We start from the raw sequence: 102,427 nt of genomic DNA, 5'->3' as shown, positions 1-102,427 counted from the left end.
CCATCACATCGGCCTACAAGTGGCACAAGAATTTCCAGGCCTGATAAGCGTAGCGCATCAGGCAGTCTGGCGTTGGTCATAACCCCATCACCCTCTGTAGCGGACATAACAACATGAAAGAACTTGTGGTCGTTGCCATTGGTGGCAACAGCATTATCAAAGATAACGCCAGCCAGTCGATTGAGCATCAGGCGGAGGCGGTGAAAGCCGTCGCCGATACGGTGCTGGAAATGCTGGCTTCCGATTACGACATTGTGCTGACCCACGGTAACGGGCCGCAGGTCGGGCTGGATTTACGCCGTGCGGAGATTGCCCACGAGCGCGAAGGGCTGCCCTTAACGCCGCTGGCGAACTGTGTGGCGGATACGCAAGGCGGCATTGGCTATCTGATCCAACAGGCGCTGAACAACCGGCTGGCGCGCCACGGCGAGAAAAAAGCCGTCACCGTGGTGACTCAGGTGGAAGTGGATAAAAACGATCCGGGATTTACTCATCCCACCAAGCCCATTGGCGCATTCTTCAATGAAAGCCAGCGTGACGAATTACAAAAGGCAAACCCTGACTGGCGTTTTGTTGAAGATGCCGGACGGGGCTATCGCCGGGTGGTCGCCTCGCCTGAACCGAAACGTATTGTCGAAGCACCGGCCATTAAGGCGCTGATCCAACAAGGCTTTGTGGTGATTGGCGCGGGCGGCGGCGGCATTCCGGTGGTGCGCAGTGAAGCCGGTGATTACCAAAGCGTGGACGCGGTTATCGACAAAGATCTCTCTACCGCGCTACTGGCGCGTGAAATTCACGCCGACATTCTGGTGATCACCACTGGCGTGGAAAAAGTGTGTATTCACTTTGGCAAACCCCAGCAGCAGGCGCTCGATCGGGTGGATATTGCCACCATGACCCGCTATATGCAGGAAGGGCATTTCCCGCCTGGCAGCATGTTGCCAAAAATCATCGCCAGCTTGACGTTCCTGGAGCAGGGCGGCAAAGAAGTGATTATCACCACGCCGGAATGCCTGCCAGCGGCGCTGCGCGGTGAAACGGGCACCCATATTATTAAAACGTAAGGATGTAAGATGAAAGAAAACAATAGCCGTCGTGAGTTTCTGAGCCAGAGCGGTAAGATGGTCACCGCCGCCGCGCTGTTTGGTACGTCTGTGCCGCTCGCCCATGCGGCGGTCTCTGGCACCACAAACTGCGAAGCGAATAACACCATGAAAATCACTGACCCGCACTATTATCTCGACAACGTGCTGCTGGAAACCGGTTTTGATTACGAAAACGGTGTGGCGGTGCAGACCCGCACGGCGCGCCAGACCGTGGAAATTCAGGACGGCAAAATTGTTGCCCTGCGCGAGAACAAGCAGCATCCGGACGCCACGCTGCCGCACTATGACGCTGGCGGTAAGTTGATGCTGCCCACCACCCGCGATATGCATATTCATCTCGACAAAACCTTTTACGGCGGGCCGTGGCGCTCGCTCAATCGCCCGGCAGGCACCACTATCCAGGACATGATTAAGCTCGAGCAAAAAATGCTGCCGGAGCTGCAACCCTACACGCAGGAGCGGGCGGAAAAACTGATTGATTTATTGCAGTCGAAAGGCACCACTATTGCCCGCAGCCACTGCAATATCGAACCGGTATCCGGTCTGAAAAATCTGCAAAATTTGCAGGCGGTGCTGGCGCGACGTCAGGCGGGCTTCGAGTGTGAAATTGTCGCCTTCCCGCAGCACGGTTTGCTGCTGTCGAAATCGGAGCCTTTGATGCGCGAAGCGATGCAGGCGGGGGCGCATTACGTCGGCGGGCTGGACCCGACCAGTGTTGATGGCGCGATGGAAAAATCCCTCGACACCATGTTCCAGATTGCGCTGGACTACGACAAAGGCGTCGATATTCACCTGCACGAAACCACGCCGGCGGGCGTGGCGGCCATCAATTATATGGTTGAAACCGTAGAGAAAACGCCGCAGCTGAAAGGTAAGCTGACCATCAGCCACGCCTTTGCGCTGGCAACGCTCAACGAGCAACAGGTAGATGAACTGGCGCACCGCATGGCGGCGCAGCAAATTTCAATCGCCTCGACGGTACCGATTGGTACGTTGCATATGCCGCTCAAACAGTTGCACGACAAAGGCGTAAAAGTCATGACCGGCACCGACAGCGTTATCGACCACTGGTCACCTTACGGCTTGGGCGACATGCTGGAAAAAGCCAATCTGTATGCGCAGCTTTATATCCGCCCCAATGAGCAGAACCTCTCCCGCTCGCTGTTTTTAGCCACTGGCGATGTATTGCCGCTCAACGAAAAAGGCGAGCGCGTCTGGCCAAAAGCGCAGGATGACGCCAGCTTTGTGCTGGTGGATGCCTCCTGTTCCGCCGAGGCGGTGGCGCGTATCTCGCCGAGAACGGCAACGTTCCATAAAGGGCAACTGGTGTGGGGGCGTGTGGCAGGGTGATATGCATTTGAAATGTCTGCAACGGTGAGTCGTAAGAGATTTATAGCCCCAGGGAGTGGGGCAGCCTGAATACGGGGTTGTTAGCCTTGATTCTCCTGAGCCGGAGAAATTATGAATGACACCGCTAACCACACCGCAAATATTGCGAGCCGCCTTAAGCATCCGGCAACGCATAACACTTCACTGGTTTACCGTCTTTCATTTCCACCAACATGCGGCTGGTCTGCAACGGCTTGTCCAGCATATTTTGTTGGAATTGATCGAACGCCTGGCTAGCTTCCTTAATTGCGACTTTTTGCGGCATTAAGCGGTTGTTGCACCATTTTCGCAAAATGACTTTATTGGCGCTGGTGGTATTCGCCTGTTCCGCTACGGCGCTGATGCTATCAATTCGTGACTGTAATTGTTTTTCTACCTTGCTGATAACCGTATCGAACTGCGCGTAATGATGTTCTATAGCCTGCTGGCGGCGCTCTACCAGCATCGTCTGACCCTCACTATGGCTGACCAGATGCAATGCTTGCCCGCGTACCTTCATCGCTAAATCCCACTCCATCGTCCGTTCTTCGATAATTTTTTGTTGCGCCTGAATTTTACTGGTGATTGTTGCGCTACTGAAAAAACTGCCGTCATTTATAGAGGCTACCTTCTCGCCAGCAAAGGCAATATCCGTCAGTAGATGATCCTGGAGTGTTGAAAAATCCTTTTCGATAGCTTCAAGCATTTGCCGTATTTCTGGCGAAGATTGCCCCTCAATGACGACAGGCGTGATTTGCTGTAAATACTGAATAGCGCCGACAATTTCAGATTTGCGGGCATTGTTCTGGAATGCAGAAATCTCCCGAATAGTTTCAATTATCTGCGTTAGTTTGTTGCTGATATCTGCCAGATGTTTTTGCGCCAGTATCGCCGAGGCGACATTCAGTAATATGCCGGCATTGACTAATTGATTCAGTTTGTCAGGGTTCAGCAAAACTGCGTGCGCTTTAATCCCTTTTTCCCCGAGGCTGAAGCCACGATATCCCGAGCCATCTTTCACTTTCGCCAGTGCGCCATCAATAATAACTTCCATATAGTGATGACTGGCAATATGGGCGGCGGTGGCGAGCGAAGGAAGCGTCTGTAAGAGTGGGCCTAACCGTGAAATTTCAGTAATGTCATGCCGTACCAGAGTGTCGGGATGGGTAATTTTATTTAAAGCGATAGACGATACAGTTAAAACGCGCTGCGACTTTTCATTTTCAAACACCCAGCGATTGTCATAGTTTGCGGTTGAAATTGTCGTTGATGATACCGATTCGCTCAGACGGTGATGGCGGGAATTTTTTAAGCGAATCCAGGCAATTTGCACCACACAGGGCAAGGTGATTCGGAACGCCGGGTTGGAAATATCATAAGCGGTATATAAGCCGGTGAGGGCTAACCCGACAGGACCGGTGAGAACGCCCAACACGCGACCTATCCCCAGACCCGCAATTAACGGTAGTGCCTTCCCCGTGGCGATCTGCGCCAGACCGCTTGCTACCATTGCCGCACGTTGCAAAAGAGGCAGCTCCATACGTGACAGCTTATCCAGGCTGATACTGGTGTTAATTCCCATATCGCGGAGAAGCTGACGGCGATCGTCATCTGACATTTTGTTCCAGGATGAAGCGAAAACGGCATCAATAATCAGTGATTCTTTTTCTTTTACCGGGGCATTTTTCGCGACTTTAATTTTCAGATGGCTGGCAACATCGTCAACAATTTCGCTATAGCTAACGCCATTGCCTCGGAACAGATTTATTACGGTGTTACCGCCAAAATGTTGCAGTTCGCGAATCAGCAAACGCAATGTTTCCTCATCAATAGCTTCGCTATTTTTACCATCGCGCAAGGCCTTTTTAACGCGGTCAGACTGGGAAAAATTAAATTTTCCGTCTGGGGTAATGTAATCAATCAGTAGATCGATATCGTTTTTGTCGGCGTTCAGTAGCAGAGCAACCAGCGTTTCATCGCCCTTAATGTCAATCTCGCTCATTTAATTGTCTCGTTGAATAGTGACTGGACGTTATTAGAAGCAGCGCGCCCCATGAAAAAGTTTCATACGTAAGTCTGGCGGCGAAAAAATAAAATCCCCAATCTTTGTGTCATAAAGCATAAATTCTGTGAATTATTTTTACCAAGCGATTTAAATTTCTTACGTATGCGTGTGATCAATGTTTTTGTGAGATATATAACGTTTTATTGATGTAAAAATCGAGACTTTTCCTATAATGAGCGGGCGATTTTTTTTCCTTGCTGGTGATGTTCTGCCCTGCAAATTTCTTTTCCTTCACTCAAGGTATTTAGATGTTTTCGCTGACTTCGTTCCTCGACACGTTAACCTCTGTTAATCCAGAAAATGTGCCGATTTATGTCGCTATTGTGGTTGGGGTTTTGTTGTTGGGTTTCATTGTCCGTTACGCTATTCCTTCATTTAGGGTTTCAGCGCGCTTTAAACAAAAAGCGAAAGCAATTCGGGGACTTGGCAATGAAAAACCGGCACAACAACTCGAAAAATTAGACGCGTTATTCTCTGATAAATTTTTTGCGCACCCCTGGAGCGAATTTAAAGAGTCTCTACATCGCCAGTTTGAGTTTGATGAAAATAGCGGGCAAAAAAAAATTAGCGCCATTCGCTCAACGGCTCCAGCGTCAGCATGGTTTACGGAACCGTTATTAGTCGAAATTCCTCTCTATACGGAAGCGTTTAAACATCTTCCAGGCATCCTGACCGGAATTGGGATCATCGGCACCTTTTCGGGGTTGATGATTGGTTTGCACCATTTTGACCCCAGCACGCCAGAGCAGGTCAGCGCCAGCGTCGCTAACCTTTTACGCGACGTTCTGTATGCGTTTTTAGGTTCGGCGTTTGCTATTACGTTTTCCATTCTGGTCACCATGTTTGAAAAATGGCGACTGGCGCAATGCTATAAAAACCTTGAACTCCTTACCGCCAGCATTGACCAGCTTTTTGAAGGCGGCGTCGGTGAAGATTACCTTTCGCAACTTCTTTCCAGTACTAAAGAAAACACCACCCATGCGCGGCAACTTAAGGATGGTCTGGTCACTGACCTGCGTGAAATGCTGCAAAACCTGGTGGATAGCCAGATGCGGGAAAATCAAAAGCTGGCAGAGACATTATCAACAACATACCGCGAGTCAGGCCAACAGTTTGCTGAACAGGTTAGTGGCGCTATCGAAACCAGCCTGAAAAATCCGCTGGATAAAATTGCTGGCGTGGTGCAAACCGCCTCCGGCGATCAGAGTCATCGTGTGCAGTCGATGCTGGAGAACGTCCTGACCGCCTTTATGAGCAAAATGGATAACACCTTTGGTCAGCAGTTCACCACCATGCAGGAGATGATGGGGCGTTCAGTGGAAGCCATTCAGTCTATGCAAAGCGGCTTCTCAACGTTGTTGCAGGATATGCGTCAGGCCGGGGATGACTCACGTCAGGGCAGCGCGCAACTGATCTCTCAACTGTTAAGCGAAATGAAAAGCGGTCAGCAGGAGATGCAGGCAGGGATGAATGAGATGCTGCGCAGCTTGCAGGAGTCCGTAGCCCGTATTGGCGCAGAAGGCGAAGGCGCGGGCGAACGGATGGCGCAACAACTGGAAAAAATCTTTGCCGACAGCGAAGCGCGTGAAAAAGCGATGGCGGAACAGATGCGCGCGTTTATTGAGGCTATCCAGTCCAGTGTTCAGCAAGGGCAAAATGAAACCATGGAGAAAATGGCGGCTTCCGTGGATACGCTTGGCAGCCATATGGCGACGCTCTTTGCACAGCTGGAAAATGGTCAGCAGCAACTTAATCAGCAGCAAAATCAGGCGCAAAATCTGCTGATGGGCAATATGAGCAAAGGTGTCGAAACGCTGACGCAAAACCTGGCGGGCGTATTCAGCCAACTGGAGTCCGGGCAAAAACAGATGAGCCAGACTCAGGAACAGGGGCAACGCGTGCTGCATGAAGAGACTCAGCAGCTTCTGGCACGTAGCGAAGCACGTGAGCAGGCGGCGGCTGAGCAACAACAACAGTTTATGACGTCGTTACAGCAAACCATGCATTCAAGTCAGGATGCCCTGCGAGAGAAAATGACCAGCGGTATCGATCACCTGGGTAGTCAACTTGGCAACCTGTTTGGGCAACTGGAAGAAGGCCAGAAGTCGCTCAGCCAGCAACAGCAATCAGCGCAGAGTGCGTTACAACAGGAAGCGCAGCGAATCATTGGTCAGCTTGAAAGTCAGGTTGAGTCGCTGATGCAGATGCTGCGTGAACAGCAATCGGCTTCAGGCGAGCTGCTGCAACGGATGGCGAAAAATACCACGCGCCATCTGGAAGAGATACAAACAGGAGCCGATAAAATGCGCGTGGCTGCCGACCGCTTTGAAGCTGCGGGCGATCGTGTCGCCGAGGCTAATCAGTTGACCGCCGAGGTGCTCAATGGCACGCAACAGGCGGGACGCACGCTTTCCAGTGCCAGCGCGGAGTTGGGGGCATTGATTGCTGATTATCGTAATACCCGCGAAGTCGTGGCGAATGCCATAACGGCACTCGAAACGCTGATTAACCGTAGCCATGATGAACAATCATCGCGCAGCCGTTTTGTTGACGATCTGAAGGCGTACTCTGAACGCCTGCAACAATATAACCGTGAGGCTCAGGAGTTCCTGCATAACATTGCCGAGGTAATGGGAACCAGTTTTGAATCCTTTACGACCGGAGTGGAAAACGGCCTGAATCGTTCACTGCAAGAGATGGATACGCAACTGACGAAAGCGGCGGGAGCCTTAAGTTCTTCGGTTGAGATTATCGGTGAAAGCGTGGATACGCTGGAAACAGTACTCCGTCATCGTCGCGCGTAAGGAACAGGCTGATGTTTAACCGGGTATTTAATGGCAGGCAACGGCGCAGCGATGAAGCGGAAAAACCCTTCTGGATCTCCTATGCAGACCTGATGACCGCCATGATGGTGCTGTTTCTGGTGGTGATGGTGGCGTCACTTAGCTCTGTTACGCAGCGGATCCAGCAGGCGGAAGCGGGGGAGAAATCGCGCGGGCATGATATCGCTCGCCTGTGTGAAAAACTTGAGCTTCAGGCGAAAAATCTCAACAAGACGATTCAGGTTGATTGCCATGACAACCGTATCAGCTTTGGTGAAGCCGGGCGTTTTGAGCACAATCGCTTTGCGCTTAACGCCGAAGGATTACAGGCGCTACAGGATGTGGTGCCGTTAGTGCTGGAGGCGGCAAATAGCGATGAAGGCAAAAAATGGTTTAAGCAAATTGTTATAGAAGGTTTTACGGATACCGACGGTTCTTATCTCTATAACTTGCACCTTTCGTTGCAACGCTCGGAATGGGTGATGTGCAGTTTGCTGGATAGCAGAAGCGCGCTACAGCAAAAAATAACCCCGGAACAGCAAGTCCAGATCCGCAAATTATTTCTGGCGGGCGGGGTTTCGTTCAACAATGCGAAAGAGAGTAAAGAAGCCAGCCGTCGCGTAGAACTGCGGATGCAATTCTTTGGCCTGAAAGACAAAAAGCACGACGAAAGCATGGATGTTGTTCCTGGCATTAGTCAGGAAACCTGTCAGTTGGGAGCCATGTAATGACTTCCGCTATTGAAAAACTGAAAACCCGTTTGCTGCCCTACCGGGAGCAGAACGTGCAGCCGACGGTAAGTCACGCTTTTCACTATCTTCAGCGCGTTATCGCGCAACTTGAGAGGAAGGTAGATGCTCGCGCAGTGCAGATGGTTCCCCCTCTGGAGAAACGCCGTCAGGCCATTGCCCGACTGCGTGCGGGGGAGATGCCAGGGCCCTTCGAGTGGAAGATGATTTTTTTTGGCCTTAATGACGTGGCAGAAGGCGATCTGTTTGAAATTGCATTGATTGATGATGCAACAAACTTCGCGAGGATTATCGCTGAAATTGAACAAAAAATTGCGCAGCAGCGGTTAACACGCCGCGAATGGCTGGCGTTATGTACCAGCTACTTTGGTCATTCCAGCGATACGCCGGAAAAGAATCCACAGTGGCTTCAGCTACGCACGCAAATTGCTCGCGGTTTTCAGCAGCTAAAAGAGAGTGCGCCGCGTCAGATGTCCTGGATGTCGGTCATTGACACCTATAGCGATATTTTTACCGATAATGCAGGTTTTCTTCTCGGACAACAGCTTGGGCGTGGAGAAATCACGGATATTTCGGTGCTGGAGAAAGTCGCGCAAATTCCGCAAACCAGCTGGTTATGGCGCAAAATTGTTAACCACCTGGTCAATGAGATTTTTTGCCTGACTGACGATGATTTTCAGCAGAAAATTAATTCTCTTATCGCCTTAAGCCGCCAGCTTACGCGGTTTAAAGATAATATTCTGGCAGCCATGCTGACCCGTTATTATCAGTCAGCTTTTAAACATCAAACGCATTTCGAACTCAAACAATTAGCCCTGGAATATTGGGGAAATCCACAGTTAACCAGCCGTAATAAAAGCTGGCAGGTTCACGTTGAAAATCCCGTATTACTGATGGTGCAAGGATGGTTCGCCAAAGACGACCTGAAACTGTTCTTTGAATTGCTGAAAGGCAATCGGGATGTTGACCATGCGCGCCTGTTCTACTGGCTACGTTTTGCCAATCAAATGAGCTATACGCGCATTGTGCTGGGCGAAGATGCGTTGCGATCCAAAGATGCCGATTATGTTGAATTCAGGGCGAAAAACGCAGGGCGATTAAGCCGCCTGCAAGGTTCTGGTTCACGCGATAACAATGCCATGATTATGCGCATTGGCGATTATCTGTTTGTCGAATTTTCGAAAGTGGGGGCGATGTATGCCTACCATATGGGGAATGCGCCTTTTAATCCGGAAACCGGCATTCTTGATATTGATTATGATCTGAAAGATAAGCGGAATAACCGCCGTAAAGTCCGGTTGCGTTTACCGCATTTATCGCCGGTATTTCTCTACTCACTCAACCGAATTGAGGGGTGGATGAGCCGATATGATGAAGAACTTCGTAAGCTGGGTATTGATTACGTTGCGGAAGATTTAAATCAGTCCTCTGTCACTTTGGATATCTCTCGCTTCAATGCGTCAAAGACCGTGAGTCGGCCTGAACCTGCATCGTTACCTGAACATGAAGTCAGTGATGCAAAGTCAGACCGGGAAGAGCAAATCAAAATCATCGCCTCCTCGTTAAAAGCCAAAAAAGAGCTCCCTGGCCGGGAACAGCAAATCCGGGAGATTATTCGTTCGGTCGATTGCAAAGTGATGGATAAACGAGGGCTGGGGGGCGCAATCCACATTCAGTTCAATGAACCTGACCATGAAGCGGCACAAAAATTACTCAACCTTGGGTTTAAACCGGTGCTGGGTAAATTTACTTACTGGAGCAAATAGTGTTCAAAAAATTGTTGGGTAAATTTATTAAAGAGAATACCTCACTACCCGCTTCATTTGTGCCGCTGTATGTAATGAAAGAAGAGGGCTTTGCTTTCCCCTTTAGTCTTGCCGATAGCGAAGATAACTGGCCTGTCGCCTCATGCCTGGAACAGCTTCATGAGGAAGATTATGTTTCACTCTGGTCTGATTGCTGGTTTCTTAGTTGGGATGATTTTTACCGCATCCGGAAAAATGACGACTATGCCAGCAGCCTGGCGATTTTCGCTTTTCCCCCACAGCGCAATCTGACGGCTCATCTTGCTGCAACAGGAAGCATTAGCGATGACACTTTTCGCGTTTTCATTGATAAATGGACCCTGCCTGACGACTATCGCCCTGTTGAGATAACTTGCACAGGCGCCAGTTTTTCCTCTGCGGAAGGCACCTTTGTGTTAAGTGAAGAGAACTGGCAACTTCTGGACGCACTACAGCAACTCAGGTTGCAGCAGCGACAGACGCCGGGCGAAACGGTCAACCAAACCAGTTGGGCCAAAATACGGCGGCAGGCCAAAAAAGCAGGGGCAAAACTGGATGACTATCTCGCGAAAACGATCGTCATCAGGCCGGAATCGTTGCAGTTAAAACTGCGAAAATCGCTGGTGGTGGATACTCCGGTACTGGAAATTGAACCTGTTTTTGATGAGCAGCCTGCCAACTGGTTACAGAGTTTTGACCGCACGCAACAGGTGCAGGATCGTTACCGTGTTTTAGGGGACGATGGTGTCTTAAACCATGTCATTCTTTCTCCTGAAGTCAAAGACGTCCTGACCTCCGTGCACGCTATTACGGGACGTCGCGTGGCGGGGGATGATGCGCTCTCATTTGTTCGCAACCCCTACACCTGGATTGGTGAAGAGGCGAGCCAGGTGCTCGATCCTGACGTTTATGAGCAGAATTTACAGGACGCCGGGATCTACTTTTATGATTTCCGCCTGGAGCCGCAGATTGATGAAAACAGGCAAATTGCGTCGGTAACGCTTCTTCTCAGTCCCAGAACTGAGCAATCTGTGGCGGATGAAACCTATATCTTTAAACGACCAGGTGAACTGGCGGCGTTGCTCTCTGAACTGGAACAAAAGTTAGCGGCACAACTGCCCGCCGGAGTCTGGCAGGGTTACGATCTGGAGCTTTCCAGATTCAGCCAGGAAGAACTGCAAGGTTATCAGGCATTGCTTGAAAACTGGCAGCACCAGGCGGCGGGAATGAATTTTACCCACGTCCTCGATCTGAACAAATACAGCGACCGGGTTATCGGGATCGGTGAATTTGAAAAAATAAGTTCGCCTTATCTGGTCAAAAGTGAAAGTGAAAAATGGCTTCCGGAGAACCTTGCGCAAGAGATGTGCGAGGCCATGTTCTCTGGCTGGGATCTCGATAATCATCAACATTTTCAGGAACTGGAAGAGCGGCTGGAAGAGGCAAAAGCCACGGATGCGCCGGAAGTCGCCATGCCCTGGAACGACAACCTTTTGCCCCGTGAAGAAGCAGAAATTTTCCACGATAAATGGAAAAAGAAAATCGATGGCGAAACAAATGATGGTGTCAGTAGTGAGCCGGTCAGTCGCGCCGTTCTGCTGATAGAACAAAATATCGAGCAGGCGCTGTATGTTAAACAACGGCGGGACTCTTTGCTCGGTGCACATCAGGCAGAAGTCGAACTACCGATGATCCTCAAAACGTCCATTCAGCTACGTGAACACCAGCGTAAAGGGGTAGCGTGGCTCCAGCAGTTGTATCTAAAGTCGCCAACCGAGACGGCGGGATGTTTACTGGCAGACGATATGGGGCTGGGTAAAACCTTACAGATTCTAACTTTTCTCATCTGGCACCGTGAACGTTTCCCGGATGCGCCTCCTTCGCTGATTGTTGCTCCGGTGTCGTTACTCGATAACTGGGAGCGTGAGGTTGGGAATTTCTTCCTGCGCGAGCAGGTGTCGATTTTAAAACTCTACGGTAATGAACTTAAGGCGAAGAAATGCGCGAAAGAGAGCATTCCTCAGGCGCTTAAAAGTAAGGGGATTAAGAACTTACTGCAAAGTGACTGGGTGGGGGACGCGCATATTGTTCTTACCACCTATGAGACGTTGCGCGATCAGGAATTTTCGCTGGCTCGCCAACCCTGGTCCATAATGGTGTGCGACGAAGCGCAGAAAATTAAAAATCCGGCGGCATTAATTACCCAATCGGCAAAAGCCATTCAGGCACAATTTAAAGTCGCATGTACCGGGACACCGGTCGAAAATACCCTTGTCGATCTGTGGTGTTTATTTGACTTCGTTCAGCCTGGTTTGTTGGGGGCTTTAAATAATTTTGGTAAAGATTATCTGCGCCCCATTGAGCAACAGAATGATAATGCTGTCCTCGAATCGCTACGTAAATTAATAGAACCGCAGACGCTGCGCCGCACCAAAGAAGAAGTGGCGAAAGACCTGCCGGATAAGATTGAAGATCAACGCTGTAAGCAGTTGAATATGCTGCCATTGCAACGGGATCTCTATACCCACTCGGTTGCAAGCTGGCAAAACCAACAGGAGATCAGCGAAGGGCTGGATCAACGAGGCTCAGGTATGCTGGGGTTACTGCATCGCCTGAAACTTATTTGCGCATGGCCTTATTCCGTCAGTGCAGATCTGCGCTTACGGAACGATGCCCCGAAAGTAAAATGGCTGCTGGAGACATTAAATACGATTCGCCAGTCATCCGATGACAAAGTGATTATTTTTACGGAACTGCGCGATATTCAACGAGAACTGCAACATCTGATTGCGCAGCATTTTGGCTTTAAGCCTTTTATTATTAATGGTGATACTAGTACCAAATCTGGCAGCGATCAAAATCGTCAGAGCCTGATCGATGCATTTCAGTCAACGCCCGGTTTTAACGTCATTATTTTATCCACCATTGCGGTTGGGTTTGGCGTCAATGTCCAAAAAGCAAATCATGTCATCCACTTTACCCGTTGCTGGAATCCGGCGAAGGAAGATCAGGCGACCGATCGGGCCTACCGTATCGGGCAGCAGAAAGATGTTTACGTCTATTATCCGACGGTGCGTGATAGCCAGTTAATGACTTTTGAAGAAACGCTGGATGAATTACTGAACCGACGCCGGGCATTGGCGAGAGATATGCTCAAAGGGGCAACCGATCTGACCGCCGCAGATTTTGAAGCGGTGCTGGCGGGTACACCGCAGGCGTAGGGAATGCAATGGGTGATGCTAAGACTCAAAAAAGCGTGCGGAGTTGTCTTCGCTATAACCGGGCAAGTAAATCGACAGGGATTCGTTATTGCTTTATTAATGAACAATAAAGACATTTTGTGAATGTATGAGTTGACATTCATATGAAAAAAATCATAATTCCGTCATGTTTGCGTAGGGCACTTTCTGTATCTTATGCATCGCACCAGGGCCTGACAGAAAATATGCTGTAAGGTTCGTATCAAAAAACCGCCATTAGCTCATCAGGAAGAGCAGACGACAACCAGGATTGTTGTATGGTACGGGGTTCGAGGCCTCGATGGCGGTCCAACTTTTCAATCGTATTAATTACCAATCATCAGCTTATTGCCGCGTCACCCCTTCATAAATCAGTCGTAGCGCGAATACACCAATAATCATCCCAATAATCCGACTGGCGACCTGCTGCATACGTCCATATGCGCGACGCACGGCAGGTAAAGAAAACGCCTGACTAAGAAATATACGCCAGATAACAGACGCGAACACGATCCCAGCCCAGGCCATTAAACGCGCCCAGGTCGGCGTTTCTGCACTTAACGTCACTGAGAAGATACTGATAAAAAATAAAACTGTTTGTGGATTAGAGAGATCGGTAATGAGTCCACGGCGGGAAAATACATACCAGGGGGCACTAAGGGGCTGCTGTAACGCGCTCATCTGTGGTGTTGATTGTCGGCGCATACTGTTCCAGGCAAACCATAAGAGATAAGCACCGCCGACGATTTTAATGAGTGAGAAAATCTCTTCACACTGGGTAATGAGCGTTGCCATCCCAAACAATCCCAGCCCGGAATAGATGGCGTCGCCCAGCGCCACACCAAGCCCGGTGAGTACGCCCGCACGACGGCCGGAAGCCAGACTGGTTTGAACCACGACAAAGAGATTTGCGCCTGGATTAAAAAATGTGATGACGAACAGTCCCACGGTCAGGTAAACGGCGTGCAAAGGATCCATAGTGATTTCATCCATAAATAAGCTGAATTAACTTCATCATATTTATAGTAAAAATGACTGAATGCGAGCGCGATCACAAAGAGCGTTGATCTAAAAAGAGTGCCACCCGCACGTGACGGGCGGCAAAGTGGCATTAAAAGAGATATTTCATGCCCAGCATTCCCTGGGTATCGCTGTAACCGTTGTCACCCAACTGCTGGGCGACGTTTCCCCACAGTTGCAGACGTGGATTAAGCTGACCTTCCACCCCAACTTTTAACTCGCCGATGTTACGTGTGCCGATGATTTCATCGCTGATGCCATCCATCTTCACGCTGTAATTGCGGGAGTTATAAATCCAGTTGGCTTCCACGAAAGGCTGGAAGGAACGCGCTTTATTATCATCAATAGCATTATGACCTTGCAGGTACGCTTTCACCCCCAGACGCGTTTGCAGGTTACCTTCGGTGCTGTCCTCAACCAGAGTACCATTGTCTTCAGTATGATTGTCTGCCTTCACATCCATCCACGTCAGTTGCATTTTAGGCTGCAACCAGTAGCTGGTGCGGGCATCTGCGCTTTCACCAAGACGGAAGGTATAACCCGCTTCAATGGCGGCGGTGATACCGTCAGAGTGATATTTTTCACTGGGCAGATACTCGCCGGAGACGGTGTTATCAAACCAGTTATAGAGCAACCAGCTATCAATATAAGTCCCTGTTTTATCTGCTTCGTTAGCGTACCAGGTGCCATACACGCCCACACTGTAGCCGTCGATTTGCCCGCGTGAGTTGTACCCGGTCAGGTTGGAATGTGTGTGACTCTTGCTGTTGGCGTAGCCAGCCATCAGGCCGAGATGCCAGCGATCGAGTGCGTTACTGCTCCATTGAGCAATATCGCCGCCAAGTTGCAGAACATAACGGTTGCTCTGGGTGTTCAGTTCATCCGAGCGATCCTTAAAGCGGTTATGCCCGCCAATGTTACGTAACCACAGACTGGTCACTTTCTGCTCGCCGGTCAGCAGGTCGGTGTATTGTGTTTCCCCCAGACGGTCATGCAGTCGGGTATTAAACAGGGTATTTGCCGCCTGAATATTGGCCACATAGCTGCCAATCTCCGGGCGATACTGATGCTTTCTTTCCGGCTGCGGAACAGATGGCGTAACAGGCGGCTCCGGTGTCACTGGCGGTTCTGGTGTTACAGGGGGTTCTGGTGTTACAGGAGGCTCAGGATCTGGTTCCGGGACTACAGGCAGTTCCGGTGGGGTATACGGTCCTGCGGGAATTTCACTGGTTAAAAACCAGTTCTGGTTGTCGCTTTTTGTCACGTTGTAATCATAGGGACCGGCAACAATACGCCCCTCTTTACTGAAAACGCCCTCTGACAGGCCGTCAACCTCTACAATTTTTATCCCTTCCAGGGTATCCGCGCCCAGGCCGCCCGCATTGTTGACCATGATGCGGGTGCTACCGGAAGTATCACCTTTTACGACGAGTTTATCCGTTGCGGAATTATCATCGCCTAATACAGTATGCATGACTAACAAACCATCACTGGCAGTATAGTTGCCGTTAATGGTCAGTGTGGTCGGCGTGAACTCGTGGCCTTGTTCATACGAAGACAGCGTTGCTGTTCCAGCCAGCGCCAGCGTTTTTAACGCTTGCGAATAACCGTTTAAATCGAGGTGTCCACCACCGTCGACAATAAAATCGGAGTTGGGGCTGAAGGTATTCTCTTTACCTGCGCGTAGGCTGCCTTTGGTTATATAGGTATTACCGGCATAGTTATTCATACCGGATAATGTTGTCGTCCCGGAGCCGACCTGGTTAACCTGGCCGTTTCCCTGTATAGGTGAGGCTAGGAGAAAATCGGTACTGGAGTGATTAAAGTTTACTACCGATGTGGAGGAAGCATCTGCGGCTCCCAAATGAATAAATGGCGTATTAATCGAACCTGCAGGCTGTTCAGCCTCACCTTGCGCACCACCAATATTTAAAACGCCTGTGGCGCCAGGTGCGACAGTAACCCAGATAAACGAATTGGCATTGATTGTTGCACCGTTATTAACGGTAAGGATACCGGTAGTATTAAAAGCAACATCTGGGCTGAATCCACCAAGATAAACATATTCAGCATTCAATGTTGAATTTTTACCGTCAACCAGAACCTCGCCATAACTATTACGATTTTTTGATGTACCATTGCCTGGATAAGCATATCCAATAGCTACCTGAGCTGAGGTAGTGAGTGTGCCGCCATTAGTAATACGTAAATTGCCGGTTCCCTGATCGCCAACAAGAGCAATGTTAGAGGAAACTGATGAGTTTTCCCCATCAATAACCATCAACCCTTTGGCATCACCATAATACTCACCAATCCTGAGTTCCTGCAGGCCACTTATCTTACTGCCTTCTAACACGTATACGGTGCCGGAACCTTCATTTGTACCCAAATACATTTTGGAGGTAGGGGTATCAAACTGCCAGTTGGTATGGTCGGATAAAGTGAGGGAACCTTCAGAGTTATTGCCTACGGTAGCATTAGCAGTAATAAGTGAAATATTTTCAATGAGTAATGAGCCGTTAGAGTTTTGGCCTACATTCAAAGAAGTAAAATGATTCCATCCGGGAGCATAACCCTCAGAGGCAATAACTTTTGCTTCTTCGCCATTATTAATGACAACAGTGCTATTTTCATCTGTGGGTGGGGTTACGGCCAGAGATACGGGTGTGGATAATATTGTTGAAATGGCTATAGCCAGGGTTGATAAAGCATGTTTTGCTAGTTTCATATCACTCACTTTCATCCTTAAATTTAAATGGCGAGATGTTTTTATTGCACTGTTTTTCTTCCCGAAGCCTTGTAAGGCGTAAATATACAAGTTGCTAAATGAGAATATCTGTAATATTAGATGCCATAAATTTATTAAAGTGTTAGTTGTTTATTGCATTGATAGGTTTTAGTGGTTTGTAAGTGGTGTGAATGAATTTTTCAATGTTATTATTAAAAAATAATGGCAAATCGTCTTAAGGTTAATAATGGATAAAGCAAATAATGCTTATAAAAATCAACTCAATAGATTGTTTTGTTTTTTTTGTTCAGAAAAATAATGTGGGTGGCGTAAGTTTTATATTGAATATCTGGCAGAGTGAAAATTTGAGATTTTTATAAAAAATAATTCAAATAACACCAGCGATAATTGCAGTGAAAGTTATTAACCAGTCGGACAAGAGTGGTTCGCATTAAGAACAATACAAATATATTCTCTTTTCCTGTGGATTTTTCCTAACCGCTGAACTACTTATTAATCAACCCTGATGATGACTGTTAGCTTCAGGGCATTAGCCAATCACACATTATGGAGTTCACCTATGAAAACTGGAACTAAGCTCTTAGTTGGTGCGTTAGCTTTTGTTGTCACAAACGTCTATGCCGCTGAATTGATGACTAAAGCGGAATTTGAAAAGGTTGAATCGCAATATGAAAAAATAGGTGATATTTCAACAAGTAATGAAATGTCGACTGCAGATGCAAAAGAAGATTTAATCAAAAAAGCGGATGAAAAAGGTGCTGATGTGTTGGTACTGACCTCCGGTCAGACTGACAATAAGATCCACGGCACGGCAAATATTTATAAGAAGAAGTAATTCTGAAGCCATGTAAATATGCCCGATGTGCACGTCTATCGGTGAATGCAATATATTGAAATTCATGATTTTGTAGGCCGGATAGGGGGTCACACCGCATCCGGCAATTTAATTTTTCAGCCGCCGCCAGAACGTCGTTCGGCTGATGCCTAAATAATTCGCCGCTGCTGTTTTATCACCATTAAATTTCTCCAGTGCCTGTTGGGGTGTCAGCAAGGGAGAGGCGGTAATTTTCGCCGACTCGTGGGCTAATTCCGGCAGTAGCCGTTGCAAAAACTGCGGCGTTAAATCCGGCGTCGGTTCCACACTTAAAAATAGCGCCAGTCGCTCCATCATATTGCGGAGTTCACGAATATTTCCCGGCCACTCATAGTGCAATAAAACCACCTGGCAGGTATTTAACCCCTCGCGTAACGCAGCAGAAAATGGGGCGGAGAGCGCCGCCAGAGACACTTTTAAAAAGCTTTCCGCCAACGGCAGAATATCCGCACCCCGCTCGCGCAGTGGCGGCAATTGCAGACGTAAAATACTCAGTCGATAAAACAGATCACGGCGAAAACGTCCTTGCTGCATATCCTCTTCCAGATTGCAGTGGGTGGCGCTGATGACCCGCACATTTACCGGAACAGGCTGATGTCCGCCGACGCGAGTGACCTCTTTTTCTTCCAGCACCCGCAGCAGGCGAGTCTGCAAAGGCAGCGGCATTTCGCCAATTTCATCAAGAAACAGCGTGCCGCCGTGGGCAATTTCGAACAGCCCGGCGCGACCTCCGCGTCGCGAGCCGGTAAATGCCCCTTCCTCATAGCCAAATAGCTCCGCTTCCAGCAATGATTCGGCAATCGCTCCGCAGTTAACGGCAACAAACGGATGTGATTTTTTACCGTGGCGAGCGTCATGACAGGCAAAGTATTCCCGATGTATCGCCTGAGCCGCCAGCTCTTTACCGGTTCCCGTTTCTCCCTGAATCAGCACCGCCGCACTGGATCGGGCATAGAGCAAAATGGTTTGCCGCACTTGTTCCATCTGTGGCGATTGACCAAGCATATCGCTCAAAACGTAACGAGTACGCAGGGCGTTGCGGGTAGTGTTCTGGGCGTTATGCCTTAGAGACATGCGTGTCATATCCAGCGCATCGCTGAACGCCTGGCGCACGGTGGCAGCGGAATAGATAAAAATTCCGGTCATTCCGGCTTCTTCTGCCAGATCGGTAATCAGCCCGGCACCGACCACGGCTTCGGTGCCGCTAGCTTTTAGCTCGTTAATCTGCCCGCGTGCGTCTTCTTCGGTGATGTAACTACGTTGGTCGAGACGCAGATTAAAGGTTTTTTGAAACGCCACCAGTGCCGGAATGGTTTCCTGATAAGTAACGACGCCAATCGATGAGGTAAGTTTTCCGGCTTTTGCCAGCGCCTGTAACACATCAAAGCCGCTCGGTTTAATCAAAATAACGGGCACTGACAGGCGGCTTTTCAGGTACGCGCCGTTAGAGCCAGCGGCGATGATAGCGTCGCAGCGTTCACTTGCTAGTTTTTTGCGGATGTAGGCCACCGCTTTTTCAAAGCCAAGCTGGATAGGCGTTATGTTCGCCAGGTGATCAAACTCAAGGCTGATATCGCGAAACAGTTCGAACAAGCGCGTCACTGATACCGTCCAAAAAATGGGTTTATCGTCGTTCAGCCGTGGTGGATGTGCCATAGCACCCCAAAGAATTAAGAAACCGAATATTGGGTTTAGTCTTGTTTCATAATTGTTGCAATGAAACACGGTGAAACATTGCCTGAAACGTTAACTGAAACGCATATTTGCAGATTAAGTAAGAGTGTTTTTGTTAACAAATTGAAATGTATTGGTTATTTTGAGTTTATCAATTGTGGCATAGCCCTTGCTTTGTGTTTATCAACGAAAATAACAAGTTGATAACAAAGGATGGGCTATGTCTCTACACTCTCCAGGTAAAGCGTTTCGCGCCGCACTCTCCAAAGAAACTCCGTTGCAAATTGTTGGCACCATTAACGCCAACCATGCGTTGTTGGCGCAGCGTGCCGGATATCAGGCGATTTATCTCTCCGGTGGTGGCGTGGCGGCAGGTTCGCTGGGGCTACCCGATCTCGGTATTTCTACCCTTGATGATGTGCTGACCGATATTCGGCGTATCACCGACGTTTGCTCGCTGCCGCTGCTGGTTGATGCCGATATCGGCTTTGGCTCTTCGGCCTTTAACGTGGCGCGTACTGTGAAATCGATGATTAAAGCCGGTGCGGCAGGATTGCATATTGAAGATCAGATCGGCGCGAAACGCTGCGGTCATCGTCCGAACAAAGCGATCGTCTCGAAAGAGGAGATGGTTGATCGGATCCGCGCGGCGGTGGATGCGAAAACCGATCCTGATTTTGTGATCATGGCGCGCACCGATGCGCTGGCAGTGGAAGGTCTGGACGGCGCGATCGAACGCGCGCGAGCCTATGTTGAAGCCGGTGCCGAGATGCTGTTCCCGGAGGCGATTACTGAACTCGCCATGTACCGCCAGTTTGCCGATGCGGTGCAGGTGCCAATCCTCGCCAACATTACCGAATTTGGCGCCACGCCCCTGTTCACCACCGATGAATTACGCAGCGCCCATGTCGCAATGGCGCTGTACCCGCTTTCAGCATTCCGCGCCATGAACCGCGCCGCTGAACATGTCTACAACATCCTGCGCCAGGAAGGCACGCAGAAAAGCGTGATCGACACCATGCAGACCCGTAACGAGTTGTACGAAAGCATCAACTACTACCAGTACGAAGAGAAGCTCGACGACCTGTTTGCCCGTAGCCAGGCGAAATAAACAAACGTCTGGTGGTTGTATTCGACAACCGATGCCTGATGCGCCGCTGACGCGACTTATCAGGCCTACGAGGTGTACTGAACTGTAGGTCGGATAAGACGCATGGCGTCGCATCCGACAACAATCTCGACCCTACAAATGATAACAATGACGAGGACAACATGAGCGACACAACGATCCTGCAAAACAGTACCCATGTCATTAAACCAAAAAAATCTGTGGCACTTTCTGGCGTTCCGGCGGGTAACACCGCGCTTTGTACCGTAGGCAAAAGCGGCAACGACCTGCACTATCGCGGCTACGATATTCTCGATCTCGCAGAACATTGCGAATTTGAAGAAGTGGCGCATCTGCTGATCCACGGCAAACTGCCGACCCGTGACGAACTCGCCGCTTACAAAACGAAACTGAAAGCCCTGCGCGGTTTACCGGCTAACGTGCGTACCGTGCTGGAGGCTTTACCTGCGGCGTCGCACCCGATGGATGTTATGCGCACCGGCGTTTCCGCGCTCGGCTGCACGCTGCCGGAAAAAGAGGGGCACACCGTCTCCGGCGCGCGGGATATTGCCGACAAACTGTTGGCGTCGCTGAGTTCGATTCTTCTCTACTGGTATCACTACAGCCACAACGGCGAACGCATCCAGCCGGAAACCGATGACGACTCTATCGGCGGTCACTTCCTGCATCTGCTGCATGGTGAAAAGCCGTCGCAAAGTTGGGAAAAGGCGATGCAAATTTCGCTGGTGCTGTACGCCGAGCATGAGTTTAACGCCTCCACCTTTACCAGCCGGGTGATTGCGGGCACCGGCTCTGATATGTATTCAGCCATTATCGGCGCGATTGGTGCACTGCGCGGGCCGAAGCACGGCGGGGCGAATGAAGTGTCACTGGAGATCCAGCAACGCTACGAAACGCCGGACGAAGCCGAAGCGGATATCCGCAAGCGCGTGGAAAACAAAGAAGTGGTGATTGGTTTTGGCCATCCGGTTTATACCATCGCCGACCCGCGCCATCAGGTGATCAAGCGTGTGGCGAAGCAGCTCTCGCAGGAAGGCGGCTCGCTGAAGATGTACAACATTGCCGATCGCCTGGAAACGGTGATGTGGGAGAGCAAAAAGATGTTCCCCAATCTCGACTGGTTCTCCGCTGTTTCCTACAACATGATGGGCGTTCCCACCGAGATGTTCACTCCACTGTTTGTTATCGCCCGCGTCACCGGCTGGGCGGCGCACATTATCGAACAACGTCAGGACAACAAAATTATCCGTCCTTCCGCTAATTACATAGGGCCGGAAGACCGCCCGTTTGTTGCGCTGGATAAGCGGCAGTAAGAAGAACGGAGCAGGAGGTAACAGCGCGCACAATTTGCCCGTTAGGGTGAGGGGGAAAGCCAGCTCAGAAGCAAACACTCACCCTCGATAACAGAGTAAAAAAATAACCACTTTAACTTTATAAAAAATCCGAAGGAAACGTACCCAATGTCAGCTCAAATCAACAACATCCGCCCGGAATTCGACCGTGAAATCGTTGATATCGTCGATTACGTAATGAACTACGAAATCAGCTCCAGAGTGGCCTACGACACCGCCCATTACTGCCTGCTCGACACCCTCGGCTGCGGTCTGGAAGCTCTCGAATACCCGGCCTGTAAAAAACTGCTGGGGCCAATTGTCCCTGGCACCGTCGTACCTAACGGCGTGCGCGTCCCCGGAACTCAGTTTCAGCTCGACCCCGTTCAGGCGGCATTTAACATCGGCGCAATGATCCGCTGGCTCGATTTCAACGATACCTGGCTGGCGGCGGAGTGGGGGCATCCTTCCGACAACCTCGGCGGTATTCTGGCAACGGCGGATTGGCTTTCACGCAACGCGGTCGCCAGCGGCAAAGCCCCGTTGACCATGAAACAAGTGCTGACCGGAATGATTAAAGCCCATGAGATTCAGGGCTGCATCGCGCTGGAAAACTCCTTTAACCGCGTCGGCCTCGACCACGTTCTGTTAGTGAAAGTGGCTTCCACCGCCGTGGTCGCAGAAATGCTCGGCCTGACCCGCGAGGAAATCCTCAACGCCGTTTCGCTGGCGTGGGTAGACGGTCAGTCGCTGCGCACTTACCGCCATGCACCGAACACCGGCACACGTAAATCCTGGGCAGCAGGCGATGCCACTTCCCGCGCGGTACGTCTGGCACTGATGGCGAAAACCGGCGAAATGGGTTACCCATCAGCCCTGACCGCGCCGGTGTGGGGCTTCTACGACGTCTCCTTTAAAGGTGAGTCGTTCCGCTTCCAGCGCCCGTACGGTTCCTACGTTATGGAAAATGTGCTGTTCAAAATCTCCTTCCCGGCGGAGTTCCACTCCCAGACGGCAGTTGAAGCGGCGATGACGCTCTATGAGCAGATGCAGGCAGCAGGCAAAACGGCGGCAGATATCGAAAAAGTGACCATTCGCACCCACGAAGCCTGTATTCGTATCATCGATAAAAAAGGGCCGCTCAATAACCCGGCAGACCGCGATCACTGCATTCAGTACATGGTGGCGATCCCGCTGCTGTTCGGGCGCTTAACGGCGGCAGATTACGAAGACAAGGTTGCGCAAGATAAACGTATCGATGCCCTGCGCGAGAAGATCAATTGCTTTGAAGATCCGGCATTTACCGCTGACTACCACGACCCGGAAAAACGCGCCATCGCCAATGCCATTACCCTTGAGTTCACCGACGGTACGCGCTTTGAAGAAGTGGTGGTGGAGTACCCGATTGGTCATGCTCGCCGCCGTCAGGATGGCATTCCGAAGCTGGTGGATAAATTCAAAATCAATCTCGCGCGCCAGTTCCCGACTCGCCAACAGCAGCGCATTCTGGAGGTTTCTCTCGACAGAACTCGCCTCGAACAGATGCCGGTCAATGAGTATCTCGACCTGTACGTCATTTAAGCAAACAGCGGTAAGGCGTAAGTTCAACAGGAGAGCATTATGTCTTTTAGCGAATTTTATCAGCGTTCGATTAATGAACCGGAACAGTTCTGGGCTGAGCAGGCTCAGCGTATTGACTGGCAGACGCCCTTTACGCAAACGCTTGATCACAGCAACCCGCCGTTTGCCCGTTGGTTTTGTGAGGGTCGAACCAACTTGTGTCACAACGCCATCGACCGCTGGCTGGAGAAACAGCCAGAGGCGCTGGCGCTGATTGCCGTCTCTTCGGAGACAGAAGAAGAGCGCACCTTTACCTTTCGCCAGTTATATGACGAAGTGAACGCGGCGGCGTCCATGCTGCGCTCACTGGGCGTGCAGCGTGGCGATCGGGTATTGGTGTATATGCCGATGATTGCCGAAGCGCATATTACGTTGCTGGCCTGCGCGCGCATTGGCGCTATTCACTCGGTGGTATTTGGTGGATTTGCCTCGCACAGCGTGGCGGCGCGGATTGATGACGCTAAACCGGTGCTGATTGTCTCGGCCGATGCCGGGGCGCGCGGTGGCAAAATCATTCCCTATAAAAAATTGCTCGACGATGCGATAAGTCAGGCGCAACACCAGCCGCGCCATGTTTTGCTGGTGGATCGCGGGCTGGCGAAAATGGCGCGCGTCAGCGGGCGGGATGTCGATTTTGCGTCGTTGCGCCATCAGCACATCGGCGCGCGGGTGCCGGTGGCGTGGCTGGAATCCAACGAAACCTCCTGCATTCTCTACACCTCCGGCACGACCGGCAAACCTAAAGGCGTGCAGCGTGATGTGGGCGGATATGCGGTGGCGCTGGCGACCTCGATGGAAACTATTTTTGGCGGCAAAGCGGGCGGCGTGTTCTTTTGCGCGTCGGATATCGGCTGGGTGGTGGGGCATTCGTATATCGTCTACGCGCCGCTGCTGGCGGGGATGGCGACCATTGTTTACGAAGGATTGCCGACCTGGCCGGACTGCGGCGTGTGGTGGAAAATTGTCGAGAAATATCAGGTTAGCCGTATGTTCTCGGCGCCGACCGCCATTCGCGTGCTGAAAAAATTCCCTACCGCTGAAATTCGCAAACACGATCTCTCGTCGCTGGAAGTGCTCTATCTGGCAGGAGAACCGCTGGACGAGCCGACCGCCAGTTGGGTGAGCAATACGCTGGATGTGCCGGTCATCGACAACTACTGGCAGACTGAATCCGGCTGGCCGATTATGGCGATTGCTCGCGGTCTGGACGACAGACCGACGCGTCTGGGAAGCCCCGGCGTGCCGATGTATGGCTACAACGTGCAGTTGCTTAATGAAGTCACTGGTGAGCCGTGTGGTGTCAATGAGAAAGGGATGCTGGTGGTGGAAGGACCATTGCCGCCGGGCTGTATTCAAACCATCTGGGGTGATGATGACCGCTTTGTGAAGACTTACTGGTCGCTGTTTTCCCGTCCGGTTTACGCCACGTTTGACTGGGGCATCCGCGACGGTGACGGTTATCACTTTATTCTCGGGCGTACTGACGATGTGATTAACGTTGCCGGGCATCGGCTGGGGACGCGCGAGATCGAAGAGAGTATTTCCAGTCATCCGGGCGTTGCCGAAGTAGCGGTGGTAGGGGTAAAAGATGCGCTGAAAGGGCAGGTGGCGGTGGCGTTTGTCATTCCGAAAGAGAGCGACAGTCTGGAAGATCGTGATGTGGCGCATTCGCAAGAGAAGGCGATTATGGCGCTGGTGGACAGCCAGATTGGCAACTTTGGCCGCCCGGCGCACGTCTGGTTTGTCTCGCAATTGCCAAAAACGCGATCCGGGGGATCTGACGACCATTGATGATCCAGCGTCGCTGGATCAGATCCGCCAGGCGATGGAAGAGTAAGGTATTGTCGGATGCGTCGCGTGGTGCATCCAACAGTTGTGCGCCGATGCCTGATGCGACGCTGGCGCGTCTTATCATGCCTACCCACTGTTTTTACACAGATAATTTTTTCCCCATCTTTTCGCTTTCATTCATATAAAAAATATATTCCACCACGGAAACGATTGCTTTTTATTTTCAGATGAATAGAATGCGGCGGATTTTTTGGGTTTCAAACAGCAAACGGAGGAATTTCGTGTCGCAAGATAACAACTTTAGCCAGGGGCCAGTCCCGCAGTCGGCGCGCAAAGGGGTATTGGCATTGACGTTCGTCATGCTGGGATTAACCTTCTTTTCCGCCAGTATGTGGACCGGAGGCACTCTCGGAACCGGTCTTAGCTATCATGATTTCTTCCTCGCAGTCCTCATCGGTAATCTTCTCCTCGGTATTTACACTTCATTTCTTGGTTACATTGGCGCAAAAACCGGCCTGACCACCCATCTTCTTGCTCGCTTCTCGTTTGGTGTTAAAGGCTCATGGCTGCCTTCACTGCTGCTGGGCGGCACCCAGGTTGGCTGGTTTGGCGTTGGCGTGGCGATGTTTGCTATTCCGGTGGGCAAGGCTACCGGGCTGGATATTAATTTGCTGATTGCCGTCTCCGGTTTACTGATGACCGTCACCGTCTTCTTTGGCATTTCGGCGCTGACGGTTCTTTCGGTGATTGCAGTTCCGGCTATCGCCTGTCTTGGCGGTTATTCCGTGTGGCTGGCCGTTAACGGCATGGGCGGCCTGGACGCATTAAAAGCGGTCGTTCCCGCACAACCGTTAGATTTCAATGTCGCGCTGGCGTTGGTTGTCGGTTCATTTATCAGTGCGGGCACGCTCACCGCTGACTTTGTCCGGTTTGGTCGCAATGCCAGACTGGCGGTGCTGGTGGCGATGGTGGCCTTTTTCCTCGGCAACTCGTTGATGTTTATTTTCGGTGCGGCGGGCGCTGCGGCGCTGGGGATGGCGGATATCTCTGATGTGATGATTGCTCAGGGTCTGCTGCTGCCTGCGATTGTGGTGCTGGGGCTGAATATCTGGACCACCAACGATAACGCGCTCTATGCGTCGGGCTTAGGTTTCGCCAACATTACCGGTATGTCGAGCAAAACCCTTTCGGTGATTAACGGTATTATCGGTACGGTCTGCGCATTATGGCTGTATAACAATTTTGTCGGCTGGCTGACTTTCCTTTCGGCAGCTATTCCTCCGGTGGGTGGCGTGATCATCGCCGACTATCTGATGAACCGTCGCCGCTATGAGCACTTTGCGACCACGCGTATGATGAGTGTCAATTGGGTGGCGATTCTGGCGGTCGCGCTGGGGATTGCCGCAGGCCACTGGTTACCGGGGATTGTTCCGGTCAACGCGGTATTAGGTGGCGCGCTGAGCTATCTGATCCTTAACCCGATTTTGAATCGTAAAACGACGGCAGCAATGACGCATGTGGAGGCTAACAGTGTCGAATAACGCTTTACAGACCATTATTAATGCCCGGTTGCCCGGTAAAGAGGGGCTGTGGCAGATTCATCTGCAGGACGGAAAAATCAGCGCCATTGATGCGCAATCTGGCGCGATGCCCATAACTGAAAACAGCCTGGATGCCGAACAAGGTTTAGTTATACCGCCGTTTGTGGAGCCGCATATTCACCTGGACACCACGCAAACCGCCGGGCAACCGAACTGGAATCAGTCCGGCACGCTGTTTGAAGGCATTGAACGCTGGGCCGAGCGCAAAGCGTTATTAACCCATGACGATGTGAAACAACGCGCCTGGCAAACGCTGAAATGGCAGATTGCCAACGGTATTCAGCATGTGCGTACCCATGTCGATGTTTCGGACGCAACGCTGACTGCGCTAAAAGCGATGCTGGAAGTGAAGCAGGAAGTCGCGCCGTGGATTGATCTGCAAATCGTCGCCTTCCCGCAGGAAGGGATTTTGTCGTATCCCAACGGTGAAGCGTTGCTGGAAGAGGCGTTACGCTTAGGGGCAGACGTTGTTGGGGCTATTCCGCATTTTGAATTTACCCGCGAATACGGCGTGGAGTCGCTGCATAAAACCTTCGCCCTGGCGCAAAAATACGACCGTCTCATCGACGTTCACTGTGATGAGATCGATGACGAACAGTCGCGCTTTGTCGAAACCGTTGCTGCCCTGGCGCACCGTGAAGGCATGGGCGCGCGAGTCACCGCCAGCCACACCACGGCAATGCACTCCTATAACGGGGCGTATACCTCGCGCCTGTTCCGCTTGCTGAAAATGTCCGGTATTAACTTTGTCGCCAACCCGTTGGTCAATATTCATCTGCAAGGGCGTTTCGATACGTATCCAAAACGTCGCGGCATCACGCGCGTTAAAGAGATGCTGGAGTCCGGCATTAACGTCTGCTTTGGTCACGATGATGTCTTCGATCCGTGGTATCCGCTGGGAACGGCGAATATGCTGCAAGTGCTGCATATGGGGCTACATGTTTGCCAGCTGATGGGCTACGGGCAGATTAACGATGGCCTGAATTTAATCACCCACCACAGCGCCAGGACGTTGAATTTGCAGGATTACGGCATTGCCGCCGGAAACAGCGCCAACCTGATTATCCTGCCGGCTGAAAATGGATTTGATGCGCTGCGCCGTCAGGTTCCGGTACGTTATTCGGTACGTGGCGGCAAGGTGATTGCCAGCACACAACCGGCACAAACCACCGTATATCTGGAGCAGCCAGAAGCCATCGATTACAAACGGTAATTTCCTCTGTGTTGAAGAGCCACTGACCTGTGTCAGTGGCTACCGTGATTCATTCCCGCCAACAACCGCGTATTCATCCAACGCCATGTGCAAAAATGCTTTCGCGGCGGCTGTCTGCCAGCTATTTTTCCGCCGCAACAAAACCGCCGTTCTTTCCAGTAGTGGCGGGGCAAGAGAAATAGCTTTAAGCCCATCATGTTGTGTGGCAATCGCTGCTGGTAACAATGTGGAAAGGGAAGTGCGGCGAATCAGCTCCAGAACCGCGCTAATTGAGTTCGCCTCAATGACCACCTGTGGATGTAGTCCCGCTTTCTCGCAGTAGTGGTCAATTTGCTCTCTGGTGGCAAATTCCGCGCTGAGCAGGACCAGTTTTTTATCATGCAAGCGACTCAACGCCACCTGTTCACAGGCAGCCAGCGGATGATGTTGCGCCACGACTAAAGCTAAACTTTCTGTCAGTAAAGGAATTGCCTCCAGCTCCGGCGAATGCACTGGCGCGAAAGCAATCCCAACGTCCAGCTCGTCGCGGCAAAGCAGATCTTCGATTTTCTCCTGCGACATTTCCTGTAGCCGGAGCGTGATGCCGGGGTAACGCGCATAGAAATCCGCCATTAAAGGGCCGATAAAGTAGCTCGTAAAGGTAGGGGTGACGGCGATACGCAGCGATCCTCGCGTCAGATCGGCAACATCATGAATCGCCCGTTTACCCGCTCCCAGTTCCTGTAATGCCCGGCTGGCGTACTGTCGCCAGACTTCTCCTGCATCAGTGAGACGAATCGTTCGCCCGCTACGGTCAAACAGCGGCACGCCTAAACTCTCCTCTAACTGGCGAATCTGCTGGGAAAGCGCAGGCTGGGAGACGTGCAACGCACTGGCGGCACGGGTGAAGCTGCCATGTTCAGCCACGGCAAGAAAATAATTGATATGTCGAGAGAGCATTCGCCAACCTATAAGTAAATCCAATAGAACTCATCATAAATGAGTCTTTTACCTTATGGCAATCGGCGAGTAGTCTGCCTCTCATTCCAGAGACAGACAGAGGTTAACGGTGAAAGAGATTATTGATGGATTCCTTAAATTCCAGCGCGAGGCATTTCCTGAGCGGGAAGCCTTGTTTAAAAAGCTGGCGACACAGCAAAGCCCGCGCACACTTTTTATTTCCTGCTCCGATAGCCGTCTGGTTCCTGAGCTGGTGACGCAACGTGAACCCGGCGATCTGTTCGTTATTCGCAACGCGGGCAATATCGTCCCTTCTTACGGGCCAGAACCCGGTGGTGTTTCGGCTTCGGTGGAGTATGCCGTCGCTGCGCTTAGGGTATCCGACATTGTGATTTGTGGTCATTCAAACTGTGGCGCGATGACCGCCATTGCCAGCTGTCAGTGCATGGACCATATGCCTGCCGTCTCCCACTGGCTGCGTTATGCCGATTCTGCCCGCGTCGTTAATGAGGCGCGCCCGCATCGCGATTTACCGTCCAAAGCTGCGGCGATGGTACGTGAAAACGTGATTGCTCAGTTGGCTAATTTGCAAACTCATCCATCGGTGCGCCTGGCGCTCGAAGAGGGGCGGATCGCCCTGCATGGCTGGGTCTACGACATTGAAAGCGGCAGTATCGCAGCCTTTGACGGCGCAACCCGCCAGTTCGTGCCACTGGCAACCAATCCCGGCGTTTGTGCCATACCGCTACGCCAGCAAGCTGCAGCGTAACCATACTTTTAATCCATCAGGAGATTTACCATGATTCAGTCGCAAATTAACCGCAATATTCGCCTTGATCTTGCCGATGCTATTTTGCTCAGCAAAGCTAAAAAAGATCTCTCATTTGCCGAGATTGCCGACGGCACCGGTCTGGCAGAAGCCTTCGTGACCGCTGCTTTGCTGGGGCAGCAGGCGCTTCCTGCCGACGCTGCCCGTCTGGTTGGGGCGAAGCTGGATCTCGACGAAGACGCCATTCTACTGTTGCAGATGATTCCGCTGCGTGGCTGCATTGATGACCGTGTTCCAACCGACCCAACGATGTACCGTTTCTATGAAATGTTGCAGGTGTACGGCACCACTCTGAAAGCGTTGGTTCATGAGAAGTTCGGCGATGGCATCATCAGTGCGATTAACTTCAAACTCGACGTCAAGAAGGTGGCGGACCCGGAAGGTGGCGAACGCGCGGTCATCACCTTAGATGGCAAATATCTGCCGACCAAACCGTTCTGACAGCCATGCGCGACCATCAAAAGACGTTCACGATGCTGCTGGTTCTGGTGCTGATTGGTCTTAATATGCGACCACTGCTCACCTCCGTCGGACCACTGCTACCGCAATTGCGTCAGGCGAGTGGAATGAGCTTTAGCGTGGCAGCCCTGTTGACGGCTCTGCCGGTGGTCACCATGGGCGGGCTGGCGCTGACCGGAAGCTGGCTTCATCAGCATGTCAGCGAACGTCGCAGCGTCGCCATCAGCCTGGTGCTGATTGCCGTCGGTGCATTGATGCGTGAGCTTTACCCTCAAAGTGTGCTGCTGCTCAGCAGCGCACTGCTCGGTGGGGTGGGAATTGGCATCATTCAGGCGGTGATGCCTTCGGTGATTAAACGGCGTTTTCAGCAGAGCACGCCACTGGTGATGGGGCTGTGGTCTGCGGCTCTGATGGGCGGTGGTGGACTAGGTGCAGCCCTGACGTCCTGGTTAGTTCAACACAGCGAAAAGTGGTATCAAACACTCGCCTGGTGGGCGCTACCTGCCATTATTGCGCTCTTTGCCTGGTGGTGGCAGAGCAATCACCAGGCTTCTTCATCTCATAACACGACAATCACTCCGGTTCGTGTGGTATTCACTCCTCGCGCCTGGACGCTGGGGCTTTACTTCGGTCTGATTAACGGCGGTTACGCCAGCCTGATTGCCTGGTTACCCGCCTTCTATATTGAGATTGGCGCCAGCGCGCAGTACAGCGGCTCCTTGCTGGCGTTGATGACGCTTGGGCAAGCTGCGGGGGCGTTACTGATGCCTGCCATGGCTCGCCATCAGGATCGGCGCAAACTTTTGATGCTGGCACTGGCGTTACAACTGGTTGGTTTCTGTGGCTTTATCTGGCTGCCACTGCAATTGCCGGTATTGTGGGCGATGGTGTGTGGTTTAGGTCTGGGCGGCGCGTTTCCGCTCTGTTTGCTGCTGGCTCTCGACCACTCTCCGCAACCGGGTATTGCTGGCAAGCTGGTGGCGTTTATGCAGGGGATCGGCTTTATCATCGCCGGGCTTTCCCCCTGGTTTTCTGGCGTGTTGCGTAGTATCAGCGGCAATTACCTGATGGACTGGGTGTTTCATGCGCTGTGCGTTGTTGGGCTGATGATCATAACCCTGCGATTTGCACCGGCACGTTTTCCGCAGCTGTGGGTCAAAGAGGCATGAGGTGACGCTTGTTTCGCCAGATGATGGGAAAATGTCGGATGTGCCCAGTGGCGCATCCGACATTTGTTCCATCGCTTTGTTCATGCCGGATGCGGCGTGAACGCCTTATCCGGCTTACGTAGAGCACTGAACTTGCAGGCCTGATAAGCGTAGCGCATCAGGCAATTTTGCTTTTGCCATCAGTCTCATAATCTTTGAAATAATATTGCTTATCCCGGTCGTTTATTTCGCGAATAACCCGACAAGGAACGCCCGCAGCCACGACGTTTGGCGGAATGTCTTTTGTGACGACACTACCCGCGCCAATAACCGAATTTTCCCCGATGGTGACGCCTGGATTAATGACTACATGACTGCCAATCCAGACATTATTACCAATCGTTATCGGAAAAGAGTACATCTCTCCGTTTTTTCTTAATTCATGGTGTACAGGGTGCCCGGTAACGGAAATAGTAACGTTGGGTGCAATCAGTACGTTATCACCGATCGTTACCGTGTAATCATCGACGATGGTTAAATTGAAATTTGCATAAAAATTGCGGCCTATATGAATGTTGGAACCGTAAGAGAAATAGACAGGCGGTTCTATCCAGGCATTTTCCCCTACCGTGGCAAACATTTCTTTAATCAGGCTTTCCCTTTTTTCAACTTCCGCTGGATGCGAGTGATTAAACTCATACATTAACGTTTTCCCACGAAGTCTTTTTTCAGGTAAGCCTTCGCACATATCGGTAAATAGCTTTCCTGCTTTTATTCTTTCTGTCATCGACATGTTCATTACGATTATTCCGTTCCGACATTGATTGCTTAAGCGACTTCATTCACCTGGCGACGCAGCAGAGAAAGCGGGCCGGGGCCGCTGAGCGTGAACACGGAAATTAAGGTGAAGCCCAGCGCCACCAGACCCAGCACCAGATACGCGCCCTGGAAACCGATACTTTCATACATATTGCCTGCCAGAACAGACATAAAAATCATCGCCAGTTGCTTAAAGAAGCAGAAACAGACCAGATAAATTGTCGCTGAAAAACGCACTTCAAACTGGCTGGTAATATATTTAAAGCAGCCCACCAGCAGGAACGGTACTTCAAACATATGCAGCGTTTTTAGAATAACCACTTCCAGTGCCGAGGTGGCGAACGATGAGCCAATAATACGTACTGACATAATGGTGCCAGCCAGCAGCAGGGCGTTTTTCCCGCCGATGCGATTAATGATCAGTGGCGCAAAGAACATAATCGAAGCGTTAAGTAATTCGCCCATTGTTGTGACATAGCCAAATACCCGCGTACCCTGCTCACCGGTGGCAAAGAACGAAGTAAAGAAATTAGCAAACTGTTGGTCAAAAACATCGTAGGTGCAGGAAACGCCAATAACATACAGCGACAAAAACCACAGTTTGGGTTGTCTGAACAGTTCCAGCGCCAGCTTAAGGCTAAATGCCGAATGGTTGGCACCTACGGCATTGGCAACCGTGGCGGAAGAAGGTGCATCCGTTTTGGCGAAAAAGAGCAAAATGGCGAGAATGAGTGCACAGCCAGAACCCAGCCAGAAAACAAACTGATTATTGATGGTGAACATGATGCCGACAATCGAGGCACACAGCGCCCAGCCAACACAGCCAAACATCCGCGCGCGACCAAATTCGAAATTACTGCGACGGCTGACTTTCTCGATAAATGCCTCTACTGCTGGCGCACCGGCGTTAAAACAAAAGCCTAGATAAATACCACCAACAACCGAACCTACTAAAATATTGTATTGTAACAGCGGGCCAAAGATAAAAATAAAGAATGGCGCAAACATCACTAACATGCCGGTAATAATCCACAGCAGGTATTTGCGCAGTCCAAGTTTGTCAGAAAGCAAGCCAAACAGCGGTTGAAATAACAGAGAGAACAGGGAAATCGCAGCGAAAATAATGCCCGTATCACTTTTGCTGATATGGTTGATGTCATGTAGCCAAATCGGGAAAAACGGGAAGTAGGCTCCCATGATAAAAAAGTAAAAGAAAAAGAATAAGCCGAACATCCAAAAGTTTGTGTTTTTTAGATAGAACATAATGGATTTCCTTACGCGAAATACGGGCAGACATGGCCTGCCCGGTTATTATTATTTTTGACGCCAGACTAACTGGTAATGGTAGCGACCGGCGCTCAGTTGGTATTCTGCCGAAACGGACGGGCTCCAGGAGTCGTCGCCACCAATCCCCATATGGAAACCGTCGATATTCAGCCAGCTGCCTTCTTCCGCGTGCAGCAGATGGCGATGACTGGTTTCCATCAGTTGTTGTTGGCTGTAGCGGCTGATATTGAACTGGAAGTTGCCGCGCCACTGGTGTGAGCCATAATTCAATTCGCGCGTCCCGCAGCGCAGACCGTTCTCGCTCGGGAAGACGTACGGCGTATACATGTCAGACAACGGCAGATCCCAGCGGTCAAAACAGGCCGCAGTAAGGCGGTCGGGATAGTTTTCTTGCGGCCCCAGCCCCAGCCAGTTAACCCGTTCTGCGACCTGTGCCAGTTGGCAGGTCAGGCCAATCCGCGCCGGATGCGGCGTATCGCTTGCCACTTCAACATCCACACTGATGGCCATTTCACCGAATCCATCAATCCGGTAGGTTTTCCGGCTGATAAATAAAGTTTTCCCCTGATGCTGCCAGGCGTGGACAGTCGTAATCAGCACCGCGTCGGCAAGCAGATCTGCCGTGCACTGCAACAACACCGCTTCTGCCTGGTAATGTCCCGCTGCCTTCCAGCGTTCTACCCAGGCGTTCGGGTCAATACGCGTTGCTTCACTCACGCCAATGTCGTTATCCAGCGGCGCACGGGTGAACTGGTCGCGCAGCGGCGTCAGAAGTTGTTTTTCATCGCCAATCCACATCTGAGAAAGAAGGCCTGACTGGCGGTTAAATTGCCAACGCTTGTTATCCAGCGCGATACAAAAATCCGTTTCGCTGGTGGTCAGTTGCGGGGCGGAGTGGGGCGCAGAGGGAAGCGTCACACTGAGGTTTTCCGCCAGACGCCACTGTTGCCAGGCGCTGATGTGTCCGGCTTCTGACCATGCGGTCGCGTTCGGTTGCACTACGTGTACCGTTAGCCAGAGTTGTCCGGCGTTTTCCGGCTGTGGCAGTTCAGGCAATTCAATCAACTGTTTACCTTGCGGGGCGACATTCAGAGGCACTTCGCCACTTGCCAACGGCTTGCCATCCAGCGCCACCGACCAGTGCAGGGTTTCGTTATCGCTATGACGGAACAGGTATTCGCTGTTCACTTCGATGGTTTGCCTGGATAAACGGAACTGGAAAAACTGCTGCTGGTGTTTTGCTTCCGTCAGCGCCGGATGCGGCGTGCGATCGGCAAAGACCAGACCGTTCATGCAGAACTGGCGATCGTTTGGCGTATCGCCAAAATCACCGCCGTAGGCCGACCACGGGTTGCCGTTTTCATCATATTTAATCAGTGACTGATCCACCAAGTCCCAGACGAAGCCACCCTGTAAACGAGGGTACTGACGAAACGCCTGCCAGTATTTGGCAAAGCCGCCGAGGCTGTTACCCATCGCGTGGGCGTATTCACAGAGGATCAGCGGGCGCAACTCACCTGGCAGCGAAAGCCATTTTTTGATTGACCATTTCGGTACTGCCGGGAAGGGTTGATCTTCATCCACGCGCGCGTACATCGGGCAAATAATATCGGTTGCAGAGGTGTCGGCTCCGCCGCCTTCATACTGCACCGGACGTGATGGATCGACAGATTTAATCCAGCGATACAGCGCGTCGTGATTAGCGCCGTGGCCTGATTCATTCCCCAGCGACCAGATAATTACGCTCGGGTGATTACGATCGCGCCGCACCATCCGCGTTACGCGTTCGCTCATTGCTGGCAGCCACTGCGGATCATCTGTCAGGCGGTTCATTGGCACCATGCCGTGGGTTTCAATATTAGCTTCATCCACCACATACAGGCCGTAGCGGTCGCACAGTGTGTACCACAGCGGATGGTTCGGATAATGCGAACAGCGCACGGCGTTAAAGTTGTTCTGCTTCATAAGCAGGATATCCTGCACCATCGTCTGCTCATCCATGGCCTGACCGTGCAGGGGATGATGCTCGTGACGGTTAACGCCGCGAATCAGCAACGGCTTACCGTTCAGCAGCAGCAGACCATTTTCAATCCGCACCTGGCGGAAGCCGACATCACAGGCTTCCGCTTCAATCAGCGCGCCGTCAGCGGTGTGCAGTTCAACCACCGCACGGTAAAGATTCGGGGTTTCTGCGCTCCACGGCGCCGGATTTTCGACGTTCAGACGTAGCGTGACGCGATCGGCATAACCGCCGCGCTCATCGATAATTTCGCCGCCGAAAGGCGCGGTGGCGCTGGCGGCCTGCGTTTCACCCTGCCACAAAGAAACCGTTATCCGCAGATCGTCGCGCAGTTCGCCACACATCTGAACTTCTGCCTCCAGAACAGCGCGGCTGAAATCGTCATTAAAGTGAGTAGCAACATGGAAATCGCTGATTTGCGTGGTTGGTTTGTGCAGCAACGAGACGTCGCGGAAAATGCCGCTCATCCGCCACATATCCTGATCTTCCAGATAACTGCCGTCACTCCAGCGCAACACCATCACCGCGAGGCGGTTTTCTCCGGCGCGTAAAAAGTCACTCAGATCAAATTCAGACGGCAAACGGCTGTCCTGCCCGTAACCGACCCAGCGTCCGTTGCACCACAAATGAAACGCTGAGTTAACCCCATCAAAAATAATCCGCGTCTGACCTTCCTGTAGCCAGCTTTCATCGACATTAAATGTGAGCGAGTAACATCCAGTCGGATTCTCTGCGGGAACACACGGCGGATTGACCGCAATGGGATAGGTCACGTTGGTGTAGATGGGGGCATCGTAACCGTGCATCTGCCAGTTTGAGGGGACGGGGACTGTATCGGCGTCAGGAAGATCGCACTCCAGCCAGCTTTCCGGCACAGCTTCGGGGGCGGGGAACCAGGCAAATTGCCATTTGCCATTCAGACTGTGCAACTGGCGGGAAGGGCGATTCTCGCGGGCTTCTTCACTATTTCGCCAGCTGGCAAAAGGAGGATGCGCCGCAAGGCGGTTGAGTTGGGTAACGCCAGGGTTTTCCCAGTCACGACGTTGTAATACGACGGACAGTGAATCCGTAATCATGGTCATTGCTGTATCCTGTGTGAAATTGTTATCCGCTCACAATTTCACACAACATACGAGCCGGAAGCATAGAGTGTAAAGCCTGGAGTGCTTAATGAGTGAGCTGACTCACATTAATTGTGTTGCGCTCACTGCCCGGTTTCCAGCCGGGAAATTTGCCGTGCCAGCTGCATTAATGAATCCGCCAACGCGCGGGGAGAGGCAGTTTGCGTATTGGGTGGCAGGGTGGTTTTACGTGTCACCAGTGATACGGGCAATAGCTGATTTCCCTTCACCGCCAGGCCCTGAGAGAGTTGCAGCAAGCGGTCCACGCTGGTTTGCCCCAGCAGGCGAAAATCCTGTTTAATGGTGGTTAACGGAGGGATATAACACGAGCTGTCTTCGGTATCGTCGTATCCCACTACCGAGATATCCGCGCCGACGCGTAGCCCGGACTCGGTAATGGCGCGCATTGCACCCAGCGCCATCTGATCGTTAGCAACCAGCATTGCGGTGGGAGTAATGCCCTCATTCAGCATCTGCATGGTTTGTTGAAAACCGGACATGGCGCTCCAGTCGCCCTCAAGCTCCGCTATTGGCTGTAGTTGATTGCAATCGAGATATTTGTGCCAGCCCGCCAGACGCAGACGCGCCGAGACAGAACTTAATGGACCCGCTAACAGCGCAATTTGCTGGTGACCCAACGCGACCAGATGCTCCACGCCGAGCCGTGCGCCGTCATCATGGGAAAAAATAATGCTGTTAATGGGGGATTTGTCGGAGACATCAAGAAACAAAACTGGCACGTGACCGCAGGCTGCCTCTACGGCGATGGCATCTTGTTCATCCAGGGGATAGTTGATGATCAGGCCGCTGACGCGTTGTGCGAGAAGATTATGAACCGCCGCTTTACAGGCTTCGACGCCACTGCGTTCCACCATTGATACCACTACGCTGGCACCGAGTTGATCGGCGCGGGATTTAATTGCCGCAACAATTTGTGAAGGCGCATGAAGCGCCAGGTTGGAAGTAGCAACGCCAATCAGCAGCGACTGTTTGCCCGCCAGTTGCTGTGCCACGCGGTTGGGAATGTAATTCAGCTCCGCCATTGCCGCTTCCACTTTTTCCCGCGTTTTCGCAGAAACGTGGCTGGCCTGATTTACCACGCGGGAAACGGTCTGATAAGAGACTCCGGCATACTCGGCGACATCGTATAGTGTTACTGGTTTCACATTCACAACCCTGAATTGACTCTCTTCCGGGCGCTATCATGCCATACCACGGAAGGTTTTGCGCCACCCTGCAGGGCTGACACCAAAGTGAAATTTAAAATGCTGACGCCAGGTCACATGAGAGAGAAAGCCCACTTCGATACACTCACTGTATTTACAGGTATACTCGCAAAAATTATTCAGCGGGTTTGGAAATAAAGATGGCAAAACTTACCTTACAAGAGCAGTTGCTCAAAGCAGGATTAGTCACCAGCAAAAAAGCGGCGAAGGTCGAGAGAACGGCGAAAAAATCGCGCGTTCAGGCGCGTGAAGCTCGGGCGGCGGTAGAAGAAAATAAAAAGGCACAGCTTGAGCGTGATAAACAGCTTAGTGAGCAACAAAAACAAGCGGCGTTAGCGAAAGAATATAAAGCTCAGGTGAAGCAGCTTATCGAAATGAACCGTATCACCATTACCAATGGCGATATCGGTTTTAACTTCACCGACGGCAATCTGATTAAGAAAATTTTTGTCGATAAGCTCACGCAAACGCAGTTGATTAATGGCCGTCTGGCGATTGCCCGTTTGGTTACTGACGGCAATAGTGAAGGTGAATACGCCATTATTCCGGCAAGCGTTGCCGACAAAATCGCCCAGCGTGATGCCAGCAGTATTGTGTTGCACAGTGCACTCAGCGCCGAAGAGCAGGATGAAGACGATCCGTATGCCGACTTTAAGGTGCCTGATGATTTGATGTGGTAATTATATGTCCGTCACCATCCGCGAACAGGATGGCGACGGCTTGTTACGTGCGGGATATTAATAACGAATGACGGTGCGAATGGATTTGCCTTCATGCATTAATTCAAAGGCGTCATTAATTTCATCCAGCCTCATGGTATGCGTTACAAACGGCTCCAGGTCGATATTACCTTTCATCGCATCTTCAACCATACCCGGCAACTGGGAACGACCTTTCACGCCGCCAAATGCGGAACCTTTCCATACGCGACCGGTGACCAACTGGAATGGACGGGTTGAGATTTCCTGACCAGCGCCAGCCACACCAATGATTATCGACTGACCCCAGCCACGGTGAGCACTTTCCAGCGCCGCGCGCATCACATTGACGTTGCCGATGCACTCAAAGGTATGGTCGATACCCCATTTGTTGATATCCAGAAGGACATCTTTAATCGGTTTGTCGTAGTCATTCGGATTAATGCAGTCGGTGGCACCGAAGCGACGCGCCAGATCGAATTTCTTCGGGTTGGTATCGATAGCGATAATCCGTCCCGCTTTCGCCTGACGTGCGCCCTGAACCACTGCCAGACCAATAGCGCCAAGACCAAACACGGCAACAGAATCACCAGGCTGGACTTTAGCGGTGTTGTGCACTGCGCCAATACCGGTGGTAACGCCACAGCCCAGCAGGCAGACGTGTTCATGGTTTGCTTCTGGATTAATTTTGGCCAGTGAAACTTCCGCGACCACGGTATATTCACTGAAGGTGGAACAGCCCATGTAGTGATACAGCGGTTGCCCATTGTAAGAAAAACGTGTGGTGCCGTCTGGCATCAGGCCTTTGCCCTGGGTTTCGCGAACCGCGACGCAGAGGTTGGTTTTGCCAGAGCGACAGAATTCGCACTCGCCGCATTCTGCGGTGTAAAGCGGGATCACATGGTCGCCAGGTTTAACGCTGGTCACGCCTTCACCGACTTCAACCACAACGCCAGCCCCTTCGTGACCGAGAACGACCGGGAATACACCTTCCGGGTCATCGCCGGAGAGGGTAAATGCGTCGGTATGGCAGACGCCGGTATGAGTGACTTTTATCAGCACTTCACCTTTTTTCGGTGGTGCAACGTCAATTTCAACGATTTCCAGTGGTTTACCGGGTGCAAATGCAACGGCAGCACGTGATTTCATATTTCGCTTTTCCTCAATAGGGTAGTGGTTTCAGCTACTTAAGATAGGCTCGAACCAGTTCAATCGTGTCATCAACGGATTGGCTGACTTCGCGGCTGTAGCAGTCATTTCGGTCAAACGTTTCCCGGATATGGCTTTCAAGCACTTCTGCCATCAGCCCGTTAGCCGCGCCCCGAACGGCAGCGATCTGCTGGAGTATGGCACGGCATTCGGCATCACCCTCCAGTGACCGTTCCAGAGCATCAATCTGCCCCCGAATGCGACGAACTCGAGTAAGCACCTTTTTCTTCTCTTCCGGAGTACTGGGCATTTCGCACCTCATCTCATCTGCACGCAACATACTATAGGGGGGTATGCTATGTGTCAATGCATACCCCCCTATAGTATATAACACCGGAGAATAAAATTTATCCGATGAATGTGGGTGATGTCTGGAGGAAACGAAGAGGGAAGGAGAGTGTTTGGGCGCTAATCACGTGGGATTGCCGCCCGGATAGCAGGCGGCGGAAGGAATCAGAATTTCCAGGTCAGATTGGCAGCGAATTGCAGGCCGTTATAATCATCGGTTGGCGTGTCATACCATACTTTACCCGCCGTCAGCCCCAGATTAAGTTGCTCAGTCAACGGTTGAATACGTTGTAAACTGGCGCTCTTCATGCTGCCGTGACGCGTCTCTGGCGACCAGTCGTAGGTATAAGCTCCCGTCCCACGACTAAGCCAAAGTTGAGTATAACCGCCGCCGCGAGGGTCATTCAGACGCACGGAAATCATATTGCTGTAACTGCCGCCCGCATCGCTGGAGTCATAATGGGTATAGCGATAGCTGGTGATCACCGGGCCAGTGTAGAGCGATACGCCGCCTTGCCAGGCATCGACTTCAACATCATCGTAATATTTAGTGTAGCGATAACCGGTCGTGAACAGCGTTTTTGGCAGCAGGGCCAGGTTAATATCCTGACGAAAATCCTGGCGAGCAAAGACCGGCGTATTATCCGCAAAGGCAATCCCCGTGCGGGTTGTCAGCCAATTATTCCATTTGTACCAGACAGCACCCTGACCGCGTGTAGCATTGAAACGTTCAGTCTCATAATCACGACGCCCCTGGGAAAGATTAAAAAGCAGCGTTGCGTTTTCAACTTTTGCTACCAGTTCAGCATACGCTAAATTACGGTTGCCATGATCGCCAGAATAATCGGTAAAATCGTAGCCTGCGGTAATGGAAGTTAACCCGGCATAAGCGGGCAATGTGCTAAAGATTGCCGCTGCTAATAACGTCCGTTTTATCATTTTAATCTCCTGTACGGATAAGCTCTTGCCGGAGTGAATAATTTCCGGTAGGTAAATTGCGTTCTACAATAACGCGCGGGCCAAGTTGCGTGTTTGGCGAAATAATTCGTCCAGGTAAAATAATTACCTGCACGCCAAGACGTGAACGCTGACCAATATAACAACCTAATTTATCGCAGCCGGTAGCGATAATACCCTCTGGGGTGCGAACCGATACTGGCTGTTCATCCAGTCGATGATTACTGGTACGCACCTGTGCGCCCAAATATGCCTGGCTTGCAACAACAGAATCGGCAATAAAACATTGCGGTCCAATCACCGCTTCCGCTTCAATAACTGCATTTTTGATTTCAGTGGCAAAACCAATTTTTACGTCATTGTTGATTACCGTACCGGGGCGAATAAACGCATAATTACCTATCAGGCAGTTTGCACCAATCACTACCGGCCCTTGAATAACCACACCGTGGCAAATACGGGTATTGGCACCGATAACAACTTCACCGGCACTTTCATCAATAATCACCTGGTCAGCAATCTGAATATTTTTCTCTTTAACATTAAGCTTCAGATAGCTTTTCAGTTCCTGCGACAGAAGGTTGGGAATAAGCGGTTGGCGCTTCCACCAGTGCGGAATAACGGGTGGGTTTGTCGCGCTGAGGTTCGCGTCCAGTAAAAAAGGCAATAAGTCCATAAATAATCCAGATGGCATAAGCTAATAATACATACACAACGGAAAGTGGCGCTAAAGGCACCAACAACCAGCAACGATGAAACCAGGCGCTAAAAGCACCAATAACACAAACTACGCCGACCCAGATAAGCGGAAACATAGCCACTATTACGCCATGTGGCCCGGTGGTAATTAATTCATTAAACCAGGTGGTGAGATAAATCCCAACGCCATAGAGCACGACCAACAGCATAGGGAAAATACTGAAGATGCCGAAACGGCTAAATAAAAGCCTTTTATGCAGACGCATACATACCGCATAGCCCACAATCCAACGTCGCCAGCGACTCCACTCCTCGCGCGGGTTGTTGCATTCCTGAGGGTATACGATGCAGCGATTCGCCTGACGAATGCGGTAACCATTGGCGACCAACGTCCAGGTGAGGTCGAGATCTTCAACTTTGGTACGATCCGAGAAACCGAATTTACGCAATACATCGGTACGGAACATCCCGCAGGCACCGCTGATAATAAACGGGGCGCCGCCCAAAAGCTGTTGTAGCGTGCGCTTCATAACGATCATCGGCAGTTTCACAGTAGCGCGAATATGTGGCAGCAAACCTGCGCCTTTTAATGCTGTGGAGGGAATGCCGCCTACGGCATCAGCACCACGCTCAATTTCCGCCAACATATAACCCATGCCGTTTTTATCTGGAGGGACGTAAGTATCGGCATCGCTTAAAAAAACCTGGTCACATGTGGCGTAGTTGAGGCCGTTCATTAGAGCGCCGCCTTTGCCGGTATTTTTTTGCGTAACAGCAACAAACCGATCGCCCCATTTGCGTTTCACTTCCGCCATTACCGCTTCGGTATTATCTGTGGAACCGTCGTTAACGCAAATTACCCGACAAAAATAAGGGTTGCGCAGCAGATTTTCCAGCGACTGTGCCAGACAAGGGCCTTCGTTATAGGCAGGAATAATTGCGTCAATACAGCCTTTCTTTTGGCTGGGCTTACGCCTTAACGTACTCAAAAACCATAGCAATATTGCTACGGCCATAAATATAAAGATCCAGGTTTTCATTTAATCTACTCAAAGAATCATTTTATGAATAACAAAGCCTTCACCCAGATCGCTATTGACCTGTTGTCCGCGAAATTGTGCAACAGCACGTAAACGTTCATGACGCATATAATCACGTCGCTCCTGGCTTTTATGTTTTTTTAACGCTGCAAGTTTTACAGTAAAATATTCTTCTTTTACGGATTCAAAAACCTGGGGCATAAATGAAAGCCAGGTGCTTGGAGTTTCATAGCCGAGAATCTGTGGAATAGTACGGCAGGCAACCATTGATGCCTGATAAACTGCCAGATGATCCTGATGGCGGTCAGCATCATGCATGGTATATACCCGTATGATTTCTACATCAGCGGGAATTTGATTTTTAATAATATCTTCCAGGGAGGAAATCATATCATTGAGTTGCAGATGTGTACGGGTGTCTGAAAAATTAAGATGAATAGTTTGCTGACACCCCAACATCTTTAATGCTTCGCGAGATTCTTCATGACGATCGATGATTTCGCTTACACCCGAATCGCCAGCAGTCATGACAACGGCGGCGATATAAAATCCTTTCTGCGCAAGACGAGCAAGCGATGCGCCACAACCTAATTCAATATCGTCAGGATGTGCGCCAATCGCAAGGATACCTTTCCTCTTTTCTGCTGATGAATGCAACGCAGAATTTAAAACCTTATCCAATTCATGACACTCCATTGTAATTATTATGCTGAAAGCGCGACGAATGCAGAGCGGCAACCCTCTGCAACATACTCAGATGTTAAAAATGACACGCGGTAAAAAAGAATAATCCTGAGAACAGGTCAATTAATGCCCGGAGGGCCGTAAGCGGTATAAGTTTGATTTGTGTGTATCATATGTTAAGTGTTTGTGTGTTTTGTGAATGTGATTATATTTTTTATATATTGTATTTAGATGTGATTTAGTTTGTCAATTAATTGCATTTAAAAAATATCTTTTATCAACCATTACTTTTTATATTCGTTTTATGAATGGATTGGTATGACGAAGAGGTTTTAAAGGTTGCATCATATGAAATCAGAATAATATATCTATTTATTATTGGTTGACTGGTTGGTGGAGTGGTGAAATAAATTTTTATCGTTTGAATTTTTATTCGTATATAAAAAGAAATGTGGCATTTCTTTGTGGGTAAACGATTGATAAATGCATAACTCATCTATCTTTTGCCGTTTTTTTGCTAAGAATAAAAACATATTGTCCATAATGATTAATTCTTTTATCAAATTATTTTCTCCGCGAATACTGCTCCCATAACAAGACAGGGGAGCAGACAATCATGGCAATTTCATCGCGTAACACACTCCTTGCCGCACTGGCATTCATCGCTTTTCAGGCGCAGGCGGTGAACGTCACCGTTGCGTATCAAACCTCCGCCGAACCGGCGAAAGTGGCTCAGGCTGATAATACCTTTGCCAAAGAGAGCGGGGCGACCGTGGACTGGCGTAAGTTTGACAGCGGGGCCAGTATCGTGCGGGCGCTGGCTTCTGGCGACGTGCAAATCGGTAATCTTGGCTCCAGCCCGTTAGCGGTCGCTGCCAGTCAGCAGGTGCCGATTGAAGTCTTTTTGCTGGCGTCAAAATTGGGTAACTCCGAGGCGCTGGTAGTTAAGAAAAACATCAGTAAACCCGAAGATCTCATTGGTAAGCGCATCGCCGTGCCGTTTATCTCCTCCACTCACTACAGCCTGCTGGCGGCGCTGAAACACTGGGGCATTAAACCCGGACAAGTGGAGATTGTGAACCTGCAACCGCCAGCAATTATCGCCGCCTGGCAACGGGGAGATATTGATGGTGCTTATGTGTGGGCGCCGGCGGTAAATGCGCTGGAAAAAGACGGCAAGGTGCTGACAGACTCTGAACAGGTCGGGCAGTGGGGCGTACCGACGCTGGATGTTTGGGTGGTGCGAAAAGATTTTGCTGAGAAACATCCTGAGGTGGTGAAAGCGTTCGCTAAAAGCGCCATCGATGCCCAGCAACCGTACATTGCGAATCCGGACGCGTGGCTGAAACAGCCGGAAAACATCAGCAAACTGGCGCGCTTGAGCGGCGTACCGGAAGGTGACGTACCGGGGCTGGTCAAGGGAAATACCTATCTGACGCCGCAGCAGCAAACGGCAGAACTGACCGGAGCGGTGAACAAAGCGATCATCGATACCGCGCAGTTTTTGAAAGAGCAGGGCAAAGTTCCCGCCGTGGCGAATGATTACAGCCAGTACGTTACCTCGCGCTTCGTGCAATAAAAGGAGGCGCAGATGCTGCAAATTTCTCATCTCTATGCCGATTATGGCGGTAAACCGGCGCTGGAAGATATCAACCTGACGCTGGAAAGTGGCGAACTGTTGGTGGTGCTGGGACCGTCTGGCTGCGGCAAAACCACCTTGCTGAATCTGATTGCTGGTTTTGTGCCTTACCAGTACGGCAGCATTCAACTGGCGGGCAAGCGCATTGAGGGGCCGGGTGCAGAGCGCGGGGTGGTTTTTCAGAATGAAGGGCTGCTGCCGTGGCGTAATGTGCAGGATAACGTGGCGTTCGGCCTGCAACTGGCGGGGATGGAGAAAACGCAACGTCTGGAAATCGCTTACCAGATGCTGAAAAAAGTCGGCCTGGAAGGGGCAGAAAAACGCTACATCTGGCAGCTTTCTGGCGGTCAGCGTCAGCGGGTAGGGATTGCCCGTGCGCTGGCGGCTAATCCCCGGATGTTATTACTCGACGAACCGTTTGGCGCGCTGGACGCCTTCACCCGGGACCAGATGCAAATACTGCTACTGAAACTCTGGCAGGAGACAGGCAAGCAGGTGTTGTTGATTACCCATGATATAGAAGAAGCGGTGTTTATGGCGACCGAACTGGTTCTGCTTTCACCGGGGCCGGGTCGTGTGCTGGAACGTCTGCCGCTCAACTATGCCCGCCGCTTTGTTGCGGGTGAGTCGAGCCGCAGCATCAAGTCCGATCCACAATTCATCGCCATGCGCGAATATGTTTTAAGCCGCGTATTTGAGCAACGAGAGGCGTTCTCATGAGTGTGCTTCTTAACGAAAAACTGCATTCGCATCGGCTGAAATGGCGCTGGCCGCTCTCGCGTCAGGTGACTTTAAGCATTGGCACGTTAGCGGTTTTACTGACTGTATGGTGGGCAGTAGCTGCGCTGCAACTGATTAGCCCGCTGTTTTTGCCGCCGCCGCAACAGGTACTGGCAAAACTGCTCACCATTGCCGGAACGCAAGGATTTATGGACGCCACGCTGTGGCAGCATCTGGCAGCCAGCCTGACGCGCATTTTGCTGGCGCTACTTGCGGCGGTGTTGATCGGTATTCCGGTTGGGATCGCCATGGGGCTAAGCCCGACGGTGCGCGGCATTCTGGATCCGGTAATTGAACTGTATCGCCCGGTGCCGCCGCTGGCCTATTTGCCGCTGATGGTGATCTGGTTTGGTATTGGTGAAACTTCGAAGATCTTACTGATCTATTTAGCGATTTTTGCACCGGTGGCGATGTCGGCGCTGGCGGGGGTGAAAAGCGCGCAGCAGGTTCGCATTCGTGCCGCCCAGTCGCTGGGTGCCAGCCGTGTGCAGGTGCTGTGGTTTGTTATTTTGCCCGGCGCACTGCCGGAAATCCTCACCGGATTACGCATTGGTCTGGGTGTGGGCTGGTCTACGCTGGTGGCGGCGGAGCTGATTGCCGCGACGCGAGGCTTAGGTTTTATGGTTCAGTCAGCGGGTGAGTTTCTCGCAACTGACGTGGTGCTGGCGGGGATCGCGGTGATTGCGATTATCGCCTTTCTTTTAGAACTGGGTCTGCGTGCGTTACAGCGCCGCCTGACGCCCTGGCATGGAGAAGTACAATGAGTGAACGTCTGAGCATTACCCCGCTGGGGCCGTATATCGGCGCACAAATTTCGGGTGCCGACCTGACGCGTCCGTTAAGTGATAATCAGTTTGAACAGCTTTACCATGCGGTGTTGCGCCATCAGGTGGTGTTTCTGCGTGAACAAGCCATTTCGCCACAGCAGCAACGCGCGCTGGCCCAGCGTTTTGGCGCGCTGCATATTCATCCTGTTTACCCTCATGCCGAAGGCGTTGATGAGATTATCGTACTTGATACCCATAACGATAATCCGCCGGATAACGACAACTGGCACACCGATGTGACATTTATTGAGACGCCGCCAGCGGGAGCGATTCTGGCAGCGAAAGAGTTGCCATCAACCGGGGGCGATACGCTATGGACCAGTGGTATTGCGGCGTATGAGGCGCTCTCTGTTCCCTTCCGTCAGCTGTTGAGCGGGCTGCGCGCGGAGCATGATTTCCGTAAATCGTTCCCAGAATACAAATACCGCAAAACAGAGGAGGAACATCAACGCTGGCGCGAGGCGGCAGCGAAAAATCCTCCTTTACTACATCCGGTGGTGCGAACGCATCCGGTGAGCGGTAAACAGGCGCTGTTTGTTAATGAAGGATTTACCACGCTAATTGTCGATGTCAGTGAGAAAGAGAGCGAAGCCTTGCTAGGCTTTTTATTTACTCATATCACCAAACCGGAGTTTCAGGTGCGCTGGCGCTGGCAGCCAAATGATATCGCGATTTGGGATAACCGCGTAACCCAGCACTATGCCAATGCCGATTACCTGCCACAGCGGCGGATAATGCATCGAGCGACGATCCTCGGGGATAAACCGTTTTATCGGGCGGGGTAATGGGAAAATGCCGGGTAGGGATAACCCGGCATAATGATCATTAACGCAGAATTTTCTTCTCAGCCAGATCCAGCGCAAAGTAGCTGAAAATCAGATCCGCCCCCGCGCGCTTAATCGAACCTAAGCTTTCGAGCACCACTTTCTCTTCATCTATAGCACCCGCCAGCGCGGCGAACTTAATCATCGCGTACTCACCGCTCACCTGATACGCACCAATCGGCAATTCAGTACGTTCACGCAGCTCACGCACGATGTCGAGGTACGCTCCGGCAGGTTTAACCATCAGGCAATCTGCGCCCTGAGTTTCATCCAGCAGCGATTCACGAATCGCCTCACGACGGTTCATTGGGTTCATCTGATAACTTTTGCGGTCACCTTTTAATGCGCTTCCCGCAGCTTCACGAAACGGACCATAAAAGGAGGAAGCGAACTTGGTCGAATAAGACATGATCGCCGTATCTTTAAAGCCCGCAGCGTCCAGCGCCTGGCGAATCGCCTGCACCTGACCATCCATTGCGGCGGAAGGTGCGATGAAGTCTGCGCCCGCAGCAGCAGCAACCACCGCTTGTTTGCCTAAATTTTCGAGGGTCGCGTCGTTATCGACGCCGTGCTCGCACAGCACGCCGCAGTGACCGTGAGAAGTGTATTCACAGAAACAGGTGTCTGACATAACGATCATTTCAGGCACGGTCTGCTTGCAAATGCGTGACATACGCGCCACCAGACCATCTTCCCGCCAGGCATCGCTGCCCGTTTCATCGGTATGGTGAGAGATGCCGAAAGTCATTACTGACCGAATACCGGCGTTGGCGATACGTTCGATTTCGCGCGCCAGATGTTTCTCTGGAATACGCATTACGCCCGGCATAGCTTCAACGGCTTTGTAGTCGTCGATTTCTTCTTCAACAAAGATCGGCAACACCAGGTCGTTAAGGCTAAGTGTTGTCTCTTCAAACATAGCGCGCAGCGCAGGAGATTTGCGCAGGCGACGAGGGCGTTGGATTAAGTCTGTCATGGTCTGCCTGATGTTTGTGGAATCGAGGGACATAGTATACCTGAAGCAGAGTGTGGGTGTTTTACGAAAGTTGTCGCGATGTTGACAAGAAGAGAATGAAAGACCGGCCTGGACATCTTTTTAATAGAAATAGCAATATTTTTATATTCACTGAAAATATTTTTAATTTTTATTAATTCTCCCTGATTATTGTTTTTAGTCGTTTGGATATGCTGTCAAAAATAGGATGGTTAAAAGTTCATTGTTTATAAATACATTATTTGTCTAATTTGCTGGTGTAATATTTGTAGAGTATATGATTTTGAAATTAATGCGGTCATTAACAGATTGAAATGACAGGTTTTTATCTATTTTTGTGATCTGTGCTTACACGTGATTTATATATGTCCGCATTCGGACTTAGGGGAAAGAATAATTGAACCATTCATCTGTAACGCCGCATAATCGTAAACGCGAAACATAATATGTTTTCTATGCATTGATAATTGATGGATCAACTTATTACGTCCCTGAGGAGGGATGACAAATGCACTCCTGGAAAAAGAAACTTGTAGTATCACAATTAGCATTGGCTTGCACTCTGGCTATCACCTCTCAGGCTAATGCAGCGACCAACGATATTTCTGGTCAAACTTACAATACTTTCCATCACTACAACGACGCCACCTATGCTGATGACGTTTACTATGATGGTTATGTAGGCTGGAACAACTATGCCGCTGATAGCTATTACAACGGCGATATCTACCCGGTCATTAATAACGCTACCGTTAATGGCGTGATTTCTACCTACTATCTGGACGATGGTATTTCTACCAATACCAACGCTAATAGTCTGACAATCAAAAACAGCACTATTCACGGTATGATTTATTCCGAGTGCATGACAACTGATTGTGCTGATCGTGCGAATGACTACTACCATGATCGTCTGGCGCTGACTGTTGATAATTCAACGATCGACGACAACTACGAACATTATACTTACAACGGCACCTACAATAATGCCGCTGATACTCATGTTGTAAACGTATATAACATTGGTACAGCTATCACTCTGGATCAGGAAGTTGATCTGTCCATTTCTAATAACTCTCACGTAGCAGGTATTACGCTGACTCAGGGTTATGAGTGGGAAGATATCGACGACAACACTGTCAGCACCGGTGTAAACAGCAGCGAAGTGTTTAATAACACCATCACTGTTAAAGATTCTACCGTGACCTCTGGTTCATGGACTGATGAAGGTACTACTGGCTGGTTTGGTAATACTGGTAATGCAAGTGATTACAATGGTAATGGCTGGATCGCTGACGATATCGCATTAGCAGTTATTGCACATCCTGCTGCTGATAATGCCATGCAGACTACTGCAACATTCGATAATTCCACACTGATGGGCGATGTACTCTTCTCAAGCAACTTTGATGAGAACTTCTTCCCACATGGCCGTGATAGCTATCGTGATGCTGATGGTGACGTAGATACTAACGGTTGGGATGGTACTGATCGTTTGGATCTGACCCTGAACAATGGCAGCAAGTGGGTTGGTGCGGCAATGTCTGCGCACTTAACTGTAGATATCGATGATGATGGTGTGCCAGATACTTACGGTCCTGTTTACAATGAGAACGGGGTTGTTGTTGATACCAGCACAGGCACCGAAGCAACTGCAACTCTGATTGATATTGCTGCAAATAGCCTGTGGCCTTCTTCAACGGTTGGTGTTGATAATACCAATACCCAATATGACGAAAATGGTCATATTGTAGGAAATGAAGTTTATCAGAGCGGTCTGTTCAATGTGACCCTGAACACCGGTTCACAGTGGGATACCACCAAAACTTCTCTGATTGACACCCTGAGCATCAACAGTGGTTCAACTGTTAATGTTGCTGATTCAACGCTGATTTCTGATTCTATCTCTCTGACAGGTCTTTCTGCGCTGAACATCAACGAAGATGGTCATGTTGCAACTGATTCACTGACTGTCGACAACAGTACCGTAACCATTTCTGACGAAGTTTCTGCTGGTTGGGCTGTAGGTGATGCAGCTCTGTATGCGAACACCATCAACGTTACTAACGACGGTATTCTGGATGTCGGTAACACTGCGGCGAATGCTCTTCAGGTTGATACTCTGAACCTGACCAGCACCACTGATACCAGTGGTAACATTCATGCAGGTGTGTTCAACATCGAAAGCAACCGCTTCGTACTTGATGCCGACCTGACCAACGACCGTACCAACGACACTACCAAGTCAAACTACGGTTATGGCTTAATCGCAATGAACTCTGATGGTCACCTGACCATTAACGGTAACGGCGATAACGATAACACTGCTTCTATCGAAGCTGGTCAGAACGAAGTTGATAACAACGGTGACCATGTTGCAGCTGCAACCGGTAACTACAAAGTTCGTATCGACAACGCTACTGGTGCTGGTTCTATCGCTGACTACAACGGCAACGAGCTGATTTACGTTAACGACAAAAATAGCAACGCTACCTTCTCTGCTGCTAACAAAGCTGACCTGGGTGCATACACCTATCAGGCTGAGCAGCGTGGTAACACCGTTGTTCTGCAACAGACCGAGCTGACCGACTACGCTAACATGGCGCTGAGCATCCCGTCTGCGAACACCAATATCTGGAACCTGGAACAGGACACCGTTGGTACTCGTTTGACCAACTCTCGTCATGGCCTGGCTGATAACGGCGGCGCATGGGTGAGCTACTTCGGTGGTAACTTCAACGGCGACAACGGCACCATCAATTATGATCAGGATGTTAACGGCATCATGGTCGGTGTTGATACCAAAATTGATGGTAACAACGCTAAGTGGATCGTCGGTGCGGCTGCTGGCTTCGGTAAAGGCGACATGAATGACCGTTCTGGTCAGGTGGATCAAGACAGCCAGTCTGCCTACATTTACTCTTCTGCTCGCTTCGCGAACAACATCTTTGTTGATGGTAGCCTGAGCTACTCTCACTTCAACAACGATCTGTCTGCAACCATGAGCAACGGTACTTACGTTGACGGTAGCACCAACTCCGACGCATGGGGCTTTGGTTTGAAAGCCGGTTACGACTTCAAACTGGGTGATGCTGGTTACGTGACTCCTTACGGCAGCGTTTCTGGTCTGTTCCAGTCTGGTGATGACTACCAGCTGAGCAACGACATGAAAGTTGACGGTCAGTCTTACGACAGTATGCGTTATGAACTGGGTGTAGATGCAGGTTATACCTTCACCTACAGCGAAGACCAGGCTCTGACTCCGTACTTCAAACTGGCTTACGTCTACGACGACTCTAACAACGATAACGATGTGAACGGCGATTCCATCGATAACGGTACTGAAGGGTCTGCGGTACGTGTTGGTCTGGGTACTCAGTTCAGCTTCACCAAAAACTTCAGCGCCTATACCGATGCTAACTACCTCGGTGGTGGTGACGTAGATCAAGACTGGTCCGCGAACGTGGGTGTTAAATATACCTGGTAATATTCTTCGCTGCGAAGAAATAGGTAATTTAATCTAAATAATGCCCGTCAAGGATTTGACGGGCATTACTGCAAAGGACGCGCAAATGTTATCTGTAGTTAAACCTCTTCAGGAATTTGGTAAGCTCGATAAATGTTTGTCCAGATACGGCACGCGCTTCGAGTTTAATAATGAAAAGCAAGTTATATTTTCAAGTGACGTTAATAGCGAAGATACATTCGTTATTTTAGAAGGTGTTATCTCTCTGCGTAGAGAAGAAAACGTACTTATCGGTATTACCCAGGCTCCTTTTATTATGGGACTGGCTGATGGTTTAATGAAAAACGATATACCATACAAATTAATATCAGAAGGAAACTGTACGGGATATCATCTGCCTGCCAAACAAACCATTTCTCTTATTGAACAACATCAACTCTGGCGTGACGCTTTTTACTGGTTAGCCTGGCAAAATCGAATTCTGGAGTTACGCGATGTTCAGCTCATTGGACATAATTCTTACGAACAAATTCGCGCCACTTTATTATCAATGATTGACTGGAATGACGAATTACGCGCACGTATTGGTGTGATGAATTATATCCATCAACGTACACGCATATCACGTTCCGTCGTCGCAGAAGTTCTCGCGGCTTTGCGCAAAGGCGGTTATATCGAAATGAATAAAGGCAAACTGGTCGCTATCAACCGTTTGCCTTCAGAGTATTAATCAGGACGCGGGGATGACCAGCGGTTTATTCCCGCTCAGTTCGGTTACCAGATCATTGATACCATCGCTCATGTTTTTAAAGCGAGTCAACGGCGAGCGAGTGACGACCACAAAAGCACCAATATTTTTTTGCGGGATCATCGCCATATAGGTAATGAATCCGCCGCCGCCGCCAGTTTTCTGAATAATTCCCGGACGCCCATCTTTCGGCGCCATATATACCCAGCCTAAACCGAGCGCATCCGCTCTGCCAGGTACATCCATGCCGATCACTTTCGTAAACTGCGCGCGTTGATAAATCAGCGTCTGCATACGATCCGCCTGGTTGCTGCGTTGATAAAAATCAGACGACAAATACTGCTGCATCCAGCGCATCATATCGCCAGGTGTGGAATAGACGCCGCCGCTACCGATTGCCGCCAGCGTGTTATTGCACGGACTGGCACCGCGCTCGGCAACCATTAAACGTCGGCACTGATCCGGCGATGGCGTGTAGGTGGTGTCTTTCATCCCCAACGGACGAGTGATCTGCTCTTCAAATAACTGCGTATAAGGCTTGCCAGACGCATTCGCCAGCGCATCCGCCAGCAGATCGAACGCAAGGTTAGAGTATGCAGCCTGGCTGCCTGGCGCGGCTTTTAGCTTCGCCGTAGAAAGGTATTTCCAGCGTTGTTCGCGCGTTGGCCAGACAAATACCGGACGATTTGCTGCACCGCCAGGCTGTTCACGCGGCAGGGCGCTGGTATGGGTTGCCAGATTCACTAGCGTAATGGGCTTTCCATTGTAGGTCGGTACTCGTGTGCCTGGTGGAGCATATTTACTTAACGGGTCGTTTAACTTCACCGTGCCTTGATCGAGCAGCTTAACCAGCATTTCACTGGTCATCAGTTTAGTGAGGGACGCAATTCGCACCACAGAGTCTAATTGTGGGCGAACGTTATTACCGGGACGCGTTTCCCCATAACTGCGAAAGACGCGCTGATTACCGTCAATAACGACCAGTGCCATCCCCGTGGCACCGCTGCCGTAAAAAATATGATCGGCATAGCGATCGACAATATCAGAGGCGAACTCCGGTTCGGTGATCGGCTGCGCCGCATGGACGGAGGTCAATGACGCCGCACACAGCACGGCAGAAAAAAGCAGACTACGTTTCAACGGTGGTGTCCATAAATTAAATGAAGGTAACTGAGCGTATTTATACTACTCATAGATGGATTGCAAAGGGCGAATTAGTGCAATAATAGTGCTAAAAACGTAACGGCGCGTAAACACGATCTTTTTCCTGAGCACCAATGCCTGCATTTGTGATCCTGCGCGTGTGAATCTGCTAATGTAAACAATCCTTTGTTTGTGAAATCCGTCGAAACAATTCTTACGGTCAGCATGACGAACTAAGTACCTTGCCGTTGGTCACAATGGGCGGTTTCATTTAGCTGGCTCCTTGGAGCAATCATGCGGTTAATGCACAGCAGTTGTTAAAACGATAAGAAGTTAGCAGGAGAGCATATGTTTAAGTCTTTTTTCCCAAAGCCGGGAGCCTTTTTTCTCTCGGCCTTTATTTGGGCACTGATTGCCGTGATCTTCTGGCAAGCCGGTGGTGGTGATTGGGTGGCACGTATTGCCGGAACTTCTGGGCAGATCCCGATTAGCGCCGCACGTTTCTGGTCGTTAGACTTCCTGGTTTTTTACGCTTACTACATTGTTTGTGTAGGACTTTTTGCGCTGTTCTGGTTTATCTACAGTCCGCATCGTTGGCAATACTGGTCAATACTCGGCACTGCGCTGATTATCTTCGTTACCTGGTTTTTGGTGGAAGTTGGGGTTGCCGTCAACGCCTGGTATGCGCCGTTCTATGACCTGATTCAAACTGCGCTAAGTTCACCGCATAAAGTCACCATCGAACAATTTTATCGCGAAGTGGGCGTCTTTCTGGGAATCGCGCTGATTGCTGTGGTGATCAGTGTGCTGAACAACTTCTTTGTCAGCCATTACGTGTTTCGCTGGCGTACAGCGATGAACGAATACTACATGGCGAACTGGCAACAACTGCGTCATATCGAAGGTGCCGCCCAGCGTGTGCAGGAAGACACTATGCGTTTTGCCTCAACGCTGGAGAATATGGGTGTCAGTTTTATTAACGCTATCATGACGTTAATCGCTTTCTTACCGGTACTGGTGACGCTCTCCGCACATGTACCGGAATTGCCGATTATCGGGCATATTCCATATGGTCTGGTGATTGCTGCCATCGTCTGGTCGTTGATGGGAACCGGATTGCTGGCGGTTGTGGGTATCAAACTGCCGGGGCTGGAGTTTAAAAACCAGCGTGTAGAAGCGGCTTATCGTAAAGAGTTGGTCTACGGTGAAGATGATGCATCGCGCGCGACGCCGCCAACGGTACGTGAGTTGTTCAGCGCCGTGCGGAAAAACTATTTCCGCCTCTATTTTCACTATATGTATTTCAACATCGCCCGCATCCTCTATTTGCAGGTTGATAACGTTTTCGGTTTGTTCCTGCTGTTTCCGTCGATTGTTGCCGGTACGATTACGCTCGGACTGATGACGCAAATTACCAACGTTTTCGGTCAGGTTCGTGGTGCTTTCCAGTATCTGATTAACTCGTGGACTACGCTGGTTGAGCTGATGTCTATCTACAAACGTCTGCGTAGCTTTGAACATGAGCTGGATAGTGACAAAATTCAGGAAGTAACCCATACGTTGAGTTAAAAAGGAGAGGTAATGTCGCAGGTCACTCGTCTTTCTTCGCTTTCATTATTGGTAGTTCTGGTTTTAGCGGGGTGTAGTAGTCAGGCTCCGCAACCGTTGAAAAAGGGCGAAAAAGCGATAGATGTGGCGAGCGTCGTGCGGCAGAAGTTACCCGCCAGCGTGAAAGACCGCGATGCCTGGGCGAAAGATCTTGCCATTACTTTTGAAAGTCAGGGACTGGCACCGACGCTGGAAAACGTCTGCTCGGTGCTGGCAGTGGCGCAGCAGGAGTCAAATTATCAGGCAGATCCGGCTGTTCCGGGCTTAAGCAAAATCGCCTGGCAAGAGATTGACCGTCGCGCCGAACGGATGCACATCCCCGCGTTTTTGGTTCACACCGCGCTAAAAATTAAATCGCCAAACGGCAAAAGTTACAGCGAACGGTTAGATTCCGTGCGTACAGAAAAGCAGTTAAGCGCGATTTTTGATGATCTGATCAGCATGGTGCCGATGGGGCAGACGCTGTTTGGTTCGCTCAACCCGGTGCGCACCGGTGGGCCGATGCAGGTCAGCATTGCTTTTGCCGAACAGCATACCAAAGGTTATCCGTGGAAAATGGACGGAACGGTACGTCAGGAAGTCTTCAGTCGTCGCGGCGGATTGTGGTTCGGTACTTACCATTTACTGAATTATCCAGCCAGTTACAGCGCGCCAATCTTCCGTTTTGCCGATTTTAACGCTGGCTGGTATGCCAGCCGTAACGCCGCATTTCAGAACGCGGTCAGTAAAGCCAGCGGCGTGAAGCTGGCGCTGGATGGTGATTTAATTCGCTATGACAGCAAAGAGCCTGGGAAAACAGAACTGGCAACGCGCAAACTGGCGGGCAAACTGGGAATGAGCGACAGTGAAATCCGCCGACAGTTAGAGAAAGGGGATAGCTTCTCTTTTGAAGAGACGGCGCTGTACAAGAAAGTTTATCAGCTTGCAGAAGCGAAAACGGGGAAATCTCTGCCGCGAGAGATGTTGCCTGGCATTCAGCTGGAAAGCCCGAAAATCACCCGTAATCTTACCACCGCATGGTTTGCGAAGCGCGTTGATGAACGACGCGCGCGTTGTATGAAACAGTGATCAATAGAGAACACCAGCCAGATAAGGCGTTTTAGGCCGCATCTGGCAAAGTAAATCTTACTGGCGGCGATGTCGCCAGTGCAGCCATAGCGCCACCACTGCAAAAATGAAGCAGCCAACTAAAAACGGGATCAGCCCGAAAATAGTGCCGACTCCCAGACCAATTTCCACCCGTGGACGGCCTGTCTCTTGCACCTGCATCAAACGCTCATAAACGCCGGGTGCATGTACCAGGAGATTAAGCAATTGCGCCCCAGCCCAAAAGCAAAACAGTACAAATAGCGCATAGGCAATGTTGCTAGGCGTTGAAGAGGCGTTGCGATATTTTCCGCTAAACAGCGATTTTGACAGGGTGAAATCAGCCATAAAAACCTCCGGAAGTCATCTGCTTCTCTTCTGGTGTGATACCAGCGGCTTATGGCAAGTCTGACAGGTCATTTAGATTGTCAATATCAGAATCATGGTAAATTGATGGTGGGAATATTCCCGAAGCGTGAATATTCGCCATGAGTCACAAAACGGTAACTTTAAGTTAAATTTTTTAACGATACGGGAAATGCTGTCTACACCACAGACGTATGTTATCGATTATGCGAAGATGTTATTTTTCGTTAACGGAGCCGCCATGAATCTGCCTGTAAAAATCCGCCGTGACTGGCACTATTATGCGTTCGCCATTGGCCTGATTTTCATTCTTAACGGTGTGGTGGGGTTGCTGGGATTTGAAGCAAAAGGCTGGCAAACCTATGCAGTCGGTCTGCTGACGTGGGTGATTAGTTTCTGGCTGGCGGGGATGATTATTCGTCGTCGCGAAGAGGATACTGAAAACGCCCAATAACAGAGGATTGGGCGTTCTGGAGTGCTGACAAAGTGTTCGTTGTTTATGCCGGATGCGCGCGAACGCCTTATCCTGCCTACAAAATGATGCAAAATCAATACATTGCAATTATCTGGTAGGCCTGATAAGCGGAGCGTATCAGGCAATTTTACGTTTGCCATCAGTCTTAAACGCCCAATAAAAATATTACCGGGCGATTGAAAATTACATAGTGGTTTTCAGTGCGTTATCCACAGCGTGACGTTCCAGTGCCAGCTCAATCAAACGCGTGATCAGGTCGGTGTAACTCAGGCCGCTGGCTTGCCACAACTTCGGATACATGCTGATGTTAGTGAAGCCCGGCAGCGTGTTGATCTCGTTGATCACCACCTCGTTTTCCGGCGTTAAAAAGACGTCTACACGCGCCATGCCAGCACATCCCAACGTCTGGTAAGCCTGAACCGCAATCGCCCGGATCTTATCGTTGATTTCTGGCGCAATGGCAGCCGGAACCACCACTTTTGCACCATCTTCATCAATGTATTTGGTGTCGTAGGCGTAGAAATCACTGGTCAGTACGATCTCGCCACAGGTGCTGGCCTGCGGATTGTCATTGCCCAGAACCGCGCATTCGATCTCACGCCCTTTGATCCCTTGCTCCACGATCACTTTATGATCGAACTCGAACGCCAGATCGACGGCAATCGTATATTGTTCTTCGCTGGTTACTTTGCTGACGCCTACGGAGGAACCCTGGTTAGCCGGTTTTACAAACAGCGGTAAACCCAGTTTAGACTTCACTTCGGCAAAACTGATGTTGTGGCGATTGGCGCGCGTCAGGGTAATAAATGGCGCGATGTTCAACCCGGCATCACGCAGTAGACGTTTGGTGACGTCTTTGTCCATACATGCAGCGGAAGCCAGAACATCGGAACCGACAAATGGTAAATTGGCGACACGCAACATCCCCTGCAGGGAGCCATCTTCACCCAGCGTACCGTGGACAATCGGGAAAATGACATCCACCGTTGGTAATGGTTGACCATTCTGTGCATCAATAAGCTGGTGTTCATGTTTACCCGGCACCTGCGCAAGGCTGGTCGCCGAAGGACGCAACGCAATATGGGCAGGATCGTCTGCGTTTAGCAGATAATTGCTGGCATCGCTGACGTGCCATTGCCCTTGTTTATCAATGCCCAGCAGCACAACATCGAAGCGACTTTTATCAATGGCATCGACAATATTTTTTGCCGATTGCAGAGACACTTCATGTTCCGCTGATTTTCCACCAAAAACGATACCTACCCGCAGTTTTTCCATCTTAAAAACCTATCCTGTCGAACATAAAGCACATACATTACCACGACAAAACGGTTGATTCGCGGCCTTCTGACAGAATGTTGCAATCTTCTGGTCACAAAGCGCCCAGCGTACTGACGGAGAAATATCAATGGCTAAATTATGTGCGTTAGATCACAAAAATGATGAACGGGAAGCGAATTTATCTCTGGTATTAACCATGGTTCAATCAGTGAATAGCTTAATAATAAGTTAACGAAGTAAATATATTCCATAACTTTTTATTATATTAAGGCTTTATAATTGAATAGCTGTTTTATTTATAAGGGAATTATTTAAATAAGAGAAACGTTTCGCTGATAAATATGTGAAAATATTTGTGCAAAGTATTTCCTTCGTCATAAAAATACTACTTACAACCCCTATGCAGTTATGAAGCATAATGTTAACTTCTCCATACTTTGGATAAGGAAATACAGACATGAAAAATCTCATTGCTGAGTTGTTATTTAAGCTTGCACAAAAAGAAGAAGAGTCGAAAGAACTGTGCGCGCAGGTTGAGGCACTGGAGATTATAGTCACCGCGATGCTTCGCAATATGGCGCAAAAAGACCAACAGCAGTTGATTGATCAGGTTGAGGGAGCACTGTACGCGGTAAAGCCCGATGCCAGCATTCCTGACGACGATACGGAGCTGCTGCGCGATTACGTAAAAAAGTTATTGAGGCATCCTCGTCAGTAAAACGTTAAACCTTTTCAACCGTTGTCATAAAGCTGTCACGGCAGAGACTTATAGTCGCTTTGTTTTTATTTTTTACTGTATTTGTACATGGAGAAAATAAAGTGAAACAAAGCACTATTGCACTGGCTCTCTTACCGTTACTGTTCACCACTGTGACAAAAGCCCGGACACCTGATGTACCCATTCTGGAAAAACGAGCTGCACAGGGAGATATTACTACGCCGGGCGGCGCTCGCCGTTTAACTGGCGATCAGACTGCTGCCTTGCGTGATTCTCTTAGCGATAAACCGGCGAAAAATATTATTTTACTTATTGGCGATGGGATGGGGGATTCGGAAATAACTGCCGCACGAAATTATGCCGAAGGTGCGGGCGGTTTTTTTAAAGGAATCGATGCCTTACCGCTTACCGGACAATACACCCACTACTCGCTGGATAAAAAAACCGGTAAACCGGACTATGTCACCGACTCCGCTGCATCCGCAACCGCCTGGTCAACTGGCGTCAAAACTTATAACGGCGCGCTGGGCGTCGATATTCATGAAAAAGATCATCCAACGATTCTGGAGATGGCAAAAGCCGCAGGACTGGCGACCGGCAACGTTTCAACGGCAGAATTGCAGGATGCCACACCCGCCGCGCTGGTGGCGCATGTGACATCGCGCAAATGCTATGGGCCGAGCGTGACCAGTGAAAAATGTCCAAGTAATGCGCTGGAAAAAGGCGGTAAAGGTTCCATTACCGAACAACTTCTTAACGCCCGTGCCGATGTTACGCTTGGCGGCGGTGCAAAAACGTTTGCAGAAACCGCAACCGCCGGTGAGTGGCAGGGAAAAACGCTGCGTGAGCAGGCGCAGGCTCGCGGCTATCAGTTAGTGAGTGACGCAGCATCGCTGGAGGCAGTAACGGAGGCAAATCAGGATAAACCGCTACTTGGGCTGTTTTCTGACGGCAATATGCCAGTTCGTTGGGAAGGGCCGAAGGCGTCTTATCACGGTAATATCGATAAACCCGCAGTAACCTGTACCCCGAATCCGCAACGAAATGACAGTGTGCCGACGTTAGCGCAGATGACCGATAAAGCCATTGAGTTATTGAGCAAAAACGAGAAAGGATTCTTCCTGCAAGTCGAAGGTGCATCTATCGATAAACAGGATCATGCCGCTAATCCTTGTGGACAAATTGGTGAGACGGTTGACCTCGATGAAGCGGTACAACGGGCGCTTGAGTTTGCCAAAAAAGATGGCAATACATTAGTGATAGTCACCGCTGACCACGCTCACGCCAGCCAGATTGTCGCGTCGGATACCAAAGCACCGGGTCTGACTCAGGCATTAGTGACCAAAGATGGCGCGGTAATGGTAATGAGCTACGGTAACTCGGAAGAAGATTCACAAGAACATACCGGCAGCCAGTTGCGTATTGCCGCTTATGGTCCGCACGCTGCTAACGTGGTTGGTCTGACCGATCAGACCGATCTCTTCTACACCATGAAAGCCGCGCTGGGTCTGTAGTCAAAACGCATCCGGCGGTGAATTTTTGCCGCCGGTTGGTATTTTTTCTGTTAGCAACCAGACTTAAAGGCAGATCACGGGCGCAAACGCTCCTGGTTAAAATGTGAAGAGGGATGGTGCTATGAAAATAACATTACTGGTTACCCTGTTATTCGGTTTAGTTTTTTTAACCACTGTCGGCGCTGCCGAGAAGACGTTAACCCCGCAACAACAACGTATGACTTCCTGTAATCAACAGGCGACGGCGAAGGCGTTGAAAGGGGATGCCCGCAAGACGTATATGAGTGATTGTCTGAAGAACAGCAAATCTGCGCCCGGCGAGAAGAGTTTGACGCCGCAGCAGCAGAAGATGCGTGAATGCAATGGCCAGGCGACGCAGCAATCTCTGAAAGGCGATGATCGCAATAAGTTTATGAGTACCTGTCTTAAGAACGCCGCCTGATCCCTGATAGTGCTAACGGGTGAGCTAAGAAAATGGCTCACCCGAAATATCATACTTCCGCTTTTCGCCCCGTCTCTATAATTTGGGAAAATTGTTTCTGAATGTTCCCAAAAATAATGAATGATGAAAATTTTTTCAAAAAAGCGGCGGCGCACGGGGAGGAACCACCATTAACTCCTCAAAACGAACATCAGCGTTCCGGGCTGCGCTTCGCCCGGCGCGTCAGGTTACCCCGTATGGTAGGACTGGCGGGGATGTTCTTACCGATTGCTTCAACGCTGGTTTCGCATCCGCCGTCGGGCTGGTGGTGGCTGGTGTTAGTCGGCTGGGCTTTTGTCTGGCCACATTTAGCCTGGCAGTTAGCGAGCAGAGCCATTGATCCGCTTGGTCGGGAAATTTACAACTTAAAAACCGATGCGGTGTTAGCGGGAATGTGGGTAGGCGTGATGGGCGTAAACGTGCTGCCTTCGATCGCAATGTTGATGATTATGTGTCTGAATTTGATGGGAGCAGGCGGTCCTCGTCTGTTTGTCGCTGGTCTGGTGCTGATGGTCGTTTCCTGCCTTGTTACCCTCGAACTGACGGGTATCACTGTGTCACTAAATAGTGCGCCGCTGGAATGGTGGCTCTCACTGCCCATTATCGTCATTTATCCTCTGCTGTTTGGCTGGGTTAGCTACCAGACGGCAACAAAACTTGCAGAACATAAACGCAGATTGCAGGTCATGAGTACCCGCGACGGCATGACGGGTGTTTACAACAGGCGTCACTGGGAAATAATGTTGCGCAATGAGTTTGATAACTGTCGGCGACATAACCGCGATGCGACGTTGTTAATCATCGATATCGACCATTTCAAAAGCATCAACGACACCTGGGGCCATGATGTGGGCGATGAGGCAATAGTTGCTCTCACCCGTCAGTTACAAATTACTCTGCGCGGTAGTGATGTGATTGGTCGTTTTGGTGGGGATGAATTTGCGGTGATTATGTCTGGTACGCCAGCAGAAAATGCCATTACCGCCATGTTACGGGTACATGAAGGGTTAAATACATTACGTTTACCAAATACGCCGCAGGTAATGTTGCGGATAAGTGTCGGTGTTGCGCCGCTGAGTCCGCAAATGAGTCACTATCGTGAGTGGCTGAAATCGGCAGATATGGCACTTTATAAAGCAAAGAAAGCCGGACGTAACCGCACCGAAGTGGCGGCCTGACGTCCGGGGAGAGTTCATCAGGACTTGCTAAGTTTTTCTGATTTTTCCATACACTTCGTCATTGCTTCGATCACTGCGGCACGGAAGCCTTTCTCTTCCAGCACGCGCACTGCTTCAATGGTAGTGCCTCCCGGTGAGCAAACCATATCTTTCAACGCGCCCGGATGTTCTCCGGTTTCCAGCACCATTTTTGCAGAACCCATTACCGCCTGAGCGGCAAATTTATACGCCTGCGCGCGTGGCATACCTCCCAGCACGGCAGCGTCGGCCATTGCTTCGATAAACATAAAGACATAGGCAGGAGAAGAGCCGCTCACGCCGACCACCGGATGGATCATCGGTTCGGCAATGACTTCCGCCTCGCCAAAGCAGCGGAAAATGTTCAGCACATCGGCAGTATCTTCAGGCGTAACCAGCGCGTTTGGCGTTACGGAAGTCATCCCGGCATTGACCAGCGCGGGGGTATTTGGCATAGCGCGGATAATTTTCCGGTCATGGCCCAGCGCCCGGGCAAGTTGGTCGAGCGTGACGCCCGCTGCAATAGAGACAACCAGCGAGTCTTTATTCAGGCTGGAGGTGATTTCACTAAGCACTTTGATCATGATGCCCGGTTTAACGGCGGCAAAAACGATGTCGGTGATTTGTGCCACTTCCTGCGCCGATTCTGCGGCGTTGATGCCGAACTGATCGTGTAAAGCAGCGACTTTATCCGGGGAGGGGGTATACACCCAGATTTGCCCTGGAAGCACCTGACCACTGGCAATCAGACCGCCGAGAATGGCTTTTCCCATATTACCGCAGCCAATAAAACCGATTTTCTTTTCCATTGCCTCACTCCTGCCGTGAAATTCATTGTTTTGATAATCGCTGGCAGAAGCATAAACAGAACTATGCCGGAAGGCAAAAGCGCGACACAATAGAGGATTACCCAACAAAGGATGAGTTTATGACAATTTGGGTGGACGCCGATGCGTGTCCCAATGTAATTAAAGAGATTTTGTATCGCGCGGCTGAACGTATGCAAATGCCGCTGGTACTGGTGGCTAACCAGAGTTTACGTGTACCGCCATCGCCGTTTATTCGCACGCTGCGCGTCGCGGCAGGTTTTGACGTTGCCGATAATGAAATTGTACGCCAGTGTGAAGCGGGCGATTTGGTGATCACCGCAGACATTCCTCTGGCTTCTGAAGCCATTGAGAAGGGAGCTGCGGCACTTAATCCACGTGGTGAACGTTACACGCCAGCGACCATTCGTGAACGTCTGATGATGCGCGATTTTATGGATACCTTACGCGCCAGTGGTATCCAGACCGGAGGGCCAGATAGCCTTTCGCAGCGTGACCGCCAGGCATTCGCCGCCGAACTGGAAAAGTGGTGGCTGGAAGTGCAACGTAGTCGCTCGTGAATGTAATTTATTAGTTACAGTTCTTTCTTGAGTATTTCTTGGTATAGTAAGGGTGTATTGAAATTTTCACCTTAAGTGGAATTATTTCTTTACAGTCGAAATTGTACTAGCTTGATGGTATGATCGCTATTCTTACGAACCCGGCTTTCGCCGCATTGCGACCTTTTGGGGAAAACCCACGATGACACAACCTCTTTTTCTGATCGGGCCTCGGGGCTGTGGTAAAACAACGGTCGGAATGGCCCTTGCCGATTCGCTCAACTGTCGGTTTGTCGATACCGACCAGTGGTTGCAATCACAACTCAATATGACGGTCGCGGAGATCGTCGAAAGGGAAGAGTGGGCCGGATTTCGCGCCAGAGAAACCGCAGCACTGGAAGCTGTGACAGCACCATCGACCGTTATCGCCACGGGGGGCGGCATTATTCTGACGGAATTTAATCGTCACTACATGCGTAATAACGGGATTGTGGTTTATCTGTGTGCACCAGTAGCGGTACTGGTGAATCGTCTGCAAGCGGCACCCGAAGAGGATTTGCGACCAACCTTAACCGGAAAGCCGCTAAGTGAAGAAGTTCAGGAAGTGCTGGAAGAACGCGATGCGTTATATCGCGAAGTCGCGCATATTATCATTAACGCTAACAATGAACCCAGCCAGGTGATTTCTGAAATTCGTAGCGCCCTGGCACAGACGATCAATTGTTGATTCCCGAGCGCCTATACTTAACGTTCATCCCGTGAAATAAGGAAGAACGATGCCAACGAAACCGCCTTATCCTCGTGAAGCATATATTGTAACGATTGAAAAAGGAAAACCAGGGCAGACCGTAACCTGGTATCAGCTCAGAGCCGATCATCCCAAACCTGACTCTTTAATCAGCGAACATCCGACCGCTCAGGAAGCGATGGATGCCAAAAAACGCTATGAGGATCCTGACAAAGAGTGACCGTATCAGACTGCTCGGAAGGGACTCTGAGTGCTACTACAAAGGATCTGCGTCACATTTTTCACAATTCATGTTTTTCAAATAATTAGAATATTAAACAATAACAATCTATTACTGGAATCATTTGGAATCTTTACATTATGCCGGGCGCGTCTACTGCTACGCTTTTTGTCATTTGTAGCACAGGTAAGTGCCAGCAGTGGTGCTTAACATTTGCCCGGTAATTAACGACGAAGTAAAAGTAAGGTGGAATAACAATGAGTGCGTCGTTGGCGATCCTGACCATCGGCATTGTACCTATGCAGGAAGTTTTACCGCTCCTGACTGAGTACATTGACGAAAATAACATTTCCCATCATAGCCTGCTGGGGAAGTTAAGCCGCGAAGAAGTGATGGCGGAGTATGCGCCAGAAGCAGGCGAAGAAACGATTCTTGCATTATTAAATGACAATCAACTGGCTCACGTTTCGCGTCGTAAAGTAGAACGCGATCTGCAAAGCGTGGTTGAAGTGCTTGATAACCAGGGGTACGACGTCATTTTGTTGATGAGTACGGCAAACATTAGCAGTATGACGGCGCGTAATACAATCTTTCTGGAACCGTTGCGTATATTGCCACCGCTGGTTTCTACCATCGTCGAAGGTCATCAGGTCGGTGTAATCGTACCGGTTGAAGAATTGTTTGAAGAATTGTTGCACGTTCAGGCGCAAAAATGGCAAATCCTGCAGAAACCGCCTTTGTTTTCTCTGGGGAATCCCATTCATGATTCTGAACAGAAAATCATCGATGCCGGGAAAGAACTACTGGAAAACGGTGCGGATGTCATCATGCTGGATTGTTTGGGATTTAACCAGCGCCATCGTGATTTACTGCAAAAACAGCTCGATGTTCCTGTTTTGCTCTCTAACGTATTGATTACAAGGCTGGCTGCAGAATTACTGGTGTAATTTTGCGTGACAGCCAGCGCCTCTGGCCCCTATAGTGAAGTAGACGTTCAACTACCAGACAGGGCCAGTTTATGCTTCAAAGTAACGAGTACTTTTCCGGCAAAGTGAAATCGATCGGCTTTTCCAGCAGCAGCACTGGTCGCGCCAGCGTTGGTGTCATGGTTGAAGGCGAATACACCTTCAGCACCGCCGAGCCTGAAGAGATGACAGTAATCAGCGGGGCGCTGAATGTGTTACTGCCTGACGCGACCGACTGGCAAGTGTATGAAGCCGGCTCCGTATTTAATGTTCCCGGCCACAGCGAGTTCCATCTGCAAGTTGCTGAACCGACCTCTTATTTGTGCCGCTATCTGTAATATCTCGCCTTCCCATTTAATGGGAGGGCATTTTTCTGAAATATTCTTTATTTTGGTAATAATAAACGCTAATGGCTGCTGGTTTTTATATTGTCGATATATAAATAAAATATAAAATTGATATAAGTCTTAGCGAAGATTGTTAATAAAATTAATGCGTTGATAACTTGTATTACTGATTTTGACGAACCGTCTACAAATTCATTGCATCAGTTATCCGTGCGTAATTTAAAATAGTGGAAACACCGGTTGTCGCCTTAAAAATCGCGAATGATTATATCAATGTCAGGTGTGACTTTGTACGCCGGATAAGACGCGCCAGGCGTCGCATCCGGCATTAAAGGTAAATCAGCAATTAACGCTGTGCTTCGCCACCCAATCCTTCGATCAGGTTTTGAATTAACGCTGCCAGTTCACCGGTCATCAGGATGAAATCGGCATCAAAACGCTGGGCGAAATCTTCTCGGTCGATATCTTCGTTTTGATCGCGCAGTTCGTCGCAGAATTTCAGGCGTTTGAGCGAACCATCATCACACATCACAAACTGAATGCGCTGCTGCCAGTCGAGCGCCAGTTTAGTCACCACTTTTCCAGCTTCAATGTGATTGGTGATCTCTTCGCTGGTCAGATCCTGTTTCTTCGCGCGGATCACGCCGCCATCTTCCAGCAGCGATTTCAGCTCGGCTTCATCAAGCAACTGGAAACCCTGCGCTGCGCTACCGGAGCGTACCCATTCGGTCAGCGTCAGTTCAATCGGGTTTTCCATGGTCAATGGCACAACCGGTAACGACCCCAGGCTTTTACGCAGCAGTGCCAGCGTATCTTCCGCTTTTTTGGCGCTGGCGCAGTCCACCATAATCAACCCGTTAACCGTGTCGATCCACATCATAGTCTGGCTGAAGCGGCTGAAAGCGCGCGGCAACAGAGAGTGCAGCACTTCATCTTTCAGCGAATCTTTTTCGGTTTTCTTCAGCTTACGCGCCTGTTCCGCTTCCAGTTTGGCGATTTTCGCTTCCAGCGCCTGTTTAATCACCGGAGACGGGAGGATTTTTTCTTCTTTGCGCGCGCAGATAACAATTTGACCATTGGCAACGTGCGTTAATGCATCGCTGTGCGATCCCATCGGAGGAACCCATCCCATCTTCGCCATGTCCTGGCTGCCGCATGGGGTAAATGCCATCGAGGCTAGCTGTTTTTCCATCTCTTCTGCACGCAGCGAAATCTCGCGGCTAAGACGGTAAACCATTAAATTTTTGAACCACAGCATGATAATTTCCACGGCCTTGTCGTTAAATTTAGCGGGCATGATAACGAATTGTCGGCGGCCTTGCATTGCCAATCCGGTTGTCCGTCTCTACGCTATTGATATTGAAAAAAATAAGGAGAGTACCGTGCGTATAGGTATCGATTTAGGCGGCACCAAAACTGAAGTGATTGCACTGGGCGATGCAGGGGAGCAGTTGTACCGCTATCGTCTGCCCACGCCGCGTGATGATTACCAGCAGACTATTGAAACGATCGCCACGTTGGTTGATATGGCGGAGCAGGCGACAGGGCAGCGCGGAACGGTAGGTATGGGCATTCCAGGTTCGATTTCGCCCTACACCGGTGTGGTGAAGAATGCCAATTCAACCTGGCTCAACGGTCAGCCATTCGATAAAGACTTAAGCGCGAGGTTGCAGCGGGAAGTGCGGCTGGCAAATGACGCCAACTGTCTGGCGGTTTCAGAAGCAGTAGATGGCGCGGCAGCGGGAGCGCAGACGGTATTTGCCGTGATTATCGGCACGGGATGCGGCGCGGGCGTGGCATTCAATGGGCGGGCGCATATCGGCGGCAATGGTACGGCAGGCGAGTGGGGACACAATCCGCTACCGTGGATGGACGAAGACGAACTGCGTTATCGCGAGGAAGTCCCTTGTTATTGCGGTAAACAAGGTTGTATTGAAACCTTTATTTCGGGCACTGGATTCGCGACGGATTATCATCGGTTGAGCGGACATGCGCTGAAAGGCAGTGAAATTATTCGCCTGGTTGAAGAAAGCGATCCGGTTGCAGAGCTGGCATTGCGTCGCTATGAGCTGCGGCTGGCAAAGTCGCTGGCACACGTGGTGAATATTCTCGACCCGGATGTGATTGTGCTGGGGGGCGGGATGAGCAATGTTGACCGTTTATATCAAACAGTTCCGCAGTTGATTAAACAATTTGTCTTCGGCGGTGAATGTGAAACGCCGGTGCGCAAGGCGAAGCACGGTGATTCCAGCGGCGTACGCGGCGCCGCGTGGTTATGGCCGCAAGAGTAAAAAATTAGGCAATTGGTGCATCATGCCTGATGCGACGCTTGCCGCGTCTTATCAGGCCTACAAATGGCCGGATAAGGCGCTCGCGCCGCATCCGGCACTGTGTACCGTGACGCAACCTACCCCAGTGGTTTCGCCAGCACCGGACTGTCCGCCACTTGCTGGCGCTTATAGCGACCATACAGCAGCAACGAAGACATCGCAGCAAACGAGAGCAGGGCGGCTGGCAGAGCGACGTAATTATACGCCAGCCCCAGCGTCAGCATCATGCCACCGCAATATGCGCCGACGGCGCTACCGAGGTTAAACGCTATTTGCCCGCCTGCGGCACCTAATAATTCTCCGCCTTTGGCATTTTGCAGTAACAATATTTGCAGCGGCGCCGAAAGGGCAAATAACCCTGCGCAACAAATAAAAGCAAAAATAAGCGACGTTGTTTTCATTCCGCCGAAGAAAAAAAGCATCAGCAACGCCAGCACAATAATGAAATCCGTCATTGCTGCAATACGCAAAGGCGAGTAACGTCCTGAAATACGTCCACTTAGAATATTTCCCAGAACCATCCCCAGCCCAACTAACATCATAATAAACGTCATCGCCGTTTCCGAAAAACCGGAGATAAACATCATGTAAGGTTTTACGTAGCTGAACCAGGCAAATACACCTGCATTGCCAAACATCGTAGCGGCAAAAATTAACCACGGTGCGGGGCTACGCAAAAAGTGAAATTGTTCGCGCAGCTTTCCTTTCGCCTCGTCGCGAATATCTGGCACCCAAAAATAAACTGATGCCATCACCGCAATATTAAAAACAGCGATCAATAAAAAAGTGTAGCGCCAGCTAAATTCCTGACTTAAATAGGTTCCCAGCGGAATGCCCAGCAGATTGGCGACCGTCATCCCTGAAACCATACCCGCCACGGCAGCGGTGACTTTGCCGGGCTTGATAATTTTCGATAACACAATCGCGCCGACGCCAAAAAACGCGCCATGCGGAAAGCCGGAAACCAGGCGACCAATGGCGAGCATCAGGTAAGACGAAGAGAGCGTGAACATGGCGTTACCGATGACGCACAAGGTCACCAGAAACAACAAGATATGTTTGAGTGAGTAGCGGCTGGAAAAGAGTGCGATGATTGGCGCACCGACCACCACCCCCAGCGCATAATACGAGATCATATGCCCGGCGGCAGGAATCGAAATTCCTACGTTATGCGCCAGCTCCGTGAGCACGCCCATAATGCCAAATTCGGCCATCCCCAAACCAAACGTGCCCAGAGCCAAAGATAAAATAACTTTTTTCATACCACCATCACAACCACCAGAACAGCTACCAATCACCGTAGCCAATAAAGTGATAGCTTGCAGGATAACGACCAGCAAGGCCAAGAGATAATTCGCCCCTCTGTATTCATTATCCTGCTGAATAGTTATTTCACTGCAAACGTACTTTCCAGTTTGCTGTAGCCCAGGCCGTTGATCTTTTTCACTTTGATCTGCACCGGAATACGCTCTTTCATCGCTTCTACGTGGCTAATCACACCGATGGTTTTGCCACTGGCGTTCAGGGCATCCAGCGCATCAAGGGCGGTATCCAGCGTTTCGCTATCCAGCGTGCCAAAACCTTCATCAAGGAACAGCGAGTCAATACGTGTTTTATGGCTGACCAGATCCGAAAGCGCCAGCGCCAGCGCCAGACTGACGAGGAAACTTTCGCCGCCGGAAAGGGTACGGGTATCGCGTACCGCATCTGCCTGCCAGGTATCAACAACCTCGACTTCCAGCGCCTCGCTGGCTTTGCGCTGTAACAGATAGCGCCCGTGCAGCCGGGTAAGTTGCTGATTAGCGAGATGGACTAAATTATCCAGCGTCAGCCCCTGGGCAAACTTACGGAATTTATCGCCCTCTTTGGAGCCAATCAGCGAATTGAGATAACCCCAGTCTTCAACCTGCTGTGTTGTCTGGGCAATTTGCTGCATTAAGGTTTGTTGTTGCTGACGGTTGTCTGCATCCTGTTTCAACTGCTGGCGAATTTCGCCCTGACTCGTGGTGTTTTCACGCAACTTTTGGTTAGTTTGCGCTAACTCTTGTTGAATCTGTTCTGCCGTCACAGTGAGATCCAACCCATCGGGCCGGTGTTGCTGATGCTGTGCCAGCGTTTCTGTTGTCTGAGTTGCCAGCGTTTGCGCCTGACGACGCTGGTTTTCCAGATTCTGCTTGAGCTGTTCCAGTTGCGTTAGAGTCTGTTCATCCATTAGCGCCGCAAGGAACGCCCGCTGATCGTCAAAGACGCTGGCCTGTAGCGCGGTGTCAAACTGCGCCTGGGCTTTTTGCAGACTTTGCGCCGCCAGAACTTCTTGTTGCTGCAAGGTTTGCCGCTGGCTTTGCAACGCGAGACATTGCTCATGAACTTGCCGCCAGTTTTCCAGCGTCACAGTAGCTTCGCTGTGTGGCAGTTCATCATTTTGCGGCAATGTGTCCAGAATCGGCGTCAGCTGCTGAATACGGTTTTGCAGCTCGGTTAATTCGTTCTGGCGCTGCTGCCAGCTCTGCGCTTCTTGCTGACGTGTTGCCAACCAGCTCTCTTCTTCATCTTCTTGTGGCAGTACCAGCGCGTAACCCGTTAACGCCGCAGAGAGTTGCTGGTGGCGTTGCTCAATCTGTTGTTGATACTGGACAATTTGCTGATTGTGCGCGGCAATTTGTTCCTGCAATTCATGACGCTGATTGAGTAATTGCAGTTGCTTTTCATGCTCTTCCTGGGTGGCAAGCCATGGTTGAATATCATCCTGCGGCTGCAAGGTGATACTGAGGCTGGCAGTTAGTGTATGCCATTCCTGAGTAAGTGCTTGCTCATCTTGTCGGAGGCTTTGTGCTTCGTTCTCATCCCTCTGAAGCTGCTTCGTTAAGGCGTCCAGTTGCCCACGTAGCGCCGCGCCTTCTTCACCGAGCTTTTTAACTTCATTTTCCAGCGCCAGTAATCGAGACTGATTAACCCCCGGTTCCAGCGCCTGATACGCCTCGACCGCCGGGTGGCTGGTGGAACCACAAAGCGGACAAGGCTGACCTGCCTGTAATTGCGCTCGCTGGGCTTCCAGCGTTTTAATGCGTGCTTCCTGCTCGCAAATGGTTTTGACATCGGCAAGCTGTTGCGTCTTCTCTTTATAACGTTGGCGCATTTCAGTGAGCGCGGCGTTACGTTGTGTCTGTTCCTGCGTAACGCTCTGGATAGCGGCCTGTAGCTGCGCCAGGCGTTTTTGCTGGGGAACAATCTGCCCATGTAGCGCGATCAGGCGCTGACGCAGCGGACGTTGTTCGGCATGTTGTGCCTGCGCAGCGGCAACTTCGGCGGCGGTTAAAGTTAAAGAGATCGCCGGAAGGGCATTAAGTTTTTGCTCTGCATGGGTTAATTGCTGTTGCCATTGCCGCAGATGCTTGCGATCGCTGGCCTGTTGGGCGAACTGCGCACGCCAACCCGCCAGTTCGTTGTTCCACTGCCGGAAGCGGTCGTGTTCCTGTAACCACGCATTCAGATTTTGTTGCTGCTGTTGTAATTCTGCCGACTGCTTCGCCGCGTGGTGACAAATGCTTGCGCGAAGCGCCATTGTGCGATGTAAGCGAGTATTTACTTCTTCAATCTGCTGGCGAGTATGCGCCAGCGCCGTATTGTGTTCTGCAATACGTTCCCAGTGCGGACGAAGATTTCGTGCGGGTTGTGCCAGACTGAGCGCCGCCAGTTGAGGTTGCGCTTTTTCTTCCTCGGCTAACGCCTGTTGCAGTGCCTGCTGACGGCGGCTGGCGTCTTTTTGCAATTCATCCAGACGCGTTAACCAGTTAAGCGATTGTTGTTCTTGCTGCTGTGTGGCGAGTAACTGTTTTTCTTCGTCAGTGAGTACCTGCAAACTTTCTGTCAGCGATTGCACCTGTTCTGGCGCTAATAATGCGACGCCGCTGGCCTGCGCTTGCAGCTTCTCCAGTTCAGTGCGAGCCGATTTATGCTGTTCAAAAACCATCGCGGAGATTTGCCCGTAAATTTCGGTGCCGGTTAACTCCTCCAGCAATTCCGCGCGCTCTTTCGGTTTGGCATTCAGGAAGGCAGCAAATTGCCCCTGCGAAAGCAGCATCGAACGGGTGAAACGCCCGTAATCCAGTCCGGTTAACGTCGCCGTTAATTCCAGCTTATCTTTCACTTTATCGGCGAGGATTTTGCCGTCTGCACAACGCGCCAGCTCTACGCGCGGCACCTGCAAATTACCGTCCGGCTGGTTACGTGCCCGATTCTGGCTCCAGAATGCGCGGTACGCTTCACCTTTGACTTCAAACTCCACTTCCGCCAGACATTCGGCGGTATCGCGGGTCATCAGATCATTTTGCGATTGCGAAACGTTGGAGAGGCGCGGAGTTTCGTGATACAGCGCCAGGCAGATGGCATCGAGCAACGTGGTTTTCCCCGCGCCGGTTGGGCCGGTAATCGCAAACAGACCGTTGCTGGCGAACGGCTCGCGGGTGAAATCAATCTTCCATTCGCCTTTTAATGAATTCAGGTTTTTCAGGCGCAGGCTGAGAATTTTCATGCTTCGTGTTCTCCGGCGAGGCTATGCAACGTCGTGGCGAAAAGATGCTGCAGACGTTGCTGCTGCGATTCATCAAGTTCTTCCAGTGCCAGACGGCGATTGAACACCTCTTCGACGCTGAGTTCGCTGAGGGTTTCACGCTGTTGGCTGGCTAACACACGCTCGCGCTGTTCACGACTCCGGCGTACCAGCAATACTTCGACAGGCAATGATTCGGTTAATGCCTGGATTTTGCGCTGAATATCATGCAGGTACTCATCGGTAGTGATTTCGATATCCAGCCAGACAGGTGGCTCCTGTGGCACATCGCGCCATTGTTCAAGCTGTTCGGTAATCGACGCCAAATCGCCTTTCAGCACCGCCATCGGTTGCGTTACCGGTACGTTCAGGTTTTCCACGCTCTCTAATTTGCCGTTTGAAAAAGTCACCAGATGGACATATTTACTCTTACCGCATTCATCAAAACTCAGTGGAATGGGGGAACCGCAATAGCGAACATGTTCCATGCCGCCAATAATCTGCGCGCGGTGAATATGCCCGAGTGCGATGTAGTCGGCTGGCGGAAAGTTTTGTGCCGGAAACGCGTCCAGCGTGCCAATATAGATGTCACGCACGGCGTCACTTTTACTGGCACCCACGGTCGTTAAATGCCCCGTGGCGATGATGGGCAGAGGTTGATCGCCGCGCAGCTTGCAGGCATCTGCATAGTGTTGTTGATAATAATCGGTGATTGCTGCCAGCAAATGCTGCTGTTTTTCAATGCCGTTAAGCCCCGCCTGGCTGGTAATAATGTCACGCGGGCGTAAAAAAGGAATGGGGCACAGTACTGCGCCCGGTATCCCGTCGCGACGAGGCAAGATTTGCGGCGCATGTCCGGCACTGGCGACGACGGTAGTATTGAGGAACGCCATGATATCGCGCGATTCATTCAGCGTGGCGACCGAGTCATGGTTTCCCGCCAGTACCACCAGATGACAGCCAGTTTGCTGTAAATTGACAACAAAACGGTTGTATAACGTGCGGGCGTAACTGGGCGGCGAGCCGGTATCGAAAACATCACCGGCAACAATAATCGCATCCACCTGATGGTTTTGTGCTGTCTCCAGCAGCCAGTCAAGAAAAGCCTGATGTTCAGCTTCGCGGCTTTTACTGTAGAAATTCTGGCCGAGATGCCAGTCTGAGGTGTGAAGGATGCGCATAACGATTCCCTGGCGAAAAAGCATGGGCGCGATTATACCCAAACAGATGTGTCATTTGCTTTTTTCTGCGCCACGGAAATCAATAACCTGAAGATATGTGCGACGCGCTTTTCATAAATCTGTCATAAATCTGACGCATAATGGCGTCGCATTAATGATCGCAACCTATTTATTACAACAGGGCAAATCATGGCGAGACGTATTCTGGTCGTAGAAGATGAAGCTCCAATTCGCGAAATGGTCTGCTTCGTGCTCGAGCAAAATGGCTTTCAGCCGGTCGAAGCGGAAGATTATGACAGTGCTGTGAATCAACTGAATGAACCCTGGCCGGATTTGATTCTCCTCGACTGGATGTTACCCGGCGGCTCCGGTATCCAGTTCATCAAACATCTCAAGCGCGAGTCGATGACCCGGGATATTCCGGTGGTGATGCTGACCGCCAGAGGGGAAGAAGAAGATCGCGTGCGCGGCCTTGAAACCGGTGCGGATGACTATATCACCAAGCCGTTTTCTCCGAAGGAGCTGGTGGCGCGAATCAAAGCGGTAATGCGCCGTATTTCGCCAATGGCGGTGGAAGAGGTGATCGAGATGCAGGGGCTAAGTCTCGATCCAACTTCTCACCGGGTGATGGCGGGCGAAGAACCGCTGGAGATGGGGCCGACCGAATTTAAACTGCTGCACTTTTTTATGACGCATCCCGAGCGCGTGTACAGCCGAGAGCAGTTGTTAAACCACGTCTGGGGAACCAACGTGTATGTGGAGGATCGTACGGTCGATGTCCACATTCGTCGCCTGCGTAAAGCACTGGAACCCGGCGGGCATGACCGCATGGTGCAGACCGTGCGCGGTACAGGATATCGTTTTTCAACCCGCTTTTAACGCCTTGCTCATCGGACGCAGAGCAGGGCTTATGATTTCATAACTGGAGTATCTTACGTGCTGGAACGGCTGTCGTGGAAAAGGCTGGTGCTGGAGCTGCTACTTTGCTGCCTCCCGGCTTTCATCCTGGGTGCATTTTTTGGTTACCTGCCCTGGTTTTTGCTGGCATCGGTAACAGGACTGCTTATCTGGCATTTCTGGAATTTATTGCGCCTTTCATGGTGGCTGTGGGTAGATCGCAGTATGACACCGCCACCGGGGCGTGGTAGCTGGGAACCGCTGCTGTATGGCTTACACCAGATGCAGCTGCGAAATAAAAAACGCCGCCGCGAACTGGGCAATCTGATTAAACGTTTTCGTAGCGGTGCGGAGTCGCTGCCCGATGCGGTGGTTCTGACCACAGAAGAGGGCGGTATTTTCTGGTGTAACGGACTGGCGCAACAGATTCTAGGCCTGCGCTGGCCGGACGATAACGGGCAGAATATCCTTAACCTGCTGCGTTACCCGGAGTTTACGCAATATCTGAAAACGCGTGATTTTTCTCGCCCGCTCAATCTGGTGCTCAACACCGGGCGGCATCTGGAAATTCGCGTCATGCCTTATACCCATAAACAGTTGCTGATGGTGGCGCGTGATGTCACGCAAATGCATCAACTGGAAGGTGCGCGGCGTAACTTTTTTGCCAACGTGAGCCATGAGTTACGTACGCCATTGACGGTGTTACAGGGTTACCTGGAGATGATGGATGAGCAACCGCTGGAAGGCGCGGTACGCGAAAAAGCGTTGCACACCATGCGCGAGCAGACTCAGCGGATGGAAGGGCTGGTGAAGCAGTTGCTGACGCTGTCGAAAATTGAAGCTGCACCGACGCAGTTGCTCAATGAAAAGGTTGATGTGCCGATGATGCTGCGCGTTGTTGAGCGCGAGGCTCAGACTCTGAGTCAGAAAAAACAGACATTTACCTTTGAAATCGATAACGATCTCAAGGTGTCTGGCAATGAAGATCAGCTTCGCAGCGCGATTTCGAACCTGGTCTATAACGCCGTGAATCATACGCCGGAAGGTACGCATATCACTGTACGCTGGCAGCGAGTGCCGCACGGTGCTGAATTTAGCGTTGAAGATAACGGACCGGGTATCGCACCGGAGCATATACCGCGCCTGACCGAGCGTTTTTATCGTGTAGACAAAGCGCGTTCCCGACAAACAGGCGGTAGTGGGCTGGGGTTAGCAATTGTTAAACATGCGGTGAATCATCACGAAAGCCGCCTGCATATTGAGAGTACGGTAGGTAAAGGTACGCGTTTCAGTTTTGTTCTGCCGGAACGTTTAATTGCCAAAAACAGCAATTAATCTGCCTTTGTCATTTTTTGTTGCCATAAGCCAGCCGATGCTGGCTTTTTTTCTTTGCAGTCAAAAGATGGACGCTAAATTTTTACAACGTCTGGTGATTTTTTGTTCGCATGATAAGCCATATCTTTTTCACGGAAATAGTGTTTTATACTGGTTGGTGATTTCTTATCGTTATATCCCTCTGGTTTTTAGATCCCTTCTTGCTTTAAAACGTTATAAGCGTTTAAATTGCGCTTCAGGTGCTGTCATACTGACTGCATTCACGCGGTAAATCGAAAAACTATTCTTCGCCGCGCCTGGTTGGGAGTATTTCCCGCTAAAATTGTTTAAATATACCGCTGTATCATCCCCAGGGATTGGCACAAAAATTTAACGTTACAACACCACATCCACAGGCAGTATGATTTATGACCCATCAATTAAGATCGCGCGATATCATCGCTCTGGGCTTTATGACATTTGCGTTGTTCGTCGGCGCAGGTAACATTATTTTCCCTCCTATGGTCGGCTTGCAGGCAGGCGAACACGTCTGGACTGCGGCATTCGGCTTCCTTATTACTGCCGTTGGTCTGCCGGTATTAACGGTAGTGGCGCTGGCGAAAGTTGGCGGCGGTGTTGACAGTCTCAGCACGCCAATCGGTAAAGTCGCAGGCGTACTGCTGGCAACGGTTTGCTACCTGGCTGTGGGGCCGCTGTTCGCCACGCCGCGTACAGCCACCGTCTCCTTTGAAGTGGGGATTGCGCCGCTGACGGGTGACTCCGCGCTGCCGCTGTTTATCTACAGTCTGGTCTATTTCGCTATCGTTATTCTGGTTTCGCTCTATCCGGGCAAACTGCTGGATACCGTGGGCAACTTCCTTGCGCCGCTGAAAATTATCGCGCTGGTCATCCTGTCAGTTGCCGCGATTGTCTGGCCTGCGGGTTCTATCAGCACGGCGACTGAGGCTTATCAAAACGCTGCATTTTCTAACGGCTTCGTCAACGGCTATCTGACAATGGATACGCTGGGCGCAATGGTGTTTGGTATCGTTATTGTTAACGCGGCGCGTTCTCGTGGCGTTACCGAAGCGCGTCTGCTGACCCGTTATACCGTCTGGGCTGGCCTGATGGCGGGTGTCGGTCTGACTCTGCTTTACCTGGCGCTGTTCCGTCTGGGTTCAGATAGTGCGTCTCTGGTTGATCAGTCAGCAAACGGTGCGGCTATTCTGCACGCTTATGTTCAACACACCTTTGGCGGCGGCGGTAGCTTCCTGCTGGCGGCGTTAATCTTCATCGCCTGCCTGGTAACGGCGGTTGGCCTGACCTGCGCCTGCGCAGAGTTCTTTGCCCAGTACGTACCACTCTCTTACCGTACGCTGGTATTTATCCTCGGCGGCTTCTCGATGGTGGTGTCTAACCTCGGTTTGAGCCAATTGATTCAGATCTCTGTACCGGTGCTGACTGCCATTTATCCGCCGTGTATCGCACTGGTTGTATTAAGTTTTACACGCTCATGGTGGCATAATTCGTCCCGCGTGATTGCTCCGCCGATGTTTATCAGCCTGCTTTTTGGTATTCTCGACGGGATCAAAGCATCTGCATTCAGCGATATCTTACCGTCCTGGGCGCAGCGTTTACCGCTGGCCGAACAAGGTCTGGCGTGGTTAATGCCAACAGTGGTGATGGTGGTTCTGGCCATTATCTGGGATCGCGCGGCAGGTCGTCAGGTGACCTCCAGCGCCCACTAAATCACTGAAAATTTGTTTTAACCACGGGGCTGCGATGCCCCGTGGTTTTTTTATTGTGTTGATGGGTTAGGAATTGATGGAAAGTAAGAACAAGCTAAAGCGTGGGCTAAGTACCCGACACATACGCTTTATGGCACTGGGGTCAGCAATCGGCACCGGGCTGTTTTACGGTTCGGCAGACGCCATCAAAATGGCCGGTCCGAGCGTGTTGTTGGCCTATATTATTGGCGGGGTCGCGGCATATATCATTATGCGTGCGCTGGGGGAAATGTCGGTACATAACCCGGCTGCCAGCTCTTTCTCGCGTTATGCGCAGGAAAACCTCGGTCCGCTGGCAGGTTATATCACCGGCTGGACCTACTGCTTTGAAATCCTTATTGTCGCCATCGCCGATGTGACCGCTTTCGGTATCTATATGGGCGTCTGGTTCCCGACGGTGCCGCACTGGATTTGGGTGTTGAGCGTGGTGCTGATTATTTGCGCCATCAACCTGATGAGCGTGAAAGTGTTCGGCGAGCTGGAGTTCTGGTTCTCATTCTTTAAAGTTGCCACCATTATCATCATGATTGTCGCCGGTTTCGGTATCATCATCTGGGGGATTGGCAACGGCGGGCAACCGACGGGTATCCATAACCTGTGGAGCAACGGTGGCTTCTTCAGTAACGGCTGGCTTGGCATGGTGATGTCGTTACAAATGGTGATGTTTGCCTATGGTGGGATCGAAATTATCGGGATTACCGCCGGTGAAGCAAAAGAGCCAGAGAAATCCATTCCGCGCGCGATTAACTCAGTGCCGATGCGTATTCTGGTGTTCTACGTCGGTACGCTATTCGTCATTATGTCTATTTACCCGTGGAATCAGGTTGGCACTGCCGGTAGCCCGTTCGTGCTGACGTTCCAGCATATGGGGATTACCTTTGCCGCCAGCATTCTTAACTTCGTTGTGCTGACGGCCTCACTGTCGGCAATTAACAGTGACGTGTTTGGCGTAGGTCGTATGTTGCACGGCATGGCAGAGCAGGGCAGCGCACCGAAAATCTTCAGCAAAACCTCGCGTCGCGGTATTCCGTGGGTAACTGTGCTGGTGATGACCACTGCGCTACTGTTCGCGGTGTATCTGAACTACATCATGCCGGAAAACGTCTTCCTGGTGATCGCCTCACTGGCAACCTTTGCTACGGTGTGGGTGTGGATTATGATTTTGCTGTCGCAGATTGCCTTCCGTCGCCGTCTACCGCCGGAAGAAGTTAAGGCGCTGAAATTCAAAGTACCTGGCGGGGTGGCAACGACTATCACGGGGCTGATTTTCCTGGTCTTTATCATCGGGCTGATCGGTTATCACCCTGAAACACGAATCTCTCTGTACGTTGGTTTCGCGTGGATTGTTCTGCTGTTGATTGGCTGGATGTTTAAACGCCGCCATGACCGCCAGTTGGCTGAAAACCACTAATTCCCTCGTTTGTAAGCCGGTTCAGGGTATATCCTGAACCGGTTATTCCGAAAGTTATCCGCCCCCGACCTCCTCCCCCAAATATCCTTCAGACGATGAGTGATCCTGCTGTAGGCTATGGCAATGTGATCAGATTTTCATCACAGGGGAATTATGATGTTGAATGCATGGCACCTGCCGGTGCCCCCATTTGTTAAGCAAAGCAAAGATCAACTGCTTATTACACTGTGGTTGACGGGTGAAGAACCGCCGCAGCGCATTATGCTGCGCACGGAAAACGATAACGAAGAAACGTCAGTACCGATGCACAAACTGCGCAGTCAGCCACAGCCTGGCGTAACGGCATGGCGGGCGGCTGTCGATCTCTCCACCGGACAACCTCGGCGGCGATATAGTTTCAAATTGCTGTGGCACGATCGCCAGCGATGGTTTTCGCCGCAAGGTTTTAGCCAAATACCGCCGGCGCGGCTGGAACAGTTTGCTGTTGATGTGCCAGATATTGGACCACAATGGGTCGCAGACCAGATTTTTTATCAGATCTTCCCGGATCGTTTTGCCCGTAGTTTGCCACGCGAAGCCGGGCAGGATCATGTCTATTACCATCATGCTGCCGGGCGAGAGATTATCCTGCGCGACTGGGATGAACCGGTCACAGCACAGGCTGGGGGCTCAACGTTTTATGGCGGAGATCTGGACGGAATCAGCGAAAAACTGCCGTATCTGAAAAAACTCGGCGTGACGGCGCTGTATCTCAATCCGGTGTTCAAAGCTCCCAGCGTGCATAAATACGATACCGAAGATTATCGCCACGTTGACCCGCAGTTTGGCGGCGACGGAGCATTGCTGCGCTTACGCCACAATACACAGCAACAGGGAATGCGGCTGGTACTGGACGGCGTGTTTAACCACAGTGGCGATTCCCATGCCTGGTTTGACAGGCATAATCGAGGGGCGGGGGGCGCTTGTCACAACCCCGAATCGCCCTGGCGTGACTGGTACTCGTTTAGTGATGATGGCACGGCGCTCGACTGGCTGGGCTATGCCAGCCTGCCAAAGCTGGATTATCAGTCGGAAAGTCTGGTTAATGAAATTTATCGCGGCGAAGACAGCATTGTCCGCCACTGGCTGAAAGCACCGTGGAATATAGACGGTTGGCGGCTGGATGTGGTGCATATGCTGGGGGAAGCGGGTGGGGCGCGCAATAATTTGCAGCATGTCGCCGGGATCACCGAAGCGGCGAAAGAAACCCTGCCGGAAGCCTATATTGTTGGCGAGCATTTTGGCGATGCGCGGCAATGGTTGCAGGCTGATGTGGAAGATGCGGCCATGAACTATCGCGGCTTTACTTTCCCGTTGTGGGGATTTCTCGCCAATACCGACATCTCTTACGATCCGCAGCAGATTGACGCACGAACCTGTATGGCCTGGATGGATAATTACCGCGCCGGTCTTTCTCATCAACAGCAATTGCGTATGTTTAACCAGCTCGATAGCCACGATACTGCGCGATTTAAAACGCTGCTTGGTCGGGATGTTGCACGCCTGCCGCTGGCGGTGGTCTGGCTGCTCACCTGGCCTGGCGTGCCCTGTATTTATTACGGTGATGAAGTGGGGCTGGATGGTAATAACGATCCATTTTGCCGTAAGCCATTCCCGTGGCAGTCGGAAAAACAAGATGCGGAGCTATTTTCGCTGTATCAGCGAATGATTGCGCTGCGTAAGAAGAGCCAGGCACTGCGTCGCGGTGGCTGTCAGGTGCTGTACGCGGAAGATAACGTGGTGGTGTTTGTGCGCGTGCTAAATCAGCAGCGTGTGCTGGTGGCGATCAACCGTGGCGACGCCTGTGAAGTAGTGCTGCCCGCATCGCCGTTGCTTAATGTCGCGCAATGGCAACGTAAAGAAGGTCACGGGCAACTGGCGGATGGCATTTTGACATTGCCTGCGATATCGGCGACGGTGTGGATGAATTAACGCCTTATAACGTCTTGTTCGACGCCTGCGCCATCATCCGGGGATAAAACTGCCAGAAGCGGGTTTCAAGGGCATCGTAATGGGCGTCTAAATCGTACCAGGAGTCACGCAGGGCATCCAGGCGTGGACGACGGCTTGCCATACCGTTTAACACGCTCTGGATGAAATCCATATCGCGATAACGCACCAGCCACTGCTCTGACCATAAGTAGTTGTTCAGATTGATAAAGCGTGGTGGGGAGTCCGGTAAAATCGTCATCACTTGTTCGCGGGCATAACAGACAAATTCCTCTAGCGGAAAATTGGGTGACAGCTGCGACCAGTGGCGGGAAAGAAAATGATCCCACATGACATCCAGCGTGATAGGCGCAACCCGGCGGGTTTCACTACGAAACCACTCCCGCGCTTCGCGGACTTCCGGCAGATTGTCGGTTAATACGTCGATTCGCCGATGCATATGAATACCAGCCACGACGTCGGGTGGATAAATTTCATCGGGGTTTCCGCGAACGAAATCTGCCAGTAAGTTGCCAGAAAGCGAGCTTTCAGCGAGATGGGCTAAATGCAGGTGAGCTAAAAAATTCATCGATTATATTCTATCCAAATGGGGGTAAAGGTTGCAGGGAGAGCGCCCCGGCACTAGACTACCCGCCTCTTATTTTAGTCTGAGTCAGTGTCATGCGCGTTACCGATTTCTCCTTTGAATTGCCCGAATCCCTGATTGCCCACTATCCCATGCCTGAACGCAGTAGCTGTCGTTTACTGTCGCTGGACGGGCCAACGGGCGCGCTGACGCACGGTACTTTCACCGATTTACTCGATAAGCTCAACCCCGGCGATCTTCTGGTTTTTAACAATACCCGCGTGATCCCGGCACGCCTGTTTGGGCGTAAAGCCAGCGGCGGCAAGATTGAAGTACTGGTTGAGCGGATGCTCGACGACAAACGCATTCTTGCGCATATTCGCGCCTCGAAAGCACCAAAACCAGGCACTGAACTGCTGCTGGGCGATGACGAAAGCATTAAAGCAACAATGACAGCCCGCCACGGCGCATTGTTTGAAGTCGAATTTAATGATGACCGCTCGGTACTGGATATTCTCAACAGCATCGGTCATATGCCGTTGCCTCCGTACATCGACCGTCCAGACGAAGATGCCGACCGCGAACTTTATCAAACGGTTTATAGCGAAAAACCTGGCGCGGTAGCAGCGCCGACCGCTGGACTGCATTTTGACGAACCGTTGCTTGAAAAATTGCGCGCCAAAGGCGTGGAGATGGCATTTGTGACCTTGCACGTTGGTGCGGGCACCTTCCAGCCGGTGCGCGTCGACACCATTGAAGATCACATCATGCACTCGGAATACGCTGAAGTGCCGCAGGAGGTGGTTGATGCGGTACTAGCGGCGAAAGCGCGCGGTAACCGGGTGATTGCGGTTGGCACCACCTCAGTACGTTCGCTGGAAAGCGCGGCTCAGGCGGCGAAAAACGATCTCATCGAACCGTTCTTCGACGATACTCAAATTTTTATCTATCCGGGTTTCCAGTACAAAGTGGTCGATGCACTGGTGACGAACTTTCACTTGCCAGAGTCGACGCTGATTATGCTGGTTTCGGCATTTGCCGGTTATCAACACACGATGAACGCCTATAAAGCGGCGGTAGAAGAGAAATATCGCTTTTTTAGTTACGGTGATGCGATGTTTATCACGTACAATCCGCAGGCAATTAATGAGCGCGTCGGGGAGTAATTCTGCGGCGCTGGTTTAAACGTTGGACTGTTTTTCTGACGTAGTGGAGAAAAAATGAAATTTGAACTGGATACCACCGACGGTCGCGCACGCCGTGGTCGCCTGGTCTTCGATCGTGGCGTAGTGGAAACGCCTTGTTTTATGCCTGTTGGCACCTACGGCACCGTAAAAGGGATGACGCCGGAAGAAGTTGAAGCGACCGGCGCACAGATTATCCTTGGTAACACTTTCCACCTGTGGTTACGCCCAGGTCAGGAAATCATGAAACTGCATGGCGATCTGCACGATTTCATGCAATGGAAAGGCCCAATCCTCACCGATTCCGGTGGTTTCCAGGTCTTCAGCCTTGGCGATATCCGTAAAATCACCGAACAGGGCGTACACTTCCGTAACCCGATCAACGGCGATCCGATTTTCCTCGATCCCGAAAAATCGATGGAGATTCAGTACGATCTTGGTTCAGATATCGTCATGATTTTTGACGAGTGTACGCCGTATCCTGCTGACTGGGATTACGCTAAACGTTCGATGGAGATGTCTCTGCGTTGGGCGAAGCGTAGCCGTGAGCGTTTTGATAGCCTCGGTAACAAAAATGCGCTGTTTGGTATCATTCAGGGTAGCGTTTACGAAGATTTACGTGATATCTCTGTTAAAGGTCTGGTAGATATCGGTTTTGATGGCTACGCTGTCGGCGGTCTGGCTGTGGGTGAGCCGAAAGCAGATATGCACCGCATTCTGGAGCATGTGTGCCCGCAAATACCGGCAGACAAACCGCGTTACCTGATGGGCGTGGGTAAACCGGAAGATCTGGTTGAAGGCGTGCGTCGCGGTATCGATATGTTTGACTGCGTAATGCCAACACGTAATGCGCGTAACGGTCATCTGTTCGTGACCGATGGCGTGGTGAAAATCCGCAATGCGAAGTATAAGAGCGACACAGGGCCGCTCGATCCTGAGTGTGATTGCTACACCTGTCGCAATTATTCACGTGCCTACTTGCATCATCTCGACCGTTGCAACGAAATATTAGGTGCGCGACTCAACACCATTCATAACCTTCGTTACTACCAGCGTTTGATGGCGGGTTTACGCAAGGCTATTGAAGAGGGTAAATTAGAGAGCTTCGTAGCTGATTTTTACCAGCGTCAGGGGCGAGAAGTACCACCTTTGAACGTTGATTAATATTAATAATGAGGGAAATTTAATGAGCTTTTTTATTTCTGATGCGGTAGCGGCAACGGGTGCTCCGGCACAAGGTAGCCCGATGTCTTTGATTTTGATGCTGGTGGTATTCGGTCTGATTTTCTATTTCATGATCCTGCGCCCACAGCAGAAGCGCACCAAAGAACACAAAAAGCTGATGGACTCCATTGCTAAAGGTGATGAAGTGCTGACGAACGGTGGCCTGGTTGGTCGCGTAACCAAAGTAGCGGAAAACGGCTACATTGCTATCGCGCTGAATGACACCACTGAAGTAGTTATTAAACGTGACTTCGTAGCTGCCGTTCTGCCGAAAGGCACCATGAAGGCGCTGTAATTAAAATTTTTCCCTAAGGGAATTGCCGTGTTAAACCGTTATCCTTTGTGGAAGTACGTCATGCTGATCGTGGTGATTGTCATCGGTCTGCTGTATGCGCTTCCCAACCTGTTTGGTGAGGATCCGGCTGTTCAGATCACTGGTGCGCGCGGAGTCGCCGCCAGTGAGCAAACGCTGATCCAGGTCCAGAAAACGTTACAAGAAGAAAAAATAACTGCTAAGTCTGTGGCACTGGAAGAGGGCGCTATTCTTGCGCGCTTCGACTCCACTGACACCCAACTGCGCGCTCGTGAAGCATTAATGGGCGTTATGGGTGACAAATACGTCGTGGCGCTTAACCTTGCCCCGGCAACGCCGCGCTGGCTGGCAGCTATTCACGCTGAGCCGATGAAGCTCGGTCTTGACCTGCGTGGCGGCGTTCACTTCCTGATGGAAGTGGATATGGACACCGCGCTTGGCAAGCTCCAGGAACAAAATATCGATAGCCTGCGCAGCGACCTGCGCGAAAAAGGCATCCCGTATACCACCGTTCGTAAAGAAAACAACTACGGCCTGAGCATCACCTTCCGTGACTCTAATGCGCGTGATGAAGCCATTGCGTATCTGAGCAAGCGTCATCCTGATCTGGTGATTAGCAGTCAGGGCAGCAACCAGCTGCGTGCGGTAATGAGCGATGCACGTCTGAGCGAAGCGCGTGAATATGCGGTGCAGCAGAACATCAATATTCTGCGTAACCGTGTAAACCAGCTTGGTGTTGCTGAGCCTGTGGTACAGCGCCAGGGCGCTGACCGTATCGTTGTTGAACTGCCGGGTATCCAGGATACCGCTCGCGCGAAAGAGATTCTGGGCGCGACGGCAACGCTGGAATTCCGTCTGGTAAACACCAACGTTGACCAGGCCGCTGCTGCGTCTGGCCGCGTACCGGGTGACTCTGAAGTGAAACAGACCCGCGAAGGTCAGCCGGTTGTGCTGTACAAACGCGTGATCCTGACCGGTGACCATATCACCGACTCCACTTCCAGCCAGGACGAATACAACCAACCGCAGGTTAACATCTCGCTCGACAGCGCAGGTGGCAACATCATGTCTAACTTCACTAAGGACAACATCGGTAAACCGATGGCGACCCTGTTTGTGGAGTACAAAGACAGCGGTAAGAAAGACGCAAACGGTCGTGCTGTACTGGTTAAGCAGGAAGAGGTGATTAACATCGCTAATATCCAGTCTCGTCTGGGTAACAGCTTCCGTATCACTGGCATCAACAACCCGAACGAAGCCCGTCAGCTGTCACTGCTGCTGCGTGCTGGTGCACTGATCGCGCCAATTCAGATTGTTGAAGAACGTACCATTGGCCCGACTCTGGGTATGCAGAACATTGAACAGGGGCTGGAAGCGTGTCTCGCTGGTCTGCTGGTTTCTATTCTGTTCATGATCCTCTTCTATAAGAAGTTTGGTCTGATTGCGACCAGTGCTCTGGTTGCCAACCTGATCTTGATCGTCGGTATTATGTCACTGTTGCCAGGTGCAACGCTGAGTATGCCAGGTATCGCGGGTATCGTCTTAACCCTTGCGGTGGCGGTCGATGCGAACGTACTGATCAACGAACGTATTAAAGAAGAGTTGAGCAACGGGCGTACTGTTCAGCAGGCAATTGATGAAGGTTATCGCGGTGCATTCAGTTCCATCTTCGATGCGAACATCACCACTTTGATCAAAGTCATCATCCTGTACGCAGTGGGAACCGGGGCAATTAAAGGGTTCGCGATTACTACCGGTATCGGTGTGGCAACGTCGATGTTTACCGCGATTGTTGGTACGCGTGCCATCGTAAACCTGCTATATGGCGGCAAGCGCGTCAAGAAGCTGTCAATCTGAGGAGTGCGATGTGGCACAGGAATATACTGTTGAACAACTAAACCACGGCCGTAAAGTCTATGACTTTATGCGCTGGGACTACTGGGCTTTTGGCATCTCTGGTCTGCTGTTAATCGCCGCTATCGTCATTATGGGCGTGCGAGGCTTTAACTGGGGGCTGGATTTCACCGGTGGTACGGTTATCGAAATTACGCTCGAAAAACCGGCTGAAATTGACGTAATGCGTGATGCATTGCAAAAAGCCGGTTTTGAAGAGCCGATGCTGCAAAACTTCGGTAGCAGCCACGACATCATGGTCCGTATGCCGCCTGCTGAAGGCGAAACGGGCGGTCAGGTGCTGGGCAGCCAGGTTCTGAAGGTGATTAACGAATCCACCAATCAGAACGCGGCGGTGAAGCGTATTGAGTTCGTCGGTCCGAGCGTGGGGGCAGACCTCGCGCAAACCGGCGCAATGGCGCTGATGGCGGCGCTGCTGTCTATCCTTGTGTACGTAGGTTTCCGCTTTGAGTGGCGACTGGCGGCAGGGGTCGTTATCGCGCTGGCGCACGACGTTATCATTACGCTGGGTATTTTGTCGTTATTCCATATCGAGATTGACCTGACCATTGTGGCATCGCTGATGTCGGTTATCGGTTACTCGCTTAACGACAGTATCGTGGTATCGGACCGTATTCGTGAAAACTTCCGCAAGATCCGTCGCGGTACACCTTACGAAATCTTTAACGTGTCCTTGACTCAGACGCTGCACCGTACCTTGATCACATCCGGTACTACCTTGATGGTTATCCTGATGCTGTATCTCTTTGGTGGCCCGGTGCTGGAAGGCTTCTCGCTGACTATGCTTATCGGTGTTTCCATCGGTACGGCATCTTCCATCTATGTTGCATCGGCGCTGGCTCTGAAACTGGGCATGAAGCGTGAGCACATGCTGCAGCAGAAAGTGGAAAAAGAAGGGGCGGATCAACCGTCAATTCTGCCGTAAGTGTGTTTTAAAGTAGTTCAGTTAAAAACCGTGGCGTTTTTGCGCTGCGGTTTTTTTTCGGTTATTGCATATTGAACTGAATACAGCTTTGGTTGTAGAAATAGTTCTGACATATACTTTGTATTAATAGTTAATACATGGAGATCGCTTATGCGCAAAATTACCTCAGTAAGCGTTGGCGAACAACTGGATAGTTTCATCACCCGGATGGTCCAGTCTGGTCGTTATGGTTCGGCCAGTGAAGTGATGCGTTCGGCGCTTCGTCTATTGGAACAACAAGAATCCAGGGATGAGGCTGTCAGAAATGCTGTTATTGAAGGTCTTGAGAGCGGTGAAAGTTCGATGACGCTTCGTGATATCGCAGCAGAAAGGAAGCAAAAACATCGTGTATAAGCTTAGCGGAAAAGCTGTTGAAGATTTCAGAGGGATCTATGACTACACGCTGGGAAAGTTTGGTGAGGAGCAGGCGGATCGCTATACCGACTCTCTTGGCATTTTTCTGGATACACTCTCTCAAATGCCTGAGATAGGGCAAGACTATGATGCGGTTCCAGAGGTAAAGAAGATCGCATTTAGGTTTCACACTGTTTATTACGTTATAAGAGTAGATGACATTCTCATTGCGCGTATTCTTCATCAGCAGATGGAACCTCGCCGTCACTGGTAATGTTAGAATTTCTTTACTCAGGATTGCGAAAATCTCCCCATCTTGGGAAACTGCGCGTAACCCTACATTTTATCCAGGTAACTTTTCATGGCTATCATCCCAAAAAACTATGCGCGGTTAGAAAGCGGTTATCGCGAAAAAGCATTAAAACTCTATCCGTGGGTGTGCGGTCGTTGTTCCCGCGAATTTGTCTATTCCAACCTGCGTGAACTTACCGTTCACCACATTGATCACGACCATACCAATAACCCGGAAGATGGTAGTAACTGGGAATTGTTGTGTCTGTATTGCCACGATCATGAGCATTCGAAATATACCGAAGCGGATCAGTATGGTACGACGGTTATCGCAGGTGAAGATGCGCAGAAAGATGTTGGTGAAGCGAAATATAATCCGTTCGCTGATTTAAAAGCGATGATGAATAAGAAAAAGTGATAAAAAATGCCGGATGTTGCATCCGGCATTTCAACTATTAGAAGTTGTAACCTACCACCAGGTAACCACCCCAGCCGGTAGAGCGAACGTTGAAGTTGCCGTTACCAAAGTTCAGCTCTGCATCGTCGTTCCACTGACCACCGTCGTGCCAGTAACGAGCAACGACAGAGTAGTGCCAGTGATCGTAGTTCAGAGCCAGAATATGGCTGGAAGCGATAGAGTTATTGGTACGCGTCTTAATACCGTTGATTGCGTTACCGCTGTCATCACCCAGATCGGAACCCCAGTCGAAGTTGGTGAAGCCGATGTAGCTCAGCTGACCGCCCCACAGATCGGTAATCGGCACAAAGTATTTAATTTTGAAACGGTAACCATCCCACTCGTTTTCGTTCGCTGCGCCGTAGTTCTGCCACTGGTATTTCGCATACACGTTCATGGACAGGCTCATCGGCAGGCCAGTGTCGATGTCCGTACCCAGACCCATGTACCAGGTGCTCTGGCGACCATCTTTATTACGACCCATGTCGTAAATGTAGTTGTTCGCGAAGTACCACTCTTTGAACGGACCGAAGCTAAGGTCAGTATTGGTCAGCTTGTCGATGGAGAAACGCGGTTCGATTTCCATAAACAGCGGAGAACCGTGGTTCCAGATACCTTTTGCATCGGAGTTACCGCCGAAGAATACCGGCGCATCCGCATAACCATAGAAGTCGAACCAGTCTTTTTTAGCGAATGCTTCGTACTCGAGGTAGGTATCGTTGCGGATCTGCGGTCCGAAACGGGTGTGATAACTTCCGACAACGTTAACGCTCTGGTGCCACCAGTCGGAGAGATACTGCGGTTTGTCGTTTTCAGCTGCGTTGACAGTAAAAGACGAAGAGAGCGCCAGTACCGCACCGGCTGCCAGTAATGTTTTTTTCATATGTATGCCACTGTTTAAAAATCCCTTGCGGGAGTGAAAAAGGCGCAAATTGCGTTTCTAAATATTACGTATACAGAGGAGCCTATTATAAAAATCATTGCTCACAAAAATATGTTGCGTTTCACAGTTCTATCATTTACGTAATCGATTGCGTTCACGTTTACACATATTCGGGCGGGGATTGTACTGACTTTCACCCTTGTTGCAAACTTTTACTATCAATCCGGGTGATGTAAGCGGAGTAACAAAATAATGGGGGAAGATGTTGCGAGACGCACAAAACGCCCCGCCAAACGTTTATTGCATAACAGGCTGAATGTCGTGAATGCGTACAAAGCCTAATTGTTCAGGCGTGATGCCATTTAACTGTAGCGGGATGTCAACATCGCTGGGCGCGAGGAGACTTGCCGGTGCGTTAATCAATTGATTCTGCACATTGATTTCCTGAAAGTTATCTATTGTTCCCTGAATTTGCCCATATTCAACGGTTCCGCTGAATGCGGGTAAAGGGTCATTGGATTCGCCCTGAATCCGTAAGGTCAGCGTAGTGCCATCTGCATTTGGCGCAATATTCATAAGCGACATTCGTAAGGTGCCGATCTGACTTTCCAGACGTGCGGCTGTTTTCGAGCCCGGCAGAAGGTAAACCCCACTGCTGGATTTTTCATTCAGCCTGTTTTGCTGAGTGATTTTGACGGTTTCTTTATTGAGCTGCGTCATCTCTTTATTCAGCGTGCTGACGCTGTGTTTCATCTGGCGTACTTCACTTTGCTGTACACAGGCGCTTAAGCTGAACAGGCTTCCCAGCAGGAGTAGTCGAATAACTTTAGTGTTTATAGGTCGTCCCTTTCTTGTCGCAATTAGCTTAATAGTAGAGCGTAAAAACAGCGAAAACATCGATCCTTTGTCTCAAAAGCGTTGCGCCTTTGTTGTATCGTCAGTTCAGGGTAAAATAGGTTTCTGTTAACCACCTGGTCAGGACGCCGTATGCATTGCCCATTCTGTTTCGCCGTGGACACTAAGGTTATTGACTCTCGTCTCGTGGGCGAGGGTTCATCCGTACGCCGCCGTCGGCAGTGTCTGGTGTGTAATGAACGTTTCACCACTTTTGAGGTGGCGGAACTGGTTATGCCGCGCGTTGTAAAAAGCAACGACGTGCGCGAACCGTTTAATGAAGAGAAATTGCGCAGCGGAATGCTGCGGGCGCTGGAAAAACGTCCGGTAAGTTCCGACGACGTCGAAATGGCGATCAACCATATAAAGTCACAGCTCCGCGCCACCGGTGAGCGTGAAGTGCCGAGCAAGATGATTGGCAATCTGGTGATGGAACAATTGAAAAAACTCGATAAAGTCGCCTATATCCGTTTTGCCTCTGTCTATCGCAGTTTCGAAGATATCAAAGAATTTGGCGAAGAGATCGCGCGCCTGGAGGATTAAACCGTGCAGGACGAGTATTACATGGCGCGGGCGCTAAAGCTGGCGCAACGAGGACGTTTCACTACTCACCCAAACCCAAATGTTGGGTGTGTCATTGTGAAAGATGGCGAAATTGTCGGCGAAGGTTACCATCACCGTGCGGGTGAACCACATGCCGAAGTACACGCGTTGCGTATGGCGGGTGAAAAAGCCAAAGGTGCGACCGCCTATGTCACTCTCGAACCTTGCAGTCATCATGGTCGAACGCCGCCGTGCTGTGACGCACTCATCGCCGCTGGCGTAGCGCGCGTGGTCGCTGCGATGCAGGATCCGAACCCGCAGGTCGCCGGACGTGGACTTTACCGCCTGCAACAGGCTGGCATTGACGTCAGCCACGGTCTGATGATGAGTGAAGCCGAGCAATTGAATAAAGGCTTTCTTAAACGAATGCGCACCGGCTTTCCTTATATCCAGTTAAAACTTGGCGCATCGCTTGATGGTCGTACGGCGATGGCGAGCGGTGAGAGTCAGTGGATCACTTCCCCCCAGGCGCGGCGTGATGTTCAACGTCTGCGTGCGCAAAGTCATGCCATTTTAACCAGCAGCGCCACGGTGCTGGCGGACGATCCGGCCTTAACGGTGCGTTGGTCTGAACTGGATGAACAAACTCAGGCGCTCTATTCGCAAGAAAATCTGCGCCAGCCGGTGCGCGTCGTCATTGACAGTGATAATCGCGTGACGCCAGAACACCGCATTGTGCAACAGCCGGGCGAGACCTGGTTTGCCCGAACGCAGGATGACACCCGCGAGTGGCCGGAAACAGTGCGCACCTTGCTGATCCCGGAACATAACGGGCATCTGGATTTGGTTGTGCTGATGATGCAACTGGGCAAGCAACAAATTAATAGTGTGTGGGTAGAGGCGGGGCCAACGCTCGCTGGCGCACTGCTACAGGCCGGTTTAGTCGATGAGCTGATTGTCTATATCGCACCTAAACTTTTAGGTAGCGACGCCCGTGGATTATGTACGCTGCCGGGGCTTGAGAAGTTAGCCGACGCCCCCCAATTTAAATTCAAAGAGATACGTCATGTAGGCCCGGATGTTTGCCTGCATTTAGTGGGTGCATGATCTCCCGGCTCGAAAGGGAAGCAGCGCACGAAATATTATGCTAAAATCCGCCCCCCTGCGGGGCCATAACTCGAACCCGAAGGAAAAAAATGAACATTATTGAAGCTAACGTTGCTACCCCGGACGCTCGCGTCGCCATCACCATTGCGCGTTTCAACAACTTTATCAATGACAGCCTGCTGGAAGGTGCGATTGACGCACTGAAACGTATTGGTCAGGTAAAAGATGAAAATATTACCGTTGTTTGGGTGCCAGGTGCTTATGAGCTGCCGCTGGCGGCAGGCGCACTGGCTAAAACCGGTAAATACGACGCGGTGATTGCGCTGGGTACGGTTATTCGTGGTGGCACTGCCCACTTTGAATACGTCGCTGGTGGTGCAAGCAACGGCCTGGCACATGTTGCCCAGGACAGCGAAATTCCGGTTGCTTTTGGTGTGCTGACCACCGAAAGCATTGAACAAGCGATCGAACGTGCTGGCACCAAAGCTGGTAACAAAGGTGCAGAAGCTGCACTGACCGCGCTTGAAATGATTAATGTATTGAAAGCCATCAAGGCCTGAAATTAGTAAGGGGAAATCCGTGAAACCTGCTGCTCGTCGCCGCGCTCGTGAGTGTGCCGTCCAGGCGCTCTACTCCTGGCAGTTGTCCCAGAACGACATCGCTGATGTTGAATACCAGTTCCTGGCTGAACAGGATGTAAAAGACGTTGACGTCCTGTACTTCCGTGAGCTGCTGGCCGGGGTGGCGACTAACACCGCATACCTCGACGGACTGATGAAGCCATACCTGTCCCGCCTGCTGGAAGAACTGGGCCAGGTAGAAAAAGCAGTGCTGCGCATTGCGCTGTACGAGCTGTCTAAACGTAGCGATGTGCCGTATAAAGTGGCCATTAACGAAGCGATCGAACTGGCAAAATCGTTCGGCGCAGAAGACAGCCATAAGTTCGTCAACGGCGTACTCGATAAAGCAGCACCTGTGATTCGCCCTAACAAAAAGTGATATCCAGGCCGGCAGAGTAACGGAAAGCATTTCCGCACTCTCCGGCCTTTTCTTTTTTACCTGCTGAGGCATAACGTATGGCATGTGGCGAGTTCTCCCTGATTGCCCGTTATTTTGACCGTGTAAGAAGCTCTCGTCTTGATGTCGAACTTGGCATCGGTGACGATTGTGCACTTCTCAATATCCCCGAGAAACAGACCCTGGCGATCAGCACCGATACGCTGGTGGCGGGCAATCACTTCCTCCCTGATATCGATCCTGCGGATCTGGCATATAAAGCACTGGCGGTAAACTTAAGCGATCTGGCGGCGATGGGTGCCGATCCGGCCTGGCTGACGCTGGCATTGACTTTACCGAACGTAGACGAAGCGTGGCTTGAATCTTTCAGCGACAGTCTTTTCGAGCTGCTTAATTATTACGATATGCAACTCATTGGCGGCGATACCACGCGTGGACCGCTATCAATGACGTTGGGTATCCACGGCTTTGTTCCGATGGGACGAGCCTTAACTCGCTCTGGGGCGAAACCGGGTGACTGGATCTATGTGACCGGTACACCGGGCGATAGCGCCGCCGGACTGGCGATTTTGCAAAACCGTTTGCAGGTTGCCGATGCTAAAGATGCTGACTACTTGATCAAACGTCATCTCCGTCCATCGCCGCGTATTTTACAGGGGCAGGCACTGCGCGATCTGGCGAGTTCAGCCATCGATCTCTCTGACGGTCTGATCTCCGACCTCGGGCATATCGTGAAAGCCAGCGACTGCGGCGCACGCATTGACCTGACATTGTTGCCATTCTCTGACGCACTTTCACGTCACGTCGAACCGGAACAGGCGCTGCGTTGGGCGCTGTCTGGCGGTGAAGATTACGAGTTGTGTTTCACTGTACCGGAACTTAACCGAGGCGCGCTGGATGTGGCTTTGGGACATCTTGGCGTACCGTTTACCTGTATCGGGCAAATGACCGCCGATATCGAAGGGCTTTGCTTTGTTCGTGACGGCGAACCTGTCACGTTAGACTGGAAAGGATATGACCATTTTGCCACGCCATAAAGATGTCGCGAAAAGTCGCCTGAAAATGAGTAACCCATGGCACTTATTGGCTACGGGGTTCGGGAGTGGGTTAAGTCCGATTGTCCCTGGTACGATGGGCTCGCTGGCGGCGATTCCATTCTGGTATCTGATGACCTTTTTGCCCTGGCAGCTTTATTCGCTGGTGGTGATGCTGGGGATCTGTATCGGCGTCTATCTTTGCCATCAGACGGCGAAAGATATGGGCGTGCACGATCACGGCAGCATTGTCTGGGACGAATTTATCGGCATGTGGATCACCCTGATGGCGCTGCCGACCAATGACTGGCAGTGGGTTGCCGCCGGGTTTGTGATTTTCCGTATTCTGGATATGTGGAAACCGTGGCCGATCCGCTGGTTTGATCGCAATGTGCATGGTGGCATGGGGATCATGATCGATGATATTGTCGCTGGGGTGATTTCCGCTGGAATACTCTATTTTATCGGTCATCACTGGCCGCTGGGTATTCTGTCGTAGGCCGAATAAGGCGTTCACGCCGCATCCGGCGGTTGCGCACCGATGCCTGATACGACGCTTGTTGCGTCTTATCAGGCCTGGATTTCTATTTAAATCCCACCACCAGATGCGGTTTATACGGCGTTTCCAGTTCGGCAATTTGTTCCGGCTTCAGGGTGATATCCACCGCGTTCAGCAGCTCATCAAGCTGTTCTTCCCGCGACGTACCAATAATCGGTGCGGCAATGCCCGGTTTGCTCAATAACCACGCCAGAGCCACTTGTGCCCGCGTAGCACCCAATTCTTCACTCACGCCCGTTAATCGTTCTGCAATCTGCGCGTCATTTTCGTCGCTTTCATTGTAGAGATTTTTTCCTACTTCATCGGAAACCAGTCGTGCAGTGGTTTCTCCCCACGGACGTGTCAGACGACCCCGCGCCAGCGGGCTCCACGGGATCACCGCGACGCCCTCCTGATAACATAGCGGCAGCATCTCGCGTTCTTCTTCGCGATAAATCAGATTGTAGTGATCCTGCATACTGACAAACTGCGCCCAGCCGTGCTGTTTTTGCAGTTCCAGCGCCTGAGCAAACTGCGAGGCGTGCATCGATGAAGCGCCGATATAACGCGCTTTCCCGGCTTTTACCACGTCATTCAGGGCTTCAAGCGTCTCTTCGATCGGCGTGTTGTAATCCCAGCGATGAATTTGCAGGATATCGACATAATCCATACCGAGACGACGCAGGCTGTCGTCAATAGAGCGCAAAATTTGTGCGCGGGATAATCCTTCTGGTAAATCACCAACGCGATGGAATACTTTGGTGGCAACGACCACATCTTCACGGCGGGCGAAGTCCCGCAATGCGCGACCGACGATCTCTTCGCTGCTGCCGTCAGAATAACTGTTGGCGGTATCAAAGAAATTTATGCCGCCTTCCAGCGCCCGTTTGATGATTGGACGGCTGCTCTCTTCCGGCAGTGTCCATGCGTGGTTACCGCGATCTGGCTCGCCAAAGGTCATACAGCCGAGGCAAAGTCGGGAAACGCGAAGGTCGGTTTTTCCTAAGGGGTTGTATTGCATGTTGCCACTCCTGCCATGAATAATCTTTTAAGCATAGCAGGAGTGGAGTAGGGATTATGCCAGCCAGGCCTTGATTTTGGCTTCCATACCGGCGGCATCGAGGCCGAGTTCGGCGCGCATTTCTTCCTGAGTTCCTTGTGGAATAAAGAAATCCGGCAGGCCAATGTTCAGTACCGGCACCGGTTTACGATGAGCCATCAGCACTTCGTTCACGCCACTGCCCGCGCCGCCCATAATGGCGTTTTCTTCAACGGTGACCAGCGCCTCATGGCTGGCGGCCATTTCCAGAATTAACGCTTCATCAAGCGGCTTAACAAAACGCATATCAACTAGCGTAGCGTTCAGCGATTCGGCGACTTTCGCCGCTTCCGGCATCAGCGTACCAAAGTTAAGGATCGCTAGCTTCTCACCGCGACGCTTCACAATACCTTTGCCAATCGGCAGTTTTTCCAGCGGCGTCAGCTCCACGCCGACGGCATTGCCGCGCGGGTAGCGTACCGCTGACGGGCCGTCGTTATAGTGATAGCCGGTATAAAGCATCTGGCGACATTCGTTTTCATCGCTCGGGGTCATAATGACCATTTCCGGAATACAGCGCAGATAAGAGAGATCAAAAGCGCCCTGGTGGGTCTGACCATCAGCACCAACAATGCCCGCACGGTCGATGGCGAACAGGACCGGAAGCTTTTGAATTGCCACGTCATGCAGTACCTGATCGTAGGCGCGTTGCAGGAAAGTGGAGTAGATCGCCACGATTGGTTTGTACCCACCAATCGCCAGACCCGCAGCAAAGGTCACTGCGTGTTGCTCGGCAATTGCCACGTCGAAGTAGCGATCCGGGAATTTACGAGAGAACTCGACCATGCCGGAACCTTCACGCATCGCCGGAGTAATCGCCATCAGCTTGTTATCTTTCGCTGCGGTTTCGCACAACCAGTCGCCAAAGATTTTTGAATAGCTCGGCAAACCACCGCTACTTTTCGGCAAACAACCACTGGAAGGATCAAATTTAGGCACGGCGTGGAAGGTGATTGGGTCTTTTTCTGCCGGTTCATAACCACGACCTTTTTTGGTCATGATATGCAGGAACTGCGGACCTTTCAGATCGCGCATGTTCTTAAGCGTGGTGATAAGCCCCAGCACATCGTGACCGTCAACCGGGCCGATGTAGTTAAAGCCCAGCTCTTCAAACAACGTGCCAGGCACTACCATGCCTTTAATATGTTCTTCGGTGCGTTTGAGCAGCTCTTTAATTGGCGGCACGCCAGAGAAAACTTTTTTCCCGCCTTCGCGCAGTGAAGAGTAAAGCTTACCGGAAAGCAGCTGTGCCAGATGGTTGTTGAGCGCGCCGACATTTTCGGAAATCGACATTTCATTGTCGTTGAGGACTACCAGCATATCAGGACGGATATCGCCCGCATGGTTCATCGCTTCAAACGCCATGCCAGCGGTAATCGCGCCATCGCCAATTACACAGACGGTGCGGCGATTTTTGCCTTCTTTCTCAGCAGCAACCGCAATACCAATGCCGGCACTGATGGAGGTTGATGAATGCCCGACGCTTAATACGTCATATTCGCTTTCACCGCGCCACGGGAACGGGTGCAGACCACCTTTCTGACGGATGGTGCCGATTTTGTCGCGGCGTCCGGTCAAAATTTTATGCGGATAAGCCTGATGTCCCACATCCCAAATCAATTGGTCAAACGGGGTGTTGTAGACATAGTGCAGCGCCACGGTCAGTTCGACCGTGCCCAGCCCGGAGGCGAAGTGCCCGCTGGAACGGCTCACGCTGTCGAGTAAATAGCGGCGCAGTTCGTCGCAGAGTTTCGGTAAACTCTCTTTTGGCAACAGTCGTAACTCCTGGGTGGAGTCGACCAGTGCCAGGGTCGGGTATTTGGCAATATCAAAACTCATCAGGGGCCTATTAATACTTATTGTTTATTTATTACGCTGGATGATGTAGTCCGCTAGCGCTTCCAGTGCCGAGGTATCGAGTGACTGTTCAGCCAGTTGTTTCAGCGACTGGCGGGCATCGTCGATCAGATCCCGGGCTTTCTTCCGGGCTTGCTCAAGACCCAGAAGTGCAGGGTAGGTGCTTTTACCAAGTTGCTGGTCGGCACCCTGGCGTTTTCCCAACGTTGCAGTATCTCCCACCACATCCAGGATGTCATCCTGAACCTGGAAGGCAAGGCCGATGCTTTCTGCATACTTGTCGAGTACTGGCAGTGCATTTCGTCCTTTATCTCCGGCGCTTAATGCACCAAGGCGAACGGCGGCGCGAATCAATGCGCCGGTTTTATGGCGATGAATACGCTCGAGTGCGTCCAGAGGTACGTGTTTGCCCTCCGCGTCTAAATCTAATGCCTGACCGCCGCACATACCGGCAATACCGCTAGCGTTCGCCAGTTCAGAAATCATCGCAATTCTGTCGCGATCTGACACTTCCGGCATATCGGCATCGCTTAAAATCGAGAACGCCAGCGTTTGTAAAGCATCGCCAGCGAGAATCGCGTTCGCTTCGCCAAATTTCACATGGCAGGTCGGCAATCCGCGACGCAGATCGTCATCATCCATTGCCGGTAAATCATCATGAATTAATGAGTAAGCGTGGATACACTCTACGGCGGCAGCGGGTGCGTCTAACGTGCTCATGCTAACGCCGAGCATTTGACCAGTAGCATAAACCAGGAAAGGTCGCAGGCGCTTACCACCTAATAATGCGCCATACTGCATGGTTTCTACCACGGGAGTGTTCTGAAAGGGCAGTGGGGCGATAAAACGGCTCAGCGCCTGGTTGGCCTGCTTAACACAGGCTTCGAGTTGCTGCGGAAAGTCCATTACTCATTGTCCGGTGTAAAAGGTGTAAGAGAGGCGTCTTCGTTGTCAGACAGCAGGATTTGTACGCGCTGTTCGGCTTGTTGTAATTTGGCCTGCCCTTGACGTGCCAGCTGCACGCCACGTTCGAACTCGTTCAGTGCCTCTTCCAGCGGCAGGTCGCCACTTTCCAGACGGGTCACAATCTGTTCCAGCTCGCTTAGCGCCTTTTCAAAGCTGGCGGGCGCCTCATTTTTCTTCGGCATAATGAATGTCTGACTCTCAATATTTTACGCCCCGCCATGGTAACGGACTCAGGGCAAATAGCAAATAACGCGCAATGGTAAGGTGATGTGCGCAGCAAAGCGATGTTAGTGGTATACTTCCGCGCCTGGATGCAGCCGCAGGTGTGGGCTGCTGTATTTTTCCCTATACAAGTCGCTTAAGGCTTGCCAACGAACCATTGCCGCCATGAAGTTTATCATTAAATTGTTCCCGGAAATCACCATCAAAAGCCAATCTGTGCGCTTGCGCTTTATAAAAATCCTTACCGGGAACATTCGTAACGTTTTAAAGCACTATGATGAGACGCTCGCTGTCGTCCGCCACTGGGATAACATCGAAGTTCGCGCGAAAGATGAAAACCAGCGTCTGACTATTCGCGACGCCCTGACCCGTATTCCTGGTATCCACCATATTCTCGAAGTCGAAGACGTGCCGTTTACCGACATGCACGATATTTTCGAGAAAGCGTTGGTTCAGTATCGCGATCAGCTGGAAGGCAAAACCTTCTGCGTGCGCGTGAAGCGCCGCGGTAAGCATGATTTTAGCTCGATTGATGTAGAACGTTACGTCGGTGGCGGTTTGAATCAACATATTGAATCCGCACGCGTGAAGCTGACCAATCCGGATGTGACTGTCCATCTGGAAGTGGAAGACGATCGTCTCCTGCTGATTAAAGGCCGCTACGAAGGTATTGGCGGTTTCCCGATCGGCACCCAGGAAGATGTGCTGTCGCTCATTTCCGGTGGTTTCGACTCCGGTGTTTCCAGTTATATGTTGATGCGTCGCGGCTGCCGCGTGCATTACTGCTTCTTTAACCTTGGCGGCGCGGCGCATGAAATTGGCGTGCGTCAGGTGGCGCATTATCTGTGGAACCGCTTTGGCAGCTCCCACCGCGTGCGTTTTGTCGCTATTAATTTCGAACCGGTCGTCGGGGAAATTCTCGAGAAAATCGACGACGGTCAGATGGGCGTTATCCTCAAACGTATGATGGTACGTGCCGCGTCTAAAGTGGCTGAACGTTACGGCGTACAGGCGCTGGTCACCGGCGAAGCACTGGGCCAGGTGTCCAGCCAGACCCTGACCAATCTGCGTTTAATTGATAATGTCTCCGATACGCTGATCCTGCGTCCGCTGATCTCTTACGACAAAGAGCACATCATCAACCTGGCTCGCCAGATTGGCACCGAAGACTTTGCTCGCACGATGCCGGAATATTGTGGCGTGATCTCCAAAAGCCCGACGGTGAAAGCGGTTAAATCGAAGATTGAAGCGGAAGAAGAGAAGTTCGATTTCAGCATTCTCGATAAAGTGGTTGAGGAAGCGAATAACGTTGATATCCGCGAAATCGCCCAGCAGACCGAGCAGGAAGTGGTGGAAGTGGAAACCGTCAATGGCTTCGGCCCGAACGACGTGATCCTCGATATCCGTTCTATCGATGAACAGGAAGATAAACCACTGAAAGTCGAAGGGATTGATGTGGTTTCTCTACCGTTCTATAAACTGAGCACCAAATTTGGCGATCTCGACCAGAACAAAACCTGGCTATTGTGGTGTGAGCGTGGGGTGATGAGCCGCCTGCAGGCGCTCTATCTGCGCGAACAGGGCTTTAACAATGTGAAAGTGTATCGCCCGTAATTTGTAGTTTTAACGTCGCATCTGGTCAGATGCGACGCTTACCGCATCCGACACTACTCGTAATAATTATAAATCCCTGCCGCCATCACCAGTTGTGATGCCACTTCATGGGCTTTCTCGCGCCCAACCAGCAGGTCGATAATTTTCAGACCAAAATCAATAGCCGTACCCGTCCCCTGGCTGGTCAGCAATTTTACCCGTGCATCCCAGACGACGCGCTTGTCCTGCCATTGTTCAGCGGGAATTTTGTCTTTCAGCGTCGGGAAGCCGGTCATATTGCCAATCGGGAAGATATCGTGCGGCACCAGCACGGTAGCTGGCGTGGCGCAAATAGCGGCAACGATACGCCCGGAACGGTGGAACTGTTTAACAGTTTCGACCAGCAGGGTGCTATCGCGAAAACACTCCGCGCCTTTAATGCCGCCAGGCAGCACGATCACGTCATAATCACCATCCGCCACTTCGACCAGGGGCGCATCTGCCAGCAGCTTTACGCCGCGCGAGCAGGTAATCGCCAGGTTGCCATCGCTGGCGACGCTGGCAGTGGTGACATTAATGCCAGCGCGAACCAGCAGATCGATAGTGGTGACCGCTTCGGTTTCTTCACTACCAGGGGCGAGGCAAACCAGTGCTGATGCGCTCATATTCACTCTCCTTTCTTTTTACCATTTCAAACAGGCGGGTGTTTTCCGGTACAGCAATCCCATGCGCGCGGGCGCGGCGTAAGAGAAAACCATTGATATAGTCGATTTCTGTATGGCGCATTGCGCGGATGTCCTGCAACATTGACGAAATGTTTTCTGCTGTGGCATCAATCACCTGCATCACGTAATCACGTAAATCTTCCGCTGAAGTATGATGCCCTTCGCGTTCGATTACCGCCGCGACTTCTTCGCATATCTGCATAATATCTTGCGGGTGATGACGTAATTCACCGTTCGGGCAATTCCAGATGGCAGTGAGCGGATTAATCACACAGTTTACCGCCAGCTTTCGCCACAGCTCGGCGCGAATATTGTTATGCCAGGCAACGTCAGGCAACACGGTTTGCAAAATATCCGCCAGATAACTGTAATCGCCGTCCTGTTGCCGTGCCGGGCCGATATGTGTGATACCGTTTGCCACGTGAATGATGACATTGCCGTCGCGGCGCGCTGCATGGGTGGTCGTGCCCATCAGTAAAGGTTGCCCGATGTTCTGTAACTCTTCAATGGTGCCCATGCCGTTGTGGATCAGCAAAATTGGCGTGGTTACAGGTAGCGTCGACGCCAGGCTTTTGACGGCATCAGACACCTGCCAGGCTTTCAGCGTCACCAGTAGTAGATCGCTGGTGGCCAGAAAATCAGGATCATTGGCGGTCAGCGATTCGTTAAATATCGAACCGTCTGTCTCCACCAGATTCACGCTACAATAAGGTTGCGGTACACGCAGCCAGCCCTGAACCTCGTGACCCTGTTTGCAAAATGCTGTAAGCCATAATTGCCCTAAGGCACCGCATCCCAATACGGTAATTTTCATTGTTCCTCCTCACCCGCAACCACACCGGGTGTTCAATAAGGCTATCCCTTAATTGTGCATG

At 51.0% G+C, this 102,427-nt stretch carries 88 protein-coding genes and 3 pseudogenes; 57 read left to right on the top strand and 34 right to left on the bottom strand.

Annotated features, from left to right (window positions below; translation table 11 throughout):
- The first annotated feature begins 113 nt into the window (after nucleotides 1-113).
- A complete protein-coding gene (locus A7589_RS12685) occupies nucleotides 114-1,064 on the top strand; it encodes a carbamate kinase family protein (RefSeq protein ID WP_000661661.1) in 951 nt (316 codons plus the stop codon).
- Nucleotides 1,065-1,073: 9 nt separating this feature from the next.
- Nucleotides 1,074-2,456, top strand: coding sequence for an amidohydrolase family protein (locus A7589_RS12680; RefSeq protein ID WP_105282893.1), 1,383 nt, complete (start codon nucleotides 1,074-1,076; stop codon nucleotides 2,454-2,456).
- A gap of 154 nt (nucleotides 2,457-2,610) precedes the next feature.
- On the opposite strand, the gene A7589_RS12675 is transcribed toward A7589_RS12680, so the two are convergent.
- Nucleotides 2,611-4,476 (bottom strand): YaaW family protein, encoded by a 1,866-nt coding sequence (locus A7589_RS12675; RefSeq protein ID WP_105285954.1) that lies wholly within the window; start codon nucleotides 4,474-4,476, stop codon nucleotides 2,611-2,613.
- A 311-nt stretch (nucleotides 4,477-4,787) separates the two neighbouring features.
- Here A7589_RS12675 and zorA1 point away from each other — a divergent pair, with 311 nt between their 5' ends.
- Genes zorA1 through zorD form a run of 4 tightly spaced genes read left to right on the top strand, consistent with a single transcriptional unit; the run spans nucleotide 4,788 to nucleotide 13,115 of the window.
- On the top strand, nucleotides 4,788-7,343 hold the full coding sequence (gene zorA1, locus A7589_RS12670) for a type I Zorya anti-phage system protein ZorA1 (protein ID WP_000492263.1): 2,556 nt from the start codon (nucleotides 4,788-4,790) through the stop codon (nucleotides 7,341-7,343).
- 11 nt (nucleotides 7,344-7,354) lie between these two features.
- Nucleotides 7,355-8,089, top strand: coding sequence for a type I Zorya anti-phage system protein ZorB1 (gene zorB1 / locus A7589_RS12665; RefSeq protein ID WP_000483325.1), 735 nt, complete (start codon nucleotides 7,355-7,357; stop codon nucleotides 8,087-8,089).
- On the top strand, nucleotides 8,089-9,876 hold the full coding sequence (zorC, locus tag A7589_RS12660) for a type I Zorya anti-phage system protein ZorC (RefSeq protein ID WP_108188864.1): 1,788 nt from the start codon (nucleotides 8,089-8,091) through the stop codon (nucleotides 9,874-9,876). The genes zorB1 and zorC overlap by 1 nt, the downstream gene beginning before the upstream one ends.
- Nucleotides 9,876-13,115, top strand: coding sequence for a type I Zorya anti-phage system protein ZorD (gene zorD / locus A7589_RS12655; protein ID WP_000473724.1), 3,240 nt, complete (start codon nucleotides 9,876-9,878; stop codon nucleotides 13,113-13,115). Before zorC ends, zorD begins: the two co-directional genes overlap by 1 nt.
- Before the next feature lie 363 nt (nucleotides 13,116-13,478).
- Here the strand turns inward: zorD and A7589_RS12650 are convergent, their stop codons facing one another.
- On the bottom strand, nucleotides 13,479-14,111 hold the full coding sequence (locus tag A7589_RS12650; protein WP_133174888.1) for a LysE family transporter: 633 nt from the start codon (nucleotides 14,109-14,111) through the stop codon (nucleotides 13,479-13,481).
- A 133-nt stretch (nucleotides 14,112-14,244) separates the two neighbouring features.
- Nucleotides 14,245-16,890 (bottom strand): autotransporter outer membrane beta-barrel domain-containing protein, encoded by a 2,646-nt coding sequence (locus A7589_RS12645; protein ID WP_108188862.1) that lies wholly within the window; start codon nucleotides 16,888-16,890, stop codon nucleotides 14,245-14,247.
- Between the two features lie 571 nt (nucleotides 16,891-17,461).
- On the opposite strand from A7589_RS12645, the gene yahO reads away from it, so the two are divergent.
- Entirely contained in the window at nucleotides 17,462-17,737 is a 276-nt protein-coding gene (gene yahO / locus A7589_RS12640; RefSeq protein WP_000848012.1) for a DUF1471 family periplasmic protein YahO, read from the top strand.
- Nucleotides 17,738-17,845: 108 nt separating this feature from the next.
- Here the strand turns inward: yahO and prpR are convergent, their stop codons facing one another.
- Nucleotides 17,846-19,432: a propionate catabolism operon regulatory protein PrpR gene (gene prpR, locus A7589_RS12635; protein WP_105282742.1), complete on the bottom strand. Its 1,587-nt coding sequence runs from the start codon at nucleotides 19,430-19,432 to the stop codon at nucleotides 17,846-17,848.
- Between the two features lie 238 nt (nucleotides 19,433-19,670).
- Here prpR and prpB point away from each other — a divergent pair, with 238 nt between their 5' ends.
- The 6 genes and pseudogenes from prpB (at nucleotide 19,671) to codA (ending at nucleotide 28,135) form a co-directional block, all read left to right on the top strand.
- On the top strand, nucleotides 19,671-20,561 hold the full coding sequence (gene prpB, locus A7589_RS12630; RefSeq protein WP_000052180.1) for a methylisocitrate lyase: 891 nt from the start codon (nucleotides 19,671-19,673) through the stop codon (nucleotides 20,559-20,561).
- 161 nt (nucleotides 20,562-20,722) lie between these two features.
- Nucleotides 20,723-21,892, top strand: coding sequence for a bifunctional 2-methylcitrate synthase/citrate synthase (gene prpC, locus A7589_RS12625; protein WP_016159229.1), 1,170 nt, complete (start codon nucleotides 20,723-20,725; stop codon nucleotides 21,890-21,892).
- A gap of 147 nt (nucleotides 21,893-22,039) precedes the next feature.
- Entirely contained in the window at nucleotides 22,040-23,491 is a 1,452-nt protein-coding gene (prpD, locus tag A7589_RS12620; RefSeq protein WP_001275897.1) for a 2-methylcitrate dehydratase, read from the top strand.
- 39 nt (nucleotides 23,492-23,530) lie between these two features.
- Nucleotides 23,531-25,367, top strand: a pseudogene (gene prpE / locus A7589_RS12615) (propionate--CoA ligase).
- 235 nt (nucleotides 25,368-25,602) lie between these two features.
- Nucleotides 25,603-26,862: a cytosine permease gene (gene codB / locus A7589_RS12610; protein ID WP_000076241.1), complete on the top strand. Its 1,260-nt coding sequence runs from the start codon at nucleotides 25,603-25,605 to the stop codon at nucleotides 26,860-26,862.
- Nucleotides 26,852-28,135 carry a cytosine/isoguanine deaminase gene (gene codA, locus A7589_RS12605; protein ID WP_010353989.1) on the top strand — a complete coding sequence of 428 codons (1,284 nt, stop codon included), beginning with the start codon at nucleotides 26,852-26,854 and terminating at the stop codon, nucleotides 28,133-28,135. Before codB ends, codA begins: the two co-directional genes overlap by 11 nt.
- A gap of 39 nt (nucleotides 28,136-28,174) precedes the next feature.
- Here the strand turns inward: codA and cynR are convergent, their stop codons facing one another.
- Nucleotides 28,175-29,074 carry a transcriptional regulator CynR gene (cynR, locus tag A7589_RS12600; protein ID WP_000952501.1) on the bottom strand — a complete coding sequence of 300 codons (900 nt, stop codon included), beginning with the start codon at nucleotides 29,072-29,074 and terminating at the stop codon, nucleotides 28,175-28,177.
- Between the two features lie 109 nt (nucleotides 29,075-29,183).
- Here cynR and cynT point away from each other — a divergent pair, with 109 nt between their 5' ends.
- The 3 genes from cynT to A7589_RS12585 are packed head-to-tail and all read left to right on the top strand — an operon-like array spanning nucleotide 29,184 to nucleotide 31,531.
- Nucleotides 29,184-29,843, top strand: coding sequence for a carbonic anhydrase CynT (gene cynT, locus A7589_RS12595; RefSeq protein ID WP_000658632.1), 660 nt, complete (start codon nucleotides 29,184-29,186; stop codon nucleotides 29,841-29,843).
- Nucleotides 29,844-29,873: 30 nt separating this feature from the next.
- Nucleotides 29,874-30,344 carry a cyanase gene (gene cynS / locus A7589_RS12590; protein ID WP_000616242.1) on the top strand — a complete coding sequence of 157 codons (471 nt, stop codon included), beginning with the start codon at nucleotides 29,874-29,876 and terminating at the stop codon, nucleotides 30,342-30,344.
- 5 nt (nucleotides 30,345-30,349) lie between these two features.
- On the top strand, nucleotides 30,350-31,531 hold the full coding sequence (locus A7589_RS12585) for a CynX/NimT family MFS transporter (protein WP_032337103.1): 1,182 nt from the start codon (nucleotides 30,350-30,352) through the stop codon (nucleotides 31,529-31,531).
- Between the two features lie 157 nt (nucleotides 31,532-31,688).
- Here the strand turns inward: A7589_RS12585 and lacA are convergent, their stop codons facing one another.
- The 5 genes and pseudogenes from lacA to A7589_RS12555 all read right to left on the bottom strand — a co-directional run.
- Entirely contained in the window at nucleotides 31,689-32,309 is a 621-nt protein-coding gene (gene lacA / locus A7589_RS12580) for a galactoside O-acetyltransferase (RefSeq protein WP_001057323.1), read from the bottom strand.
- 29 nt (nucleotides 32,310-32,338) lie between these two features.
- Entirely contained in the window at nucleotides 32,339-33,592 is a 1,254-nt protein-coding gene (gene lacY, locus A7589_RS12575; protein WP_000499564.1) for a lactose permease, read from the bottom strand.
- 51 nt (nucleotides 33,593-33,643) lie between these two features.
- On the bottom strand, nucleotides 33,644-36,718 hold the full coding sequence (gene lacZ / locus A7589_RS12570) for a beta-galactosidase (protein ID WP_108188861.1): 3,075 nt from the start codon (nucleotides 36,716-36,718) through the stop codon (nucleotides 33,644-33,646).
- Nucleotides 36,719-36,840: 122 nt separating this feature from the next.
- The gene (lacI, locus tag A7589_RS12560) at nucleotides 36,841-37,923 is read right to left on the bottom strand and encodes a DNA-binding transcriptional repressor LacI (RefSeq protein ID WP_000805869.1); all 1,083 of its coding nucleotides are present in this window, start codon (nucleotides 37,921-37,923) and stop codon (nucleotides 36,841-36,843) included.
- A gap of 36 nt (nucleotides 37,924-37,959) precedes the next feature.
- Nucleotides 37,960-38,061: pseudogene (locus A7589_RS12555) on the bottom strand (GlxA family transcriptional regulator); the annotation flags it as partial.
- 62 nt (nucleotides 38,062-38,123) lie between these two features.
- Here A7589_RS12555 and A7589_RS12550 point away from each other — a divergent pair.
- Nucleotides 38,124-38,663, top strand: coding sequence for a DUF2058 domain-containing protein (locus A7589_RS12550; RefSeq protein ID WP_001096716.1), 540 nt, complete (start codon nucleotides 38,124-38,126; stop codon nucleotides 38,661-38,663).
- Nucleotides 38,664-38,720: 57 nt separating this feature from the next.
- Here A7589_RS12550 and frmA read toward each other — a convergent pair whose 3' ends face one another.
- The 5 genes from frmA to A7589_RS12525 form a co-directional block, all read right to left on the bottom strand.
- On the bottom strand, nucleotides 38,721-39,830 hold the full coding sequence (gene frmA / locus A7589_RS12545; protein ID WP_021550316.1) for an S-(hydroxymethyl)glutathione dehydrogenase: 1,110 nt from the start codon (nucleotides 39,828-39,830) through the stop codon (nucleotides 38,721-38,723).
- Nucleotides 39,831-39,864: 34 nt separating this feature from the next.
- Nucleotides 39,865-40,140, bottom strand: a complete 276-nt coding sequence (gene frmR, locus A7589_RS12540) for a formaldehyde-responsive transcriptional repressor FrmR (protein ID WP_001141271.1) — start codon at nucleotides 40,138-40,140, stop codon at nucleotides 39,865-39,867.
- A gap of 203 nt (nucleotides 40,141-40,343) precedes the next feature.
- Nucleotides 40,344-41,117 carry a YaiO family outer membrane beta-barrel protein gene (locus A7589_RS12535; RefSeq protein WP_000596110.1) on the bottom strand — a complete coding sequence of 258 codons (774 nt, stop codon included), beginning with the start codon at nucleotides 41,115-41,117 and terminating at the stop codon, nucleotides 40,344-40,346.
- A gap of 1 nt (nucleotide 41,118) precedes the next feature.
- Nucleotides 41,119-41,643 (bottom strand): LbetaH domain-containing protein, encoded by a 525-nt coding sequence (locus A7589_RS12530; protein ID WP_000582574.1) that lies wholly within the window; start codon nucleotides 41,641-41,643, stop codon nucleotides 41,119-41,121.
- A 34-nt stretch (nucleotides 41,644-41,677) separates the two neighbouring features.
- Entirely contained in the window at nucleotides 41,678-42,874 is a 1,197-nt protein-coding gene (locus A7589_RS12525; RefSeq protein WP_108188860.1) for a glycosyltransferase family 2 protein, read from the bottom strand.
- A 24-nt stretch (nucleotides 42,875-42,898) separates the two neighbouring features.
- Between A7589_RS12525 and A7589_RS23700 the strand changes: the two genes are divergently transcribed.
- Nucleotides 42,899-42,967 carry a hypothetical protein gene (locus tag A7589_RS23700; RefSeq protein ID WP_420842033.1) on the top strand — a complete coding sequence of 23 codons (69 nt, stop codon included), beginning with the start codon at nucleotides 42,899-42,901 and terminating at the stop codon, nucleotides 42,965-42,967.
- A gap of 177 nt (nucleotides 42,968-43,144) precedes the next feature.
- Here A7589_RS23700 and A7589_RS23695 read toward each other — a convergent pair.
- A pseudogene (locus A7589_RS23695) lies at nucleotides 43,145-43,570 on the bottom strand (PIG-L deacetylase family protein); the annotation flags it as partial.
- A 604-nt stretch (nucleotides 43,571-44,174) separates the two neighbouring features.
- On the opposite strand from A7589_RS23695, the gene tauA reads away from it, so the two are divergent.
- The 4 genes from tauA to tauD are packed head-to-tail and all read left to right on the top strand — an operon-like array spanning nucleotide 44,175 to nucleotide 47,589.
- Complete coding sequence (gene tauA, locus A7589_RS12515; protein ID WP_108188859.1) at nucleotides 44,175-45,137, top strand: taurine ABC transporter substrate-binding protein; 963 nt, start codon at nucleotides 44,175-44,177, stop codon at nucleotides 45,135-45,137.
- A gap of 12 nt (nucleotides 45,138-45,149) precedes the next feature.
- A complete protein-coding gene (tauB, locus tag A7589_RS12510) occupies nucleotides 45,150-45,917 on the top strand; it encodes a taurine ABC transporter ATP-binding subunit (RefSeq protein WP_000939389.1) in 768 nt (255 codons plus the stop codon).
- Nucleotides 45,914-46,741, top strand: a complete 828-nt coding sequence (tauC, locus tag A7589_RS12505) for a taurine ABC transporter permease TauC (RefSeq protein ID WP_000114853.1) — start codon at nucleotides 45,914-45,916, stop codon at nucleotides 46,739-46,741. The genes tauB and tauC overlap by 4 nt, the downstream gene beginning before the upstream one ends.
- Complete coding sequence (gene tauD, locus A7589_RS12500) at nucleotides 46,738-47,589, top strand: taurine dioxygenase (RefSeq protein WP_000004053.1); 852 nt, start codon at nucleotides 46,738-46,740, stop codon at nucleotides 47,587-47,589. The genes tauC and tauD overlap by 4 nt, the downstream gene beginning before the upstream one ends.
- 40 nt (nucleotides 47,590-47,629) lie before the next feature.
- On the opposite strand, the gene hemB is transcribed toward tauD, so the two are convergent.
- Complete coding sequence (hemB, locus tag A7589_RS12495) at nucleotides 47,630-48,604, bottom strand: porphobilinogen synthase (RefSeq protein WP_010352188.1); 975 nt, start codon at nucleotides 48,602-48,604, stop codon at nucleotides 47,630-47,632.
- 526 nt (nucleotides 48,605-49,130) lie between these two features.
- On the opposite strand from hemB, the gene ehaB reads away from it, so the two are divergent.
- Nucleotides 49,131-52,109: an autotransporter adhesin EhaB gene (gene ehaB, locus A7589_RS12490; protein WP_105282740.1), complete on the top strand. Its 2,979-nt coding sequence runs from the start codon at nucleotides 49,131-49,133 to the stop codon at nucleotides 52,107-52,109.
- Between the two features lie 85 nt (nucleotides 52,110-52,194).
- The gene (gene iprA / locus A7589_RS12485) at nucleotides 52,195-52,818 is read left to right on the top strand and encodes a hydrogen peroxide resistance inhibitor IprA (protein WP_010344702.1); all 624 of its coding nucleotides are present in this window, start codon (nucleotides 52,195-52,197) and stop codon (nucleotides 52,816-52,818) included.
- Here iprA and ampH read toward each other — a convergent pair whose 3' ends face one another.
- Nucleotides 52,819-53,976 (bottom strand): D-alanyl-D-alanine-carboxypeptidase/endopeptidase AmpH, encoded by a 1,158-nt coding sequence (gene ampH / locus A7589_RS12480; protein WP_000830753.1) that lies wholly within the window; start codon nucleotides 53,974-53,976, stop codon nucleotides 52,819-52,821. It abuts the gene before it with no gap.
- A 351-nt stretch (nucleotides 53,977-54,327) separates the two neighbouring features.
- Between ampH and sbmA the strand changes: the two genes are divergently transcribed.
- Complete coding sequence (gene sbmA, locus A7589_RS12470; RefSeq protein WP_000477002.1) at nucleotides 54,328-55,548, top strand: peptide antibiotic transporter SbmA; 1,221 nt, start codon at nucleotides 54,328-54,330, stop codon at nucleotides 55,546-55,548.
- 12 nt (nucleotides 55,549-55,560) lie between these two features.
- A complete protein-coding gene (gene yaiW, locus A7589_RS12465) occupies nucleotides 55,561-56,655 on the top strand; it encodes a surface-exposed outer membrane lipoprotein YaiW (protein WP_000084713.1) in 1,095 nt (364 codons plus the stop codon).
- Between the two features lie 57 nt (nucleotides 56,656-56,712).
- Here yaiW and A7589_RS12460 read toward each other — a convergent pair whose 3' ends face one another.
- A complete protein-coding gene (locus tag A7589_RS12460) occupies nucleotides 56,713-57,021 on the bottom strand; it encodes a YaiY family protein (protein ID WP_000763154.1) in 309 nt (102 codons plus the stop codon).
- A 259-nt stretch (nucleotides 57,022-57,280) separates the two neighbouring features.
- Between A7589_RS12460 and A7589_RS12450 the strand changes: the two genes are divergently transcribed.
- Nucleotides 57,281-57,493, top strand: a complete 213-nt coding sequence (locus tag A7589_RS12450; protein ID WP_016159209.1) for a DUF2754 domain-containing protein — start codon at nucleotides 57,281-57,283, stop codon at nucleotides 57,491-57,493.
- A gap of 204 nt (nucleotides 57,494-57,697) precedes the next feature.
- On the opposite strand, the gene ddlA is transcribed toward A7589_RS12450, so the two are convergent.
- Nucleotides 57,698-58,792, bottom strand: coding sequence for a D-alanine--D-alanine ligase (ddlA, locus tag A7589_RS12445; RefSeq protein WP_108188858.1), 1,095 nt, complete (start codon nucleotides 58,790-58,792; stop codon nucleotides 57,698-57,700).
- Between the two features lie 460 nt (nucleotides 58,793-59,252).
- Between ddlA and iraP the strand changes: the two genes are divergently transcribed.
- The 4 genes from iraP (at nucleotide 59,253) to adrA (ending at nucleotide 62,686) form a co-directional block, all read left to right on the top strand.
- Entirely contained in the window at nucleotides 59,253-59,513 is a 261-nt protein-coding gene (gene iraP / locus A7589_RS12435) for an anti-adapter protein IraP (protein WP_000792966.1), read from the top strand.
- Between the two features lie 101 nt (nucleotides 59,514-59,614).
- Nucleotides 59,615-61,027, top strand: coding sequence for an alkaline phosphatase (phoA, locus tag A7589_RS12430; RefSeq protein WP_000814410.1), 1,413 nt, complete (start codon nucleotides 59,615-59,617; stop codon nucleotides 61,025-61,027).
- A gap of 121 nt (nucleotides 61,028-61,148) precedes the next feature.
- Entirely contained in the window at nucleotides 61,149-61,469 is a 321-nt protein-coding gene (gene psiF, locus A7589_RS12425; RefSeq protein WP_010344700.1) for a phosphate starvation-inducible protein PsiF, read from the top strand.
- A 101-nt stretch (nucleotides 61,470-61,570) separates the two neighbouring features.
- Entirely contained in the window at nucleotides 61,571-62,686 is a 1,116-nt protein-coding gene (adrA, locus tag A7589_RS12420; RefSeq protein WP_000484072.1) for a diguanylate cyclase AdrA, read from the top strand.
- A gap of 17 nt (nucleotides 62,687-62,703) precedes the next feature.
- Here adrA and proC read toward each other — a convergent pair whose 3' ends face one another.
- Complete coding sequence (proC, locus tag A7589_RS12415) at nucleotides 62,704-63,513, bottom strand: pyrroline-5-carboxylate reductase (protein WP_010344698.1); 810 nt, start codon at nucleotides 63,511-63,513, stop codon at nucleotides 62,704-62,706.
- Nucleotides 63,514-63,632: 119 nt separating this feature from the next.
- On the opposite strand from proC, the gene A7589_RS12410 reads away from it, so the two are divergent.
- The 5 genes from A7589_RS12410 (at nucleotide 63,633) to ppnP (ending at nucleotide 66,341) form a co-directional block, all read left to right on the top strand.
- A complete protein-coding gene (locus A7589_RS12410) occupies nucleotides 63,633-64,091 on the top strand; it encodes a YaiI/YqxD family protein (protein WP_000158148.1) in 459 nt (152 codons plus the stop codon).
- Nucleotides 64,092-64,272: 181 nt separating this feature from the next.
- Complete coding sequence (gene aroL / locus A7589_RS12405) at nucleotides 64,273-64,797, top strand: shikimate kinase AroL (RefSeq protein ID WP_000193382.1); 525 nt, start codon at nucleotides 64,273-64,275, stop codon at nucleotides 64,795-64,797.
- A gap of 49 nt (nucleotides 64,798-64,846) precedes the next feature.
- The gene (yaiA, locus tag A7589_RS12400) at nucleotides 64,847-65,038 is read left to right on the top strand and encodes a protein YaiA (protein ID WP_001142439.1); all 192 of its coding nucleotides are present in this window, start codon (nucleotides 64,847-64,849) and stop codon (nucleotides 65,036-65,038) included.
- A 257-nt stretch (nucleotides 65,039-65,295) separates the two neighbouring features.
- On the top strand, nucleotides 65,296-65,985 hold the full coding sequence (locus tag A7589_RS12390) for an AroM family protein (RefSeq protein WP_108188857.1): 690 nt from the start codon (nucleotides 65,296-65,298) through the stop codon (nucleotides 65,983-65,985).
- Nucleotides 65,986-66,056: 71 nt separating this feature from the next.
- Nucleotides 66,057-66,341 (top strand): pyrimidine/purine nucleoside phosphorylase, encoded by a 285-nt coding sequence (gene ppnP / locus A7589_RS12385; RefSeq protein ID WP_000941942.1) that lies wholly within the window; start codon nucleotides 66,057-66,059, stop codon nucleotides 66,339-66,341.
- Nucleotides 66,342-66,696: 355 nt separating this feature from the next.
- Here ppnP and rdgC read toward each other — a convergent pair whose 3' ends face one another.
- Nucleotides 66,697-67,608: a recombination-associated protein RdgC gene (rdgC, locus tag A7589_RS12380; RefSeq protein ID WP_024165072.1), complete on the bottom strand. Its 912-nt coding sequence runs from the start codon at nucleotides 67,606-67,608 to the stop codon at nucleotides 66,697-66,699.
- A gap of 124 nt (nucleotides 67,609-67,732) precedes the next feature.
- Between rdgC and mak the strand changes: the two genes are divergently transcribed.
- Nucleotides 67,733-68,641, top strand: a complete 909-nt coding sequence (gene mak, locus A7589_RS12375) for a fructokinase (RefSeq protein ID WP_001219346.1) — start codon at nucleotides 67,733-67,735, stop codon at nucleotides 68,639-68,641.
- A 116-nt stretch (nucleotides 68,642-68,757) separates the two neighbouring features.
- Here the strand turns inward: mak and araJ are convergent, their stop codons facing one another.
- The 3 genes from araJ to sbcD form a co-directional block, all read right to left on the bottom strand.
- Nucleotides 68,758-69,942 carry an MFS transporter AraJ gene (araJ, locus tag A7589_RS12370; protein ID WP_024257341.1) on the bottom strand — a complete coding sequence of 395 codons (1,185 nt, stop codon included), beginning with the start codon at nucleotides 69,940-69,942 and terminating at the stop codon, nucleotides 68,758-68,760.
- A 125-nt stretch (nucleotides 69,943-70,067) separates the two neighbouring features.
- Nucleotides 70,068-73,211 carry an exonuclease subunit SbcC gene (sbcC, locus tag A7589_RS12365; RefSeq protein ID WP_108188856.1) on the bottom strand — a complete coding sequence of 1,048 codons (3,144 nt, stop codon included), beginning with the start codon at nucleotides 73,209-73,211 and terminating at the stop codon, nucleotides 70,068-70,070.
- Nucleotides 73,208-74,410, bottom strand: coding sequence for an exonuclease subunit SbcD (gene sbcD, locus A7589_RS12360; RefSeq protein WP_108188855.1), 1,203 nt, complete (start codon nucleotides 74,408-74,410; stop codon nucleotides 73,208-73,210). Before sbcD ends, sbcC begins: the two co-directional genes overlap by 4 nt.
- A gap of 189 nt (nucleotides 74,411-74,599) precedes the next feature.
- Between sbcD and phoB the strand changes: the two genes are divergently transcribed.
- The 5 genes from phoB (at nucleotide 74,600) to malZ (ending at nucleotide 81,790) form a co-directional block, all read left to right on the top strand.
- Nucleotides 74,600-75,289, top strand: a complete 690-nt coding sequence (gene phoB, locus A7589_RS12355; protein WP_000113933.1) for a phosphate response regulator transcription factor PhoB — start codon at nucleotides 74,600-74,602, stop codon at nucleotides 75,287-75,289.
- Nucleotides 75,290-75,346: 57 nt separating this feature from the next.
- The gene (gene phoR / locus A7589_RS12350) at nucleotides 75,347-76,642 is read left to right on the top strand and encodes a phosphate regulon sensor histidine kinase PhoR (RefSeq protein WP_000893588.1); all 1,296 of its coding nucleotides are present in this window, start codon (nucleotides 75,347-75,349) and stop codon (nucleotides 76,640-76,642) included.
- A gap of 407 nt (nucleotides 76,643-77,049) precedes the next feature.
- Entirely contained in the window at nucleotides 77,050-78,369 is a 1,320-nt protein-coding gene (gene brnQ, locus A7589_RS12340; protein ID WP_000149639.1) for a branched-chain amino acid transporter carrier protein BrnQ, read from the top strand.
- Nucleotides 78,370-78,445: 76 nt separating this feature from the next.
- Nucleotides 78,446-79,819 (top strand): proline-specific permease ProY, encoded by a 1,374-nt coding sequence (proY, locus tag A7589_RS12335; RefSeq protein WP_010349444.1) that lies wholly within the window; start codon nucleotides 78,446-78,448, stop codon nucleotides 79,817-79,819.
- Between the two features lie 153 nt (nucleotides 79,820-79,972).
- The gene (malZ, locus tag A7589_RS12330) at nucleotides 79,973-81,790 is read left to right on the top strand and encodes a maltodextrin glucosidase (protein WP_000979374.1); all 1,818 of its coding nucleotides are present in this window, start codon (nucleotides 79,973-79,975) and stop codon (nucleotides 81,788-81,790) included.
- A gap of 4 nt (nucleotides 81,791-81,794) precedes the next feature.
- On the opposite strand, the gene acpH is transcribed toward malZ, so the two are convergent.
- Nucleotides 81,795-82,376 (bottom strand): ACP phosphodiesterase, encoded by a 582-nt coding sequence (gene acpH, locus A7589_RS12325; protein WP_001009862.1) that lies wholly within the window; start codon nucleotides 82,374-82,376, stop codon nucleotides 81,795-81,797.
- A 92-nt stretch (nucleotides 82,377-82,468) separates the two neighbouring features.
- Between acpH and queA the strand changes: the two genes are divergently transcribed.
- The 8 genes from queA (at nucleotide 82,469) to yajD (ending at nucleotide 89,035) form a co-directional block, all read left to right on the top strand.
- The gene (gene queA / locus A7589_RS12320; RefSeq protein ID WP_001266509.1) at nucleotides 82,469-83,539 is read left to right on the top strand and encodes a tRNA preQ1(34) S-adenosylmethionine ribosyltransferase-isomerase QueA; all 1,071 of its coding nucleotides are present in this window, start codon (nucleotides 82,469-82,471) and stop codon (nucleotides 83,537-83,539) included.
- 54 nt (nucleotides 83,540-83,593) lie between these two features.
- A complete protein-coding gene (tgt, locus tag A7589_RS12315) occupies nucleotides 83,594-84,721 on the top strand; it encodes a tRNA guanosine(34) transglycosylase Tgt (protein WP_000667317.1) in 1,128 nt (375 codons plus the stop codon).
- Between the two features lie 22 nt (nucleotides 84,722-84,743).
- Entirely contained in the window at nucleotides 84,744-85,076 is a 333-nt protein-coding gene (gene yajC / locus A7589_RS12310) for a preprotein translocase subunit YajC (protein WP_000007629.1), read from the top strand.
- Between the two features lie 27 nt (nucleotides 85,077-85,103).
- A complete protein-coding gene (gene secD, locus A7589_RS12305) occupies nucleotides 85,104-86,951 on the top strand; it encodes a protein translocase subunit SecD (protein ID WP_000934830.1) in 1,848 nt (615 codons plus the stop codon).
- Nucleotides 86,952-86,961: 10 nt separating this feature from the next.
- Nucleotides 86,962-87,933: a protein translocase subunit SecF gene (secF, locus tag A7589_RS12300; protein WP_000046637.1), complete on the top strand. Its 972-nt coding sequence runs from the start codon at nucleotides 86,962-86,964 to the stop codon at nucleotides 87,931-87,933.
- Between the two features lie 150 nt (nucleotides 87,934-88,083).
- Nucleotides 88,084-88,326, top strand: a complete 243-nt coding sequence (locus A7589_RS12295) for a type II toxin-antitoxin system ParD family antitoxin (protein ID WP_001226938.1) — start codon at nucleotides 88,084-88,086, stop codon at nucleotides 88,324-88,326.
- On the top strand, nucleotides 88,319-88,600 hold the full coding sequence (locus A7589_RS12290; RefSeq protein ID WP_000277486.1) for a type II toxin-antitoxin system RelE/ParE family toxin: 282 nt from the start codon (nucleotides 88,319-88,321) through the stop codon (nucleotides 88,598-88,600). The genes A7589_RS12295 and A7589_RS12290 overlap by 8 nt, the downstream gene beginning before the upstream one ends.
- A gap of 87 nt (nucleotides 88,601-88,687) precedes the next feature.
- Nucleotides 88,688-89,035, top strand: a complete 348-nt coding sequence (gene yajD / locus A7589_RS12285) for an HNH nuclease YajD (RefSeq protein WP_000974823.1) — start codon at nucleotides 88,688-88,690, stop codon at nucleotides 89,033-89,035.
- A gap of 37 nt (nucleotides 89,036-89,072) precedes the next feature.
- Here yajD and tsx read toward each other — a convergent pair whose 3' ends face one another.
- Together tsx and A7589_RS12275 are read right to left on the bottom strand one after the other, a co-directional pair.
- Complete coding sequence (tsx, locus tag A7589_RS12280) at nucleotides 89,073-89,957, bottom strand: nucleoside-specific channel-forming protein Tsx (RefSeq protein ID WP_001295328.1); 885 nt, start codon at nucleotides 89,955-89,957, stop codon at nucleotides 89,073-89,075.
- A 297-nt stretch (nucleotides 89,958-90,254) separates the two neighbouring features.
- On the bottom strand, nucleotides 90,255-90,794 hold the full coding sequence (locus tag A7589_RS12275) for a SadB/YajI family lipoprotein (protein WP_001093515.1): 540 nt from the start codon (nucleotides 90,792-90,794) through the stop codon (nucleotides 90,255-90,257).
- Between the two features lie 150 nt (nucleotides 90,795-90,944).
- Between A7589_RS12275 and nrdR the strand changes: the two genes are divergently transcribed.
- The 6 genes from nrdR to pgpA all read left to right on the top strand — a co-directional run bounded on the left by nrdR (nucleotide 90,945) and on the right by pgpA (nucleotide 95,051).
- Nucleotides 90,945-91,394: a transcriptional regulator NrdR gene (nrdR, locus tag A7589_RS12270; protein ID WP_000543535.1), complete on the top strand. Its 450-nt coding sequence runs from the start codon at nucleotides 90,945-90,947 to the stop codon at nucleotides 91,392-91,394.
- Between the two features lie 3 nt (nucleotides 91,395-91,397).
- Entirely contained in the window at nucleotides 91,398-92,501 is a 1,104-nt protein-coding gene (ribD, locus tag A7589_RS12265; RefSeq protein ID WP_001150413.1) for a bifunctional diaminohydroxyphosphoribosylaminopyrimidine deaminase/5-amino-6-(5-phosphoribosylamino)uracil reductase RibD, read from the top strand.
- Between the two features lie 89 nt (nucleotides 92,502-92,590).
- Nucleotides 92,591-93,061: a 6,7-dimethyl-8-ribityllumazine synthase gene (gene ribH / locus A7589_RS12260; protein WP_001021161.1), complete on the top strand. Its 471-nt coding sequence runs from the start codon at nucleotides 92,591-92,593 to the stop codon at nucleotides 93,059-93,061.
- A 19-nt stretch (nucleotides 93,062-93,080) separates the two neighbouring features.
- Nucleotides 93,081-93,500, top strand: coding sequence for a transcription antitermination factor NusB (nusB, locus tag A7589_RS12255; RefSeq protein ID WP_000801125.1), 420 nt, complete (start codon nucleotides 93,081-93,083; stop codon nucleotides 93,498-93,500).
- Nucleotides 93,501-93,577: 77 nt separating this feature from the next.
- The gene (thiL, locus tag A7589_RS12250) at nucleotides 93,578-94,555 is read left to right on the top strand and encodes a thiamine-phosphate kinase (protein ID WP_105282601.1); all 978 of its coding nucleotides are present in this window, start codon (nucleotides 93,578-93,580) and stop codon (nucleotides 94,553-94,555) included.
- A complete protein-coding gene (gene pgpA / locus A7589_RS12245) occupies nucleotides 94,533-95,051 on the top strand; it encodes a phosphatidylglycerophosphatase A (protein ID WP_000154037.1) in 519 nt (172 codons plus the stop codon). The genes thiL and pgpA overlap by 23 nt, the downstream gene beginning before the upstream one ends.
- An 85-nt stretch (nucleotides 95,052-95,136) precedes the next feature.
- Here the strand turns inward: pgpA and yajO are convergent, their stop codons facing one another.
- Genes yajO through xseB form a run of 4 tightly spaced genes read right to left on the bottom strand, consistent with a single transcriptional unit; the run spans nucleotide 95,137 to nucleotide 99,194 of the window.
- Nucleotides 95,137-96,111: a 1-deoxyxylulose-5-phosphate synthase YajO gene (gene yajO / locus A7589_RS12240; protein ID WP_001199802.1), complete on the bottom strand. Its 975-nt coding sequence runs from the start codon at nucleotides 96,109-96,111 to the stop codon at nucleotides 95,137-95,139.
- Nucleotides 96,112-96,165: 54 nt separating this feature from the next.
- Entirely contained in the window at nucleotides 96,166-98,028 is a 1,863-nt protein-coding gene (gene dxs, locus A7589_RS12235; protein WP_000006815.1) for a 1-deoxy-D-xylulose-5-phosphate synthase, read from the bottom strand.
- Nucleotides 98,029-98,052: 24 nt separating this feature from the next.
- On the bottom strand, nucleotides 98,053-98,952 hold the full coding sequence (gene ispA, locus A7589_RS12230; protein ID WP_000347246.1) for a (2E,6E)-farnesyl diphosphate synthase: 900 nt from the start codon (nucleotides 98,950-98,952) through the stop codon (nucleotides 98,053-98,055).
- Nucleotides 98,952-99,194 (bottom strand): exodeoxyribonuclease VII small subunit, encoded by a 243-nt coding sequence (xseB, locus tag A7589_RS12225; RefSeq protein ID WP_001124935.1) that lies wholly within the window; start codon nucleotides 99,192-99,194, stop codon nucleotides 98,952-98,954. The genes ispA and xseB overlap by 1 nt, the downstream gene beginning before the upstream one ends.
- 205 nt (nucleotides 99,195-99,399) lie before the next feature.
- Between xseB and thiI the strand changes: the two genes are divergently transcribed.
- Nucleotides 99,400-100,848 (top strand): tRNA uracil 4-sulfurtransferase ThiI, encoded by a 1,449-nt coding sequence (gene thiI, locus A7589_RS12215; protein WP_000668702.1) that lies wholly within the window; start codon nucleotides 99,400-99,402, stop codon nucleotides 100,846-100,848.
- A 53-nt stretch (nucleotides 100,849-100,901) separates the two neighbouring features.
- On the opposite strand, the gene yajL is transcribed toward thiI, so the two are convergent.
- Nucleotides 100,902-101,492 carry a protein deglycase YajL gene (gene yajL / locus A7589_RS12210; protein ID WP_001276295.1) on the bottom strand — a complete coding sequence of 197 codons (591 nt, stop codon included), beginning with the start codon at nucleotides 101,490-101,492 and terminating at the stop codon, nucleotides 100,902-100,904.
- Complete coding sequence (gene panE, locus A7589_RS12205) at nucleotides 101,455-102,366, bottom strand: 2-dehydropantoate 2-reductase (RefSeq protein WP_000705824.1); 912 nt, start codon at nucleotides 102,364-102,366, stop codon at nucleotides 101,455-101,457. The genes yajL and panE overlap by 38 nt, the downstream gene beginning before the upstream one ends.
- Between the last annotated feature and the right edge of the window lie 61 nt (nucleotides 102,367-102,427).

This window comes from Escherichia sp. MOD1-EC6475, from assembly GCF_003046645.1.
In the GTDB taxonomy this organism is placed as follows: domain Bacteria; phylum Pseudomonadota; class Gammaproteobacteria; order Enterobacterales; family Enterobacteriaceae; genus Escherichia; species Escherichia ruysiae.
The sequence above is the reverse complement of the archived record's forward strand: the minus strand, read 5'-3'. Positions and strand labels throughout refer to the sequence as shown.

Coding starts and splice junctions, on each gene's coding strand:
- A7589_RS12390 (WP_108188857.1), top strand. CDS start 65,296: ATGAGTGCGTCGTTGGCGATCCTGACCATCGGCATTGTACCTATGCAG.
- queA (WP_001266509.1), top strand. CDS start 82,469: ATGCGCGTTACCGATTTCTCCTTTGAATTGCCCGAATCCCTGATTGCC.
- A7589_RS12460 (WP_000763154.1), bottom strand. CDS start 57,021: ATGGCTGATTTCACCCTGTCAAAATCGCTGTTTAGCGGAAAATATCGC.
- pgpA (WP_000154037.1), top strand. CDS start 94,533: ATGACCATTTTGCCACGCCATAAAGATGTCGCGAAAAGTCGCCTGAAA.
- cynR (WP_000952501.1), bottom strand. CDS start 29,074: ATGCTCTCTCGACATATCAATTATTTTCTTGCCGTGGCTGAACATGGC.
- nrdR (WP_000543535.1), top strand. CDS start 90,945: ATGCATTGCCCATTCTGTTTCGCCGTGGACACTAAGGTTATTGACTCT.
- A7589_RS12650 (WP_133174888.1), bottom strand. CDS start 14,111: ATGGATCCTTTGCACGCCGTTTACCTGACCGTGGGACTGTTCGTCATC.
- psiF (WP_010344700.1), top strand. CDS start 61,149: ATGAAAATAACATTACTGGTTACCCTGTTATTCGGTTTAGTTTTTTTA.
- yajD (WP_000974823.1), top strand. CDS start 88,688: ATGGCTATCATCCCAAAAAACTATGCGCGGTTAGAAAGCGGTTATCGC.
- lacA (WP_001057323.1), bottom strand. CDS start 32,309: ATGAACATGTCGATGACAGAAAGAATAAAAGCAGGAAAGCTATTTACC.
- ispA (WP_000347246.1), bottom strand. CDS start 98,952: ATGGACTTTCCGCAGCAACTCGAAGCCTGTGTTAAGCAGGCCAACCAG.
- thiL (WP_105282601.1), top strand. CDS start 93,578: ATGGCATGTGGCGAGTTCTCCCTGATTGCCCGTTATTTTGACCGTGTA.
- A7589_RS12450 (WP_016159209.1), top strand. CDS start 57,281: ATGAATCTGCCTGTAAAAATCCGCCGTGACTGGCACTATTATGCGTTC.
- cynS (WP_000616242.1), top strand. CDS start 29,874: ATGATTCAGTCGCAAATTAACCGCAATATTCGCCTTGATCTTGCCGAT.
- ribH (WP_001021161.1), top strand. CDS start 92,591: ATGAACATTATTGAAGCTAACGTTGCTACCCCGGACGCTCGCGTCGCC.
- acpH (WP_001009862.1), bottom strand. CDS start 82,376: ATGAATTTTTTAGCTCACCTGCATTTAGCCCATCTCGCTGAAAGCTCG.
- zorA1 (WP_000492263.1), top strand. CDS start 4,788: ATGTTTTCGCTGACTTCGTTCCTCGACACGTTAACCTCTGTTAATCCA.
- tsx (WP_001295328.1), bottom strand. CDS start 89,957: ATGAAAAAAACATTACTGGCAGCCGGTGCGGTACTGGCGCTCTCTTCG.
- tauB (WP_000939389.1), top strand. CDS start 45,150: ATGCTGCAAATTTCTCATCTCTATGCCGATTATGGCGGTAAACCGGCG.
- thiI (WP_000668702.1), top strand. CDS start 99,400: ATGAAGTTTATCATTAAATTGTTCCCGGAAATCACCATCAAAAGCCAA.
- tauA (WP_108188859.1), top strand. CDS start 44,175: ATGGCAATTTCATCGCGTAACACACTCCTTGCCGCACTGGCATTCATC.
- adrA (WP_000484072.1), top strand. CDS start 61,571: ATGTTCCCAAAAATAATGAATGATGAAAATTTTTTCAAAAAAGCGGCG.
- prpR (WP_105282742.1), bottom strand. CDS start 19,432: ATGGCACATCCACCACGGCTGAACGACGATAAACCCATTTTTTGGACG.
- A7589_RS12525 (WP_108188860.1), bottom strand. CDS start 42,874: ATGAAAACCTGGATCTTTATATTTATGGCCGTAGCAATATTGCTATGG.
- panE (WP_000705824.1), bottom strand. CDS start 102,366: ATGAAAATTACCGTATTGGGATGCGGTGCCTTAGGGCAATTATGGCTT.
- A7589_RS12410 (WP_000158148.1), top strand. CDS start 63,633: ATGACAATTTGGGTGGACGCCGATGCGTGTCCCAATGTAATTAAAGAG.
- frmA (WP_021550316.1), bottom strand. CDS start 39,830: ATGAAATCACGTGCTGCCGTTGCATTTGCACCCGGTAAACCACTGGAA.
- A7589_RS12295 (WP_001226938.1), top strand. CDS start 88,084: ATGCGCAAAATTACCTCAGTAAGCGTTGGCGAACAACTGGATAGTTTC.
- zorB1 (WP_000483325.1), top strand. CDS start 7,355: ATGTTTAACCGGGTATTTAATGGCAGGCAACGGCGCAGCGATGAAGCG.
- sbmA (WP_000477002.1), top strand. CDS start 54,328: ATGTTTAAGTCTTTTTTCCCAAAGCCGGGAGCCTTTTTTCTCTCGGCC.
- lacY (WP_000499564.1), bottom strand. CDS start 33,592: ATGTTCTATCTAAAAAACACAAACTTTTGGATGTTCGGCTTATTCTTT.
- prpC (WP_016159229.1), top strand. CDS start 20,723: ATGAGCGACACAACGATCCTGCAAAACAGTACCCATGTCATTAAACCA.
- prpB (WP_000052180.1), top strand. CDS start 19,671: ATGTCTCTACACTCTCCAGGTAAAGCGTTTCGCGCCGCACTCTCCAAA.
- A7589_RS12550 (WP_001096716.1), top strand. CDS start 38,124: ATGGCAAAACTTACCTTACAAGAGCAGTTGCTCAAAGCAGGATTAGTC.
- aroL (WP_000193382.1), top strand. CDS start 64,273: ATGACACAACCTCTTTTTCTGATCGGGCCTCGGGGCTGTGGTAAAACA.
- lacZ (WP_108188861.1), bottom strand. CDS start 36,718: ATGACCATGATTACGGATTCACTGTCCGTCGTATTACAACGTCGTGAC.
- tauD (WP_000004053.1), top strand. CDS start 46,738: ATGAGTGAACGTCTGAGCATTACCCCGCTGGGGCCGTATATCGGCGCA.
- malZ (WP_000979374.1), top strand. CDS start 79,973: ATGATGTTGAATGCATGGCACCTGCCGGTGCCCCCATTTGTTAAGCAA.
- iraP (WP_000792966.1), top strand. CDS start 59,253: ATGAAAAATCTCATTGCTGAGTTGTTATTTAAGCTTGCACAAAAAGAA.
- tauC (WP_000114853.1), top strand. CDS start 45,914: ATGAGTGTGCTTCTTAACGAAAAACTGCATTCGCATCGGCTGAAATGG.
- A7589_RS12680 (WP_105282893.1), top strand. CDS start 1,074: ATGAAAGAAAACAATAGCCGTCGTGAGTTTCTGAGCCAGAGCGGTAAG.
- yahO (WP_000848012.1), top strand. CDS start 17,462: ATGAAAACTGGAACTAAGCTCTTAGTTGGTGCGTTAGCTTTTGTTGTC.
- ddlA (WP_108188858.1), bottom strand. CDS start 58,792: ATGGAAAAACTGCGGGTAGGTATCGTTTTTGGTGGAAAATCAGCGGAA.
- ehaB (WP_105282740.1), top strand. CDS start 49,131: ATGCACTCCTGGAAAAAGAAACTTGTAGTATCACAATTAGCATTGGCT.
- yajO (WP_001199802.1), bottom strand. CDS start 96,111: ATGCAATACAACCCCTTAGGAAAAACCGACCTTCGCGTTTCCCGACTT.
- A7589_RS12535 (WP_000596110.1), bottom strand. CDS start 41,117: ATGATAAAACGGACGTTATTAGCAGCGGCAATCTTTAGCACATTGCCC.
- yaiW (WP_000084713.1), top strand. CDS start 55,561: ATGTCGCAGGTCACTCGTCTTTCTTCGCTTTCATTATTGGTAGTTCTG.
- prpD (WP_001275897.1), top strand. CDS start 22,040: ATGTCAGCTCAAATCAACAACATCCGCCCGGAATTCGACCGTGAAATC.
- proC (WP_010344698.1), bottom strand. CDS start 63,513: ATGGAAAAGAAAATCGGTTTTATTGGCTGCGGTAATATGGGAAAAGCC.
- proY (WP_010349444.1), top strand. CDS start 78,446: ATGGAAAGTAAGAACAAGCTAAAGCGTGGGCTAAGTACCCGACACATA.
- phoB (WP_000113933.1), top strand. CDS start 74,600: ATGGCGAGACGTATTCTGGTCGTAGAAGATGAAGCTCCAATTCGCGAA.
- rdgC (WP_024165072.1), bottom strand. CDS start 67,608: ATGCTGTGGTTCAAAAATTTAATGGTTTACCGTCTTAGCCGCGAGATT.
- A7589_RS12675 (WP_105285954.1), bottom strand. CDS start 4,476: ATGAGCGAGATTGACATTAAGGGCGATGAAACGCTGGTTGCTCTGCTA.
- tgt (WP_000667317.1), top strand. CDS start 83,594: ATGAAATTTGAACTGGATACCACCGACGGTCGCGCACGCCGTGGTCGC.
- A7589_RS12585 (WP_032337103.1), top strand. CDS start 30,350: ATGCGCGACCATCAAAAGACGTTCACGATGCTGCTGGTTCTGGTGCTG.
- yajL (WP_001276295.1), bottom strand. CDS start 101,492: ATGAGCGCATCAGCACTGGTTTGCCTCGCCCCTGGTAGTGAAGAAACC.
- iprA (WP_010344702.1), top strand. CDS start 52,195: ATGTTATCTGTAGTTAAACCTCTTCAGGAATTTGGTAAGCTCGATAAA.
- brnQ (WP_000149639.1), top strand. CDS start 77,050: ATGACCCATCAATTAAGATCGCGCGATATCATCGCTCTGGGCTTTATG.
- xseB (WP_001124935.1), bottom strand. CDS start 99,194: ATGCCGAAGAAAAATGAGGCGCCCGCCAGCTTTGAAAAGGCGCTAAGC.
- sbcD (WP_108188855.1), bottom strand. CDS start 74,410: ATGCGCATCCTTCACACCTCAGACTGGCATCTCGGCCAGAATTTCTAC.
- yaiA (WP_001142439.1), top strand. CDS start 64,847: ATGCCAACGAAACCGCCTTATCCTCGTGAAGCATATATTGTAACGATT.
- araJ (WP_024257341.1), bottom strand. CDS start 69,942: ATGAAAAAAGTTATTTTATCTTTGGCTCTGGGCACGTTTGGTTTGGGG.
- frmR (WP_001141271.1), bottom strand. CDS start 40,140: ATGCCCAGTACTCCGGAAGAGAAGAAAAAGGTGCTTACTCGAGTTCGT.
- dxs (WP_000006815.1), bottom strand. CDS start 98,028: ATGAGTTTTGATATTGCCAAATACCCGACCCTGGCACTGGTCGACTCC.
- ppnP (WP_000941942.1), top strand. CDS start 66,057: ATGCTTCAAAGTAACGAGTACTTTTCCGGCAAAGTGAAATCGATCGGC.
- A7589_RS12685 (WP_000661661.1), top strand. CDS start 114: ATGAAAGAACTTGTGGTCGTTGCCATTGGTGGCAACAGCATTATCAAA.
- sbcC (WP_108188856.1), bottom strand. CDS start 73,211: ATGAAAATTCTCAGCCTGCGCCTGAAAAACCTGAATTCATTAAAAGGC.
- hemB (WP_010352188.1), bottom strand. CDS start 48,604: ATGACAGACTTAATCCAACGCCCTCGTCGCCTGCGCAAATCTCCTGCG.
- yajC (WP_000007629.1), top strand. CDS start 84,744: ATGAGCTTTTTTATTTCTGATGCGGTAGCGGCAACGGGTGCTCCGGCA.
- zorC (WP_108188864.1), top strand. CDS start 8,089: ATGACTTCCGCTATTGAAAAACTGAAAACCCGTTTGCTGCCCTACCGG.